Genomic DNA, 91,904 nt, shown 5'->3' on the forward strand with positions numbered 1-91,904 from the left:
TTGAAGAAGACGACGTAGAGGTTCGCCGCCCACAAAGCGAGCGTGCCGAGTTCGGCCGACAGCTGCAGCTTGCCCGCCGCATCGAGCGTGCCGTTGTGGAAGCAATAGACCAGCGCCCACAGCGTCACTGCCATGCCCGCCGAACCGATCAGCAGCAACGGCTTGCGACCGATCTTGTCGACCAGCGCGATGGTGACGAAGCACGCGGCGATCGAGACGACACCCGACAGGATGTTGATCTGCAACGACTGGTCTTCGGTAAAGCCGGCCAGTTGCCACAGCGTCGCGCCGTAATAGAAGATCACGTTGATGCCGACGAGCTGCTGGAACACCGCCAGCACGAGGCCTGCCCACACGATCGGACGGATGCCGCCCTTTACCGGGTCCATGATGTCGCGCAGCGACGGACGGTGATCCTTGCTGAACGATGCTTCGATATCGCGAATCTTGGTTGCGGCGGCAGCCGGACCGAACAGGCGGGTCAGCACGATGCGCGCTTCGTCGAGACGCCCCTTCTGCACCAGATAGCGTGGGCTTTCCGGGATGAAGAGTAGCGCCACGAGGAACACGGCGGCGGGAATCGCCTGCATCCAGTACATCCAGCGCCATGCCTCATAGCCACCCCACCAGATCGAGGTGGAGGCACCGGCGGCGGCGGCCAGATAATAGTTCACGACGAACGCGGCGGTCAGGCCGGTGATGATCATGATCTGCTGGATCGTGGTCATCCGCCCGCGGATGTTGGCGGGGGCGACTTCGGAGATATAGGCGGGCGACAACACCGATGCCGCGCCGACCGCCATGCCGCCCATGAAGCGGGCGACGACGAACAGCATCTGGACGTGGCTGAAACCTTGAATCAGCGCGCCGATCAGGAACAGCACCGCAGCGAGCATCATCACCTTGCGACGGCCCATGGCATCGGCCAGCTTGCCCGCAAGGAACGCGCCGACGAAACAGCCGATCAGCAGCGATCCGACCGTGAAGCCGAGTCCGGCCTCGCTCAGCCCGAACGCGGTCTTCAACCCTTCCTGCGTGCCGTTTACCGCGCCGCTGTCATATCCGAACAACAGCCCCCCGATCGTCGCCACCGCGACGATCGCGATGACGAGCGCGATGTTCACGCGCTCCCCCGTCGCCTGTACCATCCCCATCCACTCCATGTTCACCGCTGTTCGAAACAGCGTGTTAGCGGTAACGGTGGCGAATTGTTACGACAAAAGCAAGCGTTCCGGATGAAAGGCCCGGGCCTTTTACGCCGCCGGCCGCCGCCGTGTCATTTCCGGACGGTCGGACGCCCCCGGCACCGGCCCCGACGATTCGCGCACGATCAATTCGTGGTCGAGCACGCGATCCTCGCCCGCACCCTCGCTTTGCCCCATGCGGCGGTCGCGGATCTCCGCGAGCAGCATCTCCACCGCCGCCTCCGCCATCGCCGCGATCGGTTGGCGGATCGTCGTGATTTCGGGCCAGGTGGTGGTCGCGAGAGAAGTATCGTCGAAGCCGACGATGCTCAGATCCTCGGGCACATGCAGCCCGCGTCGATGCGCGACGCTGATCGCCGCTGCCGCCATGTCGTCGTTGCTGGCGAAGATCGCGGTCGGGCGGTCGTCGCGATCGATCAACTTCTCGCCCGCGTCGATCCCCGATCGGAAGGTGAAATAGCCCTGTTCGACCGGCATGTCGGCCAGATCGAGTCCCGCCGCCTCGATCGCGGCGGCGAAGCCGCGCCAGCGCTCGGCGCTCGACCCGTTATTCGGGTCGCCGCGCACGAAACCGATCCGGCGATGGCCGAGGTCGATCAGATGCTGGGTCATCGCCTGCGCCGCCGCGAAGTCGTCGACCCGGACCGACGCCCTTCCCGGTTGCGCGACCCCGACCGCGACCGCGACCGAAGGGGTGCCGGCGGCATCGAGTTCGTCGCGGACCGGCACCGAATCCGACAGCGGCGGGGGCAGGATCACCCCCTGCACCGCCGTAGATGCGAAGCGCCGCGCACCTTCGGCCTGCTCCTCGGCACTGTCCCCTTCGCAGGGTTCGAGGACGAGGTGACAGCCGACCTTGCGCGCGCCTTCCAGCGCGCCGATCAGAAAGTTCGACAGATAGGCGAGCGACGGATTGGCATAGAGCAAGCCGATCTGCGCCGCCTCACCGGCCGCGAGGCTGCGGGCGGCGGTGTTGGGCCAGTAGTTGAGCCGTTCGATCGCCGCCAATACCGCTTCGCGCGTCGACTGGCGAACATTCGCACCGCCATTCACGACGCGCGACACCGTCATCGCCGACACGCCCGCCGACCGCGCGACGTCCTGCACGGTAATGCTGCCACCGCTGCGACGACTTGGCTTTTCCATGGATAAAAACCGCTCCCTTGTTGCATTGCTTATGGCGCGGAACCGACGAATGCAAATCGCGCGATCGGTTGACGGCCCCGACCGGGACAGATAGCTGATAGCGCTACCAAATAGCGGCGGCGGGCGAACCGGATGCCGACTGTCCCGGGAGAGAGAATGTGACCCTGACGCCGAAGCCCGTTCGCCTTGCGCTTGCCTGCCTGCTGGCGACCGCCGCGACCGGCACCCTCGTCGCGCAGACCCGCCCGACCCGTCCGGCATCGGCCGAGCGCATGACGTACAAGGACGCGTCGCAGCCGGTCGCGGCGCGGGTCGAAGACCTGCTGCGCCGCATGACGCTGGAGGAAAAGGTCGCGCAGATGATCGGCATCTGGGAAAAAAAGCGCGACGTCCAGGACGCCAAGGGCAATTTTTCGGCAGCGAAGGCCGTGCGCGCCTTTCCCAACGGCCTCGGTCAGATCACCCGCCCATCGGACAAGCGCGGCGTCAGCGCCGGCAACAATGCGGCCGGGGTGACCGCCGACGCGGTCAATCGCACCGCGCAGGAAACCGCTGACTATATCAACGCCGCGCAGCGCTGGGCGGTCGAGCAGACCCGGCTCGGCATCCCGCTCATCATGCACGAGGAAGCGCTGCACGGCTATGTCGCGCGCGGCGCCACCAGCTTCCCGCAGTCGATCGCGCTCGCCTCGTCTTGGGACCCGGCGCTGGTCGAGCGCGTGTTTGGCGTGGCAGCCCGCGAAATGCGGGCGCGCGGCGCGAACCTCGCGCTTGCCCCCGTCGTCGACGTCGCCCGCGATCCGCGCTGGGGCCGGATCGAGGAGACCTATGGCGAAGACCCGCATCTGGTCGGCGAAATGGGACTTGCGGCGATTCGCGGTTTTCAGGGCAGCACCCTGCCGCTCGCACCGACCAAGGTGATGGTCACGCTGAAGCACATGACCGGCCATGGTCAGCCCGAAAACGGCACCAATGTCGGCCCGGCCAATATCTCCGAACGGACGCTGCGCGAAAATTTCTTTCCGCCGTTCGAACGCGCGGTGAAGGAACTGCCGGTGCAGGCGGTGATGGCGTCGTACAACGAGATCGACGGCATCCCCAGCCATGCCAACAAATGGCTGCTCGACGACGTGCTGCGGCGCGAATGGGGCTATAAGGGGTCGGTGGTCAGCGACTATTTCGCGATCAAGGAACTCAACACCCGCCACAAGATGTACGGCACCGACATGGCCGCCGCCGGTCGCCGCGCGCTCGACGCCGGGGTCGACATGGAATTGCCCGATGCCGATGGCTGGTCGACGCTTGCCGCCATGGTCAAGTCGGGACAGGTGCCGCAGGAACAGGTCGACAATGCCGTCCGCCGCATCCTGACGATGAAGTTCCAGATGGGGCTGTTCGAAAACCCCTATGCCGACGCGCGCACCGCCGAGGCGAAGACCGCGACGCCCGACGCGATCGCGCTCGCCCGCGAAGCCGCCGTGCGCTCGATGGTGCTGCTCAAGAACCAGAACAACCTGCTCCCGCTCCATCCGGCCAAGGTCGGCAAGATGCTGGTCGTCGGCACCCATGCCCGCGACACCCCGATCGGTGGCTATTCGGACGTGCCCACGCATGTCGTGAGTGTCTTGGAGGGCATGCAGCAGGCCGCGCAGGGCCGCTTCTCGGTAGATTATGCCGAGGGCGTGCGCCTGACCCGCAGCCGGCAATGGGCCGCCGACAAGGTCGAACTGGTCCCGCCGGCCGAGAACGCGCCGCTGATCGAGGAGGCGGTGCGCAAGGCGGCATCGGCCGACACGATCCTGCTGGTGCTCGGCCAAAACGAGCAGTTGAGCCGGGAGGCATGGGCCGACCAGCATTTGGGCGACCGGCAGAAGCTTGACCTGATCGGCGAGCAGAACGAACTGGCCCGCCAACTGTTCGCGACCGGCAAGCCGGTCGTGGTCGTGCTGCTGAACGGCGGTCCGCTCGCCGCGACCTATCTGGAGGCGAACGCGCCGGCGATCGTCGAAGGCTGGTATCTGGGGCAGGAAACCGGCAACGCCGTCGCCGATGTCGTGCTCGGCCGCGCCAATCCCGGTGGCAAGCTGCCGGTGTCGGTCCCGCGCAGCGAAGGGCAACTGCCGATCTTCTACAACCACAAGCCGACCTCGCGGCGCGGTTACCTGTTCGACAGCACCGCCCCGCTCTATCCGTTCGGCTATGGCCTGTCCTACACCAGCTTCGACGTCGGTGCGCCGCGTCTGGCCAAGGCGACGATCGGCCGGGACGAGACGGTGCGGGTGTCGGTCGACGTCGCCAATACCGGCCGCCGCGCCGGGGACGAGGTCGTCCAGCTCTATGTCCGCGACGACGAAGCGACGGTAACGCGCCCGGTGCTCGAGTTGAAGCATTTCCAGCGGGTGACGCTGCAACCGGGGGAAAAGCGGACGGTGACGTTCGACGTGAAGCCTGCCGACCTCGCCTTCTGGAACGTCGAGATGCACCGGGTCGTCGAACCCGGCACCTTCACGATCAGCGCGGGGAACAGTTCGACGTCGCTGAAGGCGACGACGCTGACGGTGAAGTAGACGCTTCTGCTCCCCTCCCTGGTGAAGGGAGGGGCCGGGGGTGGGTCGGCCCGCGAGAGAGAGTGGCGCCAGGCCATGAACCGACCCACCCCAGCCCCTCCCTTGACCAGGGAGGGGCTTTTCTGCGTTATCCTGCCGCGCAATAGCCGCGAATGAAGTCCCGATGCGCCGGCATATAGTCCGCCGACGCCGCGATCGCGTCGCGGATATGCGCCAGCCGCGCCCGCGTTTCCTCCAGCGACAGCGTCTCGGCGATCGGGTCATAGCCCTCCGGCCGCATCCCCTGCCCGTTCATCACCGCGAACCAGCTGGTGTCGTTGAACAGTTCCTCATTCTCGCGGAACGTGCGGCCATGGGTGCGGAACACCCGCATCTTTTCGGCCAGTCGTTCGGGCACGTCCATCGTCCGGCAATGGCGCCAGAAATCCGAATCGTCGCGTTCGGTGGCATGGTAATGCAGGATGATGAAGTCGCGGATTTCGGCATATTCGGTCGACAGGATGCGGTTGTAGCGTTCGATCTCGGCGCTGCGGAACCGCCGGTCGGGAAACATCGCCATCAATCGCGACAGGCCGGACTGGATCAGCCAGATGCTGGTCGATTCGAGCGGTTCGAGGAACCCCGACGACAGCCCGATCGCGACGCAATTCCTGATCCACATCCGGTCGCGGTGCCCGGCACGAAACGGCACGAAACGCGGTTCGGCGAGCGGCTCGCCATCGAGATTGGCGAGCAGGATCGCGGTCGCCTCGTCATCGCTCATATGCGCGCTGCTGAACACATGGCCGTTGCCGATGCGGTGCTGGAGCGGAATGCGCCATTGCCACCCGGCGCGTCGCGCGGTCGAACGGGTGAAGGGCGCCATCGCTGCGGTCCCGGCGCACGGCACCGCCACCGCACGGTCGCACGGCAGCCAATGCGACCATTCGACGAACTTCGCGCCCAGCGTCTGTTCGATCAGCAGCCCGCGAAAGCCGGAGCAATCGACGAACAGGTCGCCCTCGATCCGCCGGCCATCCTCCAGCACCACCGCCTCGACGAAACCGTCCTGTGGGCGCAGGTCGACGCGATCGATCCGCCCCTCGTGCCGCACGACGCCGCGCGCCTCGGCATAGCGTCGCAGATAGCGGGCATAGAGTGCCGCGTCGAAATGATAGGCATAGGCGATGTCGCTCAGTGGCGAATTGCCGGCATCGATCGGGCGCATGAACTTGCCCTGTGCGCTCGCCATCGCCTGCAACGACCATGGTTCGATCGCCGGTGCCTCACCTACGCCATGCAGCCGCAGCCAATAGGCGTGGAACGAGATGCCGTTCATGTTGATGCCGTAGCTTCCGAACGGATGGAAATAGCGGTGGCCGACCCGGGTCCAGTCGACGAACTCGATGCCCAGCTTGAAACTACCCTGCGTCTCGCGCAGGAACTCGGCCTCGTCGATGCCTAGCATGCGGTTGAACGTTGCCATTTGCGGAATGGTCGCCTCGCCCACCCCGACCGTACCGATCGCGTCCGATTCGACCAGCGTGATGTCGCAATAGTCGGTGGTCAGCAGCCTGGCGAAGGTCGCGGCCGCCATCCACCCCGCCGTACCCCCGCCGACGATGACGATCCGACGGATGCGGTCGTTGCTCATGCGCCGCGACCCTTTGGAGATGGAGCGTTCCGTATGTCCGAATTGACGCCGTCGCATTCCATCTGCTGAAATCCCATTCCGTTTCCTGCGCCGTCCCGATGCGTGCGGGTCGGGACGGCGACACTTTTGCAACACATACACATGTATTCGTGATGCCTACCATCCAAGCTATTGATTGTGGCTGACCTCGCCTTCTAAACCCGATCCCGAACCAGAAAAAGCGCGTCGAAATGATAGCGCTACCATCCCGGGGAGGAACAGCAGTCCGTGCCAACATCATCCATCCATCCGTCACCCGTCGACCGTTCGCTCGCTGCTGCGTTGAAAGCCGGCGCATCGCTGGTCGCGCTGTGCCTCGCCGCCCCGACCCTGGCGCAAACCGCCGCCGGCGACGTGTCGCAGACGTCAATCGCGCCAGGCGTTGACAACGCTGACAACCAAGCCGAACCGACCCAGGCCCCGGACGATACCGCAGCCCCCGATATCGTCGTCACCGGTTTCCGCCAGTCGCTGTCGACCGCGCAGGGGATCAAGCGCAATTCGGACGTGATCGTCGATTCGGTCACTGCGGAGGATATCGGCGCGCTGCCCGACCGATCGGTCACCGAAACGCTGCAGCGCATTCCCGGCGTGTCGATCAACCGCTTCGCCGCCGGCGTCGATCCCGACCATTTCTCGGTCGAGGGTTCGGGCGTGGTCGTGCGCGGGCTTACCTATGTCCGCTCCGAATTCAACGGCCGCGACGCCTTCTCCGCCGGCAATAGCGGCGGCCTGAGCTTCGCCGACGTTCCTTCCGAACTGCTCGGCGGCGTCGACGTGTTCAAATCGCCCTCCGCCGACCGGATCGAGGGCGGCATTGCCGGCGTGGTCAACCTGCGCACCCGCAAGCCGTTCGATCAGAAGGGCCTGCTCGTCTCCGCCAATGCCGAGATGAACTATGGTGAGTTCGCCAAGAAGGGCGCACCGTCGCTATCGGCGTTGGTCAGCAACCGTTGGGAAACCGGGATCGGCGAATTCGGCCTACTTGGATCGATCAGCTATTCGCAGCTCTACACCCGCGCCGACCGGCTCGGCATCTCGTCGTTCCGCGTGCGCCCGATCTATTCGGACGGCACCCGCAACGACGTCGTCGCCTTCGACGGCGCGACCCAGACCGGCGGAGGGCTGTTCCCGCGCGGCGCGGTGATCGGCAGCCAGGATTTCAACCGCGAACGCTATGGCTATTCGGCGGCGGCGCAGTGGCGTTCGACCGACGGCTCGATCGAGGCGACCGCCCAGTTCCTGCGCTCCGACGCGCGGCAGGCGTGGAACGAGCGTACCATCGAAATCGCGACCGACAACGTCACGACCAACGGCGATTCGCGCGCCCGCGCCGGCACGACGCTGAACTTCGACGATAGCGGCCTGTTCGAAAGCGGCATCATCACCGCCCCGACCGGCTGGCGTGCCGACCAACAGGGCCTCGACCCCCGTACCCCTGCGTCGGGCCTGCAATCGAACAATCAGGGTCGCGAACAGATTTCGAAGAATGTCACGACCGATTACTCGTTCAACCTGAAATGGGACGTCAGCAGCCGGCTCGGTCTGAACCTCGACTATCAGCACGTCGTCTCGACCAACCGCACCGTCGATAACGGCCTCTGGACGTCGAGCTACCAGGACGCGCAGATCCGCCTGAATGGAAAGGGTATTCCGGAGGTCAGCTTCATCGCGCCGCAAACCTGCGACACGACCTGTGTCGGCACGCCCGGCACCGACGTCTATCCGACCTATTTCAGCGGCACGCACCAGAGCTTCATCGATCCGTACAACACCTTCTATCGCTCGGCGATGGACCATGCCGAGGAATCGGACGGCAATTCGGACGCGGTGCGGCTCGACCTCGAATACAGCTTTCCCGAATCGGGCTTCCTCCGCGCGGTCCGCGCCGGCGGCCGGTTTGCGCAGCGCGATACGGTGTCTCGCTTCTCGGCCTACAATTGGGGCGTGCTGTCCGAACAATGGGGTAACAACGGTCCGGTCTGGCTGACCGACAATGTCGATGGCGATCCGACCACCGATGGCGGCGCGCCGCCGAACGTGACCCAGCCCTTCTTCTACAACAACTTCCTGCAGGACCGCACGCCCAGCCCCGCCGGCCCCGGCCGCCTGTTCTATTCGGGGCGTCCGGCCAGCAACCTCGAACAATATCGCGAACTCGGGTTGCTGATCGGTCGCGAATGGCAACCCGGCACGACCTGCGCCGATGGCCGGGCGATCAATGCCGGGTGGAACCCGCTCAACCAGCGCTGCGACGTGGTGCCCGGCACCGACTATCTGCGCGGCGAGGTCAATCCGCAGACCGAACGCAACAAGGCCGCCTATATCATGGCGCGGTTCGACACCGAATTCGGTAACGGGTGGAAGTTCAACGGGAATGTCGGCGTCCGCTACACCAGCACGCAGCGGATCAGCCAGGGGTTCCAGTCCTTCCCGACCGTCACCTCGCTGCCGACCGCGGCGCAATGTTCGGAAGCGATCGGTCAGGTGATCGCCGGCGAAACCGGCGCCACCGTCCCCGCCTTCTGCGCATTGCCGAGCGCGCAACAGGCCAGCTATCAGAACTTCCTGAACGGCGCGGTCGTAGCCAACAATGTCGACCTGACCTATGATTACTGGCTGCCGAGCCTGAACGTACGGCTGGAGGTCGGCAACGGGCTGCAATTCCGGGCCGCCTATGGCAAGGGCGTGTCGCCGCCGTCGCCGGGTCTGGTGCGTAACTATTATACCGTGGGCCTCACCACCCAGTCGCAGCTCGACAGCACCGGTGCGCAGGTTCCGATCGTCGTCAATCCAGACGGCACCCTGCCCCCCAACCAGGTGCAGGTGTTCGGGCAGTTCAACGCGGGCAACCCGTATCTGCTGCCGACCGAGGCCGACAGCTTCGACCTGACGGGTGAATGGTATTTCTCGCGGGTCGGGTCGATTACCGTGTCGGGCTTCTACAAGCGGCTGAGCAAGGTGCTGACCAACGACACCCAACGCCAGACCTTTACCAACAATGGCGAGAGTTTCGAAGCCATCGTCACTACGCCGGTCAATTCGGACGCGACCGGCCATATTCGCGGAGTCGAGGTCGGCTATCAGCAGACCTACGACTTCCTGCCCGGCGCGCTGAAGGGGCTGGGGTTGCAGGCCAACTACACCTTCATCAGCAGCTCGGGCGTGCCGCAGGCGGTGCTGTCCGCGACCGACCCGGCGGTCGCCGCCGGTCAGCAGCCGACGATCACCGGAACCAACTTTCCGCTGCAAGGGCTGTCGAAGCACCAGTTCAACATCACCCCTTTCATCGATATCGGAGCGCTGTCGCTGCGCGCGTCGTACAACTGGCGGTCGGACTATCTGCTGACGCTGCGCGACGTCATCACCCCGTTCGACCCGATCTTCCAACGGGCCTATGGTCAGATGGACGCCTCGGCCTTCCTACAGGTGACGCCGCAATTCCGCATCGGCATTCAGGGTGTGAACCTGACAAATGCCATGACGGTCACCGAAGCCGCCGTCGCCGATCAGAATGACGCGATCCGTCGTGTGCCGCGGCAATGGTACGTGAACGACCGGCGCTACTCGATCGTCGCGCGTATGAACTTCTGACGCTGCCCGGTATCTGAAAACGAAAACGCCGTCGGGGTAACCCGGCGGCGTTTTTGTTCGTTCCTGTAGGACGGCAGCAACTCGATCGACGAAAGGGTCGGATCGGCTGGCCGCCCGTCGCCTTAATCAGCGCGATGTCAACTGCACCGCACTGGACCGGTCGAGCATCCGCAATCCGCGCCGCGCCACGTCATGCGCGCTGGCAACCTGATCCGATGGCATCAGCAGCGACGCATCTTCGCCCGCCAGCACGCGCGTATACAGGGCCCGCGCCGTGTCGGAGCGTTCGGTCATCGCATAGACAGCAGCGAGGTTGAGCAGGACCTGCGGTTCCCGGCTTCCCGCACGCGCGTCGCGCTCCAGAGCGCGCTCGGCGGCTGGCAGATTACCGGCGGCAATGGCGGCGTGTGCGTATTGCGCATCCTGGGCGTTCGCGCTGGCGGCGATCCCCATGGCCGCCAGCGCCGGGGCAAGCAGTACGAGCGTTCCGATTCGCATGACATCGTCTCCTGTTTGTTACATCGGCATTACATCAATGTTTCACTTTTAAGACGGGTCCGCAAGACGGGCACAAAAAAAGGGGCGGCCGAAGCCGCCCCTTTGCGAGACAGTGATGCGCGACTTAGAAGTCGGCGCGATACTGTTCGTTGCCGACGAAGCCGAGCTTCGTCACGTTCGCGCGCTTGATGATCGCCAGCACCCCGTCGACCACTTCGTACCGCGCGGTCGCGTCGGGCTGGAAGTGGAGTTCCGGCTGCGGGTTCATGCCCACGGTCTGGTCCAGATACTGCGTCAACGTGACCTCGTCGACCGGCGTGCCGTTCCAGAAGGTCTGGCCCTGCGCGTTGATCGAGATCTTGTTCTTGATCGGATCGACCTGATCGCGCGGCGTATTGTCCGGCTGCGGCAGATCGACCTTCACCGCGTGGCTCTGGATCGGGATGGTGATGATGAACATGATCAGGAGCACGAGCAGCACGTCGATCAACGGCGTCGTGTTCATGTCCATCATCGGTTCGTCGTCGCTGCGACCGCCACCACTCATTGCCATATCAGGCTACTCCTATTGACGCGCGCGCGGCGTGGTATTGGGGTCCGGTTCCGAAATGAACCCGACCTTCGTAAACCCGGCCGACTGCATCGTGTAGATGGTGCCGCCGATGCAACGGTACGGCGTATTCACGTCGCCACGGATATGCACTTCGGGCAATTCGAGGTTCGGGTTGCCGACGCCGCCCTGACGGGCAACTTCGTCTTCCAGCTTCTTGACCGCGCGGGTGCGCAGCTCATCCGCATTGACCCGCGTCAGGCCCCAGTAAACGGCGCATTCGCCGCCCAGACCCTGCACCGAAAGCGAAACGTTTTCGGGCTTGGTCGTGGTCGGTTCGAACACGACCTTGGGGACCTTCAGACCGCTCACCTGCTGGACCACGACCGGAACCGCGATCAGGAAGATGATCAGCAGCACGAGCATGACGTCCACGAGCGGCGTGGTATTGATGTCCGAGAGGGGGGCTTCATCGCCGCCGCCGCCAACACTCATCGCCATGAGGCTATCCTATCCACTTATACTCAATCGAACCGCCGGGACCGAAGACAGCCCCGGCGGTGTCAGCGTCGGATCAGACGCGCGGCGCGGTCGGCACGCCACCGGCCTGGCCGGCGGTGGTGCTGCCGACTGCCGGCTTGGCGACGGGCGCCGGGCCACGAGCGGCAACGGTCGGACGAACCGCACCGTTCGAAGCGAGATAGCCGAGCACGTCGTTCGAGAAGGCCGAGAGGTCTTCCGAGATCGACTTGTTGCGGCGCTGCAGCCAGTTGTAGGCAAGCACGGCCGGAACCGCGACGACCAGACCGATGGCGGTCATGATGAGCGCTTCACCGACCGGACCGGCGACGTCACCGATGGCGGCCTGACCGGCGGCACCGATCTTCACCAGCGCGCGGTAGATGCCGACCACGGTACCGAACAGACCGACGAACGGCGAGGTCGCGCCGACGGTCGCGAGGAAGGCGAGGCCGCCGTTGAGCTTCGAGTTGATCGAGGCTTCCGAACGAGCGAGCGAGCCGTGCAGCCAGTCATGCGCTTCGACCGGATCGGTCAGCTTGCCGTGCTGGTCCTGGGCAGCGAGGCCATCGTCGACGATCTGGCGATAGGCCGAGTTCTTGTCGAGCTTGGCAGCGCCTTCACGCAGCGAGTTCGACTGCCAGAAGGTGGCGCGGACGCGCTTCGCCTGGTTCATGATCTTCTGCTGTTCGAACAGCTTGGTGAAGAGGATATAGAACGAGCCGACCGACATGATCACCAGGATGCCCAGCGTGCCGAACGCGATCGCGCCGCCCTGCTGAAGCGCTTCCCAGAAGCCGAAGTTCGGAGCCCCGGCGGGTGCGCCGGCAGCAAGAATGGTGAGCATCGGATAGTTTCCTTAGAGCTGGTATGTTCTTGAAGATTATGCCCCGGGACCGCCTCGCGACCAATTCGCCGCGAGGCACCCGGTCTTACCGATCGGCCGGCAGCTGCCAGCGAACGCGACGCGACGAACTCGAACGGATCGGATTACCCGCCTGATCGAGTGCCGGCGAGTAGCGGGCACGGCGTTGCAGTGCCGAGCACGCGGCCCGATCCAGCGCGGCCGAACCGCTCGACGAGGTGACGCGGCAGTTTTCCACGCGACCTTGGGCATTGATGTCCCACGAGATCGCGGTCACGCCTTCGTCACCGCTATTGAGCGCCGACGCGGGATAGTCGTCCTGCGTAATCCACTGCGACGGGTCACCCTTCGCACCGGCAGCCTTGCTGATCACCGGAGCCGGCGGCGCGGGAGGCGCAGGCGGCGTCGTCGGCGCAGGCGGCGCTGCGACCGGCACCTGATTGTACGTCGGCGGCGGCGTCGTAACCGACTGGATCACCACCGGCGGCGGTGCCTGGGTACGGACGATCGGCGGCGGCGTCACGACCGGCGGCGGCGTCTGCGGCTGCGGCGTGTCGGGCGGCGGCGGGGGCGGAGGAATTTCCTCCGGCGGGGGTGGCGGTTCCTCGACGTCGAACGTCTCGGTATCCTCAGTCACCTTCTTAACATATTTGTAGGCGAGGCCGGAGATGAACGCATAGCCGATCACCACGTGGAGAATCCCCACGATGATCAGTGCGACGATCCGGCCACTACCTGCTTTTTGGTCAGCGTAAGCCATTCAGCAACCAAACTCCTCTAGCCCGGTACATTGGGTCGGTCCGTCCGGCGAAACCGGCACGCAACGACCGTCGTGTCCGGGGCTACGCGGCATTCCGGACGCGATTGTCTATCGCGGCCTTTTAAACGACGCAAACGCTTTGTCGGACGAAACAATCGTACAATCGCGCCATTACCGAAATAAGTCTGTAACCGCGCATTTCCGGACCTTATGACCGGTCGGATGAAGCGCATCCTCCTCGCCGCGACCGGCATGACCCTGCTTTCGATCAGTTGTAGTCCGGTCGTCGCGCGCCAGAATGGCACGCGCGATGTTATCGCTACCGAATCATCCGGTCCGTCCTATGCACAGCTCGCCACGCTCGCGCTCGACGGGAATATCGTCCTCGACGCGACGATTCGGTCGGCAACACGCATACCGCCGGCGGAGGCAGCCGGTCTCGCCCCGGGACATGTCCGGTTCTACGTGACCGCCGATGTCGGTGCGCTGATTCGGGCGAGCGGACCGTTGCCGGCACGCGTCGGCTATCTGGTCGACGTGCCGTTCGATCCGCGCGGGCGTGCCCCCAATCTGAAGCGCCAGCGGGTCATCGCCTTCGCCCGTGCGGTGGCCGGACGTCCCGATCAGGTACAACTGCTTACGCCCGATGCACAATTTTCATGGACGCCGACGCTCGACCAGCGGGTGCGCGCGGTGGTGCGCGACGTACTGGCCCCTGACGCGCCGCCGGCGGTGACCGGGGTCGGCAATGCGTTCCACGTCCCCGGCACCCTGCCCGGCGAAGGCGAGACGCAGATTTTCCTGAAGACCGAAGACGGCAATCCGGTGTCGCTGCTGATCCTGCGCCGGCCGGGTGAGGAAAAGCGCTGGGCATTGTCGCTGGGCGACATCATCGACGAGGCCGGTGGCGCGCCGCAGCGCGACACGCTGGCATGGTATCGGCTGACCTGCGGCTTGCCGGAAACGCTGCCCGAAGCCAGCCTGCAGTCGCAGGACGACGACAACGCGACGATCGCCCGCGAAGACTATGCCTTCGTACGGCAGCAGCTTGGGCGGTGCGACGACGGACGCCGCCGCTGACCGGTCAGCGGCCGAGATGGACGAAGTCGCGTTCGAACCGCACCAGCCCTGCCCCGCCATCGACGAACAGCATTTGCCCGGTCGAGGCGGTGGCGCCGGCGAGGAACAGAACGGCATCGGCGACCTGATCGGGGCTCGGCAGGCGTTCGAGCGGCATCATCGCCGCCAGCCGTTCGAGCTGTTCGGCGTCATAATCCTCGGTCGCGATCGTCAGGCCCGGTGCCACGCCATTGACGCGCACGGAGGGCGCCAGTGCCAGCGCCAGCGTCCGCGTCGCTTCGGCAAGTGCCTGTTTCGACAGGGTATAGGCAAGCTGGTCGCGGTGCGGATGGGCGATCCGTTGATCGAGGATATTGACGACCGCCGCCCCGCCCTGCCCCGCCAGTGCGGTGGCAAGCACGAACGGCGCGGCGGCGTTGACCGCGAAATGCGCGGTCAGCGACTCCGGCGCGGGGTAGCTGTCGTCATCGGCGCGAAAGCAGGACGCGTTGTTGACCAGCAGATCCACCCGCCGGCCAAACCGATCCGCCACCGCCGGGACAAGCGCCGCGACCGCCGCCGGATCGGCGAGATCGGCAACGAACGACTCGTATCGCGCTCCGCCGATCCCGCGAATAACCACGGGATCGGGCTCGCCCGGCCGGCTGGCGTGGAGCGCGACGTCATAGCCGGCCTGCGCCAACCGCACGGCGATATGGCCGCCCAGCCGACGATGGCTGCCGGTGACCAGCGCCAGCGGGCGGCTCACCGCCGGTGCCGGACCATGGTGACGCCGATCGATTCGCCTGCTTCGGCGATTGCCAGCTTCACGATGCGGATCTTGACCCGCTGTACACGCGGATCGGACAGGAACAGCGTGTCCACGATATGGTCGGCCACGCCCTCGATCAGGGTGAAATGCACGCCCGGCGGCAATGCGTCGGTGGCCGCGTGCTTCAGGTCCATGTAGCTTTTGGACGCCGACAAGGGCGTGTCCGGCGCGAAACGTTCGGGACAGTCGAGGTCGACCGTCATCGAAATCCGCAGCGGTTGCGGCAGGTGCGTTTCCTCCGAGTAAATGCCCGTCAGGACATTCACCTCGATATCGTGGACTTCGAGTTGGAGCGAATCGCGCAAGCGGCACCTGTCATATACTGGGAACATTGGCGCGATAGCAGACGCCGCCTGCAGCGACAGCCGCCTGCTTGTGAATCTTGCCCCTTGTACCCGTCGGTCGCGGCGGTACAGGCGCGCATCCCGATTGGATTGGACCCGCCCTTGCCCGCATTGCCCCCGCTTGCCACCATTGCCCCCGCCGAAGTCGAAGCGCTGCTCGACGCGGCGTTCGGGATCGATCGGCATCGGCGAACGGCCTACCGCGTGCGTGCCGGACTGCAACCGATCGGCACGCTGAGCTTCGCATGGGTCGAAGGCGAGCGGCTGACCGGCTGTATTCAATGCTGGCCGGTGCAGCTGAACGCCGATGACGGGCGAGCGGTGCCGATGGTGATGGTCGGTCCGGTCGCGGTCGCGCCCGATCGGCAGGGAACCGGCATCGGGCAGCGACTGATGGCGGAATCGATCGCGGCGGCCGGCGAGGATGCGCCGCTGATGCTGATCGGTGATCCCGAATATTATGGCCGCTTCGACTTTCGTGCCGAGCGGACCGGCGGCTGGAGGATGCCGGGGCCGTATGAGCAACGGCGGTTGCTGGCGCGCGGTGCGGTGCCGGAATGCAGCGGCATGGTCGGCCCGCGCGTCGCTCTCGCGGCGTGAACCCCTTGTCGCGGGCGCGCGGTCCAAGCTAACGGACGGCCATGCCGATGCAGCCCCCCGCCGATTTTTCCTCGCTCTCGCTGGCCGAGGTCGCCCGCCTTGCCGCCGAAGCCAAATTACCGCCGGTCGAGCGCTGGAACCCGACGCATTGCGGCGACAGCGAGATGCGGATCGCCGCCGACGGCACATGGTATCATCAGGGCAGCGCCATCACCCGCGGCGAGATGGTGCGACTATTCTCGACGATCCTGCGGCGCGAGGAGGACGGTTCCCATGTGCTGGTCACGCCGGTCGAGAAGCTGTCGATCGCGGTCGACGACGCACCGTTCGTCGCGGTCGAGGCGAAGCTGTCCGGCGAGGGGGAACAGGGCCGCATCGCGTTCCGGTTGAATACCGATGAGCTGGCGGTGGCCGATGCCGCGCATCCAATCCGGATCGAGGGGACCGACGCGGCACCGCGCCCCTATCTGCGCGTACGTGGCGGCATGGATGCGCTGATCGCGCGTCCCGTATTCTACGAACTGGTCGAGCGGCTGGCGGTCGGGCCGGACGGGCGGCGCGGGCTGTGGAGCGAGGGCGCGTTCTTTCCGTTCGAGCCGGCATGACGCTGGCCGACCGGCTGCGCGCTCGGCTGGCGGATCCGGTCGACGCGCTGCTGACGGGCGATCTGAACGGCGCGGCTCCGATGCCGGCAGGCGGATGGCGCGCGGCGGCGGTCCTGATCGCAGTGACCGAGCGCGACGAACCGGGCGTGCTGCTGACGCAGCGGACCGGCGACCTGCGCACCCATGCGGGCCAGGTGGCGTTTCCCGGCGGCAGTATCGATGCGACGGATGGCGGACCGGTCGGAGCCGCGCTGCGCGAGGCGACCGAGGAGATCGGCCTGCCGGTGGGGGCGGCAACGGTGGTGGCGACGCTGGATCGCTATCATACCGTGACCGGGTTCGAGGTCGTGCCGGTGCTGGCGACGGTGCCCCCCGACCTTCCGCTGGTTCCGGCGCCGCTGGAGGTCGATGCGATCTTCGAAGTGCCGCTGCGGCTGTTGCTCGATCCGGCGAATTTCGCGGTCGGCAGCCGGTGGCACGAAGGAACCGAGCGATTCTATCACGAACTGATCTTCGGCGAACGGCGCATCTGGGGTGCGACGGCGGCGATGATCCTCAATCTGGCGCGACGACTGACATGGCCCTGACCGATATTCTCCCCGCCGCCGAATGGATGCAACGTCCGGGGCTGGACCGGTTGGCGGATGCACTGGGCGCCGACACCGGCGCGGCACGCTATGTCGGCGGCGCGGTGCGCGACACGTTGCTCGGGCTGGCCGTTTCCGACATCGACGTCGCGACGATCCACCCGCCGCAGGAGGTCGTACGGCGGCTGGAGGCGGCGGGGATCAAGGCGGTGCCCACCGGCATCGCCCACGGTACGATCACTGCGGTCGCCGATGGCACCGTCGTCGAGGTGACGACGCTGCGCCGTGACGTGACCACCGACGGGCGCCATGCGGAGGTCGCCTTCACCGACGACTGGCGGGCCGATGCGGCGCGGCGTGATTTCACGATGAACGCGCTGTATGCCGATATGCGGACCTACGCGCTCCACGATTATTTCGATGGCGTCGTCGACCTTCGCGCCGGGCGAGTGCGGTTCATCGGCGATCCGTTGCGCCGCATTGCCGAGGATCATCTGCGCATCCTGCGCTTCTTCCGCTTCCTTGCCCGATTCGGCGATGCGCCCGATGCGGACGGACTGGCGGCCTGTATCGATCGCGCCAACGACCTGATGGCGCTGTCGCGTGAGCGGATCGCCGATGAACTGCTCAAGCTGCTGGTCGCTCGCGATGCGGTGACGGTCATGCGGTTGATGGTCGACCACGGCATCTGGAAACCGGTGCTTCCCGAAATCGATCTGGCGGCGGTCGAGCGGCTGGCGGCCCTTGCAGCATGCGAAGCCGCGGCAGGGATCGCGCCCGACCCCATCCGGCGACTCGCCGCGTTGCTCGACGCCGGCAATGCCGAAGCCGTCACCGCCCGGCTGAAATTGTCGAACGCGTTTCGCAAGCGTATCGCGACCGCGCTGAGACAGGACGACGCGCAAGTCCCGCAGGCGCTGGGATATCGACTGGGCGTGGAAAGCGCCGTCGATCGGCTCCTGCTGTCGGGACAGTCCGAAGCCGCCGCCGGTCTGGTCGACTGGATCCGCCCGGCCCTGCCGCTGTCGGGCGGGGCGCTGGTCGAGCGCGGTCTGGCGCGCGGACCCGATGTCGCAAAGGCATTGCGCGCGGTGGAGGATCGCTGGATCGCGGAAGGCTTTCCGGACGCCGATCGCACCCATGCGATCGCCGACGAGGTCGTCGGTCAGGCGTTGCGCGCGACCAGCATCGCATAGGCCGCATCGGCCTCGATCGGTTTCGAATAATAATAGCCCTGCCCGAATGCGCAGCCGAGCGCGACGAGCGTCTGTTCCAGTTCCTGGGTCTCGATCCCCTCGGCGGTAGTTCGCATGCCGAGCGCCTGGGCCAGGCTCAGGATGGCGCGGACGATCGCCACCTTGTCGCGATCGGCGAGCATGCCCGAGACGAAGCTGCGGTCGATCTTCAGCTTGTCGATCGGCAGCTTCTGCAGATAGGCGAGGTTGGAATAGCCGGTGCCGAAATCGTCCATCGCGATCGTGGCGCGCATGTCCTTCAGCGCCAGCATCGTCTGCAACGTCCGGTCGGGATCGACGATGAACGCGCTTTCGGTCAGCTCGATGGTGAAGCGATCGCCCGGCAGGTCGTGCCGCGACAGCACGTCGGCGAACATCGCGGCAATATCGTCGCGCTGCAATTGCACCGCCGACAGATTGACCGCCATCCTGGCGCCGCAATTCCCGCCCGACTGGCGGTCCCACTGGGCCAATATCCGTGCCGACTCGTCCATTGCCCAGCGGCCCAGCGGCACGATCAGCCCCGATTCCTCGGCCACCGGGATGAACTCGACCGGGGAAATATGCTGGCCGTCCGGAGTCTGCCAGCGGGCCAGTGCCTCGAAACTGCTGATCCGACCGTTGGACAGGTCATAGATCGGCTGGAAGGCCAGCCGCAGCTGCCGTTCCTCCAGCGCGTTGCGCAGGCGCGTTTCGATCGAGAACTGGCTGCGGACGATATCGAACAGATGCGGGCGGTAGATTTCGGTTTGGCCGGTGCGCTTCGATCGCTTCACCGCGAACTGGGCGTGACGGATCAGATCCTCGGCCTCGTCCTCGGCATCCTCGCCCAAGGCGATACCGATCGAGCAATCGACGCGGATGCTGAAATCCGACAGCTGGAAGGGTTGGACGAGCGCCTGTTGCAGCCGCCCGGCAACCAGCATCGCATCGTCCGGCCCCTCACGCAGCGTCAGCAGCACCGCGAATTCGTCGCCCCCGGTCCGCGCGAGGACGTCGCAACCACGCAACACGCCCTTCAACCGGCGGGCCACGGAGATCAGCAATTCGTCGCCCGACAGCGATCCCATGCACGCATTGACGCGGCTGAACCGGTCGAGATTGATCGCCAGCACCGCGTAGCGGGCACGGTTGCCCCCGGCGATCCCTTCGTCGACCAGGTCGCCAAACCCCATACGGTTGGCAAGCCCCGTCAACGAATCGGTATTCATCTCGCGGCGCAGGCTGGCCTCGGTCCGCTGTTCGGCGGTCTGATCGAGCAGCGTTATCAGGCAGCGCGCCAGCGCGACCGCTTCGGGACGCCGGGCCAGCGTCACGTCATAATAGCGGCTGTCGACCGTATCCCCAACTTGGAGCGACAGGCGGCAGCGGGTGTCGGTCGAGCCCAGAAAGGTCGCGATCTGCTCGCCGATGCCGTCGAGCAGTGCCGCCTGCCCGGCGCCGACGAAACCGGCGGCGCGAAAGGCGATGTTACTGGCGCTGAACACCACCCGTCCGTCGACCAGATGTGCGATCGCGGTCGGCGCCGGGATCAGGTCGAGCGCCGCCGAATCCGCCGCATCCGATACGCCCGATGCATAAGACGCCTCGACCCGGACGGCCGTGGGTTCGTCCGGAAACGGATGCGTCTTGAACGCCGAAAGGAATTGCCGACCGAAAGCCATTTGCATCGCTATAGAGCGACGTTGGTTAAAAGCTTCTGAAGTTCGGCATACGATTCCAATGGATGAGCATGCCAGCGCGCCGAAACCGGTTCGGAACCACCGTCCGCGTCTGCCGCGAACCGCTTGTCAGAACCGATTGTCGCGCGGAAATCCGTTGGGCGGCATCCGCCCGGCGGCCCCGCGCGCCGCCCGCCATGGCGTCAGGTCGCTTTCGGTGCGCACCCGCCCGGTCTCGCCGCCCATCGTCCACGTCAGGCCATCGACGAAGCGCAACGTGCGTGCGTCCGACAGCCCGCCGTCGCGAAACCGCTGCAACTGCACCCCCTGTCCGCGCGCCATTTCGGCGAGCTCCGACAAGGGAAACAGCACCAGCTTGCGATTGTCGCCGATCGCCGCGACATAGTCATCGTCCGTGCCGATCGGACGCACGACCTTCAGCTTCGCCCCCGGCCGTGGCGCCATCACCTGCTTGCCCTTGCGCGTTTCGGCAAGCACGTCGGCGACCCGCACCGCAAAGCCGCGCCCGTCGGTCGCCGCCAGCAACAGCCGGTCCGACGTCGCCGCACGCAGAAGGCCGACGATCCGCGCATCACCGTCGAGGTCGATCATCGCGCGAACCGGTTCGCCGAAGCCGCGTCCGCCGGGCAGCTTGTCGGCGCCGAGCGTATAGAAGCGCCCACCATCGGTGGTCAGCAACAGCTTGTCGGTGGTGTGCGCATGGAAGGCGAAGGCCGGACCGTCGCCCTCCTTGAACCGCGCGGTATCGGCCGACGCGAGGTCGACATGGCCCTTCAGCGCACGCACCCATCCGCGTTGCGACAGGATGACGGTCAGCGGCTCGCGCTCGATCATCGCTTCGGCCGGGATTTCGCGTGCCGGTGCGGCTTCCTCGATCGCGGTACGGCGTTTGCCGAGCGCCGTTTCGCTGCCATAGCGGTCACGCATCTTCGACAGATCGCGCTTCATCCGCGTGCGCTGGCGTGCTTCGCTGGACAGCAGCAGGGTCAGTTCGGCCTGCTCCTTTTCCAGCTTCGCCCGCTCGCCGCGGATTTCCATCTCCTCCAGCTTGCGCAGCGACCGCAGCCGCATATTGAGGATCGCTTCGGCCTGTCGATCGGTCAGGCTGAACTCGGCGATCAGCACCGGTTTCGGCTCGTCCTCGGTACGGATGATCGCGATCACCCGGTCGAGATTGAGATAGGCGGCGAGATACCCGTCGAGCAGCTCGATCCGGTCGGCGATTCTGGCAAGGCGATGCTCGCTGCGACGGCGCAGCACCACGAACTGGTGGTCGACCCAAGCCTTCAGCGCCTCCCGCAGCGACATGACACGCGGGGTGCGATCCTTGTCGAGAACGTTGAGGTTCAGCGGCACGCGCGATTCGAGGTCGGTCAGGCGGAACAACCCGTCCATCAACACCTGGGGGTCGACCGTCCGGCTGCGCGGTTCGAGGACGATGCGGATTTCGGCATCCGATTCGTCGCGGACATCGGTCAGGATCGGCAGCTTCTTGTCGTTGATCAGCGCCGCGATCTGTTCGATCAGCTTGCCCTTCTGCACCCCGTACGGGATTTCGGTGACGACGATCTGCCAGCCGCCGCCCTTTTCCCGCTCGACCATGTGGCGCGCGCGCACGCGGAAGCCACCGCGACCGGTGGCATAGGCTTCGCGAATCGCGGCGGGGGGATCGGCGATGATGCCGCCGGTCGGGAAATCGGGACCACGGACATGGGCGAGCACGGCGGCATCGTCGGCCTCGGGCTGATCGACCAGCACGATCGCCGCCTCGAACAATTCGGCGGCATTGTGCGGCGGCACGCTGGTCGCCATGCCGACGGCGATGCCGCTGGCGCCATTGGCCAGCAGGTTGGGAAACATGCCCGGGAACAGTTCCGGCTCCTGCTCCTCGCCATTATAGGTCGGGCGGAAGTCGATCGCGTCTTCGTCGAGGCCGGCCATCAGGTCGATCGCGACCTGCGTCAGCCGAGCCTCGGTATAGCGATAGGCGGCGGCGTTATCGCCGTCGATATTGCCGAAATTGCCCTGCCCGTCGACCAGCGGATAGCGCAGCGCGAAATCCTGGGCCAGGCGGACCATCGCGTCATAGACCGACTGGTCGCCATGCGGATGGTATTTGCCGATCACGTCGCCGACGACGCGCGCGCATTTCTTGTACCCCGACGCGGGATCGAGCTTCAGCAGCCGCATCGCCCACAGCAGCCGGCGATGCACCGGCTTCAACCCATCGCGCACATCGGGCAGCGACCGGGCGGTGATCGTCGACAGCGCATAGACGAGGTACCGTTCCGACAGCGCACTGTCGAACGGTGCGTCGAAGACGCCGATCGGGGTCGAAGGGTCGGTCAGTTCACTTGCCATCGCGACCGCGATAGCAGGCGAACCGCACTCCTGCGAGGGGCGAAATGGAACGAACCGGGATCAGGCGGCTTCGCGACCGACCTTTGCGACATACTGCTCCGGTTCGCCATCGGCCAGCGCGACGACATCGGCAACGATCGACTGCCATTCGGCGTCACCCATCTCGATCAACCCGAACAGGCGCATCAGGAACGCACCTTCCATGGCGAGGAACGCCATCCGGAGCCGCCGGCCGCGTTCGCCGGTCACGTCGATCATGTCGACCCGTTCGCGATACCATTTGCGGACTGCCGTCATATGCTGCGGTGAATTGAGCAACGTTACCAGCAAGCTGGGCGCGCCGCGCCGCGAACGGTCGTTATAGTCGGCGGCATAATCGATATGCTTGCGAACGGCGCAGGGGCCGCTGGGGTCGCTCGCCCCCAGTTCGGCGATCCGCTCGGCATATTCTTCCTGCCACCGCTCGAACATCGCCGCGATCAGCGATTCCTTGCTGCGAAAACTATATTGCACCCCGCCGTTGGTGATGCCCATCTGTTCGGCAACAGCGGCAATGGTCAGGCCGGCCGGCCCCTTTTCCAGCGTCACCGCTTCCGCGGCATCCAACAGCTTGTCACGCTCGATCGTACGAGTTCTACCCACGGTAACGCCCCTTTGCGGCCAGCACCCATCCGGCCATTCTTTTCCCCGTATGTCCCATAACCTAAATTTATCCACATGTGCGACGTTTATTATACGATTCTACACCTTTCGTACGTTTGTGACCCTGAATAAGCGGAAAACCGGCAATGATCGAACCGAGCACCCCATGGATTCCGATGACGTGGCCCGATCTGACGTCGCGGGTACGAGCCGAGCCGGACCATATGTTTCGCTATGGAACAGATCAATTGCAATCGGTCGATCTGTGGCTGCCGTCCGGCGATCCGCCCGGATGCTGGCCCACCGTGGTGATGGTCCATGGCGGTTGCTGGCAGAGTTCGATCGCCGACCGGCGGCTGATGGACTGGGTCGCCGCCGATCTCCGCGCGGACGGAATCGCGGTGTGGAATATCGACTATCGCGGGGTCGATCGTGACGGCGGCGGCTATCCGGGGACGTTTTGCGATGCGGCGGCAGCGGTGGACCTGCTGCGCGAGCACGCTGAAGCGTGCCGGCTCGACCTTTCGCGGATCGTGGCGGTCGGGCATTCGGCGGGCGGCCATCTGGCGCTGTGGCTCGCCGCACGACATCGCCTGCCACGGCACAGCCCCTTGGCGACCGAGGATCCGCTGCCGATCGCGCATGTCGTTAGCCTGGGCGGCCTGCCCGATCTTGCCGCGGTGGAAGCAAGTCCCGACAATGGCTGCGGGACCAAGGTGATCGCGCAACTGGTCGGCGGCGACCGGCCGGATCGCTTCGCCGATACCTCGGTAGTGGAACTGCTCCCCGTCGGCGTACCGATCGACCTGATCGACGGCGCGCAGGATCGCATCGTTCCCGCACACATGGCCCCCGCCTTTGCGGCGGCCGCGCAGGCAGCCGGCGACCGGGTCACGCAACGTCGGGTCGACGACACCGGCCATGTCGAACTGATCGCCCCCGGCACCACGGCATGGGCGGCAGCGAAGGCCGCGATCGCACGCGCACGGAAAGGCTGAGGCACGACCGATCCCGTCCCGCGGCGCGATTGCGTGGTCGGCTGCCTTGGGCTATGCGGCGGCTTTCTCCACCGGCCACGGGCATTCCCTTGGCCGGCCCGTTTCGTCGAAGGGAATCGCATGGCTCGCCGCCGCCAGATCTACGAAGGCAAGGCAAAGATCCTGTACGAGGGTCCGGAACCGGGTACGCTGATCCAGTATTTCAAGGACGACGCCACCGCCTTCAACGCCCAGAAAAAGGGTACGATCAACGGCAAGGGCGTGCTGAACAACCGGATTTCCGAGCATGTCTTCACGCTGCTCGGCAATATCGGCGTGCCGACCCACTTCATCCGCCGCCTGAACATGCGCGAGCAGTTGATTCGTCAGGTCGAAATCGTCCCGATCGAGGTCGTGGTGCGCAACGTCGCTGCCGGCTCGCTGTCGAAGCGGCTGGGCATCGAGGAAGGCCAGCAGCTGCCGCGCACGATCGTCGAATATTATTACAAGGACGATGCGCTGGGCGATCCGATGGTGTCGGACGAACACATCCTGTGCTTCGGCTGGGCGGCGCAGGACGAACTGCACGAGATGGCCGACATGGCGATCCGCGTGAACGATTTCCTGTCGGGCCTGTTCGCCGGGATCGGCATCCGACTGGTCGACTTCAAGCTCGAATTCGGCCGCATCTGGGACAATGATTTCAGCCGGATCATTCTGGCCGACGAAATCAGCCCCGATGGCTGCCGTCTGTGGGACATGACCACCAACGAGAAGCTCGACAAGGATCGCTTCCGTCGCGATCTGGGCGGCGAAGTCGAAGCCTATCAGGAAGTCGCACGCCGGTTGGGCCTGTTGCCCGAAGGCGCGGACTCGGCGGTGCTCGACCTCGAAACGCATCGCAAGAAGCGCGAGAAGTAAGGCTGCGTTCGACTGAATAACGTCACCCCAGTGCAGGCTGGGGTCTCTCTCGGCCCTGACGTTGCGGTGCCCAACAGCGAGACCTCAGCCTGCGCTGGGGTGACGTTTGTGTTTCAGGATGGATCACAACCGATCGCAACGTCATCCCGGCGCAGGCCGGGATTCATGGATACGCGACGCCCACGGTAGCGCACCGCATCGGCAACACCCCGTCCGTGGATCCCGGCCTGCGCCGGGATGACGGCTGTCTCGCTGGCCCCTCACCCCCGCGCGAACAGCGCCGGGTCGAGCGCCATGACCGCATCGGCCCCGCCCTCGATCTTCCTCCGCAGCGCGCCGGTGTCCGGGATGATCCGCTCGGCATAGAAGCGCGCGGTGACCCGCTTGCCCTCGACGAACTTCGGATCGCCCTCGCCCGACGCTGCCAGCGCCTCGGCGGCGGTCAGCATCCGCAGCCACATTAGCCCGGTCGCGACGATGCCCATGATGTGCATGTAGGAATGCGCGCCCGCGCCGACATGGTTCGGGTTCTGCATGCCGTTCCCCATGAACCACATGGTCGCCGCCTGCAGATCCTTGAGGCCCCGCTCCAGCCGCTCGGCGAAATCGCGCGTTGCTTCCGCCCCCTTTGCGGTCGCGATCTCTTCGCCGACGATGCGAAAGAAATGCTGGATCGCCCGGCCGCCATTCTGCGCCAGCTTGCGCCCGACCAGATCCATCGCCTGCACGCCGTTGGTGCCTTCATAGATCATCGCGATCCGCGCATCGCGGACATATTGCTCCATGCCCCATTCGGCGATGTAGCCATGGCCGCCATAGACCTGCTGCGCATTGGTCGCGACGTCATAACCCTTGTCGGTGCCATAGCCCTTGATCACCGGGGTCAGCAGCGACACGAGATCGTCGGCCAGCTCGCGCCTAGTCGCATCCTCGCTCATATGCGCCAGATCGACCTGCAACGCGCCCCACAGGCATAGCGCGCGCAGGCCTTCGGTCAGCGCCTTGCCCTCCATCAACATCCGCCGGACATCGGGGTGGACGAACAGCGTATCGGCCTTTTCGTCCGGTTGCGCCGGACCGGTCAGCGCCCGCCCCTGCCGCCGGTCGCCGGCATAGATGACCGCGTTCTGATACGCGGTCTCGGCAACGCCCAGCCCCTGCAAGCCGACGCCCAATCGCGCCGCGTTCATCATGATGAACATTGCAGCGAGACCCTTCATCTCCTCACCGACCAGCCAGCCCTTCGCCCCGTCATAGTTCATGACGCAGGTCGAATTGGCATGAATACCCATCTTGTGCTCGATCGAGCCGCAGGTGACCGGATTGCGGTCGCCCAGCGACCCGTCGTCGTTCACCAGGAACTTCGGCACGACAAACAGCGAAATCCCCTTCGAGCTTTCCGGCGCACCCGGCGTCTTGGCAAGGACGAGGTGAATGATGTTGTCGGTCAGGTCATGCTCGCCCGACGAGATGAAGATCTTGGTGCCGGTGATCGCCCACGACCCGTCGTCGTTCGGCACCGCACGCGTCTTGATGAGACCCAGATCGGTGCCGCATTGCGGCTCGGTCAGGTTCATGGTGCCGCCCCATTCGCCCGACACCATCTTAGGCACATACATCGCCTGCTGTTCCGGCGAACCCTTGACCAGCAGCGCCGCGATCGCGCCGTGCGTCAGCCCCGGATACATGGCGAACGCCATGTTGGCGGAGATCAGATATTCCTCGAATGCGGTGGCGACGACATGCGGCATCGCCTGCCCGCCGAACGCCTCCGGCGCCGACAGCGTGCCCCAGCCCGATTCGACGAACTGACGATAGGCGTCCTTGAACCCGTCGGGCGTCGTCACGCTGCCATCGGCATGGCGGGTGCAGCCCTGCTGGTCGCCGGAAGCATTCAGCGGGAACAGCACCTCCGCCACAAAGCGGCCGCCCTCTTCCAGCACCGCCTCGACCGTATCCGGCGTGGCATTGGCGAAGCCGGGCAATGCGGCATGGTCGCCGATCTTGAGCACATGGTCGAGGATGAAGCGGGTGTCGCGGACCGGCGGGGTATAGCTTGGCATCGGGTCAATCCTTCTCCGGGGGTGCGCCCTCTGCCGGGGCGCTCTGGTGCGGCAGCGCTTCGATCGTGGTTACGAAGTCGCTGAGTTCGGCGATCGCGGCATCGATATCGCGCCGCTGGTTTTCGAGCAGCGCGATCCGGTCGCGGCATTTCTGGACGGTGACCTGCCGCTGCACGACGCGACCGTCGCCGATATCGTACAGGTCGATCATCTCGCGAATGTCGGCGAGGCTGAACCCCACCCGCTTGCCGCGCAGGATCCAGGCGAGCCGCGCACGATCGCGCTGCGAATAGATGCGGGCAAGACCACGCCGTTCGGGCGCGATCAGTCCCTCGTCCTCGTAGAAGCGCAGCGTGCGGGCGGTGACCCCGAACTCGCCGCACAGGTCGGTGATCGAGAAGCGATCGGCTTCCCCGGACGACTCGGATAGACGGGCGGCGGCAGCTGTCATGACCGCAACGCTAGTTTACGTTGACGTGAACGTCAACCTTCGTCAGCTGCTGCCGGAGCCGGCGGACAAACGGCCCGCTTCGCCGATTTTCGTTTCACCGCGGTCGTCGCGAATTCGGCGGCGTCCAGCGACCCGTCGCGCCCCTTGTCGGCGGTCGCGAACTTGGCCGTGGTCTTGACCGCCCACTCATCGAAGCTCAGCCGCCCGTCGCCATTGGTGTCGAGCTTCGCATAGGCCTTGCGCCGCGACGCCAGATATTCGTCGCGGGTGATGCGACCGTCGCGATCCTTGTCATATCGATCGAACCGCTTCTGCTCGCGCGTCCGGGTCGCGGCTGCCGGCGGTTCGGGCAATTCCGCCTCGGCCGTCTGGCTAGCAGCAAAGGGCGCGGGCGGCGGCGGCAGCTTTTCGGTGGCGGCATCGCCGCGGAACAGGAACAGCCCGGCCGCGACCAGCGCCAATGCCGAGCCCACCCCCGCCAGGAACCGCCACATCGCTCTACTCCCCGCTGCCCGCCGCCTGTATCGGCCAGCCCCTACCGCCCGGCAAGCCCGAACCAGGCGAGCCGCGCCGCACGCTTCGGTCCGCCCGGTGCCACCTGTGCCAGATCGAGCCGTGCGGACAGTGCCAGCAGGCCGAGCGGTCGCGCGACACCACCCAGCCGCGTCGCCAGCGCCGTCCGCGCGAGCGCGCCGGCCGTCTCCGCAACATTCCGGTCGTCGAGATGCTGCATCAGATCGGCCAGCGCCCATCCCTGTCCCAACGTCGCTGCCCGCCCGGCATCACCGCCGAGGATCGCCGCCGCCAGCGCGAACAACTGCCCGCCCCGCTCCACACCAAAACGAGACAGCGCATCGCGATCGAGCGTCTCTTCCTCGATCAGGACCTCCCAGCCCTCGACCACCTTGGCCAGCGCGACGCCGGTCACGCCGCGCGGCAGCACCTGCTCGGCCAGCGCAGCCAGCACCGGCATGGCCGGCGGTGGCGCCTGATCGAGTTTCGCCAGCTGTTCGCGCCACCATGCCAGCCGGATCTGCCCGATCGCGGGCTGCGTCGTGGTGCGCATGACATCGGCAAGTGCCGCGTCGAGCGCGAGCAGTGCCGACAGCGCTGCACGCCGTCCATCGTCGGGCGCGTAGGCCAGTGCCAGCCTGCGTTCGGGATCGGGGATCGTTTCCATCGGCTCCGTCAGTGCGGGTCTTAACATTCCGTCAACCCTGTTCAGCTAGTCAAATGCATCGATTGCGTGGATTTGCGCAGCGTGGGGTGGGTGGGCGATGATCGGACGCGGGTGGGACCGGGCACGACCGGGCGGCTTTCTGACGCGGCTGGCGCGCGACCGTACCGGCAACACACTGGCGATGATGGCCTTCGCGATGATCCCGCTGATCGGCATGGTCGGTTCGGCGATCGATACCGCGCGGGTCTTCTACGTCAAGGTGCGCCTGCAACAGGCATGCGACGCGGGTGCGCTGGCCGGGCGCAAATTCATGAACGGCACCGAATTCAACGATGCCGCCCGGCTACAGGCACAGGCATTCTTCGCCAATAATTTTCAGGCGGGGATGATGGCGTCGGCCGATCCAGCCTTCACCCCGGTAAAGACCGATCAGGGTCAGGTCGCCGCCACCGCATCGGTCACCGTGCCGATGACGCTGATGCGGATGTTCGGCTTCGAACCCGTTACGGTCAGGGTCGCGTGCGAGGCGAAGCTCGAAATCCCCAATCTCGACGTCATGTTCGTGCTCGACACGACCGGATCGATGACCGACACCAACGCCGGTGACACCGCCGACCGAATCACCGGTTTGCGTCAGGCGGTCATGAACTTCTACGACACGCTCGATCGCGCCAAAAAGCCGGGAACGCTGATCCGCTATGGCGCCGTTCCGTATTCGTCGAACGTCAATGTCGGCATGTTGCTGCGGCCCGAATGGATGGTCGACAACGCCTATTACTAGTCCCGGAAATATGACGGCAGCACGACGACGACCGGCCCGGACACAATCGACAATGCCGATTACGTGGTCACGACCGGCGGGTGGCAGAAGAAGAGCGGCACGTCGGGAACGACCAAGACCTATGGCCAGCCGGAGAACTGCACCGCGCCGGCCAACAAATTGCAGACATCGCAGACTGAAACCGGATGGAAGTCCACGGGCAAGAACGACCGCAGCGAAACCAACACCTATACCCGAACTCGAAGCGGCAGCAGCTATTCGGCAAAGGTCGTCAATGCCCGCTGTGAGATCACCGAAACCTGGTACCGCGACTATGTCGACACGCGGACCGACAGTCGCGTTCCGAACCCGAACAAGGGCAAGACCAAACCGGGAACTCCGACAACGACCCACTATTATTGGTACGACAGGCTCCAGTGGAATGTTTCGGGCCTGAAGGGGTCGGGCGCCCGCATGGCGGGTGGCACCATCGAACTGCCCATCGCGGCCGAGGGCAAGATGCGCCAGATCACCTGGAATGCGCAGAACGCCTGTATCGAGGAGCGCAAGACCGTTGCGCAATCGACCTACGATACCATTCCCCAGGACGCCTATGACCTGAACGTCGATATGGTCCCCAATCCCAGTGATGACGAAACCCGCTGGAAACCGTGGTTGCCGGGGGCGGTGTTCGCACGGGAAAGCTTCACCAAATGGTCGGTCCCGGGAATGCGGTCGAGTTCCAATTATCCGAATTTGCAGGACGTGAACAACGGACAGAATGCCCCCTGCCCATCCCCGGCGCGCATGTTGCAGGCGTTCACCCAAGCCGAGATGCAAAGCTACGTCAACAGCCTGCAGGTCGGTGGCAAGACCCATCACGATATCGGCTTCCTGTGGGGGCTGCGCCTGATGTCGCGCGACGGCATCTTCAAGGACGAGAACAGCGCCGGGCTGAACGGCGGCAAGAATTCGCAACACCTGATATTCATGACCGATGGCGAGACCGATACCTACAACACGGTGTACGAAGCCTATGGCCTGTCGGGTCTCGATCGACGGCGGACCACCGGTTTCACTTCCAACGACGCGCAGAACAAGGAGCAGAACACGATCGTCGCCAATCGCCTGCTCGCGCTGTGTCAGGTCGCGCGGCGCAAGGACATTACGGTCTGGGTCATCGCGTTCGGCACGACGCTAACCCCACTGCTGAGCGATTGCACGACCGAGGGGCGATCGTTCCAGGCGAGCAATACCGCGCAGCTCAACACCGCGTTCAGCAACATCGCCGCGCAGATCGCCAAGCTGCGGGTGTCGAAGTGATCGCCCGGCTGAACCGCGACCGGCGGGGGGCGACCTTCGTCGAATTCGCACTGCTTGCTCCGGTCCTGCTGCTGTTGCTGATGGGCCTGTTCGACCTCAGCTACCGGTCCTATGTGCAGGCGCTGCTGACCGGCGCGTTGCAGCAGGCCGCGCGCAACGGCACGCTGGAGGGTAATGCGACCACCTCCGCCGCCGCCGCGATCGACGAACAGGTCATCCGACAGGTTCGCCCCGTCGCCGCCAATCTCACCTGGACCAGCAAGCGTTCCTACTATCGCAACTATGACGGCGTCGACGCCGAACCGTTCGACGATGCCAACCGCAATAATAAATATGATCCGGGCGAGTGCTTCACCGATATGAACGGCAATCGCCTGTGGGATGCGGACCCCGGCCTCGATGGTCAGGGTGGAGCGAACGACATCACGATATATACCGTCGAGGTCACCTATCCCCGGCTGTTCCCGCTTACCGGACTGATGGGGCTGCCCCCCGACCAAAAAATATCGGCGACGAGCGCGCTGAAGAACCAGCCCTATGATACGCAGAGCACGGCGGCGGCGGAGCGGATATGCGGATGACCATCGCCCGCACCCTCCGCGATCTGCGACAGGCCCGGCGCGGCGTCGCGATGCTAGAATTCGCGCTTGCCCTGCCAATCGTCCTGCCGATCGGGCTGTATGCGATCGAACTGTGCAATTTCGGCATCCAGCAGTTGCGGCTCAGTCAGGCGACACAGACCCTTGCCGACAATATCTCGCGCGTCGGCGTCGACACCAACGCCGCGACGCAGCAGCTGCGCGAGGTCGACGTCAACGAGGTGATCGCCGGGTTGCGTCGGCAGACCGACGCATTGGGGCTGACCACCAATGGCCGCGTGACGATTTCCAGTCTGGAGCGGCGCGACGGAGCGCAATGGATTCACTGGCAACGCTGCGTCGGGTTGAAGCGCGGTGCGGGCTATGATTCCAGCTTCGGCCGCGAAGGCGATGGCGGAACGTCGAACACGGCGTTCAAGGGCATGGGCGACCCTGCCAGGCCGGTGCAAGCTCCCGATCGTGCGGCGGTGATCTTCGTCGAGGTCAATTACGACTATCAGCCGCTGCTGACCGCGTTCTTCCTCGGCCAGCGCAAGGTGCAGCAGACCGCTGCCTTCATCGTCCGCGACAATCGCTTGCTGGAGGACGGGGTGGTCGATCCGACACCGCAAGCGAAGCAGCGCATGACCTGCGACCGCTACACCGTCTGACGGCGACCGCCGCTGCGGGACCGTCCCGCAGCGGCGTCGTTCGTTACTTGTAGGTGACCTTCTTCACCGCTTCCACGACCTTGTCGCTGGTGATGAGCGCCAGCTTTTCGAGGTTCGCGGCATAGGGCAGCGGCACGTCCTCGTTGGTGACGCGCAGCACCGGCGCGTCGAGGTCGTCGAAGCCCTGCTCCATCACCACCGCGGCGATTTCCGACGCGATCGAGCAGGTCGGCCAACCTTCCTCGACCACGACCAGCCGGTTGGTCTTCTTCAGCGACTTCAGCACCGTCTTGGTGTCGAGCGGGCGCAGCGTGCGCAGATCGATCACTTCGGCGTCGATGCCCTCGCCGCCAAGCTTCTCGGCGGCTTCGAGCGCGAGGCCGACGCCGATCGAATAGCTGACGATCGTCACGTCCTTGCCCGGCTTCATGATCCGCGCCTTGCCGATCGGCAGGACGAAATCGTCGAGCTTCGGCACGTCGAACGAGCGGCCGTACATCAGTTCGTTTTCGAGGAAGACGACCGGGTCGGTCGAGCGGATCGCCGCCTTCAACAGACCCTTCGCATCGGCCGCGTCATAGGGCGCGATCACGATCAGGCCGGGGACGCTGGCATACCACGGGCCATAGTTCTGCGAGTGCTGGGCCCCCACGCGGCTCGCCGCGCCGTTGGGGCCGCGGAACACGATCGGGCAGCGCATCTGGCCGCCGGACATGTAATTGGTCTTGGCCGCCGAATTGATGATATGATCGATCGCCTGCATGGCGAAGTTGAACGTCATGAATTCGATGACCGGGCGCAGACCGCCCATTGCCGCGCCGGTACCGATGCCGGCAAAGCCGTATTCGGTGATCGGCGTATCGATGACCCGGCGGTCGCCGAATTCGGCGAGCAGGCCCTGCGTAACCTTGTACGCGCCCTGATATTCCGCGACTTCCTCGCCCATCACGAACACGCGGTCGTCGGCACGCATTTCCTCGGCCATCGCGTCGCGCAGCGCGTCGCGGACCGTGGTCTTGACCATCTCGGTCCCTTCCGGGATTTCCGGGCTGGTCTCGCCTTCCTGATCGGCGGCGTCGAACAGCTGGCGCGCGCCGGTTTCGGCGTGCTGCTGCGACGTGCCTTCGGGCGTCGGCGGTGCCTTGTCGTCGTTCTTTTCGTCGGCCTTGGGCGTAGCGGCGGCGGCATCGCCCGCGCGTGCCTCGGTCGGCTGCGACGACTTGGCGGCGTCGACGTCCTCACCCTCGGCGGCGAGGATCGCGATGACCGCGCCGACCTTCACATTGTCGGTACCCTCGGCGACGACGATCTGCGCGATCGTGCCTTCATCGACGGCTTCGAATTCCATCGTCGCCTTGTCGGTCTCGATCTCGGCCATGATGTCGCCCGACTTGACCGTGTCGCCTTCCTTGACGAGCCACTTGGCCAGCGTGCCTTCTTCCATCGTGGGCGACAGCGCCGGCATCTTCAGTTCGATCGGCATCTCAGTAGGTCTCCACCAGCACGTCGGTGTACAATTCTTCCGGGTTCGGCTCGGGCGCACTTTCGGCGAAGTCGGCGGCGGCGTTCACCACCTTGCGGATTTCGGCCTCGATCGCCTTCAGCTCGTCCTCGTTTACGCCGGCGGCGTTCAGCTCGCGCTTCAGCCCCTCGATCGGGTCCGAATTGTCGCGCATCGCCTGCACTTCGTCGCGGCTGCGATACTTGGCCGGATCGGACATCGAATGGCCGCGATAGCGATAGGTCTTCATCTCGAGGATGATCGGACCCTTGCCCGCGCGCACCCATGCCAGCGCTTCCTCGGCGGCACCACGGCACGCCAGCACGTCCATGCCGTCGACCTGGATGCCCGGAATGCGGAAACTTTCGCCGCGCTTGTACAGCTGGTCTTCGGCCGACGCGCGGTTGACGCTCGTGCCCATGGCGTACTGGTTGTTCTCAATCACGAAGATGATCGGGAGCTTCCACAGCTCGGCCATGTTGAACGATTCGTACACCTGCCCCTGGTTCGCGGCGCCATCGCCGAAATAGGCCATGCAGACGCCGCCGTCGTTGCTGTACTTGTGCCCGAACGCGAGACCTGCGCCCAGCGACACCTGCGCCCCGACGATACCATGACCGCCATAGAATTTATGCTCGGTCGAGAACATGTGCATCGACCCGCCCTTGCCGCGGCTGATGCCGGCTTCACGCCCGGTCAGCTCGGCCATGATGACCTTGGGATCGATGCCATAGGCGAGCATGTGGCCATGGTCGCGGTAGCCGGTGATGACCGAATCCTTGCCGGATTCGAGTGCCGACTGGAGACCGACGGCAACGGCTTCCTGGCCTATATACAGGTGGCAGAAACCACCAATCAGGCCGAGGCCGTACAATTGCCCCGCCTTCTCCTCGAAACGACGGATCAGCAGCATCTCCTTGTAGAAGGAGAGCAATTCCTCTTTCGACGCTTCGTACCGCTTTGGCTCCCCCGGCCGTTCGCGATTGGGAATGACGGGTTCGCTGGTGCGGCCTTGCGCCGGTGCTTTTGCCACGGTTCGGATGCCTCGTTCCTGAAAGGATGGGAAGGAAGCGCCGCCTATGGCGCGATTTCCCTGCCTGCGCAACCGAACCCCATGCGCTTCCGGTACGGAATCATTCGTCGATCCGGATTCCACACCGCGATCGCGCCGCCGCTTCGCCGGTGATCGGCACGATAAATTCGTCCGGGTGCGCGACGTTCAGCTTCCGCCGGACCAGTTCGTCGACCATGTCGGGATCGGCATGGCGCGGATCGAGCAGCTCGACGCGGTTACGCAGTTCGGCGCGCACTTTCTCCAGACAGGCATATTGCGCCTTCCGAACCGCCAGCTTGCGCTGATAATCGCGATACGCCAGCACCCCGTTCGGCCCCAGCACCGCGTGATAGGCGAAGAAGCCGATGACGAGGATCACCAGCGCCGGCCATCCGGCACGTCTCAGCATCTGACGAAGGGGCGAGGAACGCGACATGGCGCGTATGTCGTTTATACCCCGCCCCCACGCAAGCCACCAACCACTGCCCCGGAGCCGATATGCACCTGCTGCACGATCCCGCGACGATCACCGGTCCGACCGATTTCGACACTTTTTTGAACATCGACATCCGCGTCGGCACGATCGTCACCGCCGAACCTTACCCGGAAGCGCGCAAACCGGCGATCAAGCTGGTCATCGATTTCGGCCCCGTGATCGGACAGAAGCGGTCGAGTGCACAGATCACCGAACATTATGACTGCGCAGGGCTGGTCGGGCGACAGGTCGCGGCGGTCGTCAATTTCCCGCCGCGCCAGATCGGCAAGTTCGTGTCCGAAGTATTGACGCTGGGCTTTCCGGACGAAGCCGGTGCTGTCGTGTTGTGCGCGCCCGATCGCCGAGTGCCGGATGGGGGGCGGCTGTTCTGATCGTACCGCACACCGTTAAAAACCATTATTAAACATATTGAAACTATGGTCGGCAGCGATCGGTGAAACAACTCCATTGAATATGCAGGCCAGGTATCGGCAATTGTCCAATGTTCCGAACACCCTGTCGATCGATCGCGAATTTGCGAAACTGAACCGCCTGCGCTTTCTGCCGGAGATCGAAGCGCGGTTCGACGCCGAGGGAGTCGATCATCGCAAGCGCGTCGGCCGAATTTCGCTGATGGCCGGCATCTTCATCTTCAATATGTTCCTGTTCGCCGACCTGCAGATCATGCCGGACATTTCCTCCCGCTAGCGCTGCTCCGGCTCGGCCTGTTCACCCCTGCCTGCCTTGCGATCCTGTGGCTGCTGCCACGGACGTCGACCACGCCACAGATTGATACCTGTGCGGTCGGCGGGACGGTTCTGGGCGTTGCAATACCGGTGATCGCATCGCTTTACAGCCAATCGCCCTACGTGCTGATCTATCAGTTCGGCACGATGATCACGATGACATACTTCACGCTGGTTCAACGGGTCCGTTTCCGCATGGCGGTCGCAGGACTGGTGATCATCCTTTTCATTCAGCTCTATTGCGTCGCGCTTCGAACCGATATCGATGCGCCCTCGTTCGACTTTGTCGTCAACTTCTTCGTCGGCGGAACGACGCTGCTGCTGCTTGGCAGCTTTCTTCAGGAACGCACCGAACGAAAGGGATTTCTTGAACGCCTGCGCAGCGACCTGTTGGTAGAACATATCGAATGGGCGGCACGTACCGACATGCTGACCGGAATGTCGAACCGGCATCATCTGGCTCAGATCAGTCCCACGTTCATGGAAGTCGCCGCGCGGCAACCCGTGGCCGCGCTGATGATCGACATCGACCATTTCAAACTGTTCAACGATACGCAGGGGCATCTGGCCGGTGATCACTGCATCCGTACCGTAGCGCGCATCATCCTCGACGCGCTGGAAGCGTCCGGCCAGGGCGGCGAGCGCGCCAACCATGCCTTCCGCTTCGGCGGCGAAGAATTTCTGCTGCTCCTGACGGGGCGGGACGAAGCACAGGCGACCGCCCTTGGCGAGGCGATCCGCCTGCGGCTCGAAGCGGCCCGGATCGCGCATCCCGGCATGGGAACCGGTGCCTTGCTGACGGCATCGATCGGTATCGCCGTTCGCCGCTGGACCGATGTCGACCTCGAAGCGCTGATCGGTGCCGCCGACACCGCGCTATATCAGGCAAAGGCGGGAGGACGGAACCGACTGGCGATTGCGGCCTGATCCACGCTACACTGCATCGTTGCCACCGCACGCAGCGCTGCGTCCATGGCGCTCCGACAATGAAGATCGGGGCCGCTCTCAGCGGTCGAGCGCAGCCGCTGGCGAAGCGGTGACCGTTCCGAGCCAGAACCAGCCGTCATAGGCCGGATCGTGCTGCGTTCCGGGCAACGGTTGGACGGCCACGAACGGGGCGCGATTGATCGTCGAATCGCTTCGGACCGGGTGCCCTGCACATTCTATCATGCCGCTTGATATCGGTTTGCCACGTTCAAACTTCGCACCGGCACGCAACTCGCAGGTCCACGCCGATCCGCCCGCAGTAGCCATATTCAACGACATTACCTTGCCCGCCGGTGCCAACTGCATCGCCATCGGTCGAAAGGTTGCCGTATCACGCTCGATCGGTTCCTTGCGCGCGTGCAGATTCCCGACCAGCACTAGCACATGGTCATACCGGCCAGCGGCGGCGGCGTTGCGGATATTCTCGGCCTGCGCTGCCTCATGGGGTCCCTGCCCCGGCTGATCTGCGAACTTCGCGCGCTGCGCAGAGTCCCGTGCGCCGTTGAACGCAACGATCGAAACGGGGCGACCGGCGCTCTTCAACGCGTGCAAGCGGACGATCATATCCCGCGTAGCGACGCTGCCAACCCCGTCCCTGCGACCGACCAAGCCTGTCTTGTGCAGCGCCTCCGGGAATTGCCCGGGCGGCAATCGCCACGCAGCCTGCAGGGCATCGTTGTCGGACGATGAGAGCTCGACCGCGACCAGAACCCGCTCGCCCCGCGTGGTAAGCGCGCAGGCGAGCGTACCGATAAACGCAGGAGATTGCGCGGTTCCGTGAATCTCGCCGAACACGACATAGCGCGGCTTGCGGCGCGTCACCTCAGCCCAGCCATCGGGCACCCCGCATCGCTCGCCCGCGTGCGCGACTGTTGGAGCGGCGGCAGCCAGACCAATCGATGCGACCGCGATGAAGAAGGGAAGTGGGACCATCGTTGTAGCCTACAACAAATATTCCGGGCTGAAATCCGAAATCGGATACGAAATGGTCATACACGCCTATGAAAGAGGGCGTCGGTTCGCACCGACACCCCTTTTCCCGATCCGGTACCTGATCAACGCAGGATCGAACGCCCCGCATAGCGCGCCGCACCCGCCAGCTCTTCCTCGATGCGGATCAGCTGGTTGTACTTGGCAAGCCGGTCCGAGCGCGCCAGCGATCCGGTCTTGATCTGGCCGCAGTTGGTCGCGACCGCGAGGTCGGCGATCGTCGCGTCCTCGGTTTCGCCCGAACGGTGCGACATGACCGCGGTATAGCGGTTGCGCTGCGCGAGATTGACCGCCTCCAGCGTCTCGGTCAGCGTGCCGATCTGGTTTACCTTCACCAGCAGCGAGTTGGCGAGGCCCTGCTCCAGACCCATCGCCAGACGCTTCGGGTTCGTCACGAACAGATCGTCGCCGACCAACTGGACCTTGTCGCCGATCTTGTCGGTCAGCGCCTTCCAACCCTCGAAATCGTCCTCCGACATGCCGTCCTCGATCGACAGGATGGGATAACGCGCGGCGAGGTCGGCAAGGTAATCGGCCATTTCGTGCGGCGACAGCGACTTGCCCTCACCGACCATCTCATAGCGGCCGCCCTTGAAGAATTCGGTCGCGGCGCAGTCGAGCGCCAGCATTACGTCGTCACCCGGCTTGTACCCGGCGCGCTCGATGCTCTGCATGATGAAGTCGAGCGCGTCGATCGTGCTGTTCAGCGCCGGGGCGAAGCCGCCTTCGTCGCCGACCGAGGTGGCGAGGCCCTTTTCCGACAGTCCCTTCTTCAGCGTGTGGAAGATTTCCGAACCGCAGCGGACCGCTTCGGCGATGCTGTCGGCACCGACCGGCATCACCATGAATTCCTGGAAATCGATCGGGTTGTCGGCATGTTCGCCGCCGTTGATGATGTTCATCATCGGCACCGGCAGCAGATGCGCCGACACGCCGCCGACATAGCGATACAGCGGCAGCCCGCGCGCGTCCGCCGCCGCCTTCGCCACCGCCAGGCTGACGCCGAGGATCGCATTCGCGCCCAGCCGGCCCTTGTTTTCGGTGCCGTCGAGCTGGATCATCGCTTCGTCGATATCGCTCTGGTCCTCGGCATCCATGCCCAGCACCGCTTCGGCGATGTCGCCATTCACCGCCTCGATCGCGGCCAGCACGCCCTTGCCCAGATAGACCGACTTGTCGCCGTCGCGCTTCTCGACGGCTTCGTGCGCACCGGTCGACGCGCCCGACGGGACCGCGGCACGGCCGAAGCTGCCATCCTCCAACAGCACATCGACCTCGACGGTCGGATTGCCGCGGCTGTCGAGGATCTGGCGGCCATGCACCTGAATGATTGCGGTCACGTAACGACTCCTTCTATGTCCGTGGGAACGGCGTGGTCGCGGCCCCTCTATCCATTCGCCCCGCCACCCGCAAATCCTTGCGCGCGGCACGGAACCCGACCTGTGCCACATGGTTTTCCTCCCGAAACGAAGAAAGGATTCGTTATGACCGACTTCAATCGGACCGGCGCCTCGCCGACCACCAACGACACCGCTGTCGACTTCAATGCCGACATCACGCCGACGACCGGCGGCACCGTCGAATTCACGCCGGCGGCAACGTCGTCGTTCGGCTCGGAAACCTCCTCGACCGCCGGCGCCAAACAGACGCTGAAGGACGAAGCGTCGAAGCTGTCGGCCAAGGCTACCGAAAAGGCACGCGGCCTCGCCGATGAAGGCAAGGCCCGCGCGACCGGGGCGCTCGACGAATTTTCGAAGCTGATGGAGGACGCCGCCGGCACCGTCGATGAAAAGCTCGGCGAACAATATGGCCAATATGCCCGCTCGGCCGCCCAGGCGATTTCAGGCTTTTCCGACAATCTGCGCGGCAAGGAAGTCGACGACCTGATCGCCGACGCCAGCGATTTCGTGCGCAAGAGCCCGGCGATCGCCATCGGCACCGCTGCCGCACTCGGCTTCGTGCTGGCGCGCATCGTCAAGGCGGGCACCGACGCCGACACCACCCCCGTGGTCAAGGGCTGACCCCGATCATGGGGGATGAAGGGCTGGGAACGGTCGTCGGTCGCGTCGTCGAGGATGCAAAGGCGTATGCCTGCGCCGAGGTGACGCTGTGGAAGACCGTCGCCAGCACGCGCGGATCGCAGGCCGGCATCGCCGCCGGCCTGGCGGTCGGTGCAGTGGTCATAGCGCTGTCGGCGGTCACCGCCCTGCTGGTCGGGGCGATCCTGTCGCTGCGGCCGATCATGGGTCCGGGCTGGGCAACCTTGCTGGTCGTGATCGTGGCGTTGGCGATCGCGGCCATTCTCGCCAAGATCGCGTTGTCGAGCTTCAAACGCGTCGTCGCGCCGTTGGGAGACAGCTGATGATCTCGCCCACCCTCGCCGCCGCCCGCGCCGATGCGCTGCTCAAGCGCGCCCGGTTGCAGGCGAGCCTTGCCGAAGCGAAGCACCGCCTGTCGCCATCGACCATCGCCTCGAACGTCGCCGACGACCTGCGTGACAAGGCGGAGGACGGCGTCGCCGTCCTAATGGAACGCCCCGGCATTGCGGCCGGTATCGCCACCGGCGTCGTCGCCCTGCTCGCCCGCAAGCGCATCGCCCGGCTGTTCCGCAAGGCGCCCCCGCCCCCGCCGCCCCCCATCGCCCCGCCCCCGCCCGTCCCGAACAAGGAATGACATCATGAGCGAACTCAAGACCGCCCCGCACGAAACCACGGGCACCATCGACACGCTGAAGGAAAAGGCTTCGACCGCCGCCCACGCGACCAGCGATGCCGCGCACGACGCCGCCAAGCGCGCATCGGAAGCAGCGCATGATGCCGCGCACCGCGCATCGGAAACGATCGACACCAACCCGCTCGCCGTCCTCGCCGGCGGCCTGGCGCTCGGTGCCGTGCTCGGCGCGCTGCTGCCACGCACCGCACAGGAGACGAAGACGCTCGCCCCGCTCGGCAAGAAGCTCGCCGCTGCCGCCACCGCCGCCGCCGCGACCGCCCGCGACGTCGGCAAGGAACAGCTGACCGCCGCGCTGCCCAGCAAGGACGGCGCCAAGGAACAGCTGCGTTCGGCGTTCAGCACGGTGGTGCAGGCCGCCACCGACAGCGGCAAGGCCGCCGTCAAGCGCTGATCTTTCCCAACTTATGGGTTGAAGGGTACGCCCGGTCCGCTATGCGGGTTGGGCGTAACTTTTTTGCACTGCGGGAACGACCATGAGCAAACTCCACCTCGTCTTCGGCGGCCGCGTCGCCGATCCGCGCACGCTCGATTTCGCCGACCTCAAGGCGATCGACGTCGTCGGCATCTTCGGCGACTATGCCAGCGCCGAAAAGGCATGGCGCGCCGCGGCGCAACGGACCGTCGACGATGCCGAAATGAAATATGTGGTGGTGCACCTCCACCGCTTGCTCGAACCGGAACTGCCGGCGGCGTAAGGGACGCCTTTTCCGCGCCCGGACGACTCCTTTTACCCGTTCGGTTCGAGCAGCTTCGAGCCTGTCGAGAAGCGTCCGTCGAGAACAGCCCGTTTGGGGCACCCCTTCTTGACTACGGTTCTCGACAGGCTCGAACCTCCGCTCGAAGCAAACGGATGGGGGGGAGGACGAGGGTAAGAGCCTAGCCGGCGTCCACCCGCCTACCCCAACGCCACCGCAACAGCGGCCGCAGCAACACCATCCCGGCAATAAACCCGCCGGCATGCGCCGCCCCGGCAATCGGCATCTCGCTCCCCGCGCTCGCCCAGCCGATGGCAAGGTTCAGCAACGTCCAGCTAACCCCCAGCCACACCGCATGCACGACATGCGCCGGCACCGGCCCGATCGCCTTCGCCTTGCCGCCGCCGAACAGCAGCGCATAGGCCCCGATCAGCGCTGAGATCGCGCCGCTCGCCCCGATCATCGGCGCGGGCGAGGTCGGCCCGGCCAGCCACTGCGCCGCGACCGACGCATAGGCACCGACCAGCAACAGCACGATCACCCCACGCAACCCGACCGCCCGCTGCGTCGGCGTACCGACGATGGCGAGGCTCAGCAGGTTGAAGCCCAGATGCAGCCACCCGTCATGAACAAACGCGGCGGTGATCGGCGTCAGCCATACCGGCACGAACGGCGCAAACCCCTCGATCGACGCGATATCGCTGGTCATCCGCAGCGGCACGAACCCCGCCGCGATCGCCGCGCTCCACACGCCGCCGGACAGGATGATCCAGCCACTGACCAAAGCGATCAACCCGCCGATCACAAGGATCGACGGGGAAGGACGCCGTTCGAACATAGCGGTTTAGATGAACTCGATCTTCGAGATCTGGTAATAACGGTCGCCCGACGGCACCGTCACCTCGACATCGTCGTCGATCTTGCGCCCGATCAGCGCCCGGCCCATCGGCGAATTGTACGAGATGCGGCCCGACTTGGCATCCGCCTCGGTCTGACCGACGATCTGGTAGGTGATCGCCTTATCGTCTTCGTCGAGCAGCGTCACGGTCGCACCGAACACGACCTTGTCGCCCGACAGGTCTTTCGGATCGATGACCTGCGCGCGCGACAACTTGTCCTCGATATCGGCGATCGACGCCTCGATCTGGCCCTGCCGTTCCTTCGCCGCATGATATTCGGCGTTTTCGGAAAGATCGCCGTGCGCGCGGGCTTCCTCGATTGCATCGATGATCTGCGGCCGTTCGACCTTCAGTTGCTTGAGGTGCGCCGTCAGGCGATCATAGCCCTCTTGCAACATCGGCATCTTTTCGACCGTCGCCATCGCGCGCGCGTCCCTTTTGTCATTCCCCCCGCCACACGGACGGGCCTCCCTGCCCGTCCGCGCGCAACATTCCGCTGATGGGGATCAGTTGTGCGATTGCGAATAATAGGACTGCAACGGCCGCACTTCAAGGGACCGGGCACCCAGCGCCTGGATGGCCTGCGCCACCGCGACGCTGGCCGGCGCCGTGGTAAAATAGGGCACCTTCTGCGACTGCGCCGACGCGCGGATCGATTCGGAGTCCTTCAGCGACTGCCACCCTTCGGTCGTGTTGAAGATCATCGCGATATCGCCATCGAAAATCTTATCGACGATATGCGGCCGACCCTGTGCCACCTTGTTTACCCGCTCGACCGGCACGCCGTTCTCGGCGAGATAGTCGGCGGTCCCGCTGGTCGCGACGATGCGGAACCCCAGTTCGACCAGCAACTGCACGCCCGGCAGGATAACCGGCTTGTCGCTCGACTTGACCGATACGAACACCGTGCCGCTTTTGGGCAGGACGATGTTCGCACCCATCTGCGCCTTGGCAAAGGCGGTGGCAAAATCGCTATCGATTCCCATCACTTCGCCGGTCGACTTCATTTCCGGTGACAACACCGGATCGACGCCGGGGAAGCGGCCCCAGGGAAATACCGCTTCCTTGACCGCGACATGGTCGATGTCGCGATCGATCGTCGGTAGGTTCGCCAGCTTCTCGCCCGCCATCACCCGTGCCGCGATCTTGGCGACCGGCGTTCCGATCGCCTTGGCGACGAACGGCACCGTGCGGCTGGCGCGCGGATTGACCTCGATCAGATACACCTTGCCGTCCTTGACCGCGAACTGGATGTTCATGAGGCCCTTGACGTTCAGTGCCTTGGCCAGCGCCACCGTCTGCCGCTCGATCTCGGCGATGACGTCGGCGGTCAGCGAATAGGGCGGCATCGAACAGGCGCTGTCGCCCGAATGGACGCCCGCTTCCTCGATATGCTGCAATACGCCCGCCACGACGACATCGTCGCCATCGGCGATCGCGTCGACATCGACCTCGATCGCGTCGCGCAGATACTGGTCGATCAGCACCGGGCTGTCGCCCGAAACCTGCACCGCCGTCTGGATATAATCGTCAAGCTGCCCAAGCGAATCGACGATCTCCATGGCCCGCCCGCCCAGCACATAGCTTGGGCGCATCAGCACCGGATAGCCGATCCGCTCGGCGATCACCGCCGCCTCGTCGCGGCTGCGCGCCAGCCCATTGGCCGGCTGGAGCAGACCCAGCGAAGTGACCAGATCGGCGAAGCGCTCGCGATCCTCGGCCAGATCGATCGAATCAGGCGTGGTCCCCAGGATCGGAATACCCGCCGCCTCCAGCGCCCGGGCTAGGTTCAGCGGCGTCTGCCCACCGAACTGCACGATCACCCCGACCAGTTCGCCCTTCGACGCTTCGACATGCAGGATTTCCAGCACGTCCTCAGCGGTCAGCGGTTCGAAATACAGCCGGTCCGACGTGTCGTAATCGGTCGACACCGTCTCCGGATTGCAGTTGACCATGATCGTTTCATAACCCGCATCGCTCAGCGCGAAACACGCATGGCAGCAGCAATAGTCGAACTCGATCCCCTGCCCGATCCGGTTCGGCCCACCGCCCAGAATGACGATCTTCTTGCGATCCGACGGCTGGCTCTCATCCTCCGGCTCGCCAAAGGTCGGCGCTTCGTAAGTCGAATACATGTACGGCGTCTTCGCCTCGAACTCGGCGGCGCAGGTGTCGATGCGCTTGAAGACCGGCCGCACGCCCAGCTTGTGCCGATGTTGACGCACCTCGTCCTCGGTCACCCCGCCGGTCATCATCTTGACGACCTCGTGGATCAGGCCCGATCCGCGCGCGATGCCACGCTCCATGCCGCGCAAATTGGCCGATTGCAGCGCCAGCCATGCCAGCCGCTTGTCCGAAAAGCCCATGGCTTTCAGGCGGCGCATCCCCGCCGCGTCCTGCGGCAGGCCGTTGGTGCAAACTTCGGTCTCCGCAGCGACGATCTCCGCCATGCGTTCGAGGAACCACGGATCGTATTTCGCGATGGCGTGGACTTCGGCGACGGTGAAGCCTTCGCGCAGCGCCTGCGCCGCGACCAGCAACCGGTCGGGCGTCGCCACGGCCAATGCCGCCTCGATCTCCGCACGCGGTGCGCCGACCAGCCGGTCGACACTGTTGAAGCCCGACAGGCCGGTTTCCAGCCCGCGCAACGCCTTCTGCAGCGATTCATGGATGTTGCGGCCGATCGCCATGACTTCGCCGACGGACTTCATCGCCGTCGACAACACCGCCTGCGACCCCTTGAACTTTTCGAAGGCGAAGCGCGGGATCTTGGTGACGACATAGTCGATCGTCGGTTCGAACGACGCCGGCGTCGCGCCGGTGATGTCGTTGGTGATCTCGTCGAGCGTGTAGCCGACCGCCAGCTTGGCCGCGACCTTCGCGATCGGGAAGCCGGTCGCCTTCGACGCCAGTGCCGACGAGCGCGACACGCGCGGGTTCATCTCGATGACGATCAGGCGGCCGTCCTTGGGATTGACCGCGAACTGTACGTTCGAACCCCCTGTTTCGACGCCGATTTCCCGCAGGACCGCGATCGATGCATTGCGCATGATCTGGTATTCCTTGTCGGTCAGCGTCAGCGCCGGGGCGACGGTGATAGAATCCCCGGTATGGACGCCCATCGGGTCGATATTCTCGATCGAACACACGATGATGGCATTGTCCGCGCGATCGCGGACGACTTCCATCTCATATTCCTTCCACCCGAGCAGCGATTCCTCGATCAGCACCTCGGTGGTCGGCGACGCGTCCAGCCCTTCGCGGACGATCTTCAGGAATTCGTCGCGGTTATACGCGACGCCGCCGCCGGTCCCGCCCAGCGTGAACGACGGACGGATGATCGCCGGCAGCCCGACATGCTCGAGGCCCGCCAATGCCTCCGCCTCGCTATGCGCGATATGGCTGCGCGCGGATTCGAGGCCGATCTTGTCCATCGCGACCTTGAACTTCTGACGGTCCTCGGCCTTGTCGATCGCCTCGGCATCGGCGCCGATCATGGTGACACCGAACTTTTCCAGCGTCCCGTCATTGGCCAGCGCCAGTGCGGTGTTCAACGCGGTCTGCCCGCCCATCGTCGGCAGCACCGCATCGGGGCGCTCCTTCTCGATGATCTTGGCGACGACCGCCGGGGTGATCGGCTCGACATAGGTCGCGTCGGCCAGTTCCGGGTCGGTCATGATCGTCGCGGGGTTGGAATTGACGAGGACGATGCGATAGCCCTCCTCCTTCAACGCCTTGATCGCCTGCACGCCCGAATAATCGAACTCGCAAGCCTGGCCGATAACGATCGGCCCCGCGCCGATGACGAGGATGGACGAAATGTCGGTGCGTTTTGGCATGTTATTTGGTTTCCGGCGCAATGGCTTCGTTACCGACGAAACCCATCTTCATTGGAAATTTCAGCTTCTTGAGTTCGCCCAAGGCGCAATCGACGGACTCGTACTTCGCATCGGCAGGCGGCTGAAATCTTAACTCATCAGGCCCCGTCAGCGTCATCGTGCCCTTCGGAAGATCACAGCGTACCGCTATCGCCTCGATAGTCTCGGCTTGGGTCTTCGTGGTAGCAGGTTGGGAACAACCGCTGCCCGCCAGGCCAGTCAGAAGGATCAGGGATACGCGCTTCACGCCTTCATCATCCCCACGAACCGCTCGAACAGATAGAAGCTGTCCTGCGGCCCCGGCGAAGCCTCCGGGTGGTACTGCACGCTGAACGCACGACCACCGTCAACTTCGATGCCGGCGTTCGACCCGTCGAACAGCGACACATGCGTCTCGCGCACACCCTCGGGCAGGCTGTCGCGCTCGACCGCGAAGCCGTGGTTCATGCTAGTGATCTCGACCGTGCCGTCCGACAGCCGCTTGACCGGATGGTTCGCGCCGCGATGGCCCTGATGCATCTTGGTCGTGGTCGCCCCGACCGCGAGGCCGAGCAGCTGGTGGCCCAGACAGATGCCGAACAACGGCTTCCCGGTCTCCAGCAGCTTGCGGATCACCGGCACCGCGTACTCACCGGTCGCGGCAGGATCGCCCGGACCGTTCGACAGGAAGATGCCGTCCGGGTTCGCCGCCATGACATCTTCATAGGTCGCGGTGGCCGGCAGCACGGTTACTTCAGCACCCGCATGAACAAGGTTGCGGAAGATATTGCGTTTGCTTCCATAATCGATCGCAACGACATGCGGACGCGCATTGCTCTTCGTGGCACCTTTGCCACCTTGGGCGAGCGTGCTGTCGTCATAGCCCTTGCCCAGATGCCAAGCCCCGCCGGCCCAGCCATAATGCATCTTGCACGACACCGTCTTGGCAAGGTCCATGCCCTCCAGTCCCGGCCAAGCCTGCGCCTGTGCCAGCAGCGCCGGAATGTCGAACTCGCCCGCCGCCGAATGCGCGATGACGCCGTTCGGGGCGCCGCCCTGCCGGATGCGGCGGGTCAGCGCGCGGGTGTCGATGCCCGCCAGGCCGATCCGGTTGTGCCGGGCCATCCACGTATCGAGATGCTCGTTCGAGCGGAAATTCGACGGTGCGGTCACATCCTCGCGGACGATCATGCCCAGCGCGTGCGGGTCGTTCGCCTCGACGTCGTCGACGTTGGTCCCGACATTGCCGATATGCGGAAAGGTGAAGGTGATGATCTGCCCGGCAAAGGAAGGATCAGTCATGATTTCCTGATAGCCGGTCATCGCGGTGTGGAAGCACACCTCGCCCACCGCTGCGCCTTCGGCGCCGAAGCCACGGCCCCACAGCACGTCGCCATTGGCAAGGACGAGAACCCCGGTGGCTCCTTCGGGCATGGCGAATGGCTTGGCGTCGGCCATGATGGGCGGGCACTCCTGGGTAAATCTGATGATGTCGCTAAGCGGTGGCGGCTAGTCCCAACCCCGCCCCCCGTCAATCCTGTGATCGCCGATCGATTGCGGCTAAGGGTGATCGCTTACCCGAATGAGAGACACTGGAACCGCCATGATTCGCGACACCATCAAGGACGCCCTCGTCACCGCCATGAAGGGCGGCGACAAGGAGACGACCGCCACGATCCGCCTGATCCAGTCGGCGATCAAGAACCGCGACATCGAGGCGCGCACCGGCAAGGCCCCCGACAGCGACGACGCGCTGGTGGTCGAAGTGCTCCAGAAAATGGTCAAGCAGCGCCGCGAATCGATCGAGATGTACGAAAAGGGCAATCGCCCCGAACTGGCCGCCGCCGAAGCGCGCGAAGTGACCGTCATCGAACGCTTCCTGCCGCAGCAGATGGACGAGGCGCAGACGGCGGCAGCGATCGAAACGATTAAGGCCGATCTGGGCGCAACGGGTATGAAAGACATGGGCCGGGTGATGGGCGAGCTGAAATCGCGCCACGGCAGCGAACTCGACATGAGCAAGGCCAGCGCGGCGGTGAAGGCGGCGTTGGGCTGACGCATAAGCGGTTGCCGACCCCGTTCCGTTCGGGGCATAAAGCGGCATGACTCTTTCGCCACAGTTTCTCGACGAACTCCGCACCCGCACGACGCTGTCGGCGCTGGTCGGCAAGTCGGTGAAGCTCCAGCGTTCGGGCAACGAGCACAAGGCGTGTTGCCCGTTCCATACCGAGAAGACGCCAAGCTTCTGGGTCAATGACGACAAGGGTTTCTACCACTGCTTCGGCTGCGGCGCGCATGGCGATGCGATCCGCTGGATGACCGACCAGCGCGGCCTGCCCTTCATCGATGCGGTGAAGGAACTGGCCGCCGCCGCCGGCATGGAAATGCCCGCGCAGGACGCGCGCTCGGCCAAGCAGGCGGAACGCGCCAAGGGCCTGCACGAATTGATGACCGATGCGCAGAGCTGGTTCGCGGACCGGCTGGGCGACGAAGGCGGCATTGCCCGCGACGCGCTCGCCAAGCGTGGCATCAAGCCCGAAACGGCGCGCGCGTTCGGCATGGGCTATGCCCCCGATGCACGCGGACGGCTGAAGGCGGCGCTGGCCTCTTATGGCAACCCGCTGCTCATCGAATCGGGAATGCTGATCTCGGTCGAGGGCAAGGAGCCGTACGACCGGTTCCGCGGGCGGCTGATGATCCCGATCCGCGACGCGCGCGGCCGCACGATCGCATTCGGCGGCCGCATTCTCGGCGATGGCGAACCGAAATATCTGAACTCGCCCGAAACGCCGCTCTTCGACAAGGGGCGCACCCTCTACAATATCGATCGGGCTCAGGCCGCCGCGCGCAAGGCCAAGCGGGTGATCGCGGTCGAGGGCTATATGGACGTCATCGCGCTGGCACAGGCCGGTTTCGATGAGGTCGTGGCGCCACTCGGCACCGCGCTGACCGAGCATCAGCTCGAACGGCTGTGGCGCATGGCTGACTGTCCGATCCTGTGCTTCGACGGCGACGCGGCGGGGATCAAGGCGGCGCGGCGCGCGGCCGAACGTGCGCTGCCGATGCTGCAACCCGGCAAGAGCATTTCGATCGTCACCATCCCCGACGGCATGGACCCCGACGATCTGGTCCGCGCGGAGGGCGGCCAAGCGTTCGAGGACCTGCTCGCCCGTCGCGAATCGCTGTCTGATTTCCTGTGGCGGCTCGAACTGGCGACGCTGCCCCCCGGAGCCGGCCCCGATGAGCGCGCGGCGTTCGAGCACGAGCTGGCGCGCCTCGCCGGCACGATCACCCACGAAGGCATTCGCCGCGAATATTTCCGCACCTTCAAGGATCAGTTCTTCGCGCTGTTCGGTGCGAAGGACCGCCGCCTGCGCATCGTCGCCAACGACATGGCAGCGGCGGCTGACGTCAAGGAAGTCGACCTCGTCTTCGCCTTTCAGCGTGCGGTGCTGATGGGGCTGATGCAGCATGTCGACGTGCTGACCCGCCACTGCGAACTGATCGCACAACTGCCGATCAAGAACGCGCAGTTGCAGCGGTGGCGCAACCACCTGATCGACCTCGCCATCTATCGCAGCGACCTGAGCGAAAGCCTGCTGACCGACACCATCGCCGCCGACCGGCAACTGGTCGAGATGGCGCGGCGGAACAAGGAAACCGACCTCGCCTTCAGTTTCTGGCTGCGCGATACCGATGCGGAGACCGCCGAAACCGATCTGCTGCGCGTCGTCCAGATCCTGGTCGACGAACAGGCCTGCCGGCGTGCCGAGAATGCGGCTGCCGAACGTTGTCGCCAGGATACGACCGAACGGACCTTCGCCGATTATCAGCAGGCCCGGTCGGATCATGCCGCGGTGCAGGCGCGCATCCGCAGCTGGATGGAGGAACTGGACGAGGCGGCTTGATCCCCGGCCCGTCCCTCCCATATCGCCGTCGTAGAATTGCCGGAAATCCGCGACCGGATCGCCCGATTGCATGCTCTTGGCTTGCAAATCCGGCGGTGTCGGACGAAGACGACCGGTAAAATAGCGCGAGGCGAACGCGCTGCATAAATTTCTGAGGGTTATTGATGGCCAAGGCGAATGGTGGCGGCGACGACACGATCGATTCCGGCGATGCGCCGCTGATCGACCTGAACGAAGGGTCGATCAAGAAGCTGGTCGCTCGCGCCAAGAAGCGCGGCTATATTACCGTCGACCAGCTGAACGAGATGCTGCCGCAGGATCAGATGACCTCGGAGCAGATCGAGGACATCATGTCGGCGCTGAACGACATGGGCGTCAACGTCGTCGAAAATGAGGACGCGGGCGAGGACGGCGAAAGCGAAGAGCGCGCCAAGCAGGAAGAAGACGACGGCGACGACAATGCCGGCGAACAGGACGACGCGTCCGCCGCGTTCGAACCGGTCAAGAAGAAGGAAACCGTCGACCGCACCGATGATCCGGTGCGGATGTACCTGCGCGAAATGGGCGCGGTCGAACTGCTCAGCCGCGAGGGCGAAATCGCCATCGCCAAGCGGATCGAGGCCGGTCGCGACACGATGATCTTCGGCCTGTGCGAATCGCCGATCACTTTCAACGCGATCATCGGCTGGTCGACGGCGCTGAACGAAGGCACGATGCAGCTGCGTGAGATCCTCGATCTCGACGCGATGCTGTCGAAGGATCCGGCCCCGGAATCGCTATCCGACGACGAAGACGCTGACGACAATGGCGAGATTTCGTCGAAGAACGCCGGCCCAAGCTTCAAGGAAGAAGAAGAGCCCGAGGAAGCGTCGGCCGACGAGGACGAGGACGGCGAACGCCGCGCGCCCCGCCCCAGCGACGACGACGAGGAGGACAACACCCTCAGCCTTGCGCAGATGGAAGAACAGCTCAAGCCGCAGGCGCTGGAGAAGTTCGCCAACATCACCGCTATCTTCAAGAAATTTTCGAAGATGCAGTCGCAGCGTTTGGACGCGATGGCGACCGGCGATGGCCTGTCGGGTGCGGAAGAGCGCAAGTACCAGAAGCTGCGCGAGGAACTGACCGCCGAGGTCGAAAGCGTCCAGTTCCATCAGGCGAAGATCGAATATCTGGTCGATCAGCTATATGCCTATAACCGCCGCCTGACCGCATTGGGCGGGCAGATGCTGCGTCTGGCCGAACGGCACAAGGTTCCGCGCAAGGCGTTCCTCGACAGCTATGTCGACCATGAGCTTGACGAACAGTGGCTGACCTCGGTCGCAACGATCGACAAGAAGTGGAAGGCGTTCGCAGACAATGAAGGCGCCGCCGTCGACCGCATCCGCACCGAAATCGCCGAGATCGCGCAGCAGACCGGCATGGCGCTCAGCGAATTCCGCCGCATCGTCAACATGGTGCAGAAGGGCGAGCGCGAAGCGCGTATCGCCAAGAAGGAAATGGTCGAGGCGAACCTGCGTCTCGTCATCTCGATCGCCAAGAAATACACCAATCGTGGCCTGCAATTCCTCGACCTGATCCAGGAGGGGAACATCGGGCTGATGAAGGCGGTCGATAAGTTCGAATATCGCCGCGGTTACAAGTTCAGCACCTACGCGACGTGGTGGATCCGGCAGGCGATCACCCGCTCGATCGCGGATCAGGCGCGGACGATCCGCATCCCGGTCCATATGATCGAGACCATCAACAAGCTGGTCCGCACCAGCCGCCAGTTCCTGCACGAGCAGGGCCGCGAACCGACGCCGGAAGAAATGGCCGAACGGCTGTCGATGCCGCTCGAAAAGGTTCGCAAGGTGATGAAGATCGCCAAGGAACCGATCAGCCTCGAAACGCCGATCGGCGACGAGGAGGATTCGCATCTCGGCGACTTCATTGAGGACAAGAATGCGATCATCCCCGTCGATGCGGCGATCCAGGCGAACCTGAAGGAAACGGTTACCCGCGTCCTTGCCAGCCTGACCCCGCGCGAGGAACGCGTGCTGCGCATGCGCTTCGGCATCGGCATGAACACCGACCATACGCTCGAAGAAGTCGGACAGCAGTTCAGCGTGACCCGCGAACGCATCCGCCAAATCGAGGCGAAGGCGCTGCGCAAGCTCAAACACCCGAGCCGCAGTCGAAAGATGCGTTCTTTCCTCGATCAATAACCGCCCCGCCCCGGCCCTTCCAAAGCGCCGGGGCGTTTCGTTTCGGCGTCGGACCGAAGCGCATTCCGCCCTGTTAAGCGCGGTTAAAACGCTGGAAACCTTGTTTTTACGCGCTTGGGTTATTTCTTGCAGGCATACCATGGCTCGAACGGGGATGGCCCGCTCGAACGAAATTGGGAGCCGTCGGTGACAGTTGCTGTAGCGAACGACACGAATGATTGGGGCGTTGCCGATCGGCTGTCCCAGATCGTTCATGCCGACGGAAGTGGCAGCCATGTCACGCTCGAACGGCTGTCGCGCGGCGGCGCGGCGCTCCGCGATATTGCCGACGCGCTGCACCAGCTTTGCACGTTGCACGGTCGTCATCCGGGCGTCGTCGATCTGGCGACCAGTGCCACCAACAATCCCGCGGCCGACGACTGGCTGGCACAGGCCGGTGCCGCATTCGTCGAGGAGCGCGCCTATCTGATCCGCGTCGCGGCCGCTGCCGGGCCACCGCCGGGAACCCCCGGACAGGCCGCAGCCGAAGCGGCGCTCGCCACCCAGCGCAACGCCATCGACCTGCTGTCGCGCTCGATCCGCCCCGGTTGCGCCCTGGGTGCGGCGATCGCGGTGGCGCTGGACTGGCCGGTGATCCGCCGTCCGCTCGATGCCGCCGCCGAACGGATGGGGATCGACGTCATCCCCTGCACCCTGCCCTCGCTCGCGCAGACGCGGCAGCTGATCGAGGCGGTCGCCTGCAACGCAGCGGTCGAACGGGCGATGACCTTTGGCGTCCAGCAATTGCTCGCCCAACATCGCGGGCTGTGGGATCTGGTCGCCGCGCGCGCCGAAAGCCGCGGCTAGCGTCCGGCCGCATCTGCCCGTATCGCAGGGCGATGCACGAGAAACAGGCGATGCGGTTCGAAGGAACCCGGGACTATGTCGCGACCGACGACCTGAAGGTCGCGGTCAACGCCGCGGTAACGCTACGCCGGCCGTTGTTGGTGAAGGGCGAACCGGGCACCGGCAAGACAGTGCTGGCGCAGGAGATCGCCCGCGCGATCGACGCACCGCTGATCGAATGGAACGTCAAGTCGACCACCCGCGCGCAGCAGGGGCTGTACGAATATGACGCGGTGGCGCGGCTGCGCGACGGGCAGCTGGGCGATCCGCGCGTCCACGACATCGCCAACTATATCCGCCGCGGCAAATTGTGGGAGGCGTTCGTCAGCCCGACCCTGCCGGTGCTGCTGATCGATGAGGTCGACAAGGCCGATATCGAATTTCCGAACGACCTCCTCCACGAACTCGATCGCATGGCGTTCGACGTGTACGAAACCGGCGAACGCGTGACCGCGCGCGAACGACCGGTCGTCGTCATCACGTCGAACAACGAGAAGGAACTGCCCGACGCCTTCCTGCGCCGCTGCTTCTTCCACTATATCCGCTTCCCCGACCGGGCGACGATGCAGGCGATCATCGACGTGCATTTTCCGGGTATCCAGACGCTGCTGGTCAACCGCGCGCTCGACCTGTTCTTCGCGGTGCGCGAGACGCCGGGGCTGAAGAAGAAACCGTCGACCAGCGAACTGCTCGATTGGCTCAAGCTGCTGCTCCACGACGACATGCCGCTGGAGGTGCTGGCATCGCATGATCCGGCAAAGGCGATTCCTCCGCTGCACGGTGCGCTGCTGAAGAACGAACAGGATGTGATGCTGTTCGAACGACTGGCGTTCCTGCACCGGCGCAAGGGCGGCTGATCGCGCAAGGGGTTGTGTGGCGTCGACGTTTCGTTAACCATGTTCGGCAATCACTTGGCGACCATCGTTCGGCAGGATCGTCATCATGTTCGGTTCGCTTGTCCGGGGCATCCTGCTCCTCGCCTTTGCCGCCATCGTCAGCGTGCCGGTCGGTGCGCGCTCGCTGCTCGACTATGTCGGGCAATGTGTTCCGTTCGCGCGGGCGGCATCGGGTATCGAAATCTATGGCGATGCCTGGACGTGGTGGGATCAGGCGGAGGGCCGCTACCCACGCGGCCATAAGCCGAAGGTCGGCGCCGTCCTCGCCTTTACCAAGACCGATCGCCTGCCGCTCGGCCATGTCCTCGTCATCAGCCGCGTGGTCGAACCGCGCGTTGCGATGGTCACCCATGCAAACTGGTCGCGGATCAACGGCGTCCGGGGTGGCGTCGAACAGGACGTGACGGTGTTCGACGTGTCGGCGAAGGGCGACTGGACGCGGGTAAAGGTCTGGTACCGCGATACGCAGGGGCTGGGTGGATCGGAATATCCGACGCACGGCTTCATCTATGGCCCCAGCCCCGCCGTCGAACTGAGTGGCAAGGCACCGGATTATGTCGGGTCGCTGATCGACGCCTACGCGCGTTGATCACCCCCTCGCCCGCGATGACGATCGGGCAACGGCGCGTCGTCTGGACGGTCCTCGCGACCATCACCCTCGCCGGGCTGACCCTGCGCATTCTGGCCGCACGTGGCGGATTATGGCTCGACGAAGCATGGTCGGCGGTCGTCGCGCAGGATGTCCGCACCCCGGCCGGGGTGTTCGTCCGGATTAATCACGACAACAACCATCATCTGAACAGCCTATGGCTGCAATGGGTCGGCGGTACCGCCCCGCCGCCGCTTCAGCGCGCGCTGTCGATCGTCACCGGCGCCGCGACCATCCCGCTCGCCGCCGCCATCGCGTTGCGACGGGGGCGGGCGGCGGCGATCCTTGCCGCCATCGCCTTTGCCGCGTCGCCCTTTCTGGTGACCTTCGGGTCGGAGGCGCGTGGCTATGCGCCCATGCTGCTCGCCCTGGTCGCCGCGATCGGCGTGGCCGACCGCTGGCTGGCCGATCCTGCTACCCCACCCCCCACCACCGCCATCGCGCTCGCGGCGATCTTCGGATGCCTGTCGCAGGCGACGATGCTGTTCGCACTCGCCGCGCTCGGGACATGGGTCGCGGTCGAGCGGTGGCGCTCGGCGGGTTGGCGGCGGGCGGCGCAGGATGCGCTCCGCCTGTTCCTGCCGGCTGCGATCGCGGTCGTGCTGCTGATCGCCATCGCCTGGACCGCGGCTGCGACCAGCAGGGACGGATTCCAGTTTGGCGCCCGTGAACCGCATGACATGGCGAAATGGCTGCTCGCGCAGGAGCAACTATGGACATGGAGTTGCGGGCAGTGGGCCGTCGCGCCGGCCATCGCCCTCGCCGGCTGGTTCGTCCGCGACCGGATCGTCGGCTTGGTCCTGTTGAGCGCGATCGGCCTGCCATTGGCGGTCGCGCTGCTCGCGCTGCCGAACAGCGGTGCCGCCCGCTATTACATGATCGCCGTTCCGCCGCTGCTGCTGCTGGCGTCGATCACCCTGCCCGTGCTCTGGACCAAGCGACGCATCTGGCGCCTGCCCATCCTCGCCGCCGGTGCGGTTTTCTGCTGGACGGCGATCGATCGGAACCTTGCGCTGATCACCAATCTTCGCGGAGACCCCGGCCGGGCGGTGCGAACGCTCGCCGCCGTCGCTCCGCACGGCGCCACCGTCTCGGTCGCACTGTCGCGTTCGACCGCGATCCTGAACGCTGCCGCCCGGTCGCGACGCTACCCGTTGACCATCGCCGACAGCCCCTGCGCACCGTTCCGCTTCATCGAACGCGACGGCTACAATCCCTTCCCCGATCGGCTGATCCGCTGCGGCCGCTCCTTCCGGGAAATCGCGCGCGGCGACCCGACCGGTCTGTCGGGCAGCCACTGGCGCCTCTACGCCCGATCGCGCTAGACCCGCTCCATGTTCCATTCGTTCGTCGATGCGCTGCGCAGCGCCGGTATCGCCGTCAGCATCCGCGAGCATCTAGTCCTGCTCGACGCCCTCGACCATGGCGTGATCGATCCCGATATCGACAGCTTCTATCACCTCGCCCGCGTGACCTTCGTAAAGGATGAGGGGCTGGTCGACCGGTTCGACCGGGTCTTCGGACAGGTCTTTGCCGGTATCGAAGGCACCAACGGCGTCGACCCGCTAGCCCTGCCCGACGAATGGCTGCGCCGCATCGCCGAACGCTATCTGTCGCCCGAGGATATGGCGAAGATCGCCCCGACCGGCGACTGGAACGCGCTGATGAACCTGTTGCGACAGCGGCTCGCCGAGCAGCAGGAACGGCATGCGGGCGGATCGAAATGAATCGGCACCGGCGGCACCAGCCCGTTCGGCCATTGCGGCTATAATCCGGAGGGCGTCCGGATCGGTGGCGAGAGCCGCCATCGCCGCGCCGTCAAGGTCTGGGAACGCCGCGAATTTCGCAACCTCGACGATCAACGCGAACTCCGCACGCGCAACCTGAAGATCGCACTGCGCCGCCTGCGCCGTTTCGCCCGCGAAGGGGCCGCCGACGAACTCGATCTCGACGCGACGATCGCCGGAACTGCGCGGCGTGGTTTTCTCGACGTCGCGATGCGGCCGGCACGCCGCAACGCCGTCAAGCTGTTACTATTCCTCGACGTCGGGGGGTCGATGGACCCGTTCGTCGCGCAGGTGGAGGAGCTATTCTCCGCCGCCACGGCGGAGTTCCGCCACCTCGACTTCTTCTATTTCCACAACTGTATCTATGAGGGCGTGTGGCGCGATAATCGCCGCCGCTGGGCCAAACAGAGTTCGACCGCCGAACTGTTGCGGACCTATGGACCCGATTACCGGCTCATCGTGGTCGGCGATGCGGCGATGAGCCCCTACGAGATCCTGCAACCCGGCGGATCGGTCGAGCATATGAATGCGGAGGCGGGCGCGCTCTGGCTGCAACGCATGACCGCGCACTGGCGATCGGCCGCGTGGATCAATCCCGCACCGCGGGACCATTGGCAATGGTCGCACTCGACGCAGTTGATCCGCGACCTGTTCGCCGACCGCATGTATCCGCTGACCCTCGACGGGCTGGACGCCGCCATGCGCGAATTGTCGCGCCGGCGGTAAGCGTCAGAGGTCGTCGATCGCTTCGTGCAGCTTGGCGAGCACCCCCGGGTCGCCCGGCGTGGCCGCCGCTGCTGCGGTGGACAGCGCCATCAGATCGACGGCGCCGAAGCTTGCCGCCAACCCTTTCAGCCGGAACGCCGCCGGCTGCCACCCTTCGGCATCCGCTGCCTCCAGCACGTTGAGCGCCTTCTGGGCGCTGTCGACAAAGGCACGGCGCAGTTCGGCGATCAGTTGGGGTTCGTCGCCCAACGCCGCCGCCAGCGCCGCATCGATTGCTCCGGGATCATAGGCCATAAGCGGACGATACGCTGCAAAAGGTTAACAGACTGTTACCATGCGATTGTCATACCGCTCTGTCGCTGGGGAAACGTCCATGATAGACGGTGCCGCATGAATGGGGGTTCGATCACCGGGCTGCAACAGCCGCACCAGCATTCGGACGGCGGCCACGTCGCCCAGGACGAAGCACAGCACTGGCTGGCGGAGGCGGTGGCCGAACCCGAACCGATCAAGCGCAACTGGATCGGACCGACGCTTGCCGGGATCGCCGTGCTCGGCTGGACCGGCGGGATGCTCGCGTGGAGCGCGCCGTCGCTGCCCGCGCTCGGGCCGATCGGGCTGGTGTCGTTCATCGCCGCGCTGTGCGTCCCGCCGATGCTGCTCGGCGTCGGCTGGCTGCTGCTGCGCCGGAACAGCCGCGCGGAGGCGCGCCGCTTCGCCGCCACCGCACAGGCGATGCGCGCCGAGGCACAGGCGCTTGATGTCGTCGTCACCCGCATACGGCAGACGCTGGCGGAATCGCGCAGCGAACTCGCCGAACAGACGCAGTCGCTGCTGGCGTTGGGCGACAGTGCGACCGACCGGTTGCGCGGCGTCCGTGCCGGCATGGGCGAACAGGTCGAAGCGATCGGCGATGCCGCCGTCCGGCTCGACCGGGTAACCGACGCCGCCGAACAACGATTGGCCACCGTGCTGTCGTCGCTGCCCCGCGCACGGGCCGAAGCGGCGGAAATGGCCGCACTGGTGGAGGCGACCGGCCTGTCGGCCAGCGAACGGGTCGCCGCGCTCGACGCGCAACTGACCGTCGTGGCGCAGCGCTCGCGCGAAGCCGACGAACTGGCCGGCGGCGCGGCACAGCGGCTGGCGGCGCATATGAACCGGATGGAAGCGACCAGCGAAAGCGCCGGTGCCCGGCTCGAAACCGTCATCGCCACCATGTCCGAAGCGATCGACGCCGTGCTCGAACGCGCCGCCGCCGCGATCGACGAATCGCGCAAGGCGATCACGGCGCAGGGCGATGCGACCATCGCCATGATCGAAGCGAACGGATCGGCGATCGAACGCGCCGGTCGCGAAGGCGCGGAACAACTGGCCGGACGCGTGGCCGCAATCGATGCGGCAATCCACATGCTTGCCGGACAACTCAACGACCGCCGCCGCGATGGTGAGGCGTTGCTGGCACTCCTGAACGACGGACTGGCCGGGGTCGACGACCGGTTCGAACGGCTGCGGATCACCGGTGTCGAACGGACGCACGCGGTGGCCGGATCGGTCGATGCGTTGACCCAGGTTGCCGATGCTCTGTCCGAAGCGCTCGCCAATGGTGACGTTACCGCCCGCCGCGTGATCGCCAGTGCCGAGGAAGTGCTGACCGCACTCGACGCCGCCGCGCGCGAGATGGACGAAACGCTGCCGGGCGCGCTCGATCGCCTCGACCACCGCATCGCCGCCAGTCGCGCGGTCGTGGCCCAGTCCAAGCCCGAACTGCTCGCACTGGTCACCGCTGCGGAGAGCACGCATGAAGCGATCGAAGCCATTGCGGGCGTGGTGGCGATGCAGCGCGACACGCTGTCGACGGTCCAGCAATCGCTGCTCGACACGCTCGATCGCGGTGCCGACCGGATCGAGAATGTCCGCACCATCGTCGACGAAACCATCGCCACGACGATCCACTTCTCCGAAGACGCCGCGCCGCGGCTGACCGAAGCGATGCTCCGCATCCGCGACACCGCCGAAGCCGCCAGCGAACAGGCGCGCGAAACGCTGGCAAAGGTTCTGCCCGATGCCGCCCGCGATTTGGAAGCAAAGGGCGCCCGCGCGCTCGCCAATGCGGTCGACAGCGCCGTAACCGGGCAGGTCGCCGAACTGTCCGCCATCGCCAACCACGCGGTCGCCTCGGCGATCGAGGCGTCGGAACGGCTCTCGCGACAGATGCTCGACATCGCAGACACGAGCAAGCAACTCGACGAACGCATCTCGGCCGCTCGCGCCGAACGCGAAGCTGCGGACAGCGACCAGTTCTCACGCCGGGTGTCGTTGTTGATCGAGGCGATGAACTCCGCCGCGATCGACATCGCCCGCTCGCTGTCGACCGATGTGTCGGACACGGCATGGGCGGCCTATCTGAAGGGTGATCGCGGCGTATTCACCCGCCGCGCGGTGCGGTTGGTCGACGGTACGCAGGCGCGTGAGATCGCGGCACTGTACGACGCCGATCCCGACTTCCGGGAACAGGTAAACCGCTACATCCACGATTTCGAAGCGATGCTGCGCCAGATACTGGGCTTGCGCGACGGATCGCCGATGGGCGTGACCTTGCTGTCGTCGGACATGGGCAAGCTGTACGTCGTGCTGGCGCAGGCGATCGAGCGGCTGCGCAGCTAGGCCTGCACGACATTAGAGCGAGGTCTCAGCTTCCCCCCTCCCTGACAAGGGAGGGGTCGGGGGTGGGTAGGCCAGCGAGGGAGCGCGGCGCCAGCCCCTCCCCTATCAGGCGAAAAGCGCAGTTCGTAAACCTTGAGCCGATCGACATTCAGCGACGATTGCGGATTTCCGTCATTCCCGCGCAGGCGGGAATCCATAACCGCCGACGTTTCGGTCGGAACCGTGACGCCGACGCATATCGACTCCCGCCTTCGCGGGAGTGACGATAGCAGATAGAGCAGTCGTCCCGCGTCCGGGTAACTGAATGTCGATCGCCCCTGGCGAATAAATGTCGATCCCTTTACAGGCGTAACGACCCAAGGGTGACCCGATCGTTGGGAATGCCCCTAATTCGGCGCAAACGGTCCTATCCGTTGACGATTACCCAATCGCGGGCCACGCAACGCCAACGCCAACGCCAACGCCAACGCCAACGCCGGTCCATTCCGAACGATGCTGAAGGGAACCACCCATTTCCGCCTGCATCGCGAATTTGCCCGGTACCCACACGATCTGGTCGAAACCATAATCGATTGCGGCGTCTCAATTGTAGAAGTTCAACATGTCGGCGGTTACCCAGCCATAGACATAGTTGAAATAAAACGCCCCGAACAACACCGCCGACACCAACGTCGTCCGCCATGCCATTCGCCCGAACCGGAAGCCGGATGGCGCACTGTCGGCTTGTCCCGGCACCGGGGGTTCGCCCGCTTCATGCGTCGTGTGAACCCCGAACGGCAACACCAGGAACATCGCCAGCACCCAGAATAGCAGGTAGATGGCGAGCGCCGATTGCCAGGCCATATGCTGCGCGTCAGGCCGGAATGATGAGGACGTCGACGACCGGCTTCTTGCCGGTCCAGCGCGTCGCCACCCGGCGCACCGCCAGACGGATCGCCTCGGGTAGCTTGGAACGCTCGCGCCCCTTGGCTGCTACCGTCTCGGCGGCCGCATCGACTGCTTCCTCCAGGAAGGGTTCGCGGTCTTCCTCGACCGGCACGCCCTGCACCCGGATCTGCGGCTCGCCGATCAACTGCCCGCGCCGATCGATCGCAACCGCCACCGACATATGCCCGAACGCCGCCAGTTTGCGCCGTTCGTTGATCGTCGTGCCATCCGCCGGCAGGATCACGTCGCCATCGAGCGCGAGCCGCCCGACGACCGCATGCCCGACCTTGGTCGGATTGCCCGGCGCCAGACGCACGATGTCGCCATTGGTCTGCACCAACGTCTGGTCGATCCCCTGCGCCAATGCGAAGCGGGCATGTTCCATCAGGTGGCGCATCTCGCCATGCACTGGCATCAGGATCTTCGGACGCAACCAGCCATAGAGCTTTGCCAGTTCCGGCCGCCCCGGATGACCGGACACGTGCACATGCGCCTGCCGATCGGTGACCATTTCGATGCCGGCGGCGGCGAGCTGGTTCTGGATACGACCGATCGCGACCTCGTTCCCGGGAATCTGCTTCGACGAGAAGATGACCCTGTCGCCTGATTGCAGGCTCAACTGATGCTCGCGATTGGCGATCCGTGCCAGCGCCGCACGCTGCTCACCCTGCCCGCCGGTCGCGATGATCAGCACCTGATCGCGCGGCAGCCGCATAGCGGTGTCGAAATCGACCGTCTGCGGGAAATCCTTCAGATAGCCCGTCGCCTTCGCAACCTTCAGGATGCGGTCGAGCGAGCGGCCCGCGACACAAACCTTGCGGTTGGTATCGCGCGCGACCTCACCCAGCGTGTGCAGCCGTGCCGCGTTCGACGCGAAGCTGGTAACCATCACCCGCCGCCCTTCGGCAGAGGCGATCTGTTCGAACAGCCCCTTGCGGACATCGGCTTCCGATCCCGACGCCTCTTTATTGAAGACGTTGGTCGAATCGCACACCAGCGCCAGAATGCCTTCATCGCCGATCGCGGTCAGTTCCGCCGGACTGGCCGGGGTCGCCACCATAGGTTGATCGTCGAGCTTCCAGTCGCCCGAATGGAACACCTTGCCATGCGGCGTCGAAATGACGAGGGAAGTCGATTCGGGAATCGAATGCGCCATCGGCACGAAGCGCACGCCGAACGGGCCCACATTCACGTCGCCGCCCAGCTGCACGACCTTCAGCTTCACCCGATCGGCAATACCCTCTTCATCCAGCTTGCCGCGGATCAGCCCGGCGGTGAACGGCGTCGCATAGATCGGCACGCCCAGATCGGCGGCCAGATAGGGCAGCGCGCCGATATGGTCTTCATGCCCGTGGGTGATGACGATGCCGAGTAGCTGGTCGCCGCGTTCCTCGATGAATTGCAGGTCGGGCAGCATCACGTCGATGCCGGGATAGGCCGGGTCGGCAAAGGTCACGCCGCAATCGACCATCAGCCATTTGCCGGCGGTCCCGTACAGGTTGACGTTCATGCCGATTTCGCCCGACCCGCCAAGCGCGACGAACAACAGTTCTTTCTTTGGAGTCACTCAATCTCTTTCAATGCCCGCGCCCATTCGCGGGTTCGGTTTCATTCATTCGGTTGTCGTGGAAATATGGGTGCGGCGCCACAACATCGCCAGTCCCGTGATCGTCAGGTCCTGTTCGATCGAATCGAAGACCTGCGTATGTTTCTCGAAAAGGATCGCCAGGCCGCCGGTGGCGATCACGCGGACCGGGCGGCCGATCTCCGCCTTCATCCGCGCGACCAGCCCCTCGATCATCGCGATATAGCCCCAATAAATGCCGATATGCATCTGATCGGCGGTATTGCGGCCGATGACGGTCTTCGACGCCGGGGCCTCGATCGCGATCCGCGGCAGCTTGGCCGCCGCCGTCACCAGCGCATCGAGCGACAGGTTGATGCCCGGCGCGATGATCCCGCCTTTATACGCTCCGGTATAATCGACGACGTCGAACGTCGCAGCGGTCCCGAAATCGACGACGATCAGGTCGCCGGCATGGGCGGCATGGGCGGCGATCGCGTTCAGCGCGCGATCGGCGCCAACCGCATGCGGCTCCTCGACATCCAGCGCGATGCCGAACACCGCGTCGCCGCGTCCCGCGACCAGCGCCTCGACGCCGAAATACTTGCTCGCCAGCACTTCGAGGTTGTGCAGCGCCCGCGGTACCACCGTGCCGATGATGACCGCTTCGACCACCGAGCGGTCGCGACCGCCCAGGGCCAGCAACTGGCTGAGCCACACCGCATATTCATCGGCGGTGCGCCGGGGGTCGGTCGCGATGCGCCAACGCGCGACGATGGTCTCGCCATCGACCAATGCGAAGACGATGTTGGTATTGCCGGCATCGATCGCAAGCAGCATCGAACTTCCCCGTCACGCCCGACCGGCGTGCTTCCCCTTCCCGCTAGAACGTAGCGCGGTCCACCACAAGCGCCGCGCACGATCGTCGGCTGTCCGCGTCACGCCGAAACATCGCCAGCGTGGACGGTGACGCACCGCCCGTCGTCCCCGATCAAGCGCAGCGCGCCATCGGCATCCAGCCCGCCGAAGCGGCCCGACCGTTCGCCGCCATCAGGCAAGCGTACCCGGAGCGGCGAGCCAACGGGATGCGCCTGCCCTTCCCATGCAGCATGAACGTCGGCCAGCCCAACTTGGCGCCAGATCGCCAACCACGCCGCAAACCGCTCGGCGAGTTCGGCGAGCAGAACCGCCGGGCCGACGAAAACGCCGTGCGCGGACAGCGACGTCGTCGGACGATCGGCAAGCACCGGATGCGACGCCAGATTGACGCCGAAACCGATGACGACCGCATCGCGCGATCGTTCGAGCAGAATGCCCGACACCTTGGCACCACTGATCATCAGGTCGTTCGGCCATTTTATGGTGACCATCCCTCGCGCGAACACCGACACGGCCTCCACCAACGCAACCGCCGCGACCAGCGTCAGCGTATGTGCCGCCGGATCATGCGGTTGCAGCCGGACGATCGTGCTGGCGAACAGGTTGCCGCGCCCATCGGACCACGCCCGCCCCAACCGACCGCGCCCGGCCGTCTGCCGTTCCGCCCGCAACCAGACGCCCTCTTCGGCCCCGTTTGCGGCAGCGGCGAGCAGGTCGGCGTTGGTCGACCCGGTCTCGCCGACGACGCGGATCGTCAGAACAGCGCCCGTGCCGCCGTCAGCGACCACGCCGACAGCGCCGGGATCAGGAACAGGCTGACCGGTGAGATCACTACTGCTGCGGCAAAGGTCAGGCCACCCTCGACCAGTGCCGGTTCACGCAGGAACTCCGGCGCCGGTTCGTCGAAATACATCGTCTTGACGACGCGCAGATAATAATAGGCACCGATCGTCGACGCCGCGATACCGATCACCGCCAGCGGGAACAGCCCGGCCTGCACCGCCGCGTCGAACACCGCGTATTTGGCCCAGAAGCCGAACAGCGGCGGGATGCCGGCCAGCGAGAACATGAAGATCGCCAGCGCCAGTGCCAGTGCCGGCCGCGTCCGCGACAAGCCCGACAGGCTTGCCAGCGTCTCGATCGGCTGTCCGTCGCTACCGCGCATCTGCAAGACGATCAGGAACGAGCCCAGCGTCATGACAATATAGACGGCAAGGTAGAACAACACGCCTGCCACGCCCTGCGCCGAACCGGCCGCCAGACCGATCAGCGCGAAGCCCACATTGTTGATCGACGAATAAGCCAGCAGCCGCTTGATGTTGGCCTGCCCGATCGCACCGACTGCGCCGAGCACGATCGAGGCAAGTGCCGCAAAGACCACGATCTGCCGCCACTGATCGACCGCCGGGCCCATCGCCTCGACCGCGACGCGCAGCGCCATCGCCATCGCCGCAACCTTGGGCGCCGAGGCGAAGAACGCGGTTACCGGGGTCGGCGCGCCCTCGTAGACGTCGGGGGTCCACATGTGGAACGGCACCGCCGCCAGCTTGAACGCGATCCCGGCAAACACGAAGACCAGCCCGAACAGCAGCCCCATGTTCCGCGGACCCGCATAGGCAGTCGCAATGTCGGCGAATAAGGTCGTGCCGGCAAAGCCGTACACCAGGCTGATGCCGTACAGCAGAATGCCCGAAGCCAGCGCGCCCAACACGAAATATTTCAGACCTGCTTCGGCCGAGCGCGTGTCGCGGCGCATGAAGCTGGCAAGGACGTAGGCGGCAAGGCTCTGCAGTTCGAGACCCACATAGAGCAGCAACAGGTCGGACGCCGACACCATCATGCCCATGCCGCATGCCGACAACAGGATCAGCACCGGATATTCGGGCTTCAGGTCGTCGCCGCTGGTCCGTTCGAAGAAGCGCGGCGCGATGATGATCGCCACGGCGGATGCGAAGTAGATCAGCACCTTGGCAAACGCGGCAAAGGCGTCCGCGCGGTACATACCACCAAAAGCGGTACCGCCCGACGAACCGTTACCGATCAGCGCCACCCCGGCCCCGGCCAGCACGAACACCGCCGCGATGCTGACGCCCCGCGTCGCGCCCTGCTTGCCCCATGCCGATACCAGCATCAGGACGATCGCCCCGACCGCAAGCACCAGCTCGGGCAGGGTCATCGAAAGTTGTTCGGCGTAGCTCATCAGTGCGATTCCCCGTGCGCCGCTTCACCGCCGCCCGTTCCATGTTCCGCGGCGTGCGCCGCTGCCGCCGCCGGATTGCCTGCGGTCGGCCGTGAGTCCGAAGGAGGTGCGGCACGCTCGATCCGGGCGAGCAGCAGCCCGACATCCTTGCGCATCGGCGCGAGGAAGCTTTCGGGATAGACGCCCATCCACAGCACGACCGCCGCGATCGGCGCAAGCATCACCAACTCCCGCATCGACACGTCCGGCATCGCCTTCACATCGTCATGCACCAGGTCGCCCAGCGCGATACGACGATAGAGATAGAGCGAATAGGCGGCCCCGAGGATGATGCCGGTCGTGCAGATCAGCGCAGCCCAGGTCGACACGCGATACGTCCCGGCAAGGCTCAGATATTCCCCGACGAAGCCCGACGTTCCGGGAAGACCAATCGACGCCATGGTGAACAGCAGGAAGAACACGGCATAGCGCGGCATGTTGATCGCCAAGCCGCCATAGCGAGCAATCTCGCGGGTATGCAGCCGGTCGTAGATGATGCCGACGCACAGGAACAGCGCGCCCGATACCAGGCCATGGCTGAGCATCACGATCATTGCGCCATCGATGCCGTTCTGGTTGAACGCGAACAGGCCGATCGTCACGATCGCCATATGCGCAACCGACGAATAGGCGATCAGCTTTTTCATGTCCGACTGCACCAGCGCAACGAGCGAGGTGTAGACGACGGCGATTCCCGACAGCGTCAGGATCAGCCAGGTTAGTTCGCCCGAGGCTTCGGGGAACATCGGCAGCGAGAAGCGCAGGAAGCCATATCCACCCAGCTTCAGCAACACGCCGGCGAGAATGACCGACCCGGCGGTCGGTGCCTGCACGTGCGCATCGGGCAACCAGGTGTGGACCGGCCACATCGGCATCTTGACCGCGAACGATGCGAAGAAGGCGAGCCATAGCCACGTCTGCACCTGCACCGGGAAATCATACGCCATAAGCGTCGGGATGTCCGAGGTACCGGCGGTGCGGATCATGTAGATCATCGCGATCAACATCAGCAGCGAGCCGAGCAGCGTGTACAGGAAGAACTTGTACGACGCATAGATGCGGTTCGCCCCGCCCCAGATGCCAATGATAAGGTACATCGGGATCAGGCCGGCTTCGAAGAAGACGTAGAACAGCAACAGGTCCTGCGCCGCGAACGTGCCGATCATCAGTACTTCGACGCTGAGGAACAGCGCCATATATTCGGGCACGCGGTTGGTGACCGACTTCCACGACGCGCCGATGCAGATCGGCATCAGGAACACGCTGAGCATGATGAGCATTAGCGCGAAGCCGTCGATGCCCAGCGCATAACGGAATACGCCGAAATCACCGAGCGCCGGTGCCTCGACGAACTGCCACTGTGCGCCGCCGATATCGAAATCGGCCCATAGCAACACGCCCAGCGCGAAATTGACCAGCGTGGCCGCCAGCGCCGTCCAGCGCGCGGCATTCGCCGATACGAACAGGCACAGCATCGCTGCGACCGCCGGTACCAGCAGCATCACCGACAGGATCGGGAAGCCGTTCACGAGTTATTCCCCCGAACCAATTGCTTGAAACCGCGCATCACGACGCGATCGCCCAGGTAACCGCCGCCGTCAGGCCGATCAGCATGACGAAGGCATAGGTGTAGAGATAGCCGGTCTGCATCTTGACCGCGAGGCGGCTGGAGAAGCCGACCAGTGCCGCCGACCCGTCCGGGCCGAACCGGTTGATCGTCTGTTCATCGCCACGCTTCCAGAAGAAGCGGCCAAGCGCGAACGCCGGGCGGACGAAGAGCAGATGATACAGCTCGTCGAAATACCACTTCTTGAGCAGGAACCGGTGCAGCACGCGGAACGTGTCGGCGATTCCTGCCGCCATACCCGGCCGCGCAATGTAGACGTAGAAGGCGCTAGCCAGGCCAACCAGCATCACGATCGTCGCAGCCAGCTTCACCAGCAACGGAACCTGATGCATTTCGTGCATGAGATGTTCGTTGAAGAACAGGCTGCCCTTCCAGAACGTCTCGCCCGCTTCCGGCTCAATGAACCAGTGATGGAAGACATAGCCGGCGGCGACCGCACCGATCGTCAGGACGATCAGCGGGATCAGCATCGGCAACGGGCTTTCGTGCGGATGATAGCCTGCCGTGCCTTCAGTCACCTCGCTAGCGTGCGCATCATGCGTCGAGGGGGCGTGGCCTGCATCCTCGGCGGCCGGCGGCACTGGATGGCTGCCATCGTCATGGCCGTGACCATGGGTGTCATAATGGTCACCATGACCATGACCATGCGCATCGTGCACCGCGTGCTGGATATGCTCGGACCCGGCCCAGCGCGGCGTACCGAAGAAGGTCAGGAACATCAGCCGCCACGAATAGAAGCTGGTCAGCAGCGCCGCGAAGGTACCGACATAGAATGCACCGTAACCGCCCGGACCCGATGCCCATGCCGCTTCGAGGATCGCATCCTTCGAATGGTAACCGGCAAAGCCGCCGATGCCGTAGATGCCGACACCCGTGATAGCGAGCGTGCCGGCCATCATCGCCCAGAAGGTCAGCGGAATATGCTTCCGCAAGCCACCATAGAAGCGCATGTCCTGTTCATGGTGCATTGCGTGGATGACCGAACCGGCGCCCAGGAACAGCAACGCCTTGAAGAAGGCGTGCGTAAACAGGTGGAACATCGCCGCGCCATACGCGCCGACACCCGCCGCAAAGAACATGTAGCCGAGCTGCGAACACGTGGAATAGGCGATGACGCGCTTGATGTCGGTCTGCACCAAACCGATCGTAGCCGCGAACAGGCAGGTCGCGGCACCGACCGCCGTCACCACCGCCAGCGCAGCCGGCGACGTTTCGAACATCGGCGACAGGCGGCACACCATGAACACGCCAGCGGTGACCATCGTCGCCGCGTGGATCAGCGCCGACACCGGGGTCGGGCCTTCCATCGCGTCCGGCAACCAAGTGTGGAGACCCAGCTGCGCCGACTTGCCCATGGCCCCTACGAACAGCAGCAGGCACAGCACCGTCATCGTATCGGCACGGAACCACAGGAAGCCGATCGTCGAGCCGGCCATCGACGGCGCAGCTTCGAGGATCGCCGGGATCGAGATCGTGCCGAACACCAGATAGGTGCCGAAGATGCCGAGCATGAAGCCAAGGTCGCCGACGCGGTTGACGACGAACGCCTTGATCGCAGCGGCATTGGCCGACGGCTTGCGGAACCAGAAACCGATCAGCAGGTACGACGCCAGGCCGACGCCTTCCCAACCGAAGAACATCTGGACCAGATTGTTCGCGGTCACGAGCATCAGCATCGCGAAGGTGAACAGCGACAGATAGCTGAAGAAGCGCGGCTGGTCGGGATCCTCGCTCATATAGCCCCAGCTATAGAGGTGGACGAGCGCCGACACGCTGGTGATGACGACCAGCATGACCGCGGTCAGCGCATCGACGCGAAGTTCCCACGCGATGTTCATGCCGCCCGACAGGATCCAAGTCGACACGGGGGCGACGCCAGCCTGTGCGGCGCCGGTCAGGAACGGAATGAAGATCGACCACGACAGCGCGGCGGCGACGAACAGCCCCGCCGTCGTAACGATCTTCGGCAGCGCGATGCCGAACGCGCGGTTCGACAGCCCCGCGACGATCGACGCCAGCAGCGGCAGGAACACGACGATATGGATGGCGCTCATGCGAGCACCCCCGAAACCCGAAAAGCCACCGGCATCACCCCTTCATCCGGTTGACGTCGTCGACCGCGATGGAACCGCGACCACGGAAATAGATGACCATGATGGCCAGCCCGATCGCGCTCTCGCCAGCGGCGACCGCCAGCACGAACATCGCGAAGATCTGACCGACCAAGTCACCCAGCTGCGCCGAGAAGGCGACGAAATTGATGTTCACCGCCAGCAGGATCAACTCGATCGACATCAGGATGACGATCAGGTTCTTGCGGTTCAGGAAGATGCCGAGCACCCCCAGCGTGAACAGGATCGCCGCGACGACCAAATAATGGGTCAGTCCGATCACAGCTCCACCCCCTGCCCGATGGGCTGATTGACGTTGCGCACGGCATCCTTCGCACGGCGGTTGATCTGGCGGTTGATATTCTGCGCCTTGGCATCCGCGCGCTTGCGCTGCGTCAGCACGATCGCACCGATCATCGCGACCAGCAGCACCAGACCGACGCCTTCGAAGACGTACAGGTAGCGCGAATAGAGCAGCCGCCCGATCGCCTCGATGTTCGGGACCGCGACGTCGGTCGGGGCGATCCGCTTGGCAAGATCTATGCGGGTGGCGGTCCACGCATAGGCGCCGACGACCAGCTCGATCGCCAGCAGCACCGCAAGTGCCAGACCGGCCGGCAGATAGCGGACGAACCCGGCGCGCAGTTCGGTGAAGTCGATGTCGAGCATCATGACCACGAACAGGAACAGGACCGCGACCGCACCGACATAGACGATGACGAGCAGCATCGCGATGAACTCGGCGCCACACAGGACCATCAGGCCGGCTGCATTGAAGAAGGCGAGGATCAGCCACAGCACCGAATGGACCGGATTGCGCGACGTGATCGTCAACGCGGCCGATGCCACCACGATCGTGGCGAACAGATAGAAGGCGAGTGTCTGGATCACGAGCGCTGCTCTTCCCCCTGCCCGCCCCGCGTGTTGCTGCGGGACGAAACGCTAATCGATTGGCCGGCGAAGCGAGGTTTCTCGTCCCCGCCGGTACGGAATATGCGCGCCATTACCGATAGGGCGCGTCGCTCGCAAGGTTCGCGGCAATCGCGCGTTCCCAGCGGTCACCATTCGCGAGGAGCTTGTCCTTGTGATAGATCAGCTCTTCGCGCGTTTCAGTGGCAAATTCGAAATTCGGCCCCTCAACGATCGCATCGACCGGGCAAGCCTCCTGACACAAACCGCAATAAATGCACTTGGTCATATCGATGTCGTAGCGCGTGGTGCGGCGGCTGCCATCGGCACGCGGTTCGGCCTCGATCGTGATCGCGAGCGCCGGACATACTGCCTCGCACAGCTTGCACGCGATGCACCGCTCTTCACCATTGGGATAACGACGCAATGCGTGCTCCCCACGGAAACGGGGTGAGATCGGGTTCTTCTCGTACGGGTAGTTGATCGTTGCCTTTGGCTTGAAGAAGTATCGCAGCGTCAGCGCGTGCGCCTTCACGAACTCCCACAAGGTGAACGATCGGATGGTCTGGGCGATACTCATGCTGGCAATCCTACGCGCTGGATCATCAACCAGCCCGACACGAGAAAAACGAAGGTCAGCGATAGCGGCAGGAAGATCTTCCAGCCCAACCGCATCAGCTGGTCATAGCGATACCGCGGCACCGTCGCCTTGATCCAGCTGAACACGAAGAAGAAGAAGAAGGTCTTCGCCAGGAACCAGATGATGCCCGGTACGAAATAGAGCGGTGCCCAATCGACCGGCGGCAGCCAGCCACCCCAGAACAGCAGCGCGTTGAGCGCACACATCAGGATGACGTTGGCATATTCACCGAGCCAGAACAGCGCGAACGCCATCGACGAATATTCCGTCTGATAGCCCGCGACCAGTTCCGATTCCGCCTCCGTCAGATCGAACGGCGCACGCGCGGTTTCGGCGAGCGACGAAATCAGGAACACCACCGCCATCGGGAACAACAGCGGGTTGAATCCGAAGCCGTTGATGAAGCCGAAGATATGCGCACGTTGTTCGAGGACGATCGTCGTCAGGTTGAACGACCCGGCCCACAGTACCACCGCGATAAGCACAAAACCGATCGCAACTTCATAGCTGACCATCTGCGCGGCAGCACGAAGCGCCGAATAGAAAGGATATTTCGAGTTGGACGCCCAGCCCGAAATGATGACGCCATACACCCCCAGCGACGATGCCGCGAGAATGTAGAGCAGGCCGACATTGATGTCCGCCACCACCACGCCGACATCGAACGGGATCACCGCCCACACGATCAATGCAACCGTAAAGGTGATGATCGGTGCGAGCAGGAACAGGCCACGATTGGCCGAGGACGGCACGATCGTTTCCTGCAGGAACACCTTCAAACCGTCGGCGAACGACTGCAGCAGACCCAGCGGACCGACGACGTTCGGACCGCGACGCAGCGCCATCGCCGCCCAGATCTTGCGATCGGCGTAGATGATCATCGCCACCGCCAGCATCAGCGGCAGCGCGATGACCAGAATGCCGACCAGCGTGGCGACGGTCCACGCCCAGCCATAGGGCAGACCGACGGTAGTTTCGAAAAACGAGGTCACTCGGCGGCCTCCGCGAAATCCTGGCCATGGACAAGTTCGGCCGAACAACGCTGCATCGTCGGGCTGGCCCGGCAGATCGCGTTGGTCAGATAGAAGTCGGTCACCGGGTAGGCCACCGTGCCCGACGCCTTAGCGTCGAGTGCCGGCGGGTTCCAGTCAAACCGTACCAGTCCTTCGCGTCCAAGCGCAGGCACCGCCGCCGCCATCGCCGCGCGCACGCCGGCGAAATCGTCGAACGGCAGCGTCACGCCGAGTACTTCGGCTAGTGCGCGGAAGATCGTCCAATCCTCGCGAGCGTCGCCCGGCGCGAATACCGCACGGTCGCCGCGCTGTACGCGACCTTCCATATTGACGTAGGTGCCTGCCTTTTCGGCATAGCTCGCACCCGGCAGAACGATGTCCGCCGCCGCCGCACCCTTGTCGCCATGATGGCCGATATACACCTTGGTCGCACCGGCGAACTTGGTGAAATCGACTTCGTCGGCACCGAGGAAGAACACCAGCTTCGGGTTCGCCGCGACGATATCGGCAATACCACCCGCCTGCGCATAACCCAGCATCAATGCGCCCATGCGAGCGGCAGCCAAGTGAACGACGTTGAAGCCGTTCCAAGCCGTGCCGTCTTCCAGAGAGCGGACCAGATTGCCGTCCTGTGCGAGCTTCAGCGCCGCGCCATGACCGTCCTTCAGCGCCGCCGGTCCGACGATGACCATCGGCTGCTTGGCCGCGTCCATCGCTTCCGCCGCGCGATCGGGCAGACCGCCGAGCAGCCCCAGATCGTCGCCCAGCCATTCCGCTTTGTAGGTCAGATCGACTTTTGGCCCGATCGCGAAGACGCGTGCGCCCTTCTTGATCGCCTTGCGGACGCGGGTGTTGATGAGCGGCGCTTCGTGGCGCAGGTCGGTGCCAACCAGCAGGATCGCATCGGCATCCTCGACACCCGCGATCGTCGAATTGAACGCAACCGCACCGAGGTTGGTGACGTCATAGTCCATGCCCGTCTGCCGCCCTTCGAGAAGCGACGAGCCGAGCGCGTTCACCAGCGCCTTGGCAGCGAACATCGTCTCGCAATCGAGGAGGTCGCCCGCGATCGCCGCAACCGACGACCCTGCGTTGGCTGCCGCGATCGCTGCGAAGGCGTCATCCCATTCGGCCGCGACCAGCTTGCCGTCCTTGCGGACATAAGGCTTGTCGAGACGACGACGGACCAGACCATCGACCGCATGACGCGTCTTGTCGTGCGCCCATTCCTCGTTCACGTCTTCGTTGATGCGCGGCACGCAACGCAGCACCTGCCGGCCCCGGCTGTCCAGGCGAATGTTGGTGCCGACCGCATCCATTACGTCGATGGCGAGCGTCTTTTTCAGCTCCCACGGACGCGCCTCGAACGCATAAGGCTTCGACGTCAGCGCACCGACCGGACACAGATCGACGATATTACCCGACAGTTCACTCGACACGGCCTGTTCGAGATAGCTGGTGATCTGCATATTCTCGCCGCGATAAATCGCGCCGATTTCCTCGACCCCTGCGACTTCCTCGGCAAAGCGGATGCAGCGCGTGCACTGGATACAGCGGGTCATGACCGTTTTTACGATCGGACCCATATATTTCTCGGTGACCGCGCGCTTGTTCTCGTCATAGCGCGAGCGGCCGCGGCCATAGGCGACCGACTGGTCCTGCAGATCGCACTCGCCACCCTGATCGCAGATCGGGCAATCGAGCGGATGGTTGATCAGCAGGAATTCCATCACGCCTTCGCGCGCGGCCTTCACCATCGCGCTGTCGGTGCGGATTTCCTGATTGTCGGCGGCGGGCAGCGCGCACGATGCCTGTGGCTTGGGCGGCCCCGGCTTCACCTCGACCAGACACATCCGGCAATTGCCGGCGATCGACAGCCGTTCGTGATAGCAGAAACGCGGAATTTCCTTCCCCGCCGCTTCGCAAGCCTGAAGAACCGTCGCGCCCTGCGGCACTTCGACTTCGACCCCGTCTACTTTTACCTTCGGCATTATTCGGCCGCTTCCATCATGGGCGACATGCCGCCGCCGCGCTTCTCGTTGATCCGCCGTTCGATTTCGGGGCGGAAATTCTTGATGAGGCCCTGGATCGGCCACGCCGCCGCGTCGCCCAGCGCGCAGATGGTATGACCTTCGACCTGCTTCGTGACCTGCTGCAGCATGTCGATTTCGGAGATGTCGGCGTCGCCGGTGCGCAGCCGTTCCATCACCCGCCACATCCAGCCCGTGCCTTCACGGCACGGCGTGCACTGGCCGCAGCTTTCATGCTTGTAGAAATAGCTGAGGCGACTGATCGCGCGGACGACATCGGTAGACTTGTCCATGACGATCACCGCCGCCGTACCGAGACCCGATCCGACCGCCTTGAGGCCATCAAAATCCATCGGCGCGTCGATGATGTGCTCTGCCTTGACCAGCGGCACCGACGATCCGCCGGGGATCACGCACAGTAGATTGTCCCAGCCACCGCGAATGCCGCCGCAATGCTTTTCGATCAGCTCGCGGAACGGGATGCTCATCGCTTCCTCGACCACGCAGGGCCGGTTCACATGGCCGCTGATCTGGAACAACTTGGTCCCGCGGTTATTTTCCGCGCCGAAGCTGGCGAACCATTCGGGGCTGCGGCGCAGGATCGTCGGGACGACCGCAATCGATTCGACGTTGTTGACTGTCGTCGGGCAGCCATAGAGACCCGCGCCGGCCGGGAACGGCGGCTTCAAGCGAGGCTGGCCCTTCTTGCCCTCGAGGCTTTCCAGCATCGCGGTCTCTTCGCCGCAGATATAGGCGCCAGCACCACGATGCGCGAACACGTCGAAATCATAGCCCGACCCGCAAGCATTCTTGCCGAGCAGGCCCTTGGCATAGGCTTCTGCAATCGCCGCGAACAGCGTCTCGGCCTCGCGAATATATTCGCCGCGGATATAGATATAGGCCGCCCGCGCGCGCATTGCGAAGCCCGCAACCAGCGCGCCTTCGATCAGCTTGTGTGGATCGTGGCGGATGATCTCGCGGTCCTTGCACGAGCCGGGTTCGGATTCGTCCGCATTAATAACCAGGAAGTTCGGCCGGTCGGGCTTGGGCGCCTTCGGCATGAACGACCATTTGGTTCCGGTCGGGAACCCTGCCCCGCCGCGCCCACGCAGACCCGATGCCTTGATCCGGTCGATGATCGTGTCGGGACCAAGCTGCAACAGCGCCTTGGTATTGTCCCAGTCGCCCCGCATCACGGCGGCGTCGAGGTTCCACGGCTGGAACCCGTACACGTTGGTGAAGATGCGATCCTTGTCGGCCAGCATCCTTATCGTCCCTTCCCGATCGCCTTTTCGGCGACAAAATAAACGGCAACCATCACCGCGATCCCGATGGCGATGCCGAGCAGCTTCAGCGCGCCGACGAACAGTTCGAGCGCGATCCACAACACGACGATGCCGACCAGCACCGCGATCAACAGGCTGCCCAGCGCCTTCACGAAGCCGTGCCCCATTCGGACCGGTAATCGTGGTTCTCGGTCATCATCACCGCCAGATTGGTCGGTTCGCCGACCGGTTCGACCGTATGCCGTCCCGGTTCCTGCGTGCCTGGCTTGGGCGTCTCACCCCGCGCCAGCGCCTCGAGGATCGCCGTCGTGCGGTCATAGTCGAGATCTTCGTAATTGTCGTCGTTGATCTGGACCATCGGAGCCGACGCACAGTTACCCATGCACTCGACCTCGGTCAGCGTGAACAAGCCGTCTGGCGTGGTCTTTCCCTTCACCAGCCCGCGATTCTTGCACGCCGCGAAGACGTCGTCCGATCCGCGCAACATGCACGGCGTCGTGCCGCAGACCTGGACGTGATAACGGCCAACCGGCGCGAGGTTGAACATCGTGTAGAAGGTCGCGACCTCGTACACCCGCATATACGGCATTTGGAGTTCGCGCGCGATGAACTCGATCACCGGCACCGGCAGCCAGCCCTGTGTGTGTGTTTCCGCCCCGACCTGCCGCTGGGCAAGATCGAGGAACGGGATCGTGCATGACTGCTGCCGCCCTTCGGGATAGCGCGCGACGATTTCGCGCGCCTTCTCGGCATTGGCGGGGTTCCAGGCGAAATTGCCCCAGCGCGCGCGGACCTCCGCTTCGTCGGGGATGTTGGGGGCGTCAGCCATCAGCGAATAAACTCCACGCGGCTGACCTTGTCGCCGCTGAACGAATAGACGGTCATCACGTCGAACGGTTCGGCATTGGTCGAGCGTTGGACTCGTTCGTGCAGCACGACACGCTCACCCAGTTCGAACGACTGCAGCACCTCGGCGTGGTTCTGCGGGAATTCGGCGAAGACCGCCGCCATCCCGCTTTCCACGCCGGCACGTCCATCGCGCACCACGTCGCCGCGATACTGCGCCTCGCAACCATCATCGGCGAAGAACGCGGCATAGCCCACCGCATCGCGCGCGTTGTAGCGTTCCATCATCGCCATCACGGTGTCGAGACGGCTCAACGATCGCACTCCCCGAACACGATGTCCATCGCACCAAGGATGGCGGTGATGTCGGCGAGCATGTGCCCCTTCGACATGAAGTCCATCGCCTGCAAATGGCTGAACGCGGTCGGGCGGATCTTCACCCGGTACGGCTTGTTGCTGCCGTCCGACACCATGTAGATGCCGAATTCGCCCTTGGGGCTTTCGGTCGCGACATAGACCTCGCCGGCGGGCACATGATAGCCTTCGGTATAGAGCTTGAAGTGATGGATCAGCGCTTCCATCGACTGCTTCATCTCGCCCCGCTTCGGCGGCACGACCTTGCGATCGTCGCTCGAAATCGGGCCTTCGGGCATCTGCGCCAGACACTGCTTCATGATGCGTGCCGACTGATACACTTCCTCGACGCGGACCATGAACCGGTCGTAGCAATCGCCGCGCGTGCCGACCGGCACGTCGAAATCGACCCGGTCATAGGCGTCGTAGGGCTGCGCCTTGCGGATATCCCAAGGAATGCCCGCGCCCCGGATCATCGGCCCCGAGAAGCCCCAGCGCACCGCGTCTTCACGGCTGACGATCGCGATGTCGACGTTGCGCTGCTTGAAGATGCGGTTTTCAGCGACAAGGCTGATCGCGTCGCCGAACAGGCGCGGCAGACGCGTATCGAGCCATTCGGCGATATCGGTCAGCAGCTTGAGCGGAACGTCCTGACGAATGCCGCCGACGCGCAGGAAGTTCGCGTGCATCCGCGCACCCGAAGCCCGCTCGTAGAAGTTCATCGTGTCTTCGCGAAGCTCGAACATCCACAGGTTCGGCGTCATCGCGCCCACGTCCATGACATGCGAGCCGAGGTTCAGCATGTGGTTCATGATGCGGGTCAGTTCGGCGAAGAACACGCGCAGATACTGGGCGCGTAGCGGCACCTCGATATCCAGCAGCTTTTCGACCGCGAGGACGTAGCTGTGCTCCATGCACATCGGCGAGCAGTAATCGAGCCGGTCCATGTACGGCAGCGCCTGCGCGTACGTCTTGTACTCGATCAGCTTCTCGGTACCGCGATGAAGCAGGCCGACATGCGGGTCGATCCGCTCGATGATCTCGCCGTCCAGTTCGGTGACGAGACGCAACACGCCGTGCGCCGCAGGATGCTGCGGGCCGAAATTGATCGTGTAGTTCTGAATCTCGACGTCGCCCGGTGTCGGGTTGGCGCCGTCGATCTGAGCATCGTAATCGGCCATTACTTGTTCTCCGCCGACTTGGTCGTCGCATCGGGCGACGGCACGTCGGGATCGACCGGCTTCGATTCGGGCTGGTTGCCGGGATGCGGCTTGCCCGCACCCGACTGCGCCGTGCTGTCGGTCGTCTTTGGCTTGTCGACCTGCGGCTCGGCGGCCTTCACATTGTCGTCGGCGCGCTTGACCTGATCGGCGGTCACCGGTGACGGCGCGCCGGGTGCCTGCGCGACCGCAGGCTTAGGCGCTGCCGCCTTCTCGTCACCGGGCAGGACGTACTCGGCGCCTTCCCACGGACTCATGAAATCGAAGGTGCGGAAGTCCTGCGCCAGCTTGACCGGTTCATAGACGACGCGCTTCGCCTCTTCCGAATAGCGCATCTCGACATAGCCGGTCAGCGGGAAGTCCTTGCGCAGCGGATGGCCGCGGAAGCCGTAATCGGTCAGGATGCGGCGCAGATCGGCATTGCCCGAAAAGAGCACGCCATACAGGTCGTACACTTCGCGTTCGAGCCAGCCGGCATTGTACCAGATACCCGTGACCGACGGCACCGGCTGCTCCTCGTCGGTCGTCACGCGCACGCGAATGCGGTGGTTTCGGGTCATCGACAGCAAATGATATACGACGTCGAACCGCTCGGCGCGCTCGGGATAGTCGACGCCGGCAATCTCGGCCAGCATCTCGTACTTCAGACCCGGCGTATCGCGCAGCGTTTCCATCGCAATGACCAGACGGTCGCGGTCGACGGTCAGCGAGACTTCACCGACCAGATCCTGTGCGTGGAGCAGCATATCGCCCAGCGCGGCGGTCGCGGCGTCGATCACGCCGTCGTTGGGCGCATAACGGGGTGCAGGCGCCCTCACCGTTCGATGCTCCCCGAACGGCGGATTTTCCGCTGTAGCTGCATCACGCCATAGAGCAACGCTTCGGCGGTCGGCGGGCAACCGGGGACATAGATGTCGACCGGCACCACGCGATCGCAACCGCGTACGACGCTGTAGCTATAATGGTAATAGCCGCCGCCATTCGCGCAGCTGCCCATCGAGATGACGTATTTCGGTTCCGACATCTGGTCGTACACGCGACGCAGCGCCGGGGCCATCTTGTTGCACAAGGTACCAGCGACGATCATCACGTCGGACTGACGCGGTGAAGCGCGCGGCGCAGCGCCGAACCGTTCCATGTCATAACGGGGCATGTTGACGTGGATCATCTCGACCGCACAGCAGGCGAGGCCGAACGTCATCCACCACAGCGACCCGGTCCGCGCCCACTGGAACAGGTCTTCGGTCGAAGTGACCAGAAAGCCCTTGTCGGTGAGTTCGCCGTTCAGGTCGTTGAAGAAACCCTGATCGGGCGCCTGTACCGGCACGCCAGCGGCGTTACCCGCGCCAAAGCCATGCGGCGGCGTCGTGAGTTCTACTCCCATTCGAGAGCTCCCATCTTCCAAGCATATACGAGACCGAGCGCCAATTCGCCGATGAATATCATCATCGATACCCACGCGGTCCAGCCGAGGTCGAAAACCGAGACTGCCCAAGGGTACAGGAACGCTGCTTCAAGATCGAAGATGATGAACAGGATCGCGACCAGATAGAAGCGAACGTCATACTGGCTGCGCGAATCCTCGAACGCGGGAAAGCCGCACTCATATTCGGTCAGTTTTTCCGGCGTCGGCTTGTGCGAACCGGTAAAGCGCGACGCCACCATCGGCAGCACGACGAACGCCGTCGACAGCACCAGGGCGACGCCCAGGAACATCAGGATCGGCAGATATTGCGACAGGTCGACCAAGGCAGGGTCTCTCGCGGTTGCGGTATGAATGGAGCCGGCTTTAGGCCGATGGTGCGGGGGCATCAAGGGCGGAACAGGATGAGAATCACTCTCAATTCCGCCAATGCCGAGCACGTAGCACGCCGTAGCACCGCACGGCTCCAGCGCGGGGCTATGACAACATGCCCTTCCCTGCCCATCCGACACCATGGACAGGGTGATACGCGCGTTAGCGGAGCGCGCCGGCGACCAGCTTGTGCAGGCGGGTCTGCATCTGTTCGTTGCTGGCCAGCACCTCACCCTTTTCATAGGCGCGGTCGGCACCGCGATAGTCGGTGACGAAGCCGCCGGCTTCCTTCACCAGCAACATGCCCGCCGCGATGTCCCACTTCTTCAGGCCCGATTCCCAGAAGCCGTCGAACCGGCCGGCGGCGACATAGGCCAGGTCGAGCGCTGCTGCGCCGAACCGGCGGATGCCCGCGACTTCGGGAGCGACCGCACCGAAGATGCGGGTCCATTCGCTGAAGTTGCCGTGGCCGAGGAACGGGATGCCGGTCGCGATCAGCGCCTCGGACAGGTCGCGCCGCGACGACACCCGCAGCCGCTGTCCCTGCAACCATGCCCCCCGACCCTTTTCGGCCCAGAAGCCTTCGTCAGTGATCGGGTTATAGACCATGGCGGTCGTAATCTCGGGCTTGCCGCCGACGCCGTTCGGCTCCTCGACCGCGACCGAGATCGCGAAGTGCGGGATGCCGTGCAGGAAGTTGGTAGTGCCATCGAGCGGATCGACGATCCAGCGCGGCTTGGTCGGGTCGCCGGCGATTTCGCCGCCCTCTTCCAGCAACATGCCCCAGTCGGGACGCGCCTTGCGCAGTTCCTCGACCAGCGTTTCCTCGGCGCGCTTGTCGGCCATCGACACGAAGTCGGCCGGACCCTTGCGGCTGACCTGAAGATGCTGGACCTCGCCGAAGTCGCGGCGCAGGCGCGGGCCGGTCTTGCGGACGGCGCGTTCGATGACGGTGATGAGGCCGGACTGGGCGGACATTTCTTCTATTCCTATGACTTCTTTGTAGCGACACGGGCAAAGCCCGTGCCGTCGGTCGCTGCTACGCGCGCCGGCCGGGCTTGCGGATCGGGGAGATAGCTACGCTGTCCCCTCTCGTCCGCCGCGCCTCAGTCCGCCCTTCTGACATACGTCTGCTCATAGACATCAACCACGATCCGCGTGCCGGCGGCAATGTGCGGCGGAACCATCACACGGACGCCATTGTCGAGTACGGCGGGCTTGTAGGACGACGATGCTGTCTGCCCCTTCACCACCGCATCGGCCTCGACGATCGTCGCTTCAATCGTGTCGGGCAGCTGGACGCTGATCGCTTCATCGTCATACATTTCCATGACGACATCCATGCCGTCCTGAAGAAAGGCAGCGGCGTCACCGAGCAGGTCGCGGGCGAGTGTGACCTGATCATAGGTGATCTTGTCCATGAATACCAACGTGTCGCCTTCGGGATACAGGAACTGGAAATCCTTCGTATCCAGCCGGATGCGCTCGACCGTCTCGGCCGAACGGAAGCGGACATTGTTCTTGCGGCCATCGCGCAGGTTCTTCATTTCGACCTGCATATAGGCGCCGCCCTTGCCCGGCTGCGTATGCTGGATCTTCACCGCGCGCCAGATGCCGCCTTCATATTCGATGATGTTGCCGGGGCGAATGTCGACGCCGCTGATCTTCATGACGAACCATACCTGTTGGAAAGAGCGAAGCTGCGCCCTTACCGCTCCGCCCGTCCGCGGGCAAGCAGCGGATAGGGATCGATCGCGCGCCCCTGATGCCAAGCCTCATCGGGCAGCAGACGCTCGATGCCGAAATGAAGATGGGTGTTGCCCGGGCCGGCATTGCCGGTGTCGCCGACCACGCCGATCGGGTCGCCGGCACGTACCCGACCGCCTTCCCGCAGACCCGGCGCGTAGCTCGCGAGGTGCGCGTAATAATAGGACAGCCTGCGGTCGGGCGCGCGGACATAGGCGGTGATGCCGCCGCCACCGTTACTGTAGAACAGCTTTTCGACAACCCCATTCGCCGCCGCGACGACCGGGGTGCCGGCCGGGGCCATGATATCGGTGCCGGTATGGCCGCGCGCTCCGCCGCCGCGGCTATCGCCCCAGCTGTCGCGGATATCGGACCAGCGTGCGCCCTGCACCGGCATGACCAGCCCGGCCGCCGGCACCCTTTCGGCGGCCACGACCTGCTTCGGGGCACGGCGGGGGGCGGCCGATCCGCCGAAATCGACCAACAATGCAGCCAGCGCGCCGATCGCCGCGAACAGGCCGAAAAAGGTCCAGCCGATCCGGTTCATGCCCCTTGCCCTTATGGCTGGAAGATCGCCGGAGTGCCCGGCTTTACCATCAGCGACAGGCGCGCCGCGTCCCAGTTGGTGAGGCGGATGCAGCCGTTGCTCTCGGTCTTGCCGATATTCTCCGGCTCAGGGGTGCCGTGGATGCCGTAATGCTCCTTCGACAGATCGATCCAGACGACACCGACGGGATTGTTTGGACCGGGCGGCACGATCTCCTTGCTGTCCGACTTGTCGGCATGGCGCAGGATCGCCGGATTATATTGCCAATCGGGATTGGGGGCGACGCCCTGGATCGTCCATTTGCCGATCGGCAGCGGGTCGTGCGAAGATCCCATCGTCGCGGGGAACTGGGCGAGGATGCGGTCGCCGGCATAGGCACGCAGCCATCCTTCCGACTTGTCGACGACGACGCGGTCGGCCTGCTGCTGATTCGCATCGACGTTCAGGTTGGCGAGCGTCTGGCGATATTCGGGCGACCAGGTATCGGGATAGCTGCGTGAGGCCGGCAGGACGTTGGGGAAGACGACGCGGGTGCCAGCGCTCAGCATCGTCTCGCGGCTGTTGAGCGCGACCAGCGTGGCGGGGGTGGTGTGGAACATCTCCGCCAGTTTTTCGAGCGGGGAGCGATAGCCGATCACCGTCAGCTTCGCCTGTTCGGCATAATCCTTAGGGATCGGATTAGTGTACGGGCCGGCAAGCGCACGGTCGGAGAGGGTCAGCGTGACGGTCGCCGGCCGCATATTGGGATTGAGCGCCCGCACCGTGGCGGGGTCGAGCTTCCCGGTGACGGGCAGGTCGCGGGCCGATTGGAAGCCACGCAACGCCTTCGCAAAGGCCGGGCTGTCCCGACCATCGATCACCCCGACCGTGAAGCCGTGGCGGTCGAGCAGCACCTGCGCATGCAGGACATTCTGGTCGATCGCCGGCAGCCCCTGCGGCGCGGGCGCCTGTGCCATCGCCGCGCCGCCCAACAGGATCGCCGCCCATGCCAGTCGCTTCATGACCCCTCCTCGAACTCGTTGAGGCTCGATAACGAACGGCCGGCAAAGACGTTTCCGACTATCCTAGCAGCTCGGCAAAGGCGCGGACGGCGGCGGTTTCGTCGCCGTTCCACACCGCCCCCGACACGGCGAGGAAATCGGCGCCGGCGGCGACCAGCGGCGCGGCGTTGGCAGGGGTAATGCCGCCGATCGCGACGCAGGGCAGTTCGAACACCGCCGACCACCAGGACAGGATCACCGGTTCGGGGACGTGGCGCACTTCCTTGGTCATGGTGGGATAGAAGGCACCGAAGGCGACATAGTCGGCGCCGGCCTCACCCGCCTCCATCGCCAGATGACGGCTGTCATGGGCGGTCACACCGATCTGCGCATTGGGGCCGAGCACGTCGCGCGCCTCGCGGGGATCGCCATCGTCCTGCCCGAGATGGACGCCGTCGGCACCCAAGCGCTTGGCGAGGCTGATGCTGTCGTTGACGAGGAAGGCGACGTCGCGGTCGGCGCAGATGCGTTGCAGGGGTTCGGCCAGACGCGCGGCCGCGTGCTGATCGATATCCTTCACGCGAAACTGGAAGGCGGCGACCGGGCCGGCATCGAGCGCGCGGGCAAGGCGATCGGGGAAAATGCCGGTCACGTCGAGCGGCGAGATCAGATAGAGCTGGCACGGCGGGCGGCGCACATCGCGGACGAACTGCTTCGCGAAATCGGGGGACAGCGGGCCGAGCGGATCTTCGTCGAGGGTCATGGCGCCTCCCTGCCCCAGCAAGGCGGCGGGTGGAAGGGTTTCGGGGCGTCAAAGTTCACTAAGTTCACACTCGCACGCAGTTTGCGTTCGGCAAGTTGCGATCTCTTCGTCCATCGACCACTACCGTCGGGCAGTCCACGATGACGAAAGAGCACCGGACGCGCGAACGCCCGGTGCCCTTTTGTCACGATCGGCAGTCGGTAGGAAAGCCGAGCCTTACGCGGCGACCAGCGACTTTTGGGTCGAGGCGGCATGGATTTCGTCGATCGCCTCGCCCAGCGACGCGTCGAATTCGGCGTCGGTCATCTGCTGGCGTAGTTCCGACAGCAGCGCACGGCTGAAGCTGGCGATGATGCCGGGGTTCTTCGCCAGTTCGGCGCAGGCTTCGGTCCGGCCGAACCCGCCCGAGAGGGCCACGACGCGCAGCACACGCGGATGGTCGACCAGCGGCTGGAACAGGCCGGGCTTGGCCGGCAGCGACAGCTTCAGCATGACCTTGTCATCGCCCGGCATCGCATCGAGCGCCTTCAACGTCTCGTCGAGCAGGATCTGGTCGGCCTCGGCGCGCTCGGCGCTCTTGATGTTCACTTCCGGCTCGATGATCGGCATCAGCCCGGCGGCGAGGACTTGGCTTGCAACCTCGAACTGCTGCTTGACCACGGCGGCGATACCCCCGGCATTGGCGAGGTTGATGACCGAGCGTTCCTTGGTGCCGAAGATGCCGAGCTTGGCAGCACGGGTGAGCAGCTCGTCGAGGCCGGGGATCGGCTTCATCAGCTGCACCCCGTTCGCTTCGTCTTCCAGACCCTTGTCGATCTTCAGGAAGGGAACGACGCCCTTGTCGGCCAGTGCTTGTGGCACCGGCTTGCCGCCCGCCTGCCCGTCCATGGTGCGTTCGAACAGGATCGCGCCAATCACCTTGTCACCGATGAAGGCGTCGGAGGTGATGATACGGGCGCGCATGTCGTGGATCAGACCGAACATTTCCTCATCGGTGCCCCACGCGCCGTCCTCGACGCCGTACCCCTTCAGCGCCTTCGGCGTCGAACCGCCGCTCTGGTCGAGCGCGGCGATGAAACCCTGTCCGTCGGCAATCTTCGCAGTCATGTCAGCGGTGTTCATGGGCGTTCCCCTTAGATTCGAAAAGAAATCAGAGCGCGAGCCAGCGCCGCAGCGCCTGATCCACCTGCTCCATCGATGTTGCAGTCGCTTGACCGAGCACACGGACGATGCGGCTGCGGCGGAGCGTCTTGATCTTGTCGACCTGCGCCTCGCTCTCGACCGAAATGCCGGTCGTGTCCGATGGGGCGAAGGGCACGCGGAACAGCGTTTCTCCGCCGGTCAGGCTGGTCATCGGGATCAGCGTGACCGAAGCATGTGCTTCGTTGAACAGATCGGATTGCACGACCAGAAAGGGCCGCCGCTTGTTGGCCAGTGCCTCTGGACCTTCGACCAGCACGATCATGCCGCGCCTTATTTCCACCGGCCATCCTCCGCCTCTACGCGATCGAAGAATGCCCAGTCGGCGCCGTCGTCGCGGGCGGCGGCGCGTTCGGACTGGCGGCGGGCTTCGGCGCGAAAGGCTTCGTCGTGCAGCTCGACATAGCGGCGCACGGCATCGCGGGCGATGTCGCTCTTCGAGCGTCCCTGCGAGCGGGCGACATTGGCCAGCCGCTCCTCCAGCTCGGTATCGAGTCGTACGCCTAGCACCCGGTGCCACCCTCCGTTTAACGTGTTGAACGGGTAGCTTGGGTTGCAGTTTGGATCAAGCAGGTTGTTTTGTTGGGGGGGGGTGTTTCAGAAAGAGAAGTTTGTTTCATGCGAAGGCGCGAAGGCGCCGAGAAAAGAAGGGGTTCATGCAGAGGCGCAGAGACGCGGAGGGGTTTGCGGTCGGGGAACCGTCTCGTATCAGCGAGACATTCTTGCTTTCGGCAGCGTGCGGATTGAAGGCCGCTGGCGCGGCAAGGGCAACCTTCTCCGCGCCTCCGCGCCTCTGCGCGAACCACCTTCTCTTTGCGCCTTCGCGTGAACCAATCTTCCTGAAACCACCGACGCAGCGCGTCACCCCGGTCACGATCAGGGATGACGCGCCGCCCGACAATCGTCAGCGGGCCAGTGCGGCGACGCCGGGCAGTTCCTTGCCTTCCATCCATTCGAGGAACGCGCCGCCGGCGGTCGAGACGAAGCTGAACTGGTCGGCGACGCCGGCCTGGTTGAGCGCGGCAACGGTATCACCACCGCCCGCGACCGATACCAGCGAGCCATCCGCAGTCAGCGCCGCTGCCGTCTTGGCGAGCGACACCGTCGCGACGTCGAACGGCGGGGTTTCGAACGCGCCCATCGGGCCGTTCCACACCAGCGTGCGACAGTTCTTCAGCACATCACCCAACGCCTCGGTCGCGGCGGGGCCGACGTCGAGGATCATTTCGTCGGCGGCGACTTCGTGGACGTTGACAGTGCGGGTCGCAGGGTTCGGCTTGAATTCGGTCGCGACGACGACGTCATAGGGCAGATGGATGGTGCAGCCGGCCTTTTCCGCGGCCTCGAAGATTTGGTCGGCGGTACCGGTCAGTTCATGCTCGCACAGCGACTTGCCGACATTCACGCCGCGCGCGGCGAGGAAGGTGTTGGCCATGCCGCCGCCGATGATCAGGTGGTCGACCTGCCCCACCAGATGCTTCAGCACGTCGAGCTTCGACGACACCTTCGCCCCGCCGACGACTGCCGCGACCGGATGCTGCGGATTGCCCAGCGCCTTGTCGAGCGCGTCGAGTTCGGCCTCCATCTGACGTCCGGCAAAGGCAGGCAGCTTGTGCGCCAGTCCTTCGGTCGAGGCATGAGCGCGGTGCGCGGCGGAGAAGGCGTCGTTGACATAATAGTCGCCGAGTGCGGCCATGGTTTCAACGAGTTGTGGGTCGTTCTTTTCCTCGCCCGCGAAGAAACGGGTGTTTTCGAGAACGGCGATATCGCCCGGCTGCATCATACGCACCGCTTCGGCAGCACCAGTCCAGTCGACGAAGCGAACTTCGCGACCCAGCACGTCGGACAGCGGCTTGGTGACCGGGGCGAGCGACATGGTCGGATTGGGCTGCCCCTTGGGCCGGCCAAAATGGGCGAGGATCAGGACGATCGCGCCGCGGTCGGCGAGGTCGGTGACGGTGCCGATGGTGGCACGCAGGCGGGTATCGTCGGTGACGGCGCCATCGACCATCGGAACGTTCAGATCCTCGCGGACCAGCACGCGCTTGCCGGTGAGGTCGCCCATGTCGTCGAGCGTCTTGAAGTTACGGCTCATCACTGTGTCTCCTTCACCGTTTATGCTGAGTAGAGACTGAGCGATGGCGAAGGCTCGTATCGAAGCATCGATCCTTCGATACGCCGCTTCGACAAGCTCAGCGGCTACTCAGGATGAACGGATGGTTTTTCATTTCGTACCGGATCGCCGACGCGGATTTGACCGCCTTCGATCACCCGCGCCAGCGCGCCGCCGCGCCAGTCGGGGATCAACGCGCCACGCAGCCCTTCGACGATGGTCTCCATGCGGCTGCACGGATCGCATTCCTTGGTGATTTCGAGCAGCACCGGTCCGACGCGGACAAAGGCGCCGCGCGTTTGCGGCAGGTCGAAATCCTCGACCAGCAGGTTCGCGCGGCGTTCCCACCATGGCAGGTCGTGGCCGACCTCGCGCATCGCCTGCGCCCAGTCGCCGACTTCCATCAGCGATACCTGCCGGTTGTTGCGGCCGGGCTTCAACGCACCGCGGAAATCGCCGTCGAGGCCGGTTTCGACGGTAACGCGTACCGTCTGCACCAGTTCGATCGGCCCGCGCGAAAAGGCGTGGCGGGCGATGCCCTTGAGGATACCGCCCGCCACCGGGTCAGCCCAGCTTCGCCATCGCGGTCGCGGTGTCGACCATGCGGTTTGAGAAGCCCCATTCATTATCGTACCACGACACGACGCGGACCAGCTTGCCGTCGAGCACGGCGGTCTCGAGGCTGTCGACGGTCGACGAGGCGGGGGTGTGGACGATGTCGATCGAGACCAGCGGGTCTGCCGAATAGACCAGCACGCCCTTCAGCGGACCCGATTCCGACGCCGCCTTCAGGATCGCATTGACTTCGTCCTTGGTCGTGTCGCGCTTCGGGGTGAAGGTCAGGTCGACGAGACTGCCGTCCGGCACCGGCACGCGCACTGCCGAACCGTCGAGACGGCCCTTGAGTTCGGGCAGGACTTCGCCGACCGCGCGGGCGGCACCGGTGGTGGTCGGGATCATCGACATGGCGGCGGCACGGGCGCGGCGCAGATCGGGGTGGATCTGGTCGAGGATCTTCTGGTCGTTGGTATAGGCATGGATCGTGGTCATCAGCCCGCGTTCGATGCCGATCGAATCGTTCAGCACCTTGGCGACGGGTGCCAGGCAGTTGGTGGTGCACGACGCGTTCGACACGATCGTGTGACCGGCCTCCAGCTTGTCGTGGTTCACGCCATAGACGACGGTCAGGTCGACATTCTTGCCCGGAGCCGAGATCAGCACGCGCTTGGCACCGGCATCGATATGCTTCTGGCACGACGTGCGGTCGGTGAAGAAGCCGGTGCATTCGAGGACCAGTTCGACGCCCAGTTCCTTGTGCGGCAGGTTCGCCGGATCACGCTCGGCGGTGACACGGATGCGCTTGCCGTCGATGACCAGATCGTCACCCTCGGCCGACACTTCGCCCGGATACTTGCCATGGACCGAGTCGCGGCTGAACAGCCACGCATTCGACTTCGCATCGGCGAGGTCGTTGATCGTGACCAGTTCGAGGCCGCTATCGGGGCGTTCGAGGATCGCGCGCGCCACCAGGCGGCCGATGCGCCCGAATCCGTTGATCGCTACTTTCGTCATATCCGCGTCTCCCTCAATGTCCGAGCCGTGCCAGCACCTTCGCGGTGATGGCATCGGTGGTCAGGCCGAAATATTCGTAGAGCTTGTCCGCCGGGGCCGACGCCCCGAACCGGTCGATGCCGAAGCGCAGGCCGTCGACCATCGTATAGCGTTCCCAGCCGATCGTCGTCCCGGCCTCGATCGAGACGCGCAGGAGTTCGTCGGGGCGGGCATGGGGCAGCACGTCCTCGCAATACGCAGCGTCCTGCGCATCGAAGCGCGACCAGCATGGCATCGACACGACATCGGCACCGATGCCCTGCCCTTCAAGCTTGGCGGCGACGCCGAGTGCGATCTCGACCTCCGACCCGGTGGCAAGCAGGATGACGCGGCGGTCGGCCTCGGCACCCTTCAGGCGATAGGCACCGCGCGCGCTGCGGTTCTCGGCGGCGTCGGTGCGGACCTGCGGCAGGTTCTGACGCGACAGCGCCAGCAGCGACGGACCGTCGCGGCGCTGGATCGCCAGTTCCCAGCATTCGGCCGTCTCGACGGCATCGGCGGGACGATAGACGTCGAGGCCGGGGATCAGGCGCAGGCTCATCACATGCTCGATCGGCTGGTGCGTCGGACCGTCCTCGCCCAGACCGATCGAGTCGTGAGTCATGACATAGACGACACCGGCATTCTGCAGCGCCGACAAGCGGATCGCGGGGCGGGCATAGTCAGCGAAGACTAGGAAGGTGCCGCCGTAAGCGAGGACGCCGCCATGGAGCGCCATGCCGTTCATCGCTGCCGACATGCCGAATTCGCGGATGCCGTAATGGATGTAGCGACCCGAATAGTCATCGGCCGTCAGCGGCTGCTGCGCCTTGGTCTGGGTGTTGTTCGACGGGGTCAGGTCGGCCGAACCACCGAGCGTTTCGGGCAGCGAGGCGTTGATCGCTTCGAGCGCCAGCGACGATGCGACGCGGGTCGCGATCTTCTTCGGCTCGGCGAGCAGCGCGTCGACATGGCCCTTGAGCGACCAGCCCTCGGGCAGTTTGTTCGCCATGCGGCGTTCGAATTCGGCGCGATCGGCATGGGCGGCGAGGCGATCCTGCCATTCGGCGCGAACCGATCCGCCCTTCGCTCCGACCGCCTTCCATGCATCGGTCAGCTTTTCGGGCAGATGGAAGGCTTCATGTTCCCATAACAGCGCGGCGCGGGTGGCGAGGATCTCCTCGGCGCCGAGCGGCGAGCCATGGACCTTGTGACTGCCGCCCTTGTTCGGCGCGCCCTTGCCGATGACGGTGCGGCAGCAGACCAGCGACGGGCGCGGATCGGAAGCGGCTTCGGCCAGCGCGCGGTCGATATCGGCGAAGTCGTGGCCGTCGCAGGCGACGACGTGCCAGCCGGTCGCGGCATAGCGGGCAGCGACGTCTTCGCTGGTCGACAGATCGGTCGAACCGTCGATGGTGATGCGGTTGTCGTCCCACAACACGTTCAGCCGGCCGAGCTTTAGATGCCCGGCAAGGCCGATCGCTTCGTGGTTGATGCCTTCCATCAGGCAGCCGTCGCCGGCGATTACCCACGTACGGTGGTCGACCAGATCGTCGCCGAACACGGTGTTGAGGTGGCGTTCGGCGGTCGCCATGCCCACCGCCATCGCGAGGCCCTGCCCCAGCGGGCCGGTGGTGCATTCGATGCCGGGCAGTTCGAAATTCTCCGGGTGGCCGGCGCACGGGCTGCCCAGCTTGCGGAAATTCGCAATGTCCTCGATCGTCGGCTGGGCATAGCCGGTCAGATGGAGCAGCGAATAGATCAGCATCGACCCGTGCCCCGCCGACAGCACGAAGCGGTCGCGATCGGCCCAGTTCGGGTCGGTCGGATCGAATTTCAGATAGTTCGACCACAGGACCGTGGCGACATCGGCCATGCCCATCGGCATCCCCGGATGACCGGAATTGGCGGCCTCGACCGCATCCATCGACAAAACGCGGATGGCGTTGGCGAGTTCGAGCTGGGATATGGTCACGCGCACTCCTGTTGGGCGCCAGAGTCCTAAGGTTCGGGCGAGCCTTTGGAACCGTCGCGCCCTACAGTCAACCGCCCAGACGAAGGGTTGTTTAACATGTATAGCAAAGCTGGATTTGTCCGATGAACGACGACCCCCACGCCGATGCCATTGCGCGGATCGACCGTGCACTGGTGCGGATCGAACGTGCAGCACAGTCGCAGGCGTTTGAAAATCATACACTTGCCGCCCGCCACGCCGCGTTGCGTACACGTATCGGCGATGCGATCGGTGCGCTGGATTCGGTGATCGCGCGCGAAACGGAAACCGATTGATGGGACAGATCGCGCTGAACGTCGCCGGACGCGAGTATCTGGTCGGCTGCCGCGACGGGGAGGAGCCGAAACTGCGCGCGTTGGGGGCGATGCTAGAACGTCATGCCACCGCCGCACAGCGTGCCGCCCGCGGATCGGCCGAACGTACGCTGCTGTACATCGCATTGATGGTCGCCGACGAACTGGCCGAACGCGAGGATAATCCGGCGGCCGGACTGTCCACGGCGGTACTGACGCAAATTGCCGAGCGACTCGAAACAGTTGCAACGGCCCTTGAGGAAGTGCCACAAGATCGCTAGATATGGGTTGGCGGGAACTGCCCGGTGCGAGCCATGCATAATCCCTGAGGCTATTTCTTCATCCATGGGGGTTGTCCCTGCGCAGATCCTGGTCTGACGTACATGATCCCCACCTGACGTACCGTGCGTCAGTGGATAACGCGGCCAACGGCCCATGGTGGTCCCGCCACCCCATGTTTCGCCCATGATGATCGACAAACCCGGTCTGCGCAGCGAATTGCGCCGATTGCGGCGCAGTTTCGTCGCGCTCGATCCGCCGCAACTGGTGCCGCCCGGGCTGTTCCTGAACGCACTGCGTCGCGGCATGGTCGTCGCCAGCTATGTACCGGTCGGCAGCGAGGCCGATCCGTCCCGTTTCGAAGCAGCGACGATCTATGCCGGGGCGACGCTGGCATGGCCGGTGGTCGTCGACCGCGAATCACCGATTCAGTTTCACCCCGCGCCGGGCGGGCGGATGGTCGAGGGTCCGTTCGGGCTGATGCAGCCGGCCGGCGATACGATGGCGGTCGTGCCGGACATCATCCTGACGCCCCTGCTGGGGTTCGATTCGCGTTGCAACCGGCTGGGTCAGGGAGCGGGCCATTACGACCGCGCCTTCGCCGCGTGGCCGGAGGCACTGCGCATCGGCATCGCGTGGTCGGTGCAGCAGGTCGACGAACTGCCGCGCGATCCGTGGGACATGCCGCTCGATGCGATCGTTACCGAAACCGAACTGATTCTACCGGGAGCCGCCGAATGAACGAGCCGACGTGGCGCAAGCCGGCGGGAGTGCTGGCGATCCTCGTCCTGTTGACCCTGTGGGCGATCGGGGTGGCGATGCTGTCGGGCGTGATCGGCGGCTGGCACTGGCTGTTGCAGCTCGGCTTCTACCTGATCGCGGGCATCGCATGGCTGTGGATATTGCCAATGCGAGCAATGCTGCGATGGATGGAGACCGGCCACTGGCGATAGCGCCATCATCATCAAGGATGATGGCGCGAGTGACGGGGCTCGAACCCGCGACCTCCGGCGTGACAGGCCGGCGCTCTAACCAA

Annotated in this window: 93 protein-coding genes and 1 pseudogene (1 of these 94 running past the window's edge); 34 read left to right on the plus strand and 60 right to left on the minus strand. The window is 64.7% G+C overall.

Annotated elements, in window-relative coordinates; translation table 11 throughout:
* Both ASE59_RS03620 and ASE59_RS03625 read right to left on the minus strand, forming a co-directional pair.
* Window positions 1-1,148, minus strand: the 5' portion of a protein-coding gene (locus ASE59_RS03620) for a sugar porter family MFS transporter (RefSeq protein ID WP_056452011.1). The gene continues 262 nt to the left of window position 1, outside the view; the window shows 1,148 of its 1,410 coding nt (coding positions 1-1,148); its start codon is at window positions 1,146-1,148; the stop codon falls past the left edge of the window.
* A 105-nt stretch (window positions 1,149-1,253) separates the two neighbouring features.
* Complete coding sequence (locus ASE59_RS03625) at window positions 1,254-2,351, minus strand: LacI family DNA-binding transcriptional regulator (RefSeq protein WP_056452014.1); 1,098 nt, start codon at window positions 2,349-2,351, stop codon at window positions 1,254-1,256.
* A 272-nt stretch (window positions 2,352-2,623) separates the two neighbouring features.
* Between ASE59_RS03625 and ASE59_RS03630 the strand changes: the two genes are divergently transcribed.
* Window positions 2,624-4,918 (plus strand): glycoside hydrolase family 3 N-terminal domain-containing protein, encoded by a 2,295-nt coding sequence (locus tag ASE59_RS03630; protein WP_156359878.1) that lies wholly within the window; start codon window positions 2,624-2,626, stop codon window positions 4,916-4,918.
* Window positions 4,919-5,045: 127 nt separating this feature from the next.
* Here the strand turns inward: ASE59_RS03630 and ASE59_RS03635 are convergent, their stop codons facing one another.
* Window positions 5,046-6,551, minus strand: coding sequence for a tryptophan halogenase family protein (locus ASE59_RS03635; protein ID WP_056452021.1), 1,506 nt, complete (start codon window positions 6,549-6,551; stop codon window positions 5,046-5,048).
* 267 nt (window positions 6,552-6,818) lie between these two features.
* Here ASE59_RS03635 and ASE59_RS03640 point away from each other — a divergent pair, with 267 nt between their 5' ends.
* A complete protein-coding gene (locus ASE59_RS03640) occupies window positions 6,819-10,184 on the plus strand; it encodes a TonB-dependent receptor (protein ID WP_082458052.1) in 3,366 nt (1,121 codons plus the stop codon).
* Between the two features lie 126 nt (window positions 10,185-10,310).
* On the opposite strand, the gene ASE59_RS03645 is transcribed toward ASE59_RS03640, so the two are convergent.
* The 5 genes from ASE59_RS03645 to ASE59_RS03665 form a co-directional block, all read right to left on the minus strand.
* Entirely contained in the window at window positions 10,311-10,682 is a 372-nt protein-coding gene (locus ASE59_RS03645; protein ID WP_056452026.1) for a hypothetical protein, read from the minus strand.
* A gap of 124 nt (window positions 10,683-10,806) precedes the next feature.
* The gene (locus ASE59_RS03650; protein WP_056452030.1) at window positions 10,807-11,235 is read right to left on the minus strand and encodes an ExbD/TolR family protein; all 429 of its coding nucleotides are present in this window, start codon (window positions 11,233-11,235) and stop codon (window positions 10,807-10,809) included.
* A 12-nt stretch (window positions 11,236-11,247) separates the two neighbouring features.
* On the minus strand, window positions 11,248-11,733 hold the full coding sequence (locus tag ASE59_RS03655; RefSeq protein WP_056452033.1) for an ExbD/TolR family protein: 486 nt from the start codon (window positions 11,731-11,733) through the stop codon (window positions 11,248-11,250).
* A 73-nt stretch (window positions 11,734-11,806) separates the two neighbouring features.
* Window positions 11,807-12,598 (minus strand): MotA/TolQ/ExbB proton channel family protein, encoded by a 792-nt coding sequence (locus ASE59_RS03660; protein WP_056452039.1) that lies wholly within the window; start codon window positions 12,596-12,598, stop codon window positions 11,807-11,809.
* Window positions 12,599-12,683: 85 nt separating this feature from the next.
* On the minus strand, window positions 12,684-13,376 hold the full coding sequence (locus ASE59_RS03665) for an energy transducer TonB (protein WP_056452043.1): 693 nt from the start codon (window positions 13,374-13,376) through the stop codon (window positions 12,684-12,686).
* Between the two features lie 222 nt (window positions 13,377-13,598).
* Between ASE59_RS03665 and ASE59_RS03670 the strand changes: the two genes are divergently transcribed.
* Entirely contained in the window at window positions 13,599-14,456 is an 858-nt protein-coding gene (locus ASE59_RS03670) for a hypothetical protein (protein ID WP_235515627.1), read from the plus strand.
* Window positions 14,457-14,460: 4 nt separating this feature from the next.
* On the opposite strand, the gene ASE59_RS03675 is transcribed toward ASE59_RS03670, so the two are convergent.
* Together ASE59_RS03675 and ASE59_RS03680 are read right to left on the minus strand one after the other, a co-directional pair.
* Window positions 14,461-15,204: an SDR family oxidoreductase gene (locus ASE59_RS03675; protein WP_082458053.1), complete on the minus strand. Its 744-nt coding sequence runs from the start codon at window positions 15,202-15,204 to the stop codon at window positions 14,461-14,463.
* Window positions 15,201-15,572 (minus strand): dihydroneopterin aldolase, encoded by a 372-nt coding sequence (locus ASE59_RS03680; protein WP_056452819.1) that lies wholly within the window; start codon window positions 15,570-15,572, stop codon window positions 15,201-15,203. Before ASE59_RS03680 ends, ASE59_RS03675 begins: the two co-directional genes overlap by 4 nt.
* 243 nt (window positions 15,573-15,815) lie before the next feature.
* On the opposite strand from ASE59_RS03680, the gene ASE59_RS03685 reads away from it, so the two are divergent.
* Genes ASE59_RS03685 through ASE59_RS03700 form a run of 4 tightly spaced genes read left to right on the plus strand, consistent with a single transcriptional unit; the run spans window position 15,816 to window position 18,599 of the window.
* Complete coding sequence (locus tag ASE59_RS03685) at window positions 15,816-16,211, plus strand: GNAT family N-acetyltransferase (protein ID WP_414899154.1); 396 nt, start codon at window positions 15,816-15,818, stop codon at window positions 16,209-16,211.
* A 41-nt stretch (window positions 16,212-16,252) separates the two neighbouring features.
* Window positions 16,253-16,816 (plus strand): DUF1285 domain-containing protein, encoded by a 564-nt coding sequence (locus ASE59_RS03690; RefSeq protein WP_056452046.1) that lies wholly within the window; start codon window positions 16,253-16,255, stop codon window positions 16,814-16,816.
* A complete protein-coding gene (locus ASE59_RS03695; RefSeq protein ID WP_056452049.1) occupies window positions 16,813-17,403 on the plus strand; it encodes a CoA pyrophosphatase in 591 nt (196 codons plus the stop codon). Before ASE59_RS03690 ends, ASE59_RS03695 begins: the two co-directional genes overlap by 4 nt.
* Window positions 17,394-18,599 (plus strand): CCA tRNA nucleotidyltransferase, encoded by a 1,206-nt coding sequence (locus ASE59_RS03700; protein ID WP_056452052.1) that lies wholly within the window; start codon window positions 17,394-17,396, stop codon window positions 18,597-18,599. Before ASE59_RS03695 ends, ASE59_RS03700 begins: the two co-directional genes overlap by 10 nt.
* Here the strand turns inward: ASE59_RS03700 and ASE59_RS03705 are convergent.
* The 3 genes from ASE59_RS03705 to ASE59_RS03715 all read right to left on the minus strand — a co-directional run bounded on the left by ASE59_RS03705 (window position 18,569) and on the right by ASE59_RS03715 (window position 23,323).
* Window positions 18,569-20,302, minus strand: a complete 1,734-nt coding sequence (locus ASE59_RS03705; RefSeq protein ID WP_082458054.1) for a putative bifunctional diguanylate cyclase/phosphodiesterase — start codon at window positions 20,300-20,302, stop codon at window positions 18,569-18,571. The two genes, ASE59_RS03700 and ASE59_RS03705, sit on opposite strands and share 31 nt — an antisense overlap.
* Before the next feature lie 126 nt (window positions 20,303-20,428).
* Window positions 20,429-22,681: a DNA topoisomerase IV subunit A gene (gene parC / locus ASE59_RS03710; RefSeq protein WP_056452055.1), complete on the minus strand. Its 2,253-nt coding sequence runs from the start codon at window positions 22,679-22,681 to the stop codon at window positions 20,429-20,431.
* Window positions 22,682-22,741: 60 nt separating this feature from the next.
* Entirely contained in the window at window positions 22,742-23,323 is a 582-nt protein-coding gene (locus tag ASE59_RS03715; protein WP_162235264.1) for a TetR/AcrR family transcriptional regulator, read from the minus strand.
* A gap of 146 nt (window positions 23,324-23,469) precedes the next feature.
* On the opposite strand from ASE59_RS03715, the gene ASE59_RS03720 reads away from it, so the two are divergent.
* Together ASE59_RS03720 and purC are read left to right on the plus strand one after the other, a co-directional pair.
* Complete coding sequence (locus ASE59_RS03720; RefSeq protein WP_056452061.1) at window positions 23,470-24,321, plus strand: alpha/beta hydrolase; 852 nt, start codon at window positions 23,470-23,472, stop codon at window positions 24,319-24,321.
* A 120-nt stretch (window positions 24,322-24,441) separates the two neighbouring features.
* Complete coding sequence (purC, locus tag ASE59_RS03725) at window positions 24,442-25,221, plus strand: phosphoribosylaminoimidazolesuccinocarboxamide synthase (protein WP_056452064.1); 780 nt, start codon at window positions 24,442-24,444, stop codon at window positions 25,219-25,221.
* A gap of 260 nt (window positions 25,222-25,481) precedes the next feature.
* Here purC and ASE59_RS03730 read toward each other — a convergent pair whose 3' ends face one another.
* Genes ASE59_RS03730 through ASE59_RS03745 form a run of 4 tightly spaced genes read right to left on the minus strand, consistent with a single transcriptional unit; the run spans window position 25,482 to window position 28,915 of the window.
* A complete protein-coding gene (locus ASE59_RS03730) occupies window positions 25,482-27,284 on the minus strand; it encodes an acyl-CoA dehydrogenase C-terminal domain-containing protein (protein WP_056452067.1) in 1,803 nt (600 codons plus the stop codon).
* Between the two features lie 4 nt (window positions 27,285-27,288).
* Window positions 27,289-27,735, minus strand: coding sequence for a MerR family transcriptional regulator (locus tag ASE59_RS03735; RefSeq protein ID WP_056452070.1), 447 nt, complete (start codon window positions 27,733-27,735; stop codon window positions 27,289-27,291).
* 32 nt (window positions 27,736-27,767) lie between these two features.
* Complete coding sequence (locus ASE59_RS03740) at window positions 27,768-28,229, minus strand: EF-hand domain-containing protein (RefSeq protein WP_056452073.1); 462 nt, start codon at window positions 28,227-28,229, stop codon at window positions 27,768-27,770.
* A 41-nt stretch (window positions 28,230-28,270) separates the two neighbouring features.
* Window positions 28,271-28,915: a squalene/phytoene synthase family protein gene (locus tag ASE59_RS03745; RefSeq protein ID WP_235515628.1), complete on the minus strand. Its 645-nt coding sequence runs from the start codon at window positions 28,913-28,915 to the stop codon at window positions 28,271-28,273.
* A gap of 97 nt (window positions 28,916-29,012) precedes the next feature.
* Between ASE59_RS03745 and ASE59_RS03750 the strand changes: the two genes are divergently transcribed.
* From ASE59_RS03750 to ASE59_RS03765, 4 genes are all read left to right on the plus strand, one after another.
* Window positions 29,013-29,696, plus strand: coding sequence for a pilus assembly protein (locus ASE59_RS03750; protein ID WP_056452076.1), 684 nt, complete (start codon window positions 29,013-29,015; stop codon window positions 29,694-29,696).
* Between the two features lie 63 nt (window positions 29,697-29,759).
* Window positions 29,760-30,998: a hypothetical protein gene (locus ASE59_RS20550; RefSeq protein ID WP_056452079.1), complete on the plus strand. Its 1,239-nt coding sequence runs from the start codon at window positions 29,760-29,762 to the stop codon at window positions 30,996-30,998.
* The gene (locus tag ASE59_RS20555) at window positions 30,995-31,579 is read left to right on the plus strand and encodes a TadE/TadG family type IV pilus assembly protein (RefSeq protein ID WP_056452082.1); all 585 of its coding nucleotides are present in this window, start codon (window positions 30,995-30,997) and stop codon (window positions 31,577-31,579) included. Before ASE59_RS20550 ends, ASE59_RS20555 begins: the two co-directional genes overlap by 4 nt.
* Entirely contained in the window at window positions 31,570-32,247 is a 678-nt protein-coding gene (locus ASE59_RS03765; protein ID WP_235515629.1) for a TadE/TadG family type IV pilus assembly protein, read from the plus strand. Before ASE59_RS20555 ends, ASE59_RS03765 begins: the two co-directional genes overlap by 10 nt.
* A gap of 43 nt (window positions 32,248-32,290) precedes the next feature.
* On the opposite strand, the gene ASE59_RS03770 is transcribed toward ASE59_RS03765, so the two are convergent.
* The 3 genes from ASE59_RS03770 to ASE59_RS03780 form a co-directional block, all read right to left on the minus strand.
* Window positions 32,291-33,730 carry a pyruvate dehydrogenase complex E1 component subunit beta gene (locus ASE59_RS03770; protein ID WP_056452087.1) on the minus strand — a complete coding sequence of 480 codons (1,440 nt, stop codon included), beginning with the start codon at window positions 33,728-33,730 and terminating at the stop codon, window positions 32,291-32,293.
* Window position 33,731: 1 nt separating this feature from the next.
* Window positions 33,732-34,781: a pyruvate dehydrogenase (acetyl-transferring) E1 component subunit alpha gene (gene pdhA, locus ASE59_RS03775; protein WP_056452090.1), complete on the minus strand. Its 1,050-nt coding sequence runs from the start codon at window positions 34,779-34,781 to the stop codon at window positions 33,732-33,734.
* Window positions 34,782-34,881: 100 nt separating this feature from the next.
* Window positions 34,882-35,238 carry an FtsB family cell division protein gene (locus tag ASE59_RS03780; RefSeq protein WP_056452093.1) on the minus strand — a complete coding sequence of 119 codons (357 nt, stop codon included), beginning with the start codon at window positions 35,236-35,238 and terminating at the stop codon, window positions 34,882-34,884.
* Between the two features lie 62 nt (window positions 35,239-35,300).
* Between ASE59_RS03780 and ASE59_RS03785 the strand changes: the two genes are divergently transcribed.
* From ASE59_RS03785 to ASE59_RS03795, 3 genes are all read left to right on the plus strand, one after another.
* Entirely contained in the window at window positions 35,301-35,669 is a 369-nt protein-coding gene (locus ASE59_RS03785) for a tRNA-binding protein (RefSeq protein ID WP_056452096.1), read from the plus strand.
* A 37-nt stretch (window positions 35,670-35,706) separates the two neighbouring features.
* Window positions 35,707-35,985, plus strand: a complete 279-nt coding sequence (locus tag ASE59_RS03790) for a hypothetical protein (protein WP_156359854.1) — start codon at window positions 35,707-35,709, stop codon at window positions 35,983-35,985.
* A gap of 128 nt (window positions 35,986-36,113) precedes the next feature.
* On the plus strand, window positions 36,114-36,950 hold the full coding sequence (locus ASE59_RS03795; protein ID WP_056452101.1) for a GGDEF domain-containing protein: 837 nt from the start codon (window positions 36,114-36,116) through the stop codon (window positions 36,948-36,950).
* A gap of 78 nt (window positions 36,951-37,028) precedes the next feature.
* Here ASE59_RS03795 and ASE59_RS03800 read toward each other — a convergent pair whose 3' ends face one another.
* Together ASE59_RS03800 and eno are read right to left on the minus strand one after the other, a co-directional pair.
* Window positions 37,029-37,943, minus strand: a complete 915-nt coding sequence (locus ASE59_RS03800; RefSeq protein WP_156359855.1) for a hypothetical protein — start codon at window positions 37,941-37,943, stop codon at window positions 37,029-37,031.
* Window positions 37,944-38,065: 122 nt separating this feature from the next.
* Window positions 38,066-39,340, minus strand: a complete 1,275-nt coding sequence (gene eno, locus ASE59_RS03805) for a phosphopyruvate hydratase (RefSeq protein WP_056452107.1) — start codon at window positions 39,338-39,340, stop codon at window positions 38,066-38,068.
* Window positions 39,341-39,484: 144 nt separating this feature from the next.
* Here eno and ASE59_RS03810 point away from each other — a divergent pair, with 144 nt between their 5' ends.
* The 5 genes from ASE59_RS03810 (at window position 39,485) to ASE59_RS03830 (ending at window position 41,428) form a co-directional block, all read left to right on the plus strand.
* On the plus strand, window positions 39,485-40,021 hold the full coding sequence (locus ASE59_RS03810) for a hypothetical protein (RefSeq protein ID WP_235515630.1): 537 nt from the start codon (window positions 39,485-39,487) through the stop codon (window positions 40,019-40,021).
* An 8-nt stretch (window positions 40,022-40,029) separates the two neighbouring features.
* On the plus strand, window positions 40,030-40,362 hold the full coding sequence (locus ASE59_RS03815; RefSeq protein WP_056452110.1) for a phage holin family protein: 333 nt from the start codon (window positions 40,030-40,032) through the stop codon (window positions 40,360-40,362).
* A complete protein-coding gene (locus tag ASE59_RS03820; RefSeq protein ID WP_056452113.1) occupies window positions 40,362-40,673 on the plus strand; it encodes a hypothetical protein in 312 nt (103 codons plus the stop codon). Before ASE59_RS03815 ends, ASE59_RS03820 begins: the two co-directional genes overlap by 1 nt.
* Before the next feature lie 4 nt (window positions 40,674-40,677).
* Complete coding sequence (locus ASE59_RS03825) at window positions 40,678-41,124, plus strand: DUF883 family protein (protein ID WP_056452116.1); 447 nt, start codon at window positions 40,678-40,680, stop codon at window positions 41,122-41,124.
* A gap of 82 nt (window positions 41,125-41,206) precedes the next feature.
* On the plus strand, window positions 41,207-41,428 hold the full coding sequence (locus ASE59_RS03830; protein ID WP_056004110.1) for a DUF4170 domain-containing protein: 222 nt from the start codon (window positions 41,207-41,209) through the stop codon (window positions 41,426-41,428).
* A 181-nt stretch (window positions 41,429-41,609) separates the two neighbouring features.
* Here the strand turns inward: ASE59_RS03830 and ASE59_RS03835 are convergent, their stop codons facing one another.
* The 5 genes from ASE59_RS03835 to carA form a co-directional block, all read right to left on the minus strand.
* Window positions 41,610-42,266, minus strand: a complete 657-nt coding sequence (locus ASE59_RS03835; RefSeq protein WP_056452119.1) for a rhomboid family intramembrane serine protease — start codon at window positions 42,264-42,266, stop codon at window positions 41,610-41,612.
* 6 nt (window positions 42,267-42,272) lie between these two features.
* Window positions 42,273-42,749 (minus strand): transcription elongation factor GreA, encoded by a 477-nt coding sequence (gene greA / locus ASE59_RS03840; RefSeq protein WP_056452122.1) that lies wholly within the window; start codon window positions 42,747-42,749, stop codon window positions 42,273-42,275.
* 84 nt (window positions 42,750-42,833) lie between these two features.
* Window positions 42,834-46,166: a carbamoyl-phosphate synthase large subunit gene (gene carB / locus ASE59_RS03845; protein ID WP_056452125.1), complete on the minus strand. Its 3,333-nt coding sequence runs from the start codon at window positions 46,164-46,166 to the stop codon at window positions 42,834-42,836.
* 1 nt (window position 46,167) lies between these two features.
* On the minus strand, window positions 46,168-46,452 hold the full coding sequence (locus tag ASE59_RS03850) for a hypothetical protein (protein ID WP_056452128.1): 285 nt from the start codon (window positions 46,450-46,452) through the stop codon (window positions 46,168-46,170).
* Window positions 46,449-47,642, minus strand: coding sequence for a glutamine-hydrolyzing carbamoyl-phosphate synthase small subunit (carA, locus tag ASE59_RS03855; protein ID WP_056452131.1), 1,194 nt, complete (start codon window positions 47,640-47,642; stop codon window positions 46,449-46,451). Before carA ends, ASE59_RS03850 begins: the two co-directional genes overlap by 4 nt.
* A gap of 145 nt (window positions 47,643-47,787) precedes the next feature.
* On the opposite strand from carA, the gene ASE59_RS03860 reads away from it, so the two are divergent.
* From ASE59_RS03860 to ASE59_RS03895, 8 genes and pseudogenes are all read left to right on the plus strand, one after another.
* Window positions 47,788-48,240: a GatB/YqeY domain-containing protein gene (locus ASE59_RS03860; RefSeq protein ID WP_056452134.1), complete on the plus strand. Its 453-nt coding sequence runs from the start codon at window positions 47,788-47,790 to the stop codon at window positions 48,238-48,240.
* 46 nt (window positions 48,241-48,286) lie between these two features.
* Window positions 48,287-50,092, plus strand: coding sequence for a DNA primase (gene dnaG / locus ASE59_RS03865; RefSeq protein WP_056452137.1), 1,806 nt, complete (start codon window positions 48,287-48,289; stop codon window positions 50,090-50,092).
* Window positions 50,093-50,256: 164 nt separating this feature from the next.
* Window positions 50,257-52,296 (plus strand): RNA polymerase sigma factor RpoD, encoded by a 2,040-nt coding sequence (rpoD, locus tag ASE59_RS03870; protein WP_056452140.1) that lies wholly within the window; start codon window positions 50,257-50,259, stop codon window positions 52,294-52,296.
* Window positions 52,297-52,482: 186 nt separating this feature from the next.
* Window positions 52,483-53,142, plus strand: coding sequence for a DUF6975 family protein (locus ASE59_RS03875; RefSeq protein ID WP_056452834.1), 660 nt, complete (start codon window positions 52,483-52,485; stop codon window positions 53,140-53,142).
* 50 nt (window positions 53,143-53,192) lie between these two features.
* Complete coding sequence (locus ASE59_RS03880) at window positions 53,193-54,038, plus strand: AAA family ATPase (protein ID WP_056452837.1); 846 nt, start codon at window positions 53,193-53,195, stop codon at window positions 54,036-54,038.
* 85 nt (window positions 54,039-54,123) lie between these two features.
* Window positions 54,124-54,666, plus strand: a complete 543-nt coding sequence (locus ASE59_RS03885; protein WP_056452143.1) for a CHAP domain-containing protein — start codon at window positions 54,124-54,126, stop codon at window positions 54,664-54,666.
* 17 nt (window positions 54,667-54,683) lie between these two features.
* Window positions 54,684-56,051 carry a hypothetical protein gene (locus tag ASE59_RS03890; protein ID WP_156359856.1) on the plus strand — a complete coding sequence of 456 codons (1,368 nt, stop codon included), beginning with the start codon at window positions 54,684-54,686 and terminating at the stop codon, window positions 56,049-56,051.
* Window positions 56,052-56,060: 9 nt separating this feature from the next.
* Window positions 56,061-57,239, plus strand: a pseudogene (locus tag ASE59_RS03895) (vWA domain-containing protein).
* 3 nt (window positions 57,240-57,242) lie between these two features.
* Here the strand turns inward: ASE59_RS03895 and ASE59_RS03900 are convergent.
* Window positions 57,243-57,533 (minus strand): Hpt domain-containing protein, encoded by a 291-nt coding sequence (locus ASE59_RS03900; RefSeq protein ID WP_056452150.1) that lies wholly within the window; start codon window positions 57,531-57,533, stop codon window positions 57,243-57,245.
* Window positions 57,534-57,629: 96 nt separating this feature from the next.
* Here ASE59_RS03900 and ASE59_RS03905 point away from each other — a divergent pair, with 96 nt between their 5' ends.
* The gene (locus ASE59_RS03905) at window positions 57,630-59,903 is read left to right on the plus strand and encodes a hypothetical protein (protein ID WP_056452153.1); all 2,274 of its coding nucleotides are present in this window, start codon (window positions 57,630-57,632) and stop codon (window positions 59,901-59,903) included.
* 582 nt (window positions 59,904-60,485) lie between these two features.
* On the opposite strand, the gene ASE59_RS03910 is transcribed toward ASE59_RS03905, so the two are convergent.
* The 32 genes from ASE59_RS03910 to tkt all read right to left on the minus strand — a co-directional run bounded on the left by ASE59_RS03910 (window position 60,486) and on the right by tkt (window position 90,257).
* Window positions 60,486-60,746 carry a DUF1467 family protein gene (locus tag ASE59_RS03910; RefSeq protein ID WP_056452156.1) on the minus strand — a complete coding sequence of 87 codons (261 nt, stop codon included), beginning with the start codon at window positions 60,744-60,746 and terminating at the stop codon, window positions 60,486-60,488.
* 10 nt (window positions 60,747-60,756) lie between these two features.
* Window positions 60,757-62,397 (minus strand): ribonuclease J, encoded by a 1,641-nt coding sequence (locus tag ASE59_RS03915; protein ID WP_056452159.1) that lies wholly within the window; start codon window positions 62,395-62,397, stop codon window positions 60,757-60,759.
* Window positions 62,398-62,442: 45 nt separating this feature from the next.
* A complete protein-coding gene (locus tag ASE59_RS03920) occupies window positions 62,443-63,234 on the minus strand; it encodes a type III pantothenate kinase (protein WP_056452161.1) in 792 nt (263 codons plus the stop codon).
* Window positions 63,235-63,332: 98 nt separating this feature from the next.
* Window positions 63,333-64,061 (minus strand): biotin--[acetyl-CoA-carboxylase] ligase, encoded by a 729-nt coding sequence (locus ASE59_RS03925; RefSeq protein ID WP_268795253.1) that lies wholly within the window; start codon window positions 64,059-64,061, stop codon window positions 63,333-63,335.
* Entirely contained in the window at window positions 64,028-65,473 is a 1,446-nt protein-coding gene (gene nuoN / locus ASE59_RS03930; protein WP_056452164.1) for an NADH-quinone oxidoreductase subunit NuoN, read from the minus strand. Before nuoN ends, ASE59_RS03925 begins: the two co-directional genes overlap by 34 nt.
* Window positions 65,473-67,041 (minus strand): NADH-quinone oxidoreductase subunit M, encoded by a 1,569-nt coding sequence (locus ASE59_RS03935; protein WP_056452167.1) that lies wholly within the window; start codon window positions 67,039-67,041, stop codon window positions 65,473-65,475. The genes nuoN and ASE59_RS03935 overlap by 1 nt, the downstream gene beginning before the upstream one ends.
* A gap of 37 nt (window positions 67,042-67,078) precedes the next feature.
* Window positions 67,079-69,193 (minus strand): NADH-quinone oxidoreductase subunit L, encoded by a 2,115-nt coding sequence (gene nuoL / locus ASE59_RS03940; RefSeq protein WP_056452170.1) that lies wholly within the window; start codon window positions 69,191-69,193, stop codon window positions 67,079-67,081.
* Window positions 69,194-69,227: 34 nt separating this feature from the next.
* The gene (gene nuoK / locus ASE59_RS03945) at window positions 69,228-69,533 is read right to left on the minus strand and encodes an NADH-quinone oxidoreductase subunit NuoK (RefSeq protein ID WP_055755914.1); all 306 of its coding nucleotides are present in this window, start codon (window positions 69,531-69,533) and stop codon (window positions 69,228-69,230) included.
* The gene (locus ASE59_RS03950; RefSeq protein ID WP_056452172.1) at window positions 69,530-70,141 is read right to left on the minus strand and encodes an NADH-quinone oxidoreductase subunit J; all 612 of its coding nucleotides are present in this window, start codon (window positions 70,139-70,141) and stop codon (window positions 69,530-69,532) included. Before ASE59_RS03950 ends, nuoK begins: the two co-directional genes overlap by 4 nt.
* A 112-nt stretch (window positions 70,142-70,253) precedes the next feature.
* Window positions 70,254-70,739 (minus strand): NADH-quinone oxidoreductase subunit NuoI, encoded by a 486-nt coding sequence (gene nuoI / locus ASE59_RS03955; protein WP_056452175.1) that lies wholly within the window; start codon window positions 70,737-70,739, stop codon window positions 70,254-70,256.
* Window positions 70,736-71,791, minus strand: coding sequence for an NADH-quinone oxidoreductase subunit NuoH (gene nuoH, locus ASE59_RS03960; protein ID WP_056452178.1), 1,056 nt, complete (start codon window positions 71,789-71,791; stop codon window positions 70,736-70,738). The genes nuoI and nuoH overlap by 4 nt, the downstream gene beginning before the upstream one ends.
* A complete protein-coding gene (nuoG, locus tag ASE59_RS03965; protein WP_056452181.1) occupies window positions 71,788-73,803 on the minus strand; it encodes an NADH-quinone oxidoreductase subunit NuoG in 2,016 nt (671 codons plus the stop codon). The genes nuoH and nuoG overlap by 4 nt, the downstream gene beginning before the upstream one ends.
* Window positions 73,803-75,107, minus strand: coding sequence for an NADH-quinone oxidoreductase subunit NuoF (gene nuoF / locus ASE59_RS03970; RefSeq protein WP_056452184.1), 1,305 nt, complete (start codon window positions 75,105-75,107; stop codon window positions 73,803-73,805). Before nuoF ends, nuoG begins: the two co-directional genes overlap by 1 nt.
* A 2-nt stretch (window positions 75,108-75,109) precedes the next feature.
* Window positions 75,110-75,295 carry a hypothetical protein gene (locus tag ASE59_RS03975; protein WP_056452187.1) on the minus strand — a complete coding sequence of 62 codons (186 nt, stop codon included), beginning with the start codon at window positions 75,293-75,295 and terminating at the stop codon, window positions 75,110-75,112.
* Window positions 75,277-75,957, minus strand: a complete 681-nt coding sequence (locus tag ASE59_RS03980) for a complex I 24 kDa subunit family protein (protein WP_056452191.1) — start codon at window positions 75,955-75,957, stop codon at window positions 75,277-75,279. The genes ASE59_RS03975 and ASE59_RS03980 overlap by 19 nt, the downstream gene beginning before the upstream one ends.
* The gene (locus tag ASE59_RS03985; RefSeq protein ID WP_235515631.1) at window positions 75,957-76,289 is read right to left on the minus strand and encodes a nuclear transport factor 2 family protein; all 333 of its coding nucleotides are present in this window, start codon (window positions 76,287-76,289) and stop codon (window positions 75,957-75,959) included. The genes ASE59_RS03980 and ASE59_RS03985 overlap by 1 nt, the downstream gene beginning before the upstream one ends.
* Entirely contained in the window at window positions 76,286-77,509 is a 1,224-nt protein-coding gene (locus tag ASE59_RS03990) for an NADH-quinone oxidoreductase subunit D (RefSeq protein WP_056452194.1), read from the minus strand. The genes ASE59_RS03985 and ASE59_RS03990 overlap by 4 nt, the downstream gene beginning before the upstream one ends.
* Window positions 77,509-78,366: an NADH-quinone oxidoreductase subunit C gene (locus tag ASE59_RS03995; RefSeq protein ID WP_056452197.1), complete on the minus strand. Its 858-nt coding sequence runs from the start codon at window positions 78,364-78,366 to the stop codon at window positions 77,509-77,511. Before ASE59_RS03995 ends, ASE59_RS03990 begins: the two co-directional genes overlap by 1 nt.
* Complete coding sequence (locus ASE59_RS04000) at window positions 78,363-78,932, minus strand: NuoB/complex I 20 kDa subunit family protein (RefSeq protein ID WP_055755898.1); 570 nt, start codon at window positions 78,930-78,932, stop codon at window positions 78,363-78,365. The genes ASE59_RS03995 and ASE59_RS04000 overlap by 4 nt, the downstream gene beginning before the upstream one ends.
* The gene (locus tag ASE59_RS04005) at window positions 78,923-79,297 is read right to left on the minus strand and encodes an NADH-quinone oxidoreductase subunit A (RefSeq protein ID WP_056452200.1); all 375 of its coding nucleotides are present in this window, start codon (window positions 79,295-79,297) and stop codon (window positions 78,923-78,925) included. Before ASE59_RS04005 ends, ASE59_RS04000 begins: the two co-directional genes overlap by 10 nt.
* Window positions 79,298-79,505: 208 nt before the next feature.
* Window positions 79,506-80,321, minus strand: coding sequence for an inositol monophosphatase family protein (locus ASE59_RS04010; RefSeq protein WP_056452203.1), 816 nt, complete (start codon window positions 80,319-80,321; stop codon window positions 79,506-79,508).
* Window positions 80,322-80,449: 128 nt separating this feature from the next.
* Window positions 80,450-81,013, minus strand: a complete 564-nt coding sequence (gene efp, locus ASE59_RS04015) for an elongation factor P (RefSeq protein WP_056452206.1) — start codon at window positions 81,011-81,013, stop codon at window positions 80,450-80,452.
* Between the two features lie 38 nt (window positions 81,014-81,051).
* Window positions 81,052-81,636, minus strand: a complete 585-nt coding sequence (locus tag ASE59_RS04020) for a M23 family metallopeptidase (protein WP_056452208.1) — start codon at window positions 81,634-81,636, stop codon at window positions 81,052-81,054.
* A gap of 11 nt (window positions 81,637-81,647) precedes the next feature.
* Complete coding sequence (locus tag ASE59_RS04025) at window positions 81,648-82,637, minus strand: L,D-transpeptidase family protein (RefSeq protein ID WP_056452210.1); 990 nt, start codon at window positions 82,635-82,637, stop codon at window positions 81,648-81,650.
* A 58-nt stretch (window positions 82,638-82,695) separates the two neighbouring features.
* Complete coding sequence (gene thiE / locus ASE59_RS04030; protein WP_056452212.1) at window positions 82,696-83,379, minus strand: thiamine phosphate synthase; 684 nt, start codon at window positions 83,377-83,379, stop codon at window positions 82,696-82,698.
* 216 nt (window positions 83,380-83,595) lie between these two features.
* Window positions 83,596-84,501 carry a fructose bisphosphate aldolase gene (locus ASE59_RS04035; protein WP_056452215.1) on the minus strand — a complete coding sequence of 302 codons (906 nt, stop codon included), beginning with the start codon at window positions 84,499-84,501 and terminating at the stop codon, window positions 83,596-83,598.
* Window positions 84,502-84,529: 28 nt separating this feature from the next.
* The gene (locus ASE59_RS04040; protein ID WP_200913147.1) at window positions 84,530-84,844 is read right to left on the minus strand and encodes a type II toxin-antitoxin system PemK/MazF family toxin; all 315 of its coding nucleotides are present in this window, start codon (window positions 84,842-84,844) and stop codon (window positions 84,530-84,532) included.
* 8 nt (window positions 84,845-84,852) lie between these two features.
* On the minus strand, window positions 84,853-85,089 hold the full coding sequence (locus ASE59_RS04045) for a ribbon-helix-helix protein, CopG family (protein WP_055755911.1): 237 nt from the start codon (window positions 85,087-85,089) through the stop codon (window positions 84,853-84,855).
* A 394-nt stretch (window positions 85,090-85,483) separates the two neighbouring features.
* Window positions 85,484-86,674, minus strand: a complete 1,191-nt coding sequence (locus ASE59_RS04050) for a phosphoglycerate kinase (protein ID WP_056452218.1) — start codon at window positions 86,672-86,674, stop codon at window positions 85,484-85,486.
* A gap of 104 nt (window positions 86,675-86,778) precedes the next feature.
* Complete coding sequence (locus ASE59_RS04055) at window positions 86,779-87,252, minus strand: MOSC domain-containing protein (RefSeq protein WP_056452221.1); 474 nt, start codon at window positions 87,250-87,252, stop codon at window positions 86,779-86,781.
* A gap of 4 nt (window positions 87,253-87,256) precedes the next feature.
* Entirely contained in the window at window positions 87,257-88,264 is a 1,008-nt protein-coding gene (gene gap, locus ASE59_RS04060) for a type I glyceraldehyde-3-phosphate dehydrogenase (RefSeq protein ID WP_056452224.1), read from the minus strand.
* A gap of 13 nt (window positions 88,265-88,277) precedes the next feature.
* Window positions 88,278-90,257: a transketolase gene (tkt, locus tag ASE59_RS04065; protein ID WP_056452849.1), complete on the minus strand. Its 1,980-nt coding sequence runs from the start codon at window positions 90,255-90,257 to the stop codon at window positions 88,278-88,280.
* 122 nt (window positions 90,258-90,379) lie between these two features.
* Between tkt and ASE59_RS04070 the strand changes: the two genes are divergently transcribed.
* The 4 genes from ASE59_RS04070 to ASE59_RS04085 all read left to right on the plus strand — a co-directional run bounded on the left by ASE59_RS04070 (window position 90,380) and on the right by ASE59_RS04085 (window position 91,821).
* Entirely contained in the window at window positions 90,380-90,571 is a 192-nt protein-coding gene (locus tag ASE59_RS04070; RefSeq protein ID WP_056452227.1) for a hypothetical protein, read from the plus strand.
* Entirely contained in the window at window positions 90,571-90,870 is a 300-nt protein-coding gene (locus ASE59_RS04075; RefSeq protein WP_056452230.1) for a cell division protein ZapA, read from the plus strand. The genes ASE59_RS04070 and ASE59_RS04075 overlap by 1 nt, the downstream gene beginning before the upstream one ends.
* A 184-nt stretch (window positions 90,871-91,054) precedes the next feature.
* Complete coding sequence (locus ASE59_RS04080; protein ID WP_235515632.1) at window positions 91,055-91,609, plus strand: 5-formyltetrahydrofolate cyclo-ligase; 555 nt, start codon at window positions 91,055-91,057, stop codon at window positions 91,607-91,609.
* A complete protein-coding gene (locus ASE59_RS04085) occupies window positions 91,606-91,821 on the plus strand; it encodes a DUF2842 domain-containing protein (RefSeq protein ID WP_056452233.1) in 216 nt (71 codons plus the stop codon). Before ASE59_RS04080 ends, ASE59_RS04085 begins: the two co-directional genes overlap by 4 nt.
* Window positions 91,822-91,904 lie beyond the last annotated feature (83 nt).

This window comes from Sphingomonas sp. Leaf10 (assembly GCF_001421245.1).
In the GTDB taxonomy this organism is placed as follows: Bacteria; Pseudomonadota; Alphaproteobacteria; order Sphingomonadales; family Sphingomonadaceae; genus Sphingomonas.

What these genes read in the sequence shown, in the direction of transcription:
- ASE59_RS03625 (WP_056452014.1), bottom strand. Translation starts at nt 2,351, where the DNA reads ATGGAAAAGCCAAGTCGTCGCAGCGGTGGCAGCATTACCGTGCAGGAC.
- ASE59_RS03630 (WP_156359878.1), top strand. Translation starts at nt 2,624, where the DNA reads ATGACGTACAAGGACGCGTCGCAGCCGGTCGCGGCGCGGGTCGAAGAC.
- ASE59_RS03635 (WP_056452021.1), bottom strand. Translation starts at nt 6,551, where the DNA reads ATGAGCAACGACCGCATCCGTCGGATCGTCATCGTCGGCGGGGGTACG.
- ASE59_RS03645 (WP_056452026.1), bottom strand. Translation starts at nt 10,682, where the DNA reads ATGCGAATCGGAACGCTCGTACTGCTTGCCCCGGCGCTGGCGGCCATG.
- ASE59_RS03650 (WP_056452030.1), bottom strand. Translation starts at nt 11,235, where the DNA reads ATGGCAATGAGTGGTGGCGGTCGCAGCGACGACGAACCGATGATGGAC.
- ASE59_RS03655 (WP_056452033.1), bottom strand. Translation starts at nt 11,733, where the DNA reads ATGGCGATGAGTGTTGGCGGCGGCGGCGATGAAGCCCCCCTCTCGGAC.
- ASE59_RS03660 (WP_056452039.1), bottom strand. Translation starts at nt 12,598, where the DNA reads ATGCTCACCATTCTTGCTGCCGGCGCACCCGCCGGGGCTCCGAACTTC.
- ASE59_RS03665 (WP_056452043.1), bottom strand. Translation starts at nt 13,376, where the DNA reads ATGGCTTACGCTGACCAAAAAGCAGGTAGTGGCCGGATCGTCGCACTG.
- ASE59_RS03670 (WP_235515627.1), top strand. Translation starts at nt 13,599, where the DNA reads ATGAAGCGCATCCTCCTCGCCGCGACCGGCATGACCCTGCTTTCGATC.
- ASE59_RS03690 (WP_056452046.1), top strand. Translation starts at nt 16,253, where the DNA reads ATGCCGATGCAGCCCCCCGCCGATTTTTCCTCGCTCTCGCTGGCCGAG.
- ASE59_RS03695 (WP_056452049.1), top strand. Translation starts at nt 16,813, where the DNA reads ATGACGCTGGCCGACCGGCTGCGCGCTCGGCTGGCGGATCCGGTCGAC.
- ASE59_RS03700 (WP_056452052.1), top strand. Translation starts at nt 17,394, where the DNA reads ATGGCCCTGACCGATATTCTCCCCGCCGCCGAATGGATGCAACGTCCG.
- ASE59_RS03705 (WP_082458054.1), bottom strand. Translation starts at nt 20,302, where the DNA reads ATGGCTTTCGGTCGGCAATTCCTTTCGGCGTTCAAGACGCATCCGTTT.
- parC (WP_056452055.1), bottom strand. Translation starts at nt 22,681, where the DNA reads ATGGCAAGTGAACTGACCGACCCTTCGACCCCGATCGGCGTCTTCGAC.
- ASE59_RS03720 (WP_056452061.1), top strand. Translation starts at nt 23,470, where the DNA reads ATGATCGAACCGAGCACCCCATGGATTCCGATGACGTGGCCCGATCTG.
- purC (WP_056452064.1), top strand. Translation starts at nt 24,442, where the DNA reads ATGGCTCGCCGCCGCCAGATCTACGAAGGCAAGGCAAAGATCCTGTAC.
- ASE59_RS03730 (WP_056452067.1), bottom strand. Translation starts at nt 27,284, where the DNA reads ATGCCAAGCTATACCCCGCCGGTCCGCGACACCCGCTTCATCCTCGAC.
- ASE59_RS03735 (WP_056452070.1), bottom strand. Translation starts at nt 27,735, where the DNA reads ATGACAGCTGCCGCCGCCCGTCTATCCGAGTCGTCCGGGGAAGCCGAT.
- ASE59_RS03740 (WP_056452073.1), bottom strand. Translation starts at nt 28,229, where the DNA reads ATGTGGCGGTTCCTGGCGGGGGTGGGCTCGGCATTGGCGCTGGTCGCG.
- ASE59_RS03745 (WP_235515628.1), bottom strand. Translation starts at nt 28,915, where the DNA reads ATGGAAACGATCCCCGATCCCGAACGCAGGCTGGCACTGGCCTACGCG.
- ASE59_RS03750 (WP_056452076.1), top strand. Translation starts at nt 29,013, where the DNA reads ATGATCGGACGCGGGTGGGACCGGGCACGACCGGGCGGCTTTCTGACG.
- ASE59_RS03765 (WP_235515629.1), top strand. Translation starts at nt 31,570, where the DNA reads ATGCGGATGACCATCGCCCGCACCCTCCGCGATCTGCGACAGGCCCGG.
- ASE59_RS03770 (WP_056452087.1), bottom strand. Translation starts at nt 33,730, where the DNA reads ATGCCGATCGAACTGAAGATGCCGGCGCTGTCGCCCACGATGGAAGAA.
- ASE59_RS03780 (WP_056452093.1), bottom strand. Translation starts at nt 35,238, where the DNA reads ATGTCGCGTTCCTCGCCCCTTCGTCAGATGCTGAGACGTGCCGGATGG.
- ASE59_RS03785 (WP_056452096.1), top strand. Translation starts at nt 35,301, where the DNA reads ATGCACCTGCTGCACGATCCCGCGACGATCACCGGTCCGACCGATTTC.
- ASE59_RS03800 (WP_156359855.1), bottom strand. Translation starts at nt 37,943, where the DNA reads ATGGTCCCACTTCCCTTCTTCATCGCGGTCGCATCGATTGGTCTGGCT.
- ASE59_RS03810 (WP_235515630.1), top strand. Translation starts at nt 39,485, where the DNA reads ATGACCGACTTCAATCGGACCGGCGCCTCGCCGACCACCAACGACACC.
- ASE59_RS03815 (WP_056452110.1), top strand. Translation starts at nt 40,030, where the DNA reads ATGGGGGATGAAGGGCTGGGAACGGTCGTCGGTCGCGTCGTCGAGGAT.
- ASE59_RS03820 (WP_056452113.1), top strand. Translation starts at nt 40,362, where the DNA reads ATGATCTCGCCCACCCTCGCCGCCGCCCGCGCCGATGCGCTGCTCAAG.
- ASE59_RS03825 (WP_056452116.1), top strand. Translation starts at nt 40,678, where the DNA reads ATGAGCGAACTCAAGACCGCCCCGCACGAAACCACGGGCACCATCGAC.
- ASE59_RS03830 (WP_056004110.1), top strand. Translation starts at nt 41,207, where the DNA reads ATGAGCAAACTCCACCTCGTCTTCGGCGGCCGCGTCGCCGATCCGCGC.
- ASE59_RS03835 (WP_056452119.1), bottom strand. Translation starts at nt 42,266, where the DNA reads ATGTTCGAACGGCGTCCTTCCCCGTCGATCCTTGTGATCGGCGGGTTG.
- greA (WP_056452122.1), bottom strand. Translation starts at nt 42,749, where the DNA reads ATGGCGACGGTCGAAAAGATGCCGATGTTGCAAGAGGGCTATGATCGC.
- carB (WP_056452125.1), bottom strand. Translation starts at nt 46,166, where the DNA reads ATGCCAAAACGCACCGACATTTCGTCCATCCTCGTCATCGGCGCGGGG.
- carA (WP_056452131.1), bottom strand. Translation starts at nt 47,642, where the DNA reads ATGGCCGACGCCAAGCCATTCGCCATGCCCGAAGGAGCCACCGGGGTT.
- ASE59_RS03860 (WP_056452134.1), top strand. Translation starts at nt 47,788, where the DNA reads ATGATTCGCGACACCATCAAGGACGCCCTCGTCACCGCCATGAAGGGC.
- dnaG (WP_056452137.1), top strand. Translation starts at nt 48,287, where the DNA reads ATGACTCTTTCGCCACAGTTTCTCGACGAACTCCGCACCCGCACGACG.
- rpoD (WP_056452140.1), top strand. Translation starts at nt 50,257, where the DNA reads ATGGCCAAGGCGAATGGTGGCGGCGACGACACGATCGATTCCGGCGAT.
- ASE59_RS03880 (WP_056452837.1), top strand. Translation starts at nt 53,193, where the DNA reads ATGCGGTTCGAAGGAACCCGGGACTATGTCGCGACCGACGACCTGAAG.
- ASE59_RS03885 (WP_056452143.1), top strand. Translation starts at nt 54,124, where the DNA reads ATGTTCGGTTCGCTTGTCCGGGGCATCCTGCTCCTCGCCTTTGCCGCC.
- ASE59_RS03890 (WP_156359856.1), top strand. Translation starts at nt 54,684, where the DNA reads ATGACGATCGGGCAACGGCGCGTCGTCTGGACGGTCCTCGCGACCATC.
- ASE59_RS03900 (WP_056452150.1), bottom strand. Translation starts at nt 57,533, where the DNA reads ATGGCCTATGATCCCGGAGCAATCGATGCGGCGCTGGCGGCGGCGTTG.
- ASE59_RS03905 (WP_056452153.1), top strand. Translation starts at nt 57,630, where the DNA reads ATGAATGGGGGTTCGATCACCGGGCTGCAACAGCCGCACCAGCATTCG.
- ASE59_RS03910 (WP_056452156.1), bottom strand. Translation starts at nt 60,746, where the DNA reads ATGGCCTGGCAATCGGCGCTCGCCATCTACCTGCTATTCTGGGTGCTG.
- ASE59_RS03920 (WP_056452161.1), bottom strand. Translation starts at nt 63,234, where the DNA reads ATGCTGCTTGCGATCGATGCCGGCAATACCAACATCGTCTTCGCATTG.
- nuoN (WP_056452164.1), bottom strand. Translation starts at nt 65,473, where the DNA reads ATGAGCTACGCCGAACAACTTTCGATGACCCTGCCCGAGCTGGTGCTT.
- nuoL (WP_056452170.1), bottom strand. Translation starts at nt 69,193, where the DNA reads ATGAGCGCCATCCATATCGTCGTGTTCCTGCCGCTGCTGGCGTCGATC.
- nuoI (WP_056452175.1), bottom strand. Translation starts at nt 70,739, where the DNA reads ATGAGTATCGCCCAGACCATCCGATCGTTCACCTTGTGGGAGTTCGTG.
- nuoG (WP_056452181.1), bottom strand. Translation starts at nt 73,803, where the DNA reads ATGCCGAAGGTAAAAGTAGACGGGGTCGAAGTCGAAGTGCCGCAGGGC.
- nuoF (WP_056452184.1), bottom strand. Translation starts at nt 75,107, where the DNA reads ATGCTGGCCGACAAGGATCGCATCTTCACCAACGTGTACGGGTTCCAG.
- ASE59_RS03975 (WP_056452187.1), bottom strand. Translation starts at nt 75,295, where the DNA reads ATGGGGCACGGCTTCGTGAAGGCGCTGGGCAGCCTGTTGATCGCGGTG.
- ASE59_RS03980 (WP_056452191.1), bottom strand. Translation starts at nt 75,957, where the DNA reads ATGGCTGACGCCCCCAACATCCCCGACGAAGCGGAGGTCCGCGCGCGC.
- ASE59_RS03990 (WP_056452194.1), bottom strand. Translation starts at nt 77,509, where the DNA reads ATGGCCGATTACGATGCTCAGATCGACGGCGCCAACCCGACACCGGGC.
- ASE59_RS04000 (WP_055755898.1), bottom strand. Translation starts at nt 78,932, where the DNA reads ATGGGAGTAGAACTCACGACGCCGCCGCATGGCTTTGGCGCGGGTAAC.
- ASE59_RS04010 (WP_056452203.1), bottom strand. Translation starts at nt 80,321, where the DNA reads ATGTCCGCCCAGTCCGGCCTCATCACCGTCATCGAACGCGCCGTCCGC.
- efp (WP_056452206.1), bottom strand. Translation starts at nt 81,013, where the DNA reads ATGAAGATCAGCGGCGTCGACATTCGCCCCGGCAACATCATCGAATAT.
- ASE59_RS04020 (WP_056452208.1), bottom strand. Translation starts at nt 81,636, where the DNA reads ATGAACCGGATCGGCTGGACCTTTTTCGGCCTGTTCGCGGCGATCGGC.
- ASE59_RS04025 (WP_056452210.1), bottom strand. Translation starts at nt 82,637, where the DNA reads ATGAAGCGACTGGCATGGGCGGCGATCCTGTTGGGCGGCGCGGCGATG.
- thiE (WP_056452212.1), bottom strand. Translation starts at nt 83,379, where the DNA reads ATGACCCTCGACGAAGATCCGCTCGGCCCGCTGTCCCCCGATTTCGCG.
- ASE59_RS04035 (WP_056452215.1), bottom strand. Translation starts at nt 84,501, where the DNA reads ATGAACACCGCTGACATGACTGCGAAGATTGCCGACGGACAGGGTTTC.
- ASE59_RS04040 (WP_200913147.1), bottom strand. Translation starts at nt 84,844, where the DNA reads ATGATCGTGCTGGTCGAAGGTCCAGAGGCACTGGCCAACAAGCGGCGG.
- ASE59_RS04050 (WP_056452218.1), bottom strand. Translation starts at nt 86,674, where the DNA reads ATGAGCCGTAACTTCAAGACGCTCGACGACATGGGCGACCTCACCGGC.
- gap (WP_056452224.1), bottom strand. Translation starts at nt 88,264, where the DNA reads ATGACGAAAGTAGCGATCAACGGATTCGGGCGCATCGGCCGCCTGGTG.
- ASE59_RS04070 (WP_056452227.1), top strand. Translation starts at nt 90,380, where the DNA reads ATGAACGACGACCCCCACGCCGATGCCATTGCGCGGATCGACCGTGCA.
- ASE59_RS04075 (WP_056452230.1), top strand. Translation starts at nt 90,571, where the DNA reads ATGGGACAGATCGCGCTGAACGTCGCCGGACGCGAGTATCTGGTCGGC.
- ASE59_RS04080 (WP_235515632.1), top strand. Translation starts at nt 91,055, where the DNA reads ATGATGATCGACAAACCCGGTCTGCGCAGCGAATTGCGCCGATTGCGG.
- ASE59_RS04085 (WP_056452233.1), top strand. Translation starts at nt 91,606, where the DNA reads ATGAACGAGCCGACGTGGCGCAAGCCGGCGGGAGTGCTGGCGATCCTC.